Origin of the sequence: Pseudomonas sp. MAG002Y (assembly GCF_019400845.1) — a bacterium.
Classification (GTDB): Bacteria; Pseudomonadota; Gammaproteobacteria; order Pseudomonadales; family Pseudomonadaceae; genus Chryseomonas; species Chryseomonas luteola.
Window position 1 is genome coordinate 1 of the sequence record NZ_WOEJ01000011.1, and the last position, 113,236, is coordinate 113,236.

At 55.6% G+C, this 113,236-nt stretch carries 115 protein-coding genes, 1 tRNA gene and 1 pseudogene; 47 read left to right on the top strand and 70 right to left on the bottom strand.

The genetic code is table 11. The features are described 5' to 3' along the window. Window positions 1-63: 63 nt before the first annotated feature. The 11 genes from pdxJ to rpoE form a co-directional block, all read right to left on the bottom strand. Window positions 64-813 carry a pyridoxine 5'-phosphate synthase gene (gene pdxJ, locus GM154_RS15995; RefSeq protein WP_010797643.1) on the bottom strand — a complete coding sequence of 250 codons (750 nt, stop codon included), beginning with the start codon at window positions 811-813 and terminating at the stop codon, window positions 64-66. A 12-nt stretch (window positions 814-825) separates the two neighbouring features. Further along, a complete protein-coding gene (recO, locus tag GM154_RS16000; RefSeq protein WP_010797642.1) occupies window positions 826-1,500 on the bottom strand; it encodes a DNA repair protein RecO in 675 nt (224 codons plus the stop codon). Then, window positions 1,500-2,399 carry a GTPase Era gene (gene era / locus GM154_RS16005; RefSeq protein WP_219652859.1) on the bottom strand — a complete coding sequence of 300 codons (900 nt, stop codon included), beginning with the start codon at window positions 2,397-2,399 and terminating at the stop codon, window positions 1,500-1,502. The genes recO and era overlap by 1 nt, the downstream gene beginning before the upstream one ends. Further along, a complete protein-coding gene (gene rnc, locus GM154_RS16010) occupies window positions 2,392-3,081 on the bottom strand; it encodes a ribonuclease III (RefSeq protein WP_010797640.1) in 690 nt (229 codons plus the stop codon). Before rnc ends, era begins: the two co-directional genes overlap by 8 nt. Then, a complete protein-coding gene (locus tag GM154_RS16015) occupies window positions 3,078-3,455 on the bottom strand; it encodes a DUF4845 domain-containing protein (RefSeq protein ID WP_219652778.1) in 378 nt (125 codons plus the stop codon). Before GM154_RS16015 ends, rnc begins: the two co-directional genes overlap by 4 nt. Window positions 3,456-3,469: 14 nt before the next feature. Continuing rightward, a complete protein-coding gene (gene lepB, locus GM154_RS16020) occupies window positions 3,470-4,324 on the bottom strand; it encodes a signal peptidase I (protein WP_219652779.1) in 855 nt (284 codons plus the stop codon). Between the two features lie 4 nt (window positions 4,325-4,328). Continuing rightward, window positions 4,329-6,128, bottom strand: coding sequence for a translation elongation factor 4 (gene lepA, locus GM154_RS16025; protein WP_010797637.1), 1,800 nt, complete (start codon window positions 6,126-6,128; stop codon window positions 4,329-4,331). 140 nt (window positions 6,129-6,268) lie between these two features. Next, a complete protein-coding gene (locus tag GM154_RS16030) occupies window positions 6,269-7,684 on the bottom strand; it encodes a DegQ family serine endoprotease (RefSeq protein WP_219652780.1) in 1,416 nt (471 codons plus the stop codon). 207 nt (window positions 7,685-7,891) lie between these two features. After that, entirely contained in the window at window positions 7,892-8,824 is a 933-nt protein-coding gene (locus GM154_RS16035; protein ID WP_219652781.1) for a MucB/RseB C-terminal domain-containing protein, read from the bottom strand. 18 nt (window positions 8,825-8,842) lie between these two features. Then, window positions 8,843-9,445, bottom strand: coding sequence for an RseA family anti-sigma factor (locus tag GM154_RS16040; protein WP_219652782.1), 603 nt, complete (start codon window positions 9,443-9,445; stop codon window positions 8,843-8,845). 31 nt (window positions 9,446-9,476) lie between these two features. Further along, entirely contained in the window at window positions 9,477-10,058 is a 582-nt protein-coding gene (gene rpoE, locus GM154_RS16045; protein WP_010797633.1) for an RNA polymerase sigma factor RpoE, read from the bottom strand. A gap of 335 nt (window positions 10,059-10,393) precedes the next feature. Between rpoE and nadB the strand changes: the two genes are divergently transcribed. After that, window positions 10,394-12,010: an L-aspartate oxidase gene (nadB, locus tag GM154_RS16050; RefSeq protein ID WP_074827578.1), complete on the top strand. Its 1,617-nt coding sequence runs from the start codon at window positions 10,394-10,396 to the stop codon at window positions 12,008-12,010. Here nadB and GM154_RS25660 read toward each other — a convergent pair. Together GM154_RS25660 and GM154_RS16055 are read right to left on the bottom strand one after the other, a co-directional pair. Beyond that, the gene (locus GM154_RS25660; protein WP_073450332.1) at window positions 11,973-12,425 is read right to left on the bottom strand and encodes a protein YgfX; all 453 of its coding nucleotides are present in this window, start codon (window positions 12,423-12,425) and stop codon (window positions 11,973-11,975) included. The genes nadB and GM154_RS25660 overlap by 38 nt on opposite strands. Continuing rightward, a complete protein-coding gene (locus tag GM154_RS16055; RefSeq protein ID WP_010797631.1) occupies window positions 12,409-12,663 on the bottom strand; it encodes a succinate dehydrogenase assembly factor 2 in 255 nt (84 codons plus the stop codon). The genes GM154_RS25660 and GM154_RS16055 overlap by 17 nt, the downstream gene beginning before the upstream one ends. A 147-nt stretch (window positions 12,664-12,810) precedes the next feature. Between GM154_RS16055 and GM154_RS16060 the strand changes: the two genes are divergently transcribed. After that, window positions 12,811-13,749 carry a folate-binding protein YgfZ gene (locus GM154_RS16060; protein WP_219652783.1) on the top strand — a complete coding sequence of 313 codons (939 nt, stop codon included), beginning with the start codon at window positions 12,811-12,813 and terminating at the stop codon, window positions 13,747-13,749. Window positions 13,750-13,782: 33 nt separating this feature from the next. Next, complete coding sequence (locus GM154_RS16065) at window positions 13,783-14,619, top strand: HDOD domain-containing protein (RefSeq protein WP_010797629.1); 837 nt, start codon at window positions 13,783-13,785, stop codon at window positions 14,617-14,619. Here GM154_RS16065 and GM154_RS16070 read toward each other — a convergent pair. Both GM154_RS16070 and GM154_RS16075 read right to left on the bottom strand, forming a co-directional pair. Next, the gene (locus GM154_RS16070; protein ID WP_074827813.1) at window positions 14,613-16,025 is read right to left on the bottom strand and encodes a sensor histidine kinase; all 1,413 of its coding nucleotides are present in this window, start codon (window positions 16,023-16,025) and stop codon (window positions 14,613-14,615) included. The two genes, GM154_RS16065 and GM154_RS16070, sit on opposite strands and share 7 nt — an antisense overlap. Before the next feature lie 58 nt (window positions 16,026-16,083). Beyond that, a complete protein-coding gene (locus tag GM154_RS16075; RefSeq protein ID WP_010797627.1) occupies window positions 16,084-16,755 on the bottom strand; it encodes a response regulator in 672 nt (223 codons plus the stop codon). A 348-nt stretch (window positions 16,756-17,103) separates the two neighbouring features. Here GM154_RS16075 and GM154_RS16080 point away from each other — a divergent pair, with 348 nt between their 5' ends. The 4 genes from GM154_RS16080 to GM154_RS16095 all read left to right on the top strand — a co-directional run bounded on the left by GM154_RS16080 (window position 17,104) and on the right by GM154_RS16095 (window position 21,182). Continuing rightward, on the top strand, window positions 17,104-18,087 hold the full coding sequence (locus GM154_RS16080) for a tripartite tricarboxylate transporter substrate binding protein (RefSeq protein WP_173869112.1): 984 nt from the start codon (window positions 17,104-17,106) through the stop codon (window positions 18,085-18,087). A gap of 45 nt (window positions 18,088-18,132) precedes the next feature. After that, window positions 18,133-18,591, top strand: a complete 459-nt coding sequence (locus tag GM154_RS16085) for a tripartite tricarboxylate transporter TctB family protein (RefSeq protein WP_122043119.1) — start codon at window positions 18,133-18,135, stop codon at window positions 18,589-18,591. 1 nt (window position 18,592) lies between these two features. Then, window positions 18,593-20,110 (top strand): tripartite tricarboxylate transporter permease, encoded by a 1,518-nt coding sequence (locus GM154_RS16090; RefSeq protein WP_010797624.1) that lies wholly within the window; start codon window positions 18,593-18,595, stop codon window positions 20,108-20,110. Between the two features lie 67 nt (window positions 20,111-20,177). After that, entirely contained in the window at window positions 20,178-21,182 is a 1,005-nt protein-coding gene (locus tag GM154_RS16095) for an AbrB family transcriptional regulator (RefSeq protein WP_219652860.1), read from the top strand. Between the two features lie 3 nt (window positions 21,183-21,185). Here GM154_RS16095 and GM154_RS16100 read toward each other — a convergent pair whose 3' ends face one another. The 8 genes from GM154_RS16100 to ppc form a co-directional block, all read right to left on the bottom strand. Beyond that, complete coding sequence (locus GM154_RS16100) at window positions 21,186-21,971, bottom strand: class I SAM-dependent methyltransferase (RefSeq protein WP_219652784.1); 786 nt, start codon at window positions 21,969-21,971, stop codon at window positions 21,186-21,188. 60 nt (window positions 21,972-22,031) lie between these two features. Beyond that, window positions 22,032-22,724, bottom strand: coding sequence for an extensin family protein (locus GM154_RS16105; protein ID WP_219652785.1), 693 nt, complete (start codon window positions 22,722-22,724; stop codon window positions 22,032-22,034). Between the two features lie 46 nt (window positions 22,725-22,770). Further along, window positions 22,771-23,628, bottom strand: coding sequence for a DUF72 domain-containing protein (locus GM154_RS16110; protein ID WP_219652786.1), 858 nt, complete (start codon window positions 23,626-23,628; stop codon window positions 22,771-22,773). Window positions 23,629-23,634: 6 nt separating this feature from the next. Then, entirely contained in the window at window positions 23,635-23,991 is a 357-nt protein-coding gene (locus GM154_RS16115) for a hypothetical protein (RefSeq protein WP_010797619.1), read from the bottom strand. A gap of 160 nt (window positions 23,992-24,151) precedes the next feature. Beyond that, window positions 24,152-24,829, bottom strand: a complete 678-nt coding sequence (gene tsaB, locus GM154_RS16120; RefSeq protein ID WP_219652787.1) for a tRNA (adenosine(37)-N6)-threonylcarbamoyltransferase complex dimerization subunit type 1 TsaB — start codon at window positions 24,827-24,829, stop codon at window positions 24,152-24,154. 95 nt (window positions 24,830-24,924) lie between these two features. Beyond that, window positions 24,925-25,113, bottom strand: a complete 189-nt coding sequence (locus tag GM154_RS16125) for a CsbD family protein (RefSeq protein WP_010797617.1) — start codon at window positions 25,111-25,113, stop codon at window positions 24,925-24,927. A 161-nt stretch (window positions 25,114-25,274) separates the two neighbouring features. After that, on the bottom strand, window positions 25,275-25,922 hold the full coding sequence (gene adk, locus GM154_RS16130; RefSeq protein WP_010797616.1) for an adenylate kinase: 648 nt from the start codon (window positions 25,920-25,922) through the stop codon (window positions 25,275-25,277). Between the two features lie 275 nt (window positions 25,923-26,197). Beyond that, the gene (gene ppc / locus GM154_RS16135; protein WP_219652788.1) at window positions 26,198-28,837 is read right to left on the bottom strand and encodes a phosphoenolpyruvate carboxylase; all 2,640 of its coding nucleotides are present in this window, start codon (window positions 28,835-28,837) and stop codon (window positions 26,198-26,200) included. A gap of 123 nt (window positions 28,838-28,960) precedes the next feature. On the opposite strand from ppc, the gene GM154_RS16140 reads away from it, so the two are divergent. From GM154_RS16140 to GM154_RS16150, 3 genes are all read left to right on the top strand, one after another. Then, the gene (locus tag GM154_RS16140; RefSeq protein WP_019366554.1) at window positions 28,961-29,299 is read left to right on the top strand and encodes a hypothetical protein; all 339 of its coding nucleotides are present in this window, start codon (window positions 28,961-28,963) and stop codon (window positions 29,297-29,299) included. A 245-nt stretch (window positions 29,300-29,544) separates the two neighbouring features. Beyond that, window positions 29,545-29,988 carry a DUF4398 domain-containing protein gene (locus GM154_RS16145; RefSeq protein ID WP_026004043.1) on the top strand — a complete coding sequence of 148 codons (444 nt, stop codon included), beginning with the start codon at window positions 29,545-29,547 and terminating at the stop codon, window positions 29,986-29,988. A gap of 46 nt (window positions 29,989-30,034) precedes the next feature. Next, on the top strand, window positions 30,035-30,808 hold the full coding sequence (locus GM154_RS16150) for an OmpA family protein (RefSeq protein WP_010797612.1): 774 nt from the start codon (window positions 30,035-30,037) through the stop codon (window positions 30,806-30,808). 55 nt (window positions 30,809-30,863) lie between these two features. On the opposite strand, the gene GM154_RS16155 is transcribed toward GM154_RS16150, so the two are convergent. The 20 genes from GM154_RS16155 to ffh all read right to left on the bottom strand — a co-directional run bounded on the left by GM154_RS16155 (window position 30,864) and on the right by ffh (window position 51,006). Next, window positions 30,864-31,370 carry an O-acetyl-ADP-ribose deacetylase gene (locus GM154_RS16155; RefSeq protein WP_219652789.1) on the bottom strand — a complete coding sequence of 169 codons (507 nt, stop codon included), beginning with the start codon at window positions 31,368-31,370 and terminating at the stop codon, window positions 30,864-30,866. A 25-nt stretch (window positions 31,371-31,395) separates the two neighbouring features. Beyond that, on the bottom strand, window positions 31,396-32,133 hold the full coding sequence (locus GM154_RS16160) for a TIGR00266 family protein (protein WP_010797610.1): 738 nt from the start codon (window positions 32,131-32,133) through the stop codon (window positions 31,396-31,398). Window positions 32,134-32,171: 38 nt separating this feature from the next. After that, window positions 32,172-33,467, bottom strand: coding sequence for a flavohemoglobin expression-modulating QEGLA motif protein (locus tag GM154_RS16165; RefSeq protein ID WP_010797609.1), 1,296 nt, complete (start codon window positions 33,465-33,467; stop codon window positions 32,172-32,174). 143 nt (window positions 33,468-33,610) lie between these two features. Further along, the gene (lysS, locus tag GM154_RS16170; protein ID WP_219652790.1) at window positions 33,611-35,113 is read right to left on the bottom strand and encodes a lysine--tRNA ligase; all 1,503 of its coding nucleotides are present in this window, start codon (window positions 35,111-35,113) and stop codon (window positions 33,611-33,613) included. Between the two features lie 62 nt (window positions 35,114-35,175). After that, a protein-coding gene (prfB, locus tag GM154_RS16175) for a peptide chain release factor 2 (protein WP_100217761.1) occupies window positions 35,176-36,271 on the bottom strand; the annotation gives its coding sequence in 2 pieces (ribosomal slippage) (window positions 35,176-36,198 and window positions 36,200-36,271; 1,095 coding nt in all). Window positions 36,272-36,650: 379 nt separating this feature from the next. Next, entirely contained in the window at window positions 36,651-37,367 is a 717-nt protein-coding gene (locus GM154_RS16180; protein ID WP_219652861.1) for a tellurite resistance TerB family protein, read from the bottom strand. Window positions 37,368-37,521: 154 nt separating this feature from the next. Then, window positions 37,522-38,625, bottom strand: coding sequence for an NADH:flavin oxidoreductase/NADH oxidase (locus tag GM154_RS16185; RefSeq protein ID WP_219652791.1), 1,104 nt, complete (start codon window positions 38,623-38,625; stop codon window positions 37,522-37,524). A 98-nt stretch (window positions 38,626-38,723) separates the two neighbouring features. Beyond that, window positions 38,724-40,439, bottom strand: a complete 1,716-nt coding sequence (gene recJ, locus GM154_RS16190) for a single-stranded-DNA-specific exonuclease RecJ (RefSeq protein WP_219652792.1) — start codon at window positions 40,437-40,439, stop codon at window positions 38,724-38,726. 113 nt (window positions 40,440-40,552) lie between these two features. Further along, on the bottom strand, window positions 40,553-41,092 hold the full coding sequence (locus GM154_RS16195; RefSeq protein ID WP_219652793.1) for a YaeQ family protein: 540 nt from the start codon (window positions 41,090-41,092) through the stop codon (window positions 40,553-40,555). 62 nt (window positions 41,093-41,154) lie between these two features. Beyond that, window positions 41,155-42,297, bottom strand: coding sequence for a GGDEF domain-containing protein (locus GM154_RS16200; protein ID WP_308460616.1), 1,143 nt, complete (start codon window positions 42,295-42,297; stop codon window positions 41,155-41,157). A 94-nt stretch (window positions 42,298-42,391) separates the two neighbouring features. Further along, window positions 42,392-43,801 carry a threonine synthase gene (gene thrC / locus GM154_RS16205; RefSeq protein ID WP_219652794.1) on the bottom strand — a complete coding sequence of 470 codons (1,410 nt, stop codon included), beginning with the start codon at window positions 43,799-43,801 and terminating at the stop codon, window positions 42,392-42,394. Window positions 43,802-43,859: 58 nt separating this feature from the next. After that, complete coding sequence (locus tag GM154_RS16210; RefSeq protein ID WP_010797597.1) at window positions 43,860-45,164, bottom strand: homoserine dehydrogenase; 1,305 nt, start codon at window positions 45,162-45,164, stop codon at window positions 43,860-43,862. 161 nt (window positions 45,165-45,325) lie between these two features. Next, window positions 45,326-46,054: a thioredoxin fold domain-containing protein gene (locus GM154_RS16215; protein ID WP_219652795.1), complete on the bottom strand. Its 729-nt coding sequence runs from the start codon at window positions 46,052-46,054 to the stop codon at window positions 45,326-45,328. Between the two features lie 55 nt (window positions 46,055-46,109). Next, window positions 46,110-47,000 carry a site-specific tyrosine recombinase XerD gene (gene xerD, locus GM154_RS16220; protein WP_372238859.1) on the bottom strand — a complete coding sequence of 297 codons (891 nt, stop codon included), beginning with the start codon at window positions 46,998-47,000 and terminating at the stop codon, window positions 46,110-46,112. A gap of 15 nt (window positions 47,001-47,015) precedes the next feature. Next, the gene (locus GM154_RS16225) at window positions 47,016-47,435 is read right to left on the bottom strand and encodes an acyl-CoA thioesterase (RefSeq protein WP_219652863.1); all 420 of its coding nucleotides are present in this window, start codon (window positions 47,433-47,435) and stop codon (window positions 47,016-47,018) included. A gap of 98 nt (window positions 47,436-47,533) precedes the next feature. Beyond that, window positions 47,534-47,884, bottom strand: coding sequence for a 50S ribosomal protein L19 (rplS, locus tag GM154_RS16230; protein WP_019366570.1), 351 nt, complete (start codon window positions 47,882-47,884; stop codon window positions 47,534-47,536). A 45-nt stretch (window positions 47,885-47,929) separates the two neighbouring features. Beyond that, entirely contained in the window at window positions 47,930-48,673 is a 744-nt protein-coding gene (trmD, locus tag GM154_RS16235) for a tRNA (guanosine(37)-N1)-methyltransferase TrmD (RefSeq protein ID WP_019366571.1), read from the bottom strand. A 3-nt stretch (window positions 48,674-48,676) separates the two neighbouring features. Then, window positions 48,677-49,216: a ribosome maturation factor RimM gene (gene rimM / locus GM154_RS16240; RefSeq protein WP_122043137.1), complete on the bottom strand. Its 540-nt coding sequence runs from the start codon at window positions 49,214-49,216 to the stop codon at window positions 48,677-48,679. Window positions 49,217-49,221: 5 nt separating this feature from the next. Next, window positions 49,222-49,473 carry a 30S ribosomal protein S16 gene (gene rpsP, locus GM154_RS16245; RefSeq protein ID WP_010797590.1) on the bottom strand — a complete coding sequence of 84 codons (252 nt, stop codon included), beginning with the start codon at window positions 49,471-49,473 and terminating at the stop codon, window positions 49,222-49,224. A 156-nt stretch (window positions 49,474-49,629) separates the two neighbouring features. Beyond that, window positions 49,630-51,006 (bottom strand): signal recognition particle protein, encoded by a 1,377-nt coding sequence (gene ffh, locus GM154_RS16250; RefSeq protein ID WP_010797589.1) that lies wholly within the window; start codon window positions 51,004-51,006, stop codon window positions 49,630-49,632. 135 nt (window positions 51,007-51,141) lie between these two features. Between ffh and GM154_RS16255 the strand changes: the two genes are divergently transcribed. Together GM154_RS16255 and GM154_RS16260 are read left to right on the top strand one after the other, a co-directional pair. Continuing rightward, the gene (locus tag GM154_RS16255; protein ID WP_010797588.1) at window positions 51,142-51,942 is read left to right on the top strand and encodes an inner membrane protein YpjD; all 801 of its coding nucleotides are present in this window, start codon (window positions 51,142-51,144) and stop codon (window positions 51,940-51,942) included. 236 nt (window positions 51,943-52,178) lie between these two features. Next, a complete protein-coding gene (locus GM154_RS16260; protein ID WP_010797587.1) occupies window positions 52,179-53,489 on the top strand; it encodes an MFS transporter in 1,311 nt (436 codons plus the stop codon). A 43-nt stretch (window positions 53,490-53,532) separates the two neighbouring features. Here GM154_RS16260 and purT read toward each other — a convergent pair whose 3' ends face one another. From purT to GM154_RS16275, 3 genes are all read right to left on the bottom strand, one after another. Continuing rightward, entirely contained in the window at window positions 53,533-54,714 is a 1,182-nt protein-coding gene (gene purT / locus GM154_RS16265) for a formate-dependent phosphoribosylglycinamide formyltransferase (protein ID WP_010797586.1), read from the bottom strand. A gap of 84 nt (window positions 54,715-54,798) precedes the next feature. Continuing rightward, window positions 54,799-54,990 (bottom strand): DUF1289 domain-containing protein, encoded by a 192-nt coding sequence (locus tag GM154_RS16270; RefSeq protein ID WP_073450372.1) that lies wholly within the window; start codon window positions 54,988-54,990, stop codon window positions 54,799-54,801. A 94-nt stretch (window positions 54,991-55,084) separates the two neighbouring features. Beyond that, complete coding sequence (locus tag GM154_RS16275; protein ID WP_197872740.1) at window positions 55,085-55,681, bottom strand: CoA pyrophosphatase; 597 nt, start codon at window positions 55,679-55,681, stop codon at window positions 55,085-55,087. 113 nt (window positions 55,682-55,794) lie between these two features. On the opposite strand from GM154_RS16275, the gene GM154_RS16280 reads away from it, so the two are divergent. Continuing rightward, a complete protein-coding gene (locus GM154_RS16280) occupies window positions 55,795-56,337 on the top strand; it encodes an NUDIX hydrolase (RefSeq protein ID WP_010797584.1) in 543 nt (180 codons plus the stop codon). An 89-nt stretch (window positions 56,338-56,426) separates the two neighbouring features. Next, window positions 56,427-56,930 (top strand): murein L,D-transpeptidase family protein, encoded by a 504-nt coding sequence (locus tag GM154_RS16285; protein WP_037030094.1) that lies wholly within the window; start codon window positions 56,427-56,429, stop codon window positions 56,928-56,930. Window positions 56,931-56,979: 49 nt separating this feature from the next. Here GM154_RS16285 and GM154_RS16290 read toward each other — a convergent pair whose 3' ends face one another. Next, window positions 56,980-57,291 (bottom strand): YqfO family protein, encoded by a 312-nt coding sequence (locus GM154_RS16290; protein WP_219652796.1) that lies wholly within the window; start codon window positions 57,289-57,291, stop codon window positions 56,980-56,982. 64 nt (window positions 57,292-57,355) lie between these two features. Next, window positions 57,356-61,255: a phosphoribosylformylglycinamidine synthase gene (gene purL / locus GM154_RS16295; protein WP_219652797.1), complete on the bottom strand. Its 3,900-nt coding sequence runs from the start codon at window positions 61,253-61,255 to the stop codon at window positions 57,356-57,358. Between the two features lie 334 nt (window positions 61,256-61,589). On the opposite strand from purL, the gene mltF reads away from it, so the two are divergent. Beyond that, window positions 61,590-63,062 carry a membrane-bound lytic murein transglycosylase MltF gene (gene mltF, locus GM154_RS16300; RefSeq protein WP_037030091.1) on the top strand — a complete coding sequence of 491 codons (1,473 nt, stop codon included), beginning with the start codon at window positions 61,590-61,592 and terminating at the stop codon, window positions 63,060-63,062. Window positions 63,063-63,071: 9 nt separating this feature from the next. On the opposite strand, the gene tcdA is transcribed toward mltF, so the two are convergent. Continuing rightward, complete coding sequence (tcdA, locus tag GM154_RS16305; protein ID WP_219652798.1) at window positions 63,072-63,869, bottom strand: tRNA cyclic N6-threonylcarbamoyladenosine(37) synthase TcdA; 798 nt, start codon at window positions 63,867-63,869, stop codon at window positions 63,072-63,074. A 135-nt stretch (window positions 63,870-64,004) separates the two neighbouring features. On the opposite strand from tcdA, the gene dapE reads away from it, so the two are divergent. Genes dapE through GM154_RS16320 form a run of 3 tightly spaced genes read left to right on the top strand, consistent with a single transcriptional unit; the run spans window position 64,005 to window position 66,348 of the window. Further along, window positions 64,005-65,144 (top strand): succinyl-diaminopimelate desuccinylase, encoded by a 1,140-nt coding sequence (gene dapE, locus GM154_RS16310; RefSeq protein ID WP_219652799.1) that lies wholly within the window; start codon window positions 64,005-64,007, stop codon window positions 65,142-65,144. Continuing rightward, window positions 65,144-65,947: a putative RNA methyltransferase gene (locus tag GM154_RS16315; protein ID WP_219652864.1), complete on the top strand. Its 804-nt coding sequence runs from the start codon at window positions 65,144-65,146 to the stop codon at window positions 65,945-65,947. Before dapE ends, GM154_RS16315 begins: the two co-directional genes overlap by 1 nt. Window positions 65,948-65,967: 20 nt before the next feature. Next, window positions 65,968-66,348, top strand: a complete 381-nt coding sequence (locus tag GM154_RS16320) for a hypothetical protein (protein ID WP_219652800.1) — start codon at window positions 65,968-65,970, stop codon at window positions 66,346-66,348. 56 nt (window positions 66,349-66,404) lie between these two features. On the opposite strand, the gene GM154_RS16325 is transcribed toward GM154_RS16320, so the two are convergent. Beyond that, window positions 66,405-66,614, bottom strand: coding sequence for a cold-shock protein (locus tag GM154_RS16325; protein WP_010797575.1), 210 nt, complete (start codon window positions 66,612-66,614; stop codon window positions 66,405-66,407). 74 nt (window positions 66,615-66,688) lie between these two features. Here GM154_RS16325 and GM154_RS16330 point away from each other — a divergent pair, with 74 nt between their 5' ends. The 4 genes from GM154_RS16330 to GM154_RS16345 are packed head-to-tail and all read left to right on the top strand — an operon-like array spanning window position 66,689 to window position 70,717. Then, window positions 66,689-66,997, top strand: a complete 309-nt coding sequence (locus tag GM154_RS16330) for a hypothetical protein (protein WP_074827643.1) — start codon at window positions 66,689-66,691, stop codon at window positions 66,995-66,997. 16 nt (window positions 66,998-67,013) lie between these two features. After that, window positions 67,014-69,515 (top strand): glycerol-3-phosphate 1-O-acyltransferase PlsB, encoded by a 2,502-nt coding sequence (gene plsB, locus GM154_RS16335; protein WP_219652801.1) that lies wholly within the window; start codon window positions 67,014-67,016, stop codon window positions 69,513-69,515. A 24-nt stretch (window positions 69,516-69,539) separates the two neighbouring features. Then, complete coding sequence (locus tag GM154_RS16340) at window positions 69,540-70,025, top strand: YbaY family lipoprotein (RefSeq protein ID WP_219652802.1); 486 nt, start codon at window positions 69,540-69,542, stop codon at window positions 70,023-70,025. A 14-nt stretch (window positions 70,026-70,039) separates the two neighbouring features. Then, complete coding sequence (locus GM154_RS16345) at window positions 70,040-70,717, top strand: DUF4197 domain-containing protein (RefSeq protein WP_010797571.1); 678 nt, start codon at window positions 70,040-70,042, stop codon at window positions 70,715-70,717. A gap of 42 nt (window positions 70,718-70,759) precedes the next feature. On the opposite strand, the gene ung is transcribed toward GM154_RS16345, so the two are convergent. Beyond that, a complete protein-coding gene (gene ung / locus GM154_RS16350) occupies window positions 70,760-71,449 on the bottom strand; it encodes a uracil-DNA glycosylase (RefSeq protein WP_219652803.1) in 690 nt (229 codons plus the stop codon). Between the two features lie 183 nt (window positions 71,450-71,632). Here ung and GM154_RS16355 point away from each other — a divergent pair. After that, window positions 71,633-71,911, top strand: a pseudogene (locus tag GM154_RS16355) (allophanate hydrolase); the annotation flags it as partial. 472 nt (window positions 71,912-72,383) lie between these two features. Here the strand turns inward: GM154_RS16355 and GM154_RS16360 are convergent. Then, window positions 72,384-72,800 (bottom strand): NUDIX hydrolase, encoded by a 417-nt coding sequence (locus tag GM154_RS16360; protein WP_219652804.1) that lies wholly within the window; start codon window positions 72,798-72,800, stop codon window positions 72,384-72,386. A gap of 208 nt (window positions 72,801-73,008) precedes the next feature. After that, window positions 73,009-74,148 (bottom strand): glycerophosphodiester phosphodiesterase, encoded by a 1,140-nt coding sequence (locus GM154_RS16365; protein ID WP_219652805.1) that lies wholly within the window; start codon window positions 74,146-74,148, stop codon window positions 73,009-73,011. A gap of 249 nt (window positions 74,149-74,397) precedes the next feature. Here GM154_RS16365 and GM154_RS16370 point away from each other — a divergent pair, with 249 nt between their 5' ends. From GM154_RS16370 to GM154_RS16380, 3 genes are all read left to right on the top strand, one after another. Then, window positions 74,398-74,619 (top strand): cysteine-rich CWC family protein, encoded by a 222-nt coding sequence (locus GM154_RS16370; RefSeq protein WP_010797558.1) that lies wholly within the window; start codon window positions 74,398-74,400, stop codon window positions 74,617-74,619. Continuing rightward, the gene (locus GM154_RS16375) at window positions 74,619-75,320 is read left to right on the top strand and encodes a 16S rRNA pseudouridine(516) synthase (RefSeq protein ID WP_019366592.1); all 702 of its coding nucleotides are present in this window, start codon (window positions 74,619-74,621) and stop codon (window positions 75,318-75,320) included. Before GM154_RS16370 ends, GM154_RS16375 begins: the two co-directional genes overlap by 1 nt. Before the next feature lie 67 nt (window positions 75,321-75,387). Then, window positions 75,388-76,374, top strand: a complete 987-nt coding sequence (locus tag GM154_RS16380; RefSeq protein WP_010797556.1) for an aldo/keto reductase — start codon at window positions 75,388-75,390, stop codon at window positions 76,372-76,374. A 13-nt stretch (window positions 76,375-76,387) separates the two neighbouring features. Here the strand turns inward: GM154_RS16380 and GM154_RS16385 are convergent, their stop codons facing one another. Then, window positions 76,388-76,711: a protealysin inhibitor emfourin gene (locus tag GM154_RS16385; protein ID WP_010797555.1), complete on the bottom strand. Its 324-nt coding sequence runs from the start codon at window positions 76,709-76,711 to the stop codon at window positions 76,388-76,390. 10 nt (window positions 76,712-76,721) lie between these two features. Then, the gene (locus tag GM154_RS16390) at window positions 76,722-77,780 is read right to left on the bottom strand and encodes a M4 family metallopeptidase (RefSeq protein ID WP_010797554.1); all 1,059 of its coding nucleotides are present in this window, start codon (window positions 77,778-77,780) and stop codon (window positions 76,722-76,724) included. A 174-nt stretch (window positions 77,781-77,954) separates the two neighbouring features. On the opposite strand from GM154_RS16390, the gene GM154_RS16395 reads away from it, so the two are divergent. Beyond that, window positions 77,955-78,028: transfer RNA gene (locus tag GM154_RS16395), tRNA-Gly, on the top strand. 10 nt (window positions 78,029-78,038) lie between these two features. On the opposite strand, the gene GM154_RS16400 is transcribed toward GM154_RS16395, so the two are convergent. From GM154_RS16400 to GM154_RS16415, 4 genes are all read right to left on the bottom strand, one after another. Beyond that, entirely contained in the window at window positions 78,039-78,407 is a 369-nt protein-coding gene (locus tag GM154_RS16400; RefSeq protein ID WP_219652806.1) for a DUF1475 family protein, read from the bottom strand. A 107-nt stretch (window positions 78,408-78,514) separates the two neighbouring features. Next, entirely contained in the window at window positions 78,515-78,844 is a 330-nt protein-coding gene (locus tag GM154_RS16405; RefSeq protein WP_010797552.1) for a hypothetical protein, read from the bottom strand. 198 nt (window positions 78,845-79,042) lie between these two features. After that, window positions 79,043-79,543, bottom strand: a complete 501-nt coding sequence (locus GM154_RS16410) for a UPF0158 family protein (RefSeq protein WP_074827676.1) — start codon at window positions 79,541-79,543, stop codon at window positions 79,043-79,045. A 374-nt stretch (window positions 79,544-79,917) separates the two neighbouring features. After that, complete coding sequence (locus tag GM154_RS16415) at window positions 79,918-81,147, bottom strand: GGDEF domain-containing protein (protein WP_258019881.1); 1,230 nt, start codon at window positions 81,145-81,147, stop codon at window positions 79,918-79,920. A gap of 959 nt (window positions 81,148-82,106) precedes the next feature. Between GM154_RS16415 and GM154_RS16420 the strand changes: the two genes are divergently transcribed. From GM154_RS16420 to GM154_RS16445, 6 genes are all read left to right on the top strand, one after another. Further along, the gene (locus tag GM154_RS16420; RefSeq protein ID WP_033352800.1) at window positions 82,107-82,400 is read left to right on the top strand and encodes a metal-sensing transcriptional repressor; all 294 of its coding nucleotides are present in this window, start codon (window positions 82,107-82,109) and stop codon (window positions 82,398-82,400) included. A gap of 117 nt (window positions 82,401-82,517) precedes the next feature. Continuing rightward, entirely contained in the window at window positions 82,518-82,721 is a 204-nt protein-coding gene (gene cydP / locus GM154_RS16425; RefSeq protein ID WP_010797548.1) for a cytochrome oxidase putative small subunit CydP, read from the top strand. Beyond that, window positions 82,718-84,325, top strand: a complete 1,608-nt coding sequence (locus GM154_RS16430; protein WP_219652808.1) for a cytochrome ubiquinol oxidase subunit I — start codon at window positions 82,718-82,720, stop codon at window positions 84,323-84,325. Before cydP ends, GM154_RS16430 begins: the two co-directional genes overlap by 4 nt. A 10-nt stretch (window positions 84,326-84,335) precedes the next feature. Beyond that, on the top strand, window positions 84,336-85,478 hold the full coding sequence (gene cydB / locus GM154_RS16435) for a cytochrome d ubiquinol oxidase subunit II (protein WP_219652809.1): 1,143 nt from the start codon (window positions 84,336-84,338) through the stop codon (window positions 85,476-85,478). Between the two features lie 95 nt (window positions 85,479-85,573). Then, entirely contained in the window at window positions 85,574-85,684 is a 111-nt protein-coding gene (gene cydX, locus GM154_RS16440; RefSeq protein WP_010797545.1) for a cytochrome bd-I oxidase subunit CydX, read from the top strand. Next, window positions 85,681-85,977 (top strand): cyd operon YbgE family protein, encoded by a 297-nt coding sequence (locus GM154_RS16445; protein WP_010797544.1) that lies wholly within the window; start codon window positions 85,681-85,683, stop codon window positions 85,975-85,977. Before cydX ends, GM154_RS16445 begins: the two co-directional genes overlap by 4 nt. A gap of 250 nt (window positions 85,978-86,227) precedes the next feature. Here the strand turns inward: GM154_RS16445 and GM154_RS16450 are convergent, their stop codons facing one another. Then, entirely contained in the window at window positions 86,228-88,453 is a 2,226-nt protein-coding gene (locus tag GM154_RS16450) for an ATP-binding protein (RefSeq protein ID WP_219652810.1), read from the bottom strand. A gap of 204 nt (window positions 88,454-88,657) precedes the next feature. Here GM154_RS16450 and GM154_RS16455 point away from each other — a divergent pair, with 204 nt between their 5' ends. Further along, the gene (locus GM154_RS16455) at window positions 88,658-89,380 is read left to right on the top strand and encodes an SOS response-associated peptidase family protein (protein ID WP_219652811.1); all 723 of its coding nucleotides are present in this window, start codon (window positions 88,658-88,660) and stop codon (window positions 89,378-89,380) included. 35 nt (window positions 89,381-89,415) lie between these two features. On the opposite strand, the gene GM154_RS16460 is transcribed toward GM154_RS16455, so the two are convergent. Further along, window positions 89,416-90,777 carry an OprD family porin gene (locus GM154_RS16460; protein WP_219652812.1) on the bottom strand — a complete coding sequence of 454 codons (1,362 nt, stop codon included), beginning with the start codon at window positions 90,775-90,777 and terminating at the stop codon, window positions 89,416-89,418. A 613-nt stretch (window positions 90,778-91,390) separates the two neighbouring features. On the opposite strand from GM154_RS16460, the gene GM154_RS16465 reads away from it, so the two are divergent. From GM154_RS16465 to GM154_RS16495, 7 genes are all read left to right on the top strand, one after another. Beyond that, window positions 91,391-92,680, top strand: coding sequence for an MFS transporter (locus GM154_RS16465; protein ID WP_219652813.1), 1,290 nt, complete (start codon window positions 91,391-91,393; stop codon window positions 92,678-92,680). A 277-nt stretch (window positions 92,681-92,957) separates the two neighbouring features. Then, a complete protein-coding gene (locus tag GM154_RS16470) occupies window positions 92,958-93,797 on the top strand; it encodes an STAS domain-containing protein (protein WP_010797539.1) in 840 nt (279 codons plus the stop codon). Window positions 93,798-93,806: 9 nt separating this feature from the next. After that, window positions 93,807-94,229 carry an STAS domain-containing protein gene (locus GM154_RS16475; RefSeq protein WP_010797538.1) on the top strand — a complete coding sequence of 141 codons (423 nt, stop codon included), beginning with the start codon at window positions 93,807-93,809 and terminating at the stop codon, window positions 94,227-94,229. After that, window positions 94,189-94,587, top strand: coding sequence for an anti-sigma regulatory factor (locus tag GM154_RS16480; protein ID WP_010797537.1), 399 nt, complete (start codon window positions 94,189-94,191; stop codon window positions 94,585-94,587). The genes GM154_RS16475 and GM154_RS16480 overlap by 41 nt, the downstream gene beginning before the upstream one ends. Then, entirely contained in the window at window positions 94,578-95,564 is a 987-nt protein-coding gene (locus GM154_RS16485; protein WP_219652814.1) for an ATP-binding protein, read from the top strand. Before GM154_RS16480 ends, GM154_RS16485 begins: the two co-directional genes overlap by 10 nt. Continuing rightward, the gene (locus GM154_RS16490; protein WP_219652815.1) at window positions 95,557-97,317 is read left to right on the top strand and encodes an ATP-binding protein; all 1,761 of its coding nucleotides are present in this window, start codon (window positions 95,557-95,559) and stop codon (window positions 97,315-97,317) included. The genes GM154_RS16485 and GM154_RS16490 overlap by 8 nt, the downstream gene beginning before the upstream one ends. Next, on the top strand, window positions 97,310-98,425 hold the full coding sequence (locus GM154_RS16495; RefSeq protein WP_219652816.1) for a response regulator: 1,116 nt from the start codon (window positions 97,310-97,312) through the stop codon (window positions 98,423-98,425). Before GM154_RS16490 ends, GM154_RS16495 begins: the two co-directional genes overlap by 8 nt. 46 nt (window positions 98,426-98,471) lie before the next feature. On the opposite strand, the gene GM154_RS16500 is transcribed toward GM154_RS16495, so the two are convergent. Both GM154_RS16500 and norR read right to left on the bottom strand, forming a co-directional pair. Beyond that, window positions 98,472-98,867 (bottom strand): hypothetical protein, encoded by a 396-nt coding sequence (locus GM154_RS16500; RefSeq protein WP_219652817.1) that lies wholly within the window; start codon window positions 98,865-98,867, stop codon window positions 98,472-98,474. A 97-nt stretch (window positions 98,868-98,964) separates the two neighbouring features. Beyond that, complete coding sequence (gene norR, locus GM154_RS16505; protein WP_219652818.1) at window positions 98,965-100,515, bottom strand: nitric oxide reductase transcriptional regulator NorR; 1,551 nt, start codon at window positions 100,513-100,515, stop codon at window positions 98,965-98,967. A gap of 142 nt (window positions 100,516-100,657) precedes the next feature. On the opposite strand from norR, the gene hmpA reads away from it, so the two are divergent. Both hmpA and GM154_RS16515 read left to right on the top strand, forming a co-directional pair. Continuing rightward, window positions 100,658-101,839, top strand: a complete 1,182-nt coding sequence (gene hmpA, locus GM154_RS16510) for an NO-inducible flavohemoprotein (RefSeq protein WP_219652819.1) — start codon at window positions 100,658-100,660, stop codon at window positions 101,837-101,839. A gap of 143 nt (window positions 101,840-101,982) precedes the next feature. Continuing rightward, a complete protein-coding gene (locus GM154_RS16515; RefSeq protein WP_219652820.1) occupies window positions 101,983-103,161 on the top strand; it encodes an HPP family protein in 1,179 nt (392 codons plus the stop codon). Between the two features lie 40 nt (window positions 103,162-103,201). Here the strand turns inward: GM154_RS16515 and GM154_RS16520 are convergent, their stop codons facing one another. Together GM154_RS16520 and GM154_RS16525 are read right to left on the bottom strand one after the other, a co-directional pair. Further along, a complete protein-coding gene (locus tag GM154_RS16520; protein WP_010797529.1) occupies window positions 103,202-104,059 on the bottom strand; it encodes a LysR family transcriptional regulator in 858 nt (285 codons plus the stop codon). 45 nt (window positions 104,060-104,104) lie between these two features. After that, window positions 104,105-105,001 carry a helix-turn-helix domain-containing protein gene (locus GM154_RS16525; protein WP_010797528.1) on the bottom strand — a complete coding sequence of 299 codons (897 nt, stop codon included), beginning with the start codon at window positions 104,999-105,001 and terminating at the stop codon, window positions 104,105-104,107. 169 nt (window positions 105,002-105,170) lie between these two features. On the opposite strand from GM154_RS16525, the gene pobA reads away from it, so the two are divergent. From pobA to GM154_RS16545, 4 genes are all read left to right on the top strand, one after another. Beyond that, window positions 105,171-106,355 (top strand): 4-hydroxybenzoate 3-monooxygenase, encoded by a 1,185-nt coding sequence (pobA, locus tag GM154_RS16530; RefSeq protein WP_219652821.1) that lies wholly within the window; start codon window positions 105,171-105,173, stop codon window positions 106,353-106,355. A 98-nt stretch (window positions 106,356-106,453) separates the two neighbouring features. Then, entirely contained in the window at window positions 106,454-107,302 is an 849-nt protein-coding gene (nadC, locus tag GM154_RS16535) for a carboxylating nicotinate-nucleotide diphosphorylase (RefSeq protein ID WP_219652822.1), read from the top strand. A gap of 66 nt (window positions 107,303-107,368) precedes the next feature. Continuing rightward, on the top strand, window positions 107,369-108,166 hold the full coding sequence (locus GM154_RS16540; protein WP_219652823.1) for a hypothetical protein: 798 nt from the start codon (window positions 107,369-107,371) through the stop codon (window positions 108,164-108,166). Window positions 108,167-108,650: 484 nt separating this feature from the next. Continuing rightward, the gene (locus tag GM154_RS16545; RefSeq protein WP_219652824.1) at window positions 108,651-109,724 is read left to right on the top strand and encodes a glycoside hydrolase family 5 protein; all 1,074 of its coding nucleotides are present in this window, start codon (window positions 108,651-108,653) and stop codon (window positions 109,722-109,724) included. Window positions 109,725-109,765: 41 nt separating this feature from the next. On the opposite strand, the gene GM154_RS16550 is transcribed toward GM154_RS16545, so the two are convergent. From GM154_RS16550 to GM154_RS16570, 5 genes are all read right to left on the bottom strand, one after another. Then, window positions 109,766-110,617: a CsgG/HfaB family protein gene (locus GM154_RS16550; RefSeq protein ID WP_010797523.1), complete on the bottom strand. Its 852-nt coding sequence runs from the start codon at window positions 110,615-110,617 to the stop codon at window positions 109,766-109,768. Window positions 110,618-110,645: 28 nt separating this feature from the next. Further along, window positions 110,646-111,071 carry a curli assembly protein CsgF gene (locus GM154_RS16555; protein WP_125888757.1) on the bottom strand — a complete coding sequence of 142 codons (426 nt, stop codon included), beginning with the start codon at window positions 111,069-111,071 and terminating at the stop codon, window positions 110,646-110,648. Continuing rightward, the gene (gene csgE, locus GM154_RS16560; protein ID WP_019366624.1) at window positions 111,068-111,460 is read right to left on the bottom strand and encodes a curli production assembly/transport protein CsgE; all 393 of its coding nucleotides are present in this window, start codon (window positions 111,458-111,460) and stop codon (window positions 111,068-111,070) included. Before csgE ends, GM154_RS16555 begins: the two co-directional genes overlap by 4 nt. A 4-nt stretch (window positions 111,461-111,464) precedes the next feature. Then, window positions 111,465-112,094 carry a helix-turn-helix transcriptional regulator gene (locus tag GM154_RS16565; RefSeq protein ID WP_019366625.1) on the bottom strand — a complete coding sequence of 210 codons (630 nt, stop codon included), beginning with the start codon at window positions 112,092-112,094 and terminating at the stop codon, window positions 111,465-111,467. Between the two features lie 269 nt (window positions 112,095-112,363). After that, window positions 112,364-113,149, bottom strand: a complete 786-nt coding sequence (locus GM154_RS16570; protein WP_219652825.1) for an NAD-dependent deacylase — start codon at window positions 113,147-113,149, stop codon at window positions 112,364-112,366. Window positions 113,150-113,236: the final 87 nt, after the last annotated feature.

Below are 113,236 nucleotides of genomic sequence, written 5' to 3' on the forward strand. Positions count from 1 at the left end.
CAAGGCTTTTTGCTGTTCCGTTGCAGCGGAAGTGGGCGCATTATAGGCCCCTCCGCTCACAGGTCAAGCTTTATTTTTGAGCCAAGCCGAATACATTAACGCTTTCATTTCTACTACTGCTTGCTTAAAGCCAACGAACACAGCATGGGCCACAATGGCGTGACCTATATTCAACTCATTAATACCTGGGATTGACGCTATTGGCTCTACGTTATGGTAATGAAGGCCATGACCTGCATTCACTATTAACCCGCTAGACAAACCTGCCTCAACACCGTCTTTAATACGCTCAAGTTCGAGGGTTTGACTTTTTTCGCTCGCTGCATCCGCGTACTTTCCTGTATGAAGTTCAATGGCAGGAGCGCCAGCTCTCGCGGCGGCCTCTATTTGCTGCTGATCGGGATCGATAAAAAGTGATACCTGACAACCTGCCGACGCAAGCCTAGCGATAGCTTCCCTTATCCGATGCTCTTGCCCTAGAACATCCAAGCCACCCTCTGTCGTCAATTCTTCTCTTTTTTCAGGTACAAGGCAGACATGCTCCGGCCTGACATCGCAGGCTAAATCCAGCATCGCCGGAGTCATTGCGATCTCAAGGTTCATGCGCGTCTGAAGGGCTGCCTTGAAGAGGCGAACGTCTCGCTCCTGAATATGCCTACGGTCTTCACGTAAATGCAGTGTAATTCCATCTGCACCAGCCTCCTCTGCATCAAGCGCTGCCTTAAGAGGATCGGGATAACGTGTACCGCGCGCCTGGCGCAAAGTTGCCACATGATCAATGTTGACGCCTAATAAAAGTCGGCTAGCAAACATCGCATTCAACTCTCACTTAAGAAACAATTCACGGCTAATAAGCGGCTTGCCACTAAGCAGCGGAGCATAAGCCTGGCGCATGAGTCGTTTAGCTGATTTAAGGACACCTGCATCATTCCAGTCAGCGCCAGACAAGGCCAGCAGCTCACTACCTTGGAATGCACCAGGCTGATACACAGGTATACATTCAAGGCCTTCATCTGGAACAAAACGATAGATATTTTTGGGATCTATAGCGTTGCCGCGACTATCCACTTCTAATGAAAAGCCGTAACCCAACTCATCGAGAAACGTCCACTCGAAGTTCCTTAGCGGAGGTTCCACGTCTGCATGATTACTCAATGCACGCAAGGTATTTGCATATTGATGGAAGATCGCCGGGTGCGGCTCTTCTGGCAAAAGAAGACGTACGATGAGCTCATTGAGATAAAGGCCACTAAACAGAGCATCTCCGCTCAGAAGAAAGGGAGGAGCCAAAGGCTCCATACGGTGAACTGTCTTTAATTCAGTACGTCCCCGGAACTGCCCTTCAAATAGCTGAAACAGCCGAACAACACTGCCAGATTTTCCACGAGCGCCTCGATAGACTGCTCGAAACCTCCCACGCAATGAAAAAAAGTCTACGAGCGTGCTACTTTCCCTGAAGGGCCGAGCATGAAGAACGAAGACTTTCTCAGGTTCTTGCATTAAAGATCTGCGTATCCCAAAGAGCGGAGTGCGCGCTCATCGTCTGACCAGCCGCTTTTTACCTTCACCCAAAGGTTCAACATGACCTTCGAATCGAAGAGGGCCTCCATATCTTTCCGAGCATCCTGACCAATCCGCTTGATTCGCTCACCTGCGTTTCCGATGAGTATCTTTTTCTGTCCATCACGCTCTACCAGAATCAGCGCATGGATGTGCAACACATTCCCTTGCTGTTTAAACTCCTCAATTTCAACCGTGACCTGATAGGGAAGTTCAGCACCCAGCTGACGCATAATTTTTTCACGTACGAGCTCTGCAGCCAGAAAACGACTACTACGATCAGTAAGCTGATCCTCAGGAAAGAAGTGGTCTCCCTCAGGCAGCCGATCCGCTACAAGCTTCTCGAGGGAATCCAGATTCACACCATTTTGCGCAGAGATAGGGATAACCTCTGCTTCAGGCAACTGCTCGGATAGCCACTTCAACTGAGGTAGAAGCTCTGCTTTATCTTCCATACGGTCCGTTTTGTTAACCGCCACAATCACCGGACATTTGACATGGCGGACTCGTTCTAGAACGAACACATCCTCTTCAGTCCAGCGCATGCGATCCACCACAAAGATAACTACATCTACATCTTTGAGGGCTGCGGATGCGGTCTTATTCATATAGCGATTGAGAGCTTTTTGATTCTCTTTGTGGATACCAGGCGTATCGACATAAACAGCCTGAACATCCCCTTCTGTCTTAATACCCAACAACGTATGACGTGTCGTTTGGGGCTTTCGAGAGGTGATAGCAAGCTTCTGCCCTAAGATATGATTCAGCAGAGTAGATTTGCCCACGTTAGGACGCCCAACGATAGCTACGTATCCACAACGGGATACCGGGTCAGTCATGGCCATTCTCTACTCCTAAAGCAATCAACGCGGCTGTTGCAGCCATTTGTTCTGCGATGCGGCGACTGGGCCCTTGGCCACTGGTTTTTTCGCTTAGCATCGATATGTCGCACTCGACGAAAAAGACGCGACAATGTGGCTCGCCTTCGATCGCGACCACTTCATACTTTGGCAACTCACATCCCCGCGCCTGCAGATGCTCCTGAAGGCGTGTTTTAGGATCCTTGTTCGTATCGACTGGCGTAAGCTCACGAAGTTGCGGCCCTAGCCAAGCCATGATCCGATCTCTGGCCGCTTCCATCCCAGCATCCAGATAGATAGCGCCAATCAGAGCCTCCATCGCATCTGCCAGAATAGACTCGCGGCGAAAGCCGCCACTTTTCAACTCGCCCGAGCCTAGCCGGAGATAGTCTCCAATCTCAAAACTACGGGCCAGGACAGCTAAGGTCTCTCCCTTTACCAATCTTGCGCGTAGGCGAGAAAGCTGGCCTTCACGGGCTTGAGGGAAATGTTGATAGAGCGCTTCGCCAATCACAAAGTTAAGAATAGCGTCTCCTAGAAACTCAAGACGCTCATTATTCTTACTGGCAAAACTGCGATGAGTGAGAGCCAGGACCATTTGGCCCTGGTCTTTGAAGGTGTAACCGAGCCGGCGCTCGAGACGATCTAAGGGTGGGTTCACGGGATACTTATACGGAAGTCGCGTTCAAAATGAACCACTAAATCAATATTACGGATTAGAGGTTCACGCTTTTCATAATCCAGATGGATAAGGAATCTATTGTCCTCAGTCTTCACCTGCATGGCTTTATCAAGGTCAATATCATTAATGCCATTAACCTGCATGCCCTTGCTTACATACGAATACACATCGGGCACGCTATGAATATTCATCGCTTTCTCACTTTCTATAGAGGTGATGACTTTGGTCATCGCCTGATAATCCAGATAATGAGGAATAAGCTTAAAGGCTGTGCTTGCCAAGAAAGCAATAATGCACAGCATTAGCAGCCAGCCTATGAAGGAAAGTCCCTTTTGCCTGTGCGACATAGACATGACGCATTTCCTATTTAATGAATGATCCCTACACGGGAAAAGTTAGGTAAATTTTTGACCTTTGGGTCAGGCCAGCTCATCCAGACAGCGAAGGCTTTGCCAACAATATTTTTATCGGGAACCATGCCAAGCAGTTCGTGTGGAATGCCAGGGTCGTTCCAGTAACGACTGTCATTAGAGTTATCCCGGTTGTCCCCCATCATGAAATAATGACCAGCCGGTATAACCCACTGACTATCCGCCGGCAGGTTATAACGAGTCATCTCCTCACGAATGACATGCTCTACGTCGCCTAATTTCTCTTTGTATAGCTTTGCACTACCCAAAGAGCCAGGCTCCTCTCCGATCAGTTGCTTTGAGACCAATTGACCGTTCACAAAAAGCTGCTTCTCTGAAGTATAGCGAATGGTGTCGCCAGGCAAGCCTACAACACGCTTGATGTAATTAACGGAGGGGTCGCTGGGATAGCGAAATACCATGACATCACCGCGCTGCGGGTCTCCAACCGGGATGATCTTAGTATCGATAACCGGCAAACGGATTCCATAGGCGAACTTGTTTACCAAGATGAAATCGCCCACTTCCAATGTGGGCTTCATTGATCCCGAAGGAATCTGGAAAGGCTCCACCAGAAACGACCGCAGAACCAAAACGATGGCGAGTACAGGAAAGAATGACTTCCCATACTCGACCAAGAGTGGCTCCTTCCTCAAATTATCCAAAGCAACTGGATCGGGCTCGGTAACCTGCCCTTCGTATGTCGCAATTCTTGTACGCCGGCGTGGCGCCAGAAAGACCAAATCAAACAGTGCCAAACCGCCACACACTGCGACAGCGATAACCAAAAGCAAAGGAAAATTGAATGACATATTCTCAGCTATCCACTTTGAGTACAGCCAGGAAGGCTTCTTGTGGAATTTCCACACTACCAACCTGCTTCATCCGCTTCTTACCCGCTTTCTGCTTCTCCAGCAGCTTACGCTTACGGGATACGTCTCCACCGTAACACTTGGCCAATACGTTCTTACGTAATGCCTTTACGGTTGTCCGCGCTACGATCTGCCCACCAATAGCCGCCTGGATCGCCACATCAAACATCTGACGTGGAATCAGCTCCTTCATTTTCTCTGTCAGAGCTCGACCTTTGTGGTGAGCCTTGTCTCGGTGAACGATCAATGCCAGCGCATCGACTTTCTCACCATTGATAAGGACATCAAGCTTGACCAGATTAGAAGCCTCGAAGCGATCAAAACTGTAATCCAGCGAAGCATACCCACGACTAACGGACTTGAGTCGATCGAAAAAGTCCAGAACAACTTCATTCATAGGCAGATCATAACTAACCTGAACCTGGCTGCTGAGGAACTGCATGTCCCGCTGCACACCACGCTTCTCAATACATAGGGTTATGACGTTACCCAAGTGCTCTTGAGGCACAAGAATATTGGCCCGCACGATCGGTTCGCGCATTTCTGCAATCGACGCAAGATCAGGCAGCTTTGAGGGGTTGTCTACGTATACGATTTCGCCATTCTTATGCACGACTTCAAACACTACAGTCGGTGCAGTCGTGATCAGATCCAGATCGTACTCGCGCTCCAAACGCTCCTGGATAATCTCCATATGGAGCATACCGAGGAAACCGCAGCGAAAGCCAAAGCCCAGTGCCTCTGAGCTTTCAGGCTCGTACTGCAAAGACGCATCGTTCAAGGTCAGCTTCTGCAGCGCTTCGCGGAAGTCTTCAAAATCATCCGAGCTGACCGGAAAGAGGCCTGCATAGACCTGAGGTTTGACCTTTTGGAAGCCCGGCAGCATGGCTACGTCTGGCGTGCTGGAAAGCGTCAGCGTATCACCTACTGGCGCCCCCAGGATCTCCTTGATACCAGCGATAATGAAGCCTACCTCACCGGCCTTAAGATCCTGCATTTCGGTATGCTTAGGCGTAAAGACGCCAACACTATCCACCTGATGTACTTTGCCGGTGGACTTCACCAGAATCTTGTCGCCTTTTTTCACACGTCCATGCTTGACGCGTACCAAGGACACAACACCTAGGTAATTGTCGAACCAGGAATCAATGATCAATGCTTGTAGAGGCGCCTCGATATTGCCTTCAGGCGCAGGGATCACCTTGACCAGTCGCTCCAGGACATCGACAACACCCATGCCACTCTTGGCTGAGCAGGGAACCGCGTCAGTGGCATCGATACCAATGATGTGCTCGATCTCTGCCTTAACGCGCTCTGGCTCGGACTGAGGCAGGTCCATCTTGTTGAGCACAGGCATGACTTCAAGACCTTGCTCAATCGCTGTATAGCAGTTGGCTACGGACTGAGCCTCAACGCCCTGAGCAGCATCAACAACGAGCAAAGCGCCCTCACAGGCAGCCAGAGAGCGGCTTACTTCATAGGTGAAGTCAACATGCCCAGGGGTATCGATAAAGTTGAGCTGGTACGTTTTACCATCCTGCGCCTTGTAGTGCAGCGTCACGCTGTGGGCTTTAATGGTAATTCCGCGCTCGCGCTCGAGGTCCATGGAGTCCAGCACCTGGGCTTCCATTTCGCGGTCGGACAGGCCGCCACACATTTGAATAAAGCGGTCGGCTAGCGTCGACTTGCCATGGTCAATGTGGGCAATGATGGAAAAGTTACGGATATGACTTAGGTCACTCACGGATCAACACTCGAAAGGCCAGCAGCGGAATGCCCGCTGGAAAAAATAGCCTGGGAGTTTACCCGATACTATGGAAACCCGTCACGCACGGACTTACATAAGGTAAAAAGGCGAGGTGTTTCCACCTCGCCTCATTGGCCTTACTTGGGCAGCCTGAAAGTAATAAAGCTGGCTCGTCCATCACGCATGACGCGCATGGAAATGGACTTGTCGGCAGGAAGCTTCTTCATTGTGTCCTGGAATTGGCGCGCCGAGGAAACCGGCTGATTATTCAAATGAGTAATTACATCGCCCGGACGCAAGCCAATCATGGCAGCCGGTCCGTCCGTTACCTGCTTGATTACCACGCCACTTTGCAACTGAAGGCTTTTCTTCTGCTCATCAGTCAGATCCGCAACAGCAATCCCCATTCGATTACTGCTACGCTCAGCGCCGGGCTGACCTGAGGCAACAATGGAGTCATCATCGGGCATATCACCGACCTTAACGGATACGGTCTTGCGTGCGCCTTCACGCACAATATTCATTTCCGCGGTGGCATCAGGCTTCAGGTTACCGATCAGATGAGGCAGATCTGCTGACTCAACAATCTGTTGCCCGTTAACCGACAGGATGACATCTCCCACCTTCAAGCCACTCTTGGCTGCAGGTCCGTTTTCCAAAACCTGAGCGATCAAAGCGCCGGCTGGCTTCTCCAAGCCAAAGGACTCTGCCAGGTCTTTGTCTACTTCTTGAATGACAACTCCCAACCAACCGCGCGTCACCTTACCCTCGGTACGCAACTGATTGGCCACATTCATAGCCACATCGATCGGGATAGCAAAGGAAAGCCCCATAAAGCCGCCCGAACGCGTAAATATCTGAGAGTTGATACCTACCACTTCCCCGCTCAGATTGAACAGCGGGCCACCAGAATTGCCAGGATTGATCGCAACATCCGTCTGGATGAATGGAACATAGTTCTCGTTTGGCAAGCTACGCCCCTTGGCGCTTACGATACCGGCTGTCACGGAGTGGTCGAACCCGAAGGGCGAACCAATAGCCAGCACCCACTCACCGACCTTGAGCTTGTCAGAATTACCTAACTTAACGGTCGGAAGATTCTTGGCGTCAATCTTGAGGAGCGCCACGTCTGTACGCGGATCAGCACCAATTAATTTGGCAGTATGATCGCTTCTGTCAGAAAGGCGCACGATGATTTCGTCCGCATCGGCTACCACATGGTTGTTGGTCAGGACATAACCATCAGCCGAGATAATAAAACCGGACCCCAACGACTGGGCTTCTCGCCGACGACTGTCCGGCCCTTGCGGCATTTGAGGAATGCTTCGCTCGAAGAATTCACGAATACCTGGCGGCAGCCCTTCGAGATCAGGCATGGACATGGCACCGCCACGGCTAGCCGGCAGGTTTTGGCGAGTACTGATATTAACAACGGCAGGGCTTGCCGACTCTACCAGCGGAGTAAAGTCTGGAAGATCCGCATGGGCCAATAGCGATACGCCTAGCGCCCATGTTGCCATCAAGGCTGCCAGGTAATGTTTAAACATTCGCATGAAATACAGCTCCCGTTCTTGCAGGGGACAGACAGTGCTAACAGTTAGCTTTTACCAAGCGATGGTGCAGTACCCACCGCATCACTACTTCAGGCAGCAGACGAACCGCCTTAAAAGAGTCACCTGACGAAATACCATAGAAAAGCTGAATGTTTCCTGATACTCCCTATGAGTATCAGGAAACATGTACTTATTAGCGGCACAGACTTAGTCGGGCCGTACGGATAACGCTATGCGCTCGGCCGTACCGGCAGGAACTTCGCCTACAACAGTAATCAACACATCCTTGTCAGATGGATTGATGCGCTTGGATACGACACTGGTAGGACCAAACTGGTTTCGACTATCGGTCATCGCTGTATGACTATCAGAGTCAACAAATACAGAAAAATTACTCAGACCATCGCTGTATAGAAGGTACTGTACAGGTCGTCCGTCCCCACCTGCCTGCCAGCTCTTCAATGATCGTACCTGCTCGAAGCCGGAGGGAAGCCAGGAAGCCGCCCATGTAGCTTGGTCTGCATGGCTCGCCTCTTCCGCTTCTGCGCTAGGAGCACAGTCACCTTTAGGATCAAGCTCAGCTGTACTTGGCGCAAGCGACGAGTAAGTAATGAACTGAAGTCTTTCCAGTGCATTACCCTTTTGATCGAATGTGGTGGATTTGAGGACCTGTCCAGTCGACTTGCTTAGTTGCATTTCATAAGCGTATCGATAGGAATCTTTGGGAATAAACGCTATGACATCCGTGAGATTGTCTGCAACGCGCGACTCTCCGAGATGCTTGAGGGTATAGCCTTTATCGATTTGATCAGGCCTCAATTTGGGAGCAAGGCTTTTTGCCACATCAACCTGATCATCTGCTGAAGTACTGCAGACAATGCGATTATTATCACGCACTACTTCATAAGGAGTGCCATCAAGCCGGTAGAGACGCTCTTTAACATCCCCATTGGAATCGACTTTTCTGGCGATATGATGTGAAGTTAGATTCCCATTGCTCTCGTAGATAAAAGAACCTTGGGAATCAACCTTGTCACTGGTTGATAGCTTGTTCAACCAATCCGTTGACTCGGCGGCTTGTACTGATTGAGTTATCAGTAACAAACCGCCTATTCCATATATAACTGGAGCAAACCGCATGCTCTTCCTTATCAGGGATTAACGAGTTTCTGCGTTAGCACCACGTGCATAAGGAAGCACGGAACCTTCAACACTGTTGAAAGTAGCCTGCTGTGCATGCTGACGAATGTAGCCAGGCAGCTGTGGGTTGGCCACTGCAGACGGATTAGCCGCCTTGGACTCAGCGCTCTGAGCACTTTCTTCGCTGTAATTAGCCAATACAGCAGGACTCTGTACCTGCGGTACGCTGATAGGTGCTGGAGCCTGTTGGGCCATCTGTTCAGAGACGCCTTCCTGGTTATACAGCCGCACACCTGCCAACACAGCCACTGTTACAGAAGCCGCGACTGCCACTCGACTGATCGCACTCCACCGGCTTACCTTGGGCTTAGCCACTGCAGCAGGTGTAGTCACCACAGGCGCCTCTTCGTTAGCCAGCGCAGCCGATACTGCAGATGCGATATCAAGCTTTGGCATGATAGGTTCGTTGCGAATGACTGCACGAGCCATTGCATAACGGGACCAAGTAGCACGGAGTTCAGCGTCCTCGCTTGTCGCCGCGAGTACACGTCTGACTTCCAGTTCGTCCGCTTCGTTATCCATAACAGCGGACAGTGATTCCAGCAGAGCTTCACGATTCATATCAACCTCTCTCATAGCTGTCGCCGCTGTCTCATGCTTCCCGCAACAAAGGTTGCAGGGCTTTATCGATGGCTTCCCGCGCACGGAATATGCGCGAGCGTACTGTACCTACTGGACACTGCATCACATTTGCAATGTCCTCGTAACTAAGACCTTCAAATTCACGCAAAGTTAGCGCGGTTCTTAAATCTTCTGGCAATTGCTGAATGGTGCGATGAACGGTACTTTCAATTTCGTCCCGCAACAGCGAACGCTCAGGCGACTCAATATCCTTTAAGGCATGATCACCTTCATAGAACTCAGCATCTTCTGCGCTTACGTCACTGTCCGGTGGACGACGACCACGAGCAACCAGATGATTTTTTGCTGTGTTTATCGCAATGCGATATAGCCAGGTATAGAACGCACTATCACCACGAAAATTCCCTAGCGCGCGATAGGCTTTGATGAAAGCTTCTTGCGCTACGTCTTGCGCTTCCTGGGTGTCGTGCACGAAGCGCACAATCAACCCTAAAATCTTGTGCTGGTATTTCAGCACCAGGAGATCAAATGCACGCTTATCGCCTCGCTGCACGCGCTCGACAAGCTGCTGATCCTGTTCCTGGGTTTGCATGGGAGCTCCTTGTTGATTCCGAAGGAGACCCGCTTCACCCTTCTCATCCTGTTGTTTGGATAGACCAGGGTGCTGCGTAAAAGTTCTCCCCACGGCAGATATCGGGCGAACCTTGTCTTCGATTCGCTGATCGGTAAGCCGGTCTTCCGCCGACATCCGCTGATAGCTATTAGCAGTCATTCCACTATTCATTCTCTCGGCCACTTTTTACTGTCCGTGTGGAAAATTATCCTCACATGGACGGCTCCGGGCCCTATAAAGTTCCTTCCTCCATAGAATGACATCGCCATTACGCTAGTTAATCGTATAGCTAAACCAACAAAAAGAGACGATATATGGGCCAACACATCGATCATGATGTTCTGATCATCGGCAGCGGCGCTGCTGGCCTCACCCTGGCACTAACCTTACCCTCGCACCTTCGGATCGCAGTTCTCAGCAAAGGCAACCTTTCTAATGGCTCAACCTACTGGGCACAGGGTGGTGTAGCCGCTGTGCTGGATGAGGACGACACCATAGACTCCCACGTCAAGGATACATTGATAGCGGGTGCTGGATTATGCAACGAACAGGCTGTTCGTTTCACGGTGGAAAGAAGCCGTGAGGCCATGGAATGGCTAATCGACTTAGGCGTTCCTTTTACTCGAAGCGAAGGAGACGCACAGAAAAGGTTTCCTCTTCATCTGACCCGTGAAGGTGGCCACAGCCATAGGCGGATCATCCACGCTGCCGACGCAACTGGCGCTGCAATATTCGATACTCTACTGGCTGCCGCTAAGGAACGGCCTAATATTCATCTGCTTTCACAACAGGTTGCGGTCGATCTGATTACAGGCATCAAGATCGGACTAAAAAACAACCGCTGCCTAGGTGCATACGTACTTGACCGAAACACCGGTGAAGTTGATACATACGGTGCACGCTTCACAGTCTTAGCGACCGGTGGAGCAAGCAAGGTGTACCTCTACAGCAGCAACCAAGAAAGCGCCTGCGGTGACGGCATTGCCATGGCATGGCGAGCCGGCTGCCGTATAAGCAATATGGAATTCAATCAATTCCACCCTACCTGCCTTTATCATCCGCAGGCCCGCAACTTTTTGATTACGGAAGCACTGCGAGGCGAAGGGGCTCTTCTGAAGCTGCCAAACGGTGAGCGGTTCATGCCGCGCTTTGACGAGAGAGCCGAACTGGCGCCACGCGATATCGTAGCCCGGGCGATCGACCATGAGATGAAGCGACTTGGCATTCCTTATGTCCATCTCGATATTAGCCATAAGCCGGCCGACTTCATTACTGCACACTTTCCTACGGTCTATGAGCGATGCCTGAGCCTGGGCTTCGACATTCGCCACGAGCCAATCCCTGTCGTACCGGCTGCTCACTATACCTGCGGCGGGGTATGCGTAGATGAAAACGGAAGTACTGACCTGCCGGGGCTCTATGCCGTCGGAGAAACCAGTTTTACGGGATTGCATGGTGCTAATCGAATGGCCAGCAACTCACTACTCGAATGCTTCGTTTATGCGCGATCGGCGGCCAGGCATATCGAGAGTCAGCTCGACAAGACAGAGCACCCTCCCCACCTTCCCAACTGGGATGCCAGCCAGGTAACCGACTCGGATGAGGATGTCATTATTACGCACAACTGGGAGGAGCTGCGCCGCTTCATGTGGAACTATGTAGGTATCGTCCGAACCGACAAGCGATTGCAACGCGCCTACAACCGCATACAGCTTTTAATGAAAGAAATAGATGACTTCTACAGCAATTACAAAGTAAGCCGTGATCTGATTGAGCTTAGAAATCTTGCCCAAGTAGCAGAGTTGATTGTCCGCTCCGCCATGGCGCGCAAGGAAAGCCGTGGCCTGCACTACACACTGGATTATCCCAGGCCGTGCAATCAGGTACAGGATACTATTCTGGTGCCGCCCAACGTCGCTGCGCAAACCTGAGCCTGACCCGCAGACGCCGGTGAGCATCCGGCGTCATAGCATCGGACGGGATACAAACTGCCCGGGTCCACTTTTCATCTACACGCCGATATCGCAACACGATAATAAGCGGCAGCGCCATGCTATCCCGGCATAGCTGAACAGGGTGCCACCCCTGCCCTGGAGACCAGAGTTGCCATCCGCTCTCATCATGTTTCAGGCGGCGCGGCTCATTTGGCCGATGCAACAATATGGCGCCCGGAATTACCCAGGCAGCATGGGCGACACACATGAGAGCGCCCATGATGGCCGCCCATGTCGGAATGTTGGCCATAAATAACGAGACGAAGGCCAACAGCAAGGTCGCACAATAGACACAAAATAATTGTCGAGAGTGCTGCCAGTGGCATTCAAACGGCTCAATCCGGTTGGACACGATCCAGAATCATCCGAACGATATACTTTAGGTCTGGATCTTCAGGCTCGCCCCGCTGCATAAACCAGACGAACATGTCCTGATCTTCACAGTCGAGGAGTTTTTTGTAGCGGTCTTGATCCTGCTGGCTCAGTGAAGGGTAAACTTCCTGAACGAAAGGTACCAGCAACACGTCCAGTTCAAGCATGCCGCGACGGCTGTGCCAGAAAAGTCGCTTGAGTTCGGTTTCGTCTGTCATGGTGGCTCCTCAAAGTTGGGCGCATTATAGGCGAGTTCATCAGATTGCTCAGCTCTACCTGCAGGAAGGCATCTTGTTGTTATCGCAACTGACAAGAACACGCCTGCGTTCTATGATGAGCGTTCATTCTCTTGCCGTTGATGCTCTATGGCTGACTCCTTATATTTTTGCGCACTGTCTCATGAAGGCATCCTGGCGATTCGCGGAGCGGACGCGGGAAAATTCCTGCAAGGCCAAGTGACTTGCAACATCAATTATCTCAATGCAGAAACATCCAGCCTGGGTGCTCGCTGTACGCCTAAGGGAAGAATGGTTTCGAGCTTTCGCATCGTGCAAATCCAGGAAGGATACCTGCTGGCGATGGCGAAGGAATTAGTAGAGCCGCAGTTGACGGACCTAAAGAAATACGCAGTGTTTTCCAAGTCGACGCTGGCAGACGAAAGTGCTGAATGGGTGCGATTCGGCGCCAGTGTTGAGACAGCGCAGAAAGCACTGCCGTCATTGACTCTTCCCGAACAGGTTAATGGTGTTGCTCATTTTGACGGCATGTTGGCGATACGTCTGAGTGGACAGCGTATCGAAATCTGGACTCCTAGCGCGCTTGCTGAGTCCTTCCATCAGCAATTAAGCAGCATAGCGCCTGAGGTCGCCCTAGAGCACTGGCTGCTGGGCCAGATACGCGAGGGAATCGGACAGGTGTTCGGCCCCACCCGCGAGCTGTTCATTCCTCAAATGATCAACCTGCAGGCCGTGGATGGCGTCAGCTTCAAAAAAGGCTGCTATACCGGTCAGGAAATCGTCGCACGCATGCAATACCTTGGGCGACTGAAGCGCCGACTCTATCGCCTAAAGGTAGACGCTGATACACCAGCGCCTGGCACCGAGCTGTTTTCTCCGGTGCATAATAGCAGCGTGGGAGAAGTGGTATTGGCTGCGCGGGATGACGGTAGAACAGAGTTTCTGGCTGTTTTACAAATCGATGCGAAAGAGGATGGCCGCATTCATCTCGCATCTAACGAGGGCCCCGTGTGCGAGCTCTTAGATCTGCCTTATGTAATCGATACGGATCGCGAAATTCAACGCTGACGTATCAGACGAATGCTTTTCGAGGGATAAAGAATGATCATGCTTGCCGAACAGGTAGCTCAAGAGCTCAACGAGGCCATTGAAAACGATCAGCTGGTTCTGCCAACGTTACCTGAAGTGGCCCTGCGTGTTCGCGAGGCCGCCGAGGATCCGGATGTCACAAGCGCTGACATGGGCAAGCTCATCGGCAACGATACGGCATTGACGGCGCGAATCATTAAGGTAGTAAACAGTCCGCTGCTCAGAATTAGCAACGAGATCACGGATCTTCACACCGCTATCAATCGGCTAGGTATCAACTACACCTGCAATCTTGCAATCGGACTTGCAATGGAGCAGATGTTCCAAGCTACTACCGACGCGGTTGATCATAAGATGCGTGAGGTATGGGCTAAAAGTACGGAAATCGCGGGCATCAGCTATGTTCTGTGCAAGCACTTCACTCGCCTTTCTCCCGATCAGGCTGCATTGGCGGGTCTGGTGCATCAGATCGGTGTGCTACCCATCCTGACGTATGCCGAAGAACACAGTTCACTGTTGGCCAACTCGCTGACACTGGATCGTGTAATCGAGGAAATCCATCCCAAGATAGGAAAGCGGATTCTGAAAGCCTGGGATTTCCAGGAGTCCATTGTCAACGTGCCTCAGGATTATCTGGACTTCGAGCGCAATACGCCCAAGGTGGATTACGCCGACATTGTTCAGGTTGCTTACCTGCAGAGCCTTAGCGGCACGGAGCACCCCTTGACTAAAATGGACTGGACGCCTATTGCTTCCTTCAGAAAGCTGGGGCTGGATCCTTCTACCGACATCAAGGCCGATGAGGATCTAGGGGAAGCACTGGAACAGTCCAAGCACTTCCTTCAATAGGCCGTCCAATCGATATTGGGGATCACGCGCTCGTCAGGGAATACAACCCTTACACGCAGCCCTCCCGCCGCGCCATCATGCAAGGTTATAGCAGCCTGATGAGCGCGGCAGATCTCTCCCACGATAGCCAATCCCAACCCGGCACCGCCCCGCTGAGGATCCAGCCGGTGGAATCGCTCGAAAACGTGCGTTCGCGCATCGGCAGGAATACCCGGGCCATCATCCTCAACCTCAAGAATACAGGGTGTGAGCACCCGGATTATGACCGTACCATTTTCAGGCGTGTGAGCCAGTGCGTTATCAATAAGGTTGGATAACAACTCATTGAGTAAGGTCGGCTCGCCCTTTACCCATACCTCAGCTTCCGCTTCCAGCTCCAGCGAGACACCTCGCTTATAGGCCAACGGCGCAAGCGCAAGACCAAGATCTCTGGCCAAGGCTCCCAATTCGATGCGCTCTGCTCCACCTTCGGCAATGGCCTGTGCCCCGCTTTCGATCCTTGCCAGGGACAGGAGCTGATTGGCGAGATGAGCCAAACGGTCTGTATTGCGCTGGGCATCAAGCAGGGTTGCATGCCATTGCTGCGGGCTCTGCTCACGAACACCCAGCTCAAGACGAGCCTTTAGCGCGGCCAGTGGTGTACGTAATTCATGGGCGGCGTCGGCAATGAACTGAGCCTGACGCTCGAAGAGCCCTCTCAGCCTGACCGTAAACTGGTTCAATGCGCTTACCAAGGGAAACAGCTCCCGCTGAATCACCACCCTAGGCAGTGGACGCAAATCGTCCGCCTGACGCTCCTCAACCGCAGCCCTTAATCGCTCAAGCGGCTGAAGCGCTACGCTTACAACCCACCAAACCAGCAGCAAAGCTCCCACGGAAAGAAGGCAGAGCCGCAACAAGGTATCAACCAGCAGACTACGCGCCATGTTTTCACGAGCCTGCTCTGTCTCCGCTACCCGTATTTCAGCCATGCCGTTCATGTTGGTTTCACTGACCGGCTGCATCAAACTGACAACTCGTACACCTTGCCCCCGGTACTGTCCGTCATAGAAGCGCGCCAAGGCAGGATAGTCCTGAGTCAGCGGCGTACCCGGAGGCGGTGGCGGAAGATTTTCGTACCCGGAGGTCAGATGCCCTTCAATGTCGAGCACCTGATAATAGATTCGGCCGGCACTGTCATAAGCAAAGGTATCCAGCGCGACATAGGGCACATCGGCCCTCAGGGTACCGTCCTCTGCGGACAGCCCGGCTGCGATGGTTCGGGCTGATGCCAAAAGCGTCCTGTCATAGGCGGTGTCGGCAACCTGCCGACCATTGATATAGGCGCTAAGGCTGCTCACGATCAATAACAAGGCCAGCAAGACAGCCAGACGGCCAAGCAATCGACCTCGCAGACTGCCCTCGATGACAACACTGCTATTGGCTTCAGAACTTTCCGGGCTTACCCGCACGCCTTCCCTGCGCTCAAGCACCTGAAAACTCCAGCAAGTAGCCCAGCCCTCTAAAGGTCACGATACGAACAGCACTGGCCTCAAGCTTCTTGCGCAAACGATGTATGTAGATTTCGATGGCTTCAGGGCTGGCTTCTTCATCTAGACCAAAGACCTGGGAAGCCAGTTGTTCCTTACTCATCACCCGACCGGGGCGGGCAATCAGAATGCCAAGCACTGCCTGCTCACGCGAGGTCAGGGTCAAGGGTTCATTATCAAGCGTGAAGCGTCGGGTGTTGAGGTCATAGACGAGCGGGCCGCAGCGCTGTTGGCGCTCGCCGCCCAACACACTGCGTCGAAGCAGCGCCTTGACTCGAGCTTCGAGCTCGGTAAGTTCGAAGGGTTTAGCTAGGTAATCGTCAGCCCCTAGGTTAAGCCCCTGAACCCGATCCTTCACTTCCCCGCGCGCCGTCAGCATCAATACCGGCAAACGGTTACCCCGCTCACGAAGACGGGCCAGGATTTCGAAGCCATCCATTCGCGGCAACCCAACATCCAGAATGGCCAATGCGTATTCCTCACTTGCCAGTGCCAGGTCAGCAGCGACACCGTCATTGATGACGTCGACAGTCCAACCTTCTCCCTTCAGCGCCTGCGCCACACTTTCAGCCAGTGACAGATGATCTTCGACGAGCAAGATGCGCACTCGATTCTCCGAAATCGTGTTAGATCGTCTCAGTGTACCCAGAGCGACTGATAAATGGTCTAGATCCTTTCAGATTGAAAGCTTCGTGAAAGCTTGTGCCACTACGATCAGGTTAATAAGCCTTATACGCACCAAAGGCCCTACAAAAACAACAATACGGAATCCCATCATGCAGACTCGTCGCGTACTCGCCTCGTCGGAAACTCTTCCGCCCTACCCTACTTACGCACTTCGCCAGCCGCCAGGCTCGCTACCTGTTTACGTATCAGTTTTCAACTGACGCAAGATTGCTTCAGCAATGGAATCACACTGCTCTGTTGCCGTTCCGCACTATAAAAACAAAAGGAGATAACCATGGCCCTATCCCTACGCCCCCTGGCAATCGCTGCTGTTGCAGCAATGCTCTCCACACAGCTGCAAGCTGAACCCAAACGCCCTGAATGTATTGCACCAGCCTCTCCAGGCGGTGGTTTCGACCTGACCTGCAAACTTGCCCAGAGCGCGCTGGTAAACGCCAAGCTGCTAGAAAAACCTATGCGGGTTACCTACATGCCAGGAGGTGTAGGCGCAGTGGCTTACAATACTGTCGTGGCACAACGCCCCAAGGAAGGTGGAACAATCGTTGCGTTTTCAAGCGGCTCCCTGCTCAACCTGGCGCAGGGCAAGTTTGGCCGCTTCGATGAAAAGGCCGTCAAATGGCTGGCAGCGGTAGGAACCAGTTACGGTGCCATCGCCGTAAAGAATGATTCCCCCTACAAGACCCTTGGCGATCTGGTCGAAGCGCTTAAAAAGGATCCAGGCAAAGTGGTCATTGGCTCTGGCGGAACTGTCGGTAGCCAGGACTGGATGCAGACCGCCCTCGTTGCCAAGGCCGCGGGTATCAATCCGCGTGACCTCCGCTATGTCTCACTGGAAGGCGGTGGCGAGATCGCAACGGCTCTGCTGGGTGGGCATATTCAAGTGGGCAGTACGGATATTTCCGACTCCATGCCTCACATCGAGAGCGGTGATATGAGAATCCTGGCGGTTTTTTCCGAAAACCGTTTGGATGAGCCTGCCATGGCCAACATCCCCACCGCTCGCGAGCAGGGGTACGACATCGTATGGCCTGTAGTGCGCGGCTATTACCTCGGCCCGAAAGTCAGTGATGAAGACTACAACTGGTGGAAAGCCTCCTTCGACAAACTGCTGGCTTCGGATGACTTTGCCAAACTACGCGACCAGCGTGAGCTTTTCCCATTTGCCATGACTGGCAGTGAGCTGGATGCCTACGTACAGAAGGAAGTTGCCAAGTACCGGGGCATGGCCAAAGAGTTTGGCCTGATCCAATAACGCTACCTGACGCTCCGCGCAGGCGGAGCGTCCGAGGGAAATGCCATGCTTTTTCAACGTCTCTTTCTGGGCGTCTGGCTAATTGCCGGCCTGGTCATGATGTACCTTGCCCTGGATTATCAGGCACCGTTCTCTTACGAGCCGGTCGGCCCCCGCGCCTACCCCATGTTGATGCTGGGACTGATGTCAGCAGGGCTGGCTTACCTTCTGATCAAGCCTACGCCAATTGATCACGCCCATGACGAACAACCCATGGATGCACCGACTGCGCGCAAGGTAGTCAGCTGCGTTCTGCTGCTACTGGCTTACGCCCTGCTGTTCGAGCCATTCGGCTTTGTTCCCAGCAGCATCGTTGCAGGCTTTCTGTTTGCTCGACTCTATGGCGGGCGCTGGTTGCCCAGCCTCGTGACCAGCATTGTCATGTCCATCTGCCTATACATCCTGTTCGATCGCATTCTGGACGTTCCACTGCCCTTGGGCATCCTAGACGGCCTGGAGATCTAAGATGGAAACCTTGAATTTTCTTGCCCAAGGCTTTGGTGTTGCCTTAACGCCTACCAACCTTATTATCGCCCTGATCGGTACGCTGATCGGAACCGTGGTTGGCCTGCTCCCAGGCTTAGGCCCTATCAATGGGGTGGCCCTGTTGATCCCGGTAGCGTTTGCGCTAGGTCTGCCGCCTGAATCCGCTTTGATTCTTTTGGCAGCGGTTTACCTTGGCTGTGAATATGGCGGACGTATTTCGTCGATTCTACTGAACATCCCGGGCGAAGCATCAACGCTCATGACCACCCTGGACGGCTATCCACTGGCCCGTAAAGGATTGGCCGGCGTAGCCCTGTCCTTGTCAGCCTGGAGCTCCTTCATTGGCGCCTTCGTGGCGACATGCGGCATGGTACTGTTTGCCCCGCTGCTGGCTAAATGGGCAATTGCCTTTGGCCCAGCTGAATACTTCGTGCTGATGGTCTTTGCCATTGTCTGTCTGGCAGGCATGGCGGGTGACAAACCCGTCAAAACGCTGGTCGCCTCGTTGCTAGGGCTTTTCCTGGCAGCCATCGGCATTGATGCCAACAGTGGTGTTTATCGCTTCACCTTTGACAGCATCCATCTGGCAGACGGCATCCAGTTTGTTGTGCTGGTCCTGGGCTTGTTTTCAGTAAGCGAGGTGTTATTGCTGCTTGAGAAAACCCACCATGGCCAGGAAGCTGTCAAGGCAACAGGTCGCATGCTGTTCAACTTCAAGGAAGCCAAGTCGGTATTCCTGACCAACCTTCGCTGTGCTGTTGGCGGTTTTGTCATGGGTGTATTGCCCGGTGCGGGTGCGACACTGGCCAGTGCCTTGGCCTACATGACTGAAAAGCGCATGGCTGGTGAAAAGGGTGAGTTTGGCAAAGGAGACCTTCGCGGCCTTGCTGCGCCCGAAACCGCGATCGGTGCGTCCTGCTGTGGCGCCATGATCCCTATGCTGACGCTGGGTGTTCCAGGGTCGGGAACGACAGCAGTCATGATTGGCGCCCTTACGCTGTACAACATCACTCCTGGCCCGCTTCTGTTTCAGAACGAGCCTACGCTGGTCTGGGGTCTGATCGCTTCGCTGTTCATTGCCAACGTGATGCTGCTCATCCTGAACGTACCCATGATCAAGGTTTTCACCAAGATCCTGGCCGTGCCGAACTGGGCATTGGTCCCCATCATTGCCATCATCACGTCAATTGGCGTTTATGCCGTGCACGCGACAACGTTTGACCTGATCCTCATGGTGATTATTGGAATCATTGGATACATCCTGCGCAAGCTGGACTTCCCACTGTCGCCGCTGCTGCTGGGCTTCATTCTGGGCGGCCTCATGGAGCAGAACCTGCGCCGAGCGCTTTCGATCTCCAATGGCAGCATGGACATTCTATGGTCCAGTGGCATCAGCCAAATCGTATGGCTGCTGGTCATCGTCATGTTGATCCTGCCGATAGTTCGCATCTGGCGTCGTCGCTCTCTTCGCCGTAAAGCCAACTTGGCCAACGCGTGATAAAGGCAAAAACCAAACAGTGAAGCGTTTCTGTCACACGTTGATCGTCTCGCTCCGGCCCTGGTGGATGACTCCCCTGGCCGGAGCAGCCGGAGGATACTTGGCCAGTCTCGCGCACTGGCCCCTTCCCTGGATGATCGGCTCACTGCTTGGAGTTATCGCTATCCGCTGCTGTGGCTGGCTGACTAAGGAAATGCCTCACGCGCGCAAAGGAGGCCAATGGGTGATCGCCACAGGCATTGGCCTGCATTTCAACCAAACCATTGTTGAACAGATTGCAGCGCACGCGCTGATCATTGCGCTTGGCACGGTGCTGACCGTCACCGCCAGTGTGATAGGCATTGTCTTATTACGACGCAGCGGCGAGGACCGTGCAACTGCTTTTTTTGCCAGCATGCCTGGAGGCGCCAATGAAATGGTCAATCTGGCCAAACGCAATGACGCCGTACTGGCTCGAGTGGCCGCTGCTCAGAGCCTGAGAATGGTGTTTGTGCTGTTAAGCGTTCCGGCAGCTTACAAGTATTTATTTGCAGGCGAGCATGTTCTTGTTTCGCACACTGTTGAAATCAGTTTTTCTTGGTTATTGCCCATCATGGTGGCCGGTGCCGGTCTGGCATTCATCTTTCAAAAGCTGCGACTGCCAAACGCCTGGCAATTGGGCGCTCTCCTGACCAGCATTACAGCCAGCGTGACATTCAATTTGAATATCGGCTTGCCTGCAGGAGCGGGGGACATCGGCCAGTGGCTCATTGGCAGCTCACTAGGATGCTATTTCGATCGCCCCTTCTTTCGCCAGGCGCCCGCCTTCATGGCACGCACGGTGTTGGCTACCTGCTTGGCCATCCTCATTGCCACCCCTATTGCAATGGGACTGGGCTGGTTGACCGGACTCGATGCCCGCTCGCTTTTGCTGGGGATGGTACCTGGAGGTATCGCCGAGATGAGCCTGACCGCCGAAGCATTGCATTTGCTGGTACCGCTGGTCACAGCCATGCAGGTGCTTCGGCTGCTGCTGGTTCTTTTCCTGGCACAACCGGTCTACCGGCTCTGGATGCGCCGAGCGACTGACTAGCGATTAGCCCTTGCCCAACGCCTTTTTGGGATAAATATCGTAGCGACTGGATTTGCCATCCAGACTATAACTGGGCTTCGCCCCCTCGATAGGAGGCGCCTTGCGTGGACGCTTCACCACCACGCGATGACTGGCCAACCCGAGGGCAGCCTCAAGCAAGGCTGGTGCGTCAGGATCATCACCTACCAAGGGACGAAAAATGCGCATTTCCTTTTTTACCAGCGCCGACTTATCACGATGGGGAAACATGGGATCGAGGTAGATCACTTGAGGTGCCTCATCCATCTTCCGCATCAGCTCAATGGCATTTCCCTTGAGAAGGGTCATGCGCGCCACGATAGCGCCGACTTCCTTGTCGCCTGTTGCACGCCTTAGACCGTCCTCAAGCAGAGCAGCAATCAAGGGCTGGCGCTCGATTAATGTGACCGCGCAGCCCAGCGTCGCCAGAACGAAGGCATCACGGCCAAGGCCGGCCGTGGCGTCGAGTACATTCGGACGTATGCCTGTGCCAACACCGACAGCCTTGGCAATCATCTGCCCACTGCCGCCTCCAAACCGTCGCCGATGCGCTGCTGCACCTTCCAAAAGATCTACCCGCACCGGTCCTGGCGCATCTGGGCCACGCTGAACCAGTTGAAGACCCGACTCCCCCAACTGAAGCACAAAATCCGTCTCAGGCGCTTGAGTGACAGGCAGGCCTAGCTGCAAGCCCAAGGCATCTGCCTGTCCCTGCCATGCGGCATCAAGCGGTTGGATGGAAACGGCGACAGCACTTGGATCAGTAATCATGACAAGGTCAATCAAGAAACAAAGCCCGCATTTTGCCAGAGCGCTGCCGGATAGGCACGCTTAACGGCACACATGGAAGCCCCCCATGTCGAGATGAAAGTGGTCATGGTGCGCCGCGTTGTAATTTGGAGACAGCGTCGTGTTAAAGGATTTACAGGCTCCTTCTCGAAGCAAATGTAAGAACCGTGCCTTGCTATCGTCCCCTTTCCAATCACGCGCTACGGTAATGCGCTGTCCGTTCTCCAGGCGAAAGCCAGCCAAGTCCAACGCATTGGCGGTAGCATGCTCACTACGACGGGCATTGGCACGATGATAAATATTGCGGCAGGCGAAACTTCCAAAATGCTCGACACTGACGACACGCTGCCCGAAAACGGCCTCTGCTGCTGGTTGTAACGTGTGCAGTTCAAACAAGGCGTAGGCTGTTGCTAAAGGACATGTCGCAAGGAAACTGCCGCTGAAGGCTACATTGGAGCGTTGCACCCTAACGACATTCTCCAGCGGGCACTGCTTGGTCCCGGCATTAGCAGGCATCTGGGCGTAGCGCAGCGGTGACGTCTGCAACGCCTGTGCGCATAGCTCAGGATCGTGTTGCAGCCTTATCAGCTTGTATCGGGTCAGAAAATTGGGTGGCTGTCGCACATCAAGCGGCTTAAATGGATTCCATTGAGGCGGAACACGGATCCAGTCATAGGCCAGACCGATCCCGGCCACCAGAATGATCAAGCACATTAGAGCAAAGACGTAACGCATACCTGTCCTGACAGTGAGCGGTCATGACTGGCGTATATGATCTGGCTTACAGCAAGCCTAGCTGCTCGACAGGCTCAGCCATGACTGGCAATGGCGGTAGTTCCGGCAAGCGCTCCTGCAGTTGCGCATGAAAACGCATGGCAAGTTCAGGAGCATGACGGTTGTCAGGTGTATGCAGAAATATGTAAGGAGTACGCCCTTCCTTGATCCACTCTGCAAATTTATTCACCCAAGGTTCTAGATAGATATCATTGGCCTCAAGTTCCAACCGACCAATGAAGCGGATCTGTGGTGATTGGGTAAAAGCAGGAACACGGACAGGCACGCGAGGCTTTTTGGCTTGCGCGTCACGAATGACCTCGGAGACCGGTTCGCTACTGAACAAGGCACGGGAATCCAGTCCGATACGCTCGACATTTCTGGCCATCAGCAAATTGTTGAGCTCACGCTCAGCCATACCCTTGCTGAAAAAATCGTCATGTCGCACCTCTACTGCTATTCGCCCTGAGGAAGGCAGTGCATCCAGAAAATCAGCCAGCTCTGCCAGTCGATTCGGACCAAAGTTTGAAGAAAACTGAAGCCAGTATGGGCTGACACGCCTCCCTAACGGGACCAGCAGCTGCATGAAGGAATGCGCATGGGATAAGCAGGCTCTTAGATCACCGTCATGGCTGATCTCGCGAGGAAACTTGGCGCAGAAGCGAAAGTGATCCGGCATCAACTCAGCCCATCTCGATACCGTCTCGACAGAGGGCTCGGCATAGAACGTGGTGTTTCCCTCTACCGCGTTAAACACCTGAGCATAGCGCGGAAGAAATTCCGAGGATCGTGTAGATGCTGGATAGAGTGAACCTCGCCAGTGAGGATCACTCCATGATGGGCAACCAATATAATAAGGCAGCATCAAGCTTCAGACATAAAAGTCCAGGCCTACTACCTGAGCGGCCCCGGTATCTCGTGGCAGCATGGCAATGCTATCGTAACTGGCAATGGCCCGTGCGCTACGGGCGCTGATCGGCTGTTCATAGAGAACATATTCCCGCGCTGTCAGCAGCTGAGCATCACTGGTCACTTCATCATCTGGCTGGGTTGACTCGACTCTGCGAATCAGTGGCGCAGTACCCAACCCCTGCGAGGAAACATTACCCGTAGCGGGCTGCTCACGACGGACTTCTTCCTCATTCTGTATCTCATGATACGAGCTGTCCGCCCGATTACGACCAGGACGATCTAATGAGTAAGAGGAAGTGTAGCTATCGATACGCATGATTAATGCCCTTTTGCCAGTATCGCCACTGTATGAGATCGCCTGCGCTTAGCAAACTATCTCAAATACCATACGGTCGATGAAATCAGCAGTTCATCTGTTGACCTCAGTAATACACACAGGGTTTTACCGCCTGTCGCCTGTTGCTGTCGAGGCCGGATCAGCGTGGCTGCTTAGGCGTGGCAACTTGATCACGCAAATAGACAGGCTGCGCTTCTTCTGCTGGTACGGCGCCTCCCTGACTCCATGCATACGTCGCCAGGGTCAGGATATCCTTGGCATGGGGCAGAAGATTACCATCCGTTTCGGCAACAGGAGCCGCTATGCGGCCAACATACCCCCATCCTGTACCAGCTCCAAACCATTCTCCTGCACTGCCTGCTGGAAGCTGCACCTGCTCGGGAGGAAGCACCGCTTCAACTCCAACCAGTTGCATCACCTCCTGCTCCAAGCGATAACAACCCCAGTAAACTTCATCCATACGTGCATCGATAGCGGCGGCTATCTGATTAACGCCTCGCTCACGATAAACCCGCTGCGCCAGTGCAGCCAGATTGGATACCGGCAGCACTGGCCGGTCCAGACCGAAAGCCAGGCCTTGAACAACACCAATCGCAATACGCACGCCGGTAAATGCGCCAGGACCGCGACCGAATGCGATGGCGTCTATGGCCGTTAGCGCAAGTTCTGATTCAGCCATGAGTTCTTGAACCATGGGCAGCACTTTCTGTGCATGCATACGGGGAATCACTTCATAGCGGCACATGACGCTTCCTTCATGGAGGAGCGCAACAGAACAGGCTTCGGTAGCAGTATCAATGGCCAACAGCGTAGGCATCGGTGGTATCCAGACAAAACAGCAAAGTCTGCCAGTATAAGTTCCAGAAACGACAACGGCCATCCGAAGATGGCCGTTGATCGAATCTCTAATACTTACAGGTTGCCGGCTTTCTTGACGCCATCTTTGACATCGCCAACCACCTTTTGGCCTTTACCCTTGATCTCTTGGGTATCGCCTTCATTCTTGAGGCTCTGATTATCGGTGGCCTCACCTACACCTTGCTTGGCTTTACCCGCTACTTCGTTCGCAGTGCCTTTGATCTTATCTGTTGTGCTGCTCATAGCGTTCTCCTAATTTCGTTGTGTGCCTTATTAGGACTGAGCGCAAGACAGAGGAGTTCAACTATTCTTGTTTGAGAGGCTGGCTTTTGCTTTTTTGCATTTTCCCTTCAGATACTAAAAACGGCCCTGAAAGGACCGTTTGGCAACAGATAGAAACGCCTTTACTTGAGCGCTTCGAGTACCTTGGCCGTAATCGATTCGACGGACCCGACACCTTCAACCCGGCTGCACTTCGGCGTACCTTCAGCATCTGCTAGCTTCTGGTAGAAGTCTACCAGCGGCTTGGTCTGGGAATGGTACAGATCGAGACGCTTACGTACGGTTTCTTCTTTGTCATCTTCACGCTGAACGAGATCCTCTCCGGTTTCGTCGTCCTTACCTTCGACTTTCGGCGGATTGTAGAGCGTATGGTACACACGACCTGAAGCCGGGTGTACGCGACGACCCGACATACGCTTGACGATCTCTTCATCATCCACGGCAATTTCAAGCACGTGATCGATGGTGACGCCAGCATTCTTCAGCGCTTCGGCCTGTGGAATGGTGCGAGGGAAACCATCAAAGAGGAAGCCGTTGGAGCAATCGGCTTCCAGAATACGCTCGGAAATCAAGGCAATAATGATCTCGTCGGAAACCAGGCCACCACTGTCCATGACGCCTTTGACCTGCTGACCTAGCGGAGTCCCGGCTTTGACGGCAGCACGCAGCATGTCCCCAGTGGAAATTTGCGGAATGCCAAACTTCTCGGTAATGAACCGAGCCTGAGTACCTTTACCGGCACCGGGCGCCCCTAGCAGTATCACGCGCATGCACGTCGCTCCTTAAATGATGGTATCCAGGACTTGCCTTGAAGTGGCCCGCTCAACAGAGCCATTGCGATCCTCAGGCTGTCTCGATGTTTTATTTGGCCGTTTGACGGTCAAGGGGATTCAAAATACACAGCATCACGAGGGGGCACAAGCCACTAAAAGTCGCAGGGATTTATTCGTGCTTTCCAGATGAAATGGAAGGATTGCCTGGCTGACCGTCCTGCTGCTCCCTCATGAGGAGCAGACAGGACGTTTTCAAACAACAGGACCGGCCCTCAACCCGTATTGCGAAGGCCTGCCGCAATGCCTGCAACGCTGACCAGCAGGGCCTGATCCAGGGGGCTTGCCGTGCCCTCTCCAGCTTGTCGAGAACGTTCCAGCAGCTCGATTTGAAGCAGGTGTAGCGGATCAAGGTAGATATTACGTACGGCAATGAACGCCCGCGTTTGAGGGTTGTGAGCCAGCAGCTCGGCCTGGCCGGTCAGACGCAGTACAGAGCGCTCCGCCTGCGACAACAGGTCGCGGAGCTCTTGCCCTAGCGCACGCCACTGCTCCGGCACCAACTGCTCGTCATAGAGCCGGGCAATGTCTCCGTCAGCCTTGGCTAAAACCATTTCCAGCATATCGATGCGAGTACGAAAGAACGGCCAGCGCTCACGCATCTGCTGTAACCGCTGTTCATCACCCCGCTCCAAGGCCCTAGCCAACGCTGTTTCCCAGCCCAACCAGGCAGGCAACATCAGGCGGGTCTGTGTCCAGGCAAAAATCCAGGGGATGGCACGCAGGCTTTCCACCCCGCCCTCACGACGCTTCGCCGGGCGGCTGCCCAAGGGCAGACGGCCCAGTTCCTGCTCAGGCGTAGCCCTGCGGAAGTAGTCAACAAACTGAGGATGCTCCCGCACCACGCCACGATAAGCCTTCAGGCTGTCTGCAGCCAGACGATCCATGTCAGCCCGCCACTCCGGCTCAGGGACTGGAGGTGGCTGTAATGTAGCCTCCAAGACAGCAGCCAGGTAAAGGTTGAGATTCTGCCGCGCGATATCGGGCTGACCAAACTTGAAGCGTATCATCTCACCCTGCTCCGTTACCCGGAAACGGCCGCAGACCGAACCTGGCGGCTGCGAAAGGATCGCCTCATGGGCAGGACCGCCACCGCGTCCCACCGTGCCTCCGCGCCCATGGAACAGGATGAGTTCGATACCCTGCCGGCTGCAGATGTCTACCAAGGCTTCCTGGGCACGATACTGCGCCCAGGCCGCAGCCAGGGTTCCTGCATCCTTGGCCGAGTCGGAATAGCCGATCATGACCTCTTGGGGCCCCTGAAGCCGTTCGCGATAGCCCGGCAGCGCCAGCAGGCTTTCAATGACCTCGCTTGCATGATCAAGATCATCCAGTGTCTCGAATAAAGGTACCACCCGCATGGGTCGACGTACGCCTGCTTCCTTGAGCAAGAGTTGCACGGCCAGGATATCTGACGCTGAGCCCGCCATCGATATCACATAAGACCCCAGCGCTGCTGCAGGTGACTCGGCAATTACACGGCAGGTTGCAAGCACTTCGGCAGTGTCTGCCGAGGGCGTGTAATCCGGTGCCAGCAAGGGTCTGCGATTGGAAAGCTCGGTTTCCAGAAACGTCAGCCGACGCGCTTCATCCCAGTCGGCATAGCTGCCAAGCCCCAGATATTCTGTAATTTCGTTCATGGCTGACGCATGGCGGGTCGAATCCTGACGGATATCCAGCCGCACCAGGAAAAGCCCGAAGGTAGTAGCGCGACGCAACGCATCCAACAACGGCCCGTCAGCGATAACGCCCATTCCGCAAGCATGGAGCGACTCATAGCAGAGCTTGAGAGGTCCCAGGAGCTCTTCATTGTGCTCAAGCACCCCTGTGCTGGGGATATGAGGCTCATGAACGGCTCGGGCAGCCCAGTCGCGCGTGGCCTTGAGTCGCTCGCGTAGTTGCTTGAGCAGGGCGCGGTACGGCTCAGGTGTATCACCTACCTCTGCCATGAGTTCAGCCGAGGCACGCTGCATGGAAAGCTCCGATGCAAGGCGGTCTACATCACGCATGTACAAGTCGGCCGCCATCCAGCGCGCCAACAGCAGCACTTCGCGCGTTATCGTAGCCGTTACATTCGGATTCCCATCACGATCGCCGCCCATCCAGGAAGCGAATCGAACAGGCGTTGCCAGCAACGGCAGACGTTCTCCAGTAGCCTCCTGTAAGGTTTCGTCTACTTGCCGCAGCAGTCTGGGTACTGCATGCCAAAGGGAGTTTTCAATAACGGCGAATCCCCATTTGGCCTCATCGACAGGCGTGGGCCGCTGTCGGCGAATCTCTTCGGTATGCCAGGCTTCCGCAATGAGGCGGCGCAGTCGCTGCTGAACCTCGTGCCGCTCGGCAGCCGTCAAATCATCGTGATCCTGGGCGGCCAGCTGTTCGGTAATCTCCTCGTACTTCTGAATCAGCGTTCTGCGAGCAACCTCCGTTGGATGCGCCGTGAGAACCAACTCGACACTCAGCTGAGACAGCTGCTCGGCAAGCTTTGGCCCAGTGTGCCCCGCCTGTCTGAGCCGGGACAGAACTTCCTGGAGCACCCGGTCTTCCAGCGTTGCCGGCTCGCCAGCGCTACGCCGACGGATACGGTGATACTCCTCGGCGATATTGGCCAGGTTCAGGAAATGATTGAAGGCTCTGGCAACTGGTAGCAGCTCGGACTCATCCAGCGAATTGAGCGTCTCGGACAGCTGTCTTTCGCCACGGAGCGACCCGCCACGCGAAGCTTTCGCGCCCTTTCGGATACGCTCGATCTTTTCCAGAAAGGCAGGACCATACTGATCGGAAATGGTCTGCCCTAACAGCTCTCCCAGTCGGTGAACATCTTCCCGCAGACGAACATCAATCTCGACGACCATGTTTATCCCTCTTTCGTTGTTCTCTTTGTTGTTCTAGCACACCTGCGCCAGGGACCTCGTACGACACTCTGCTGTCTAGCTTTTGTAGAACTGCAACGAAACGGTCAGTCGAAGGAGATTCTCATGAAGATCAGCGAGCTCGTAAAGGAATGGGAGCAGAACGCTACAGGCCGTATGGCCCACGCACACTACAACTTGGTTCTGGACCTTGAATCCGCGGCCCGGTTGCATGCCCTCCACGAAATGTATCCAAAGCGTAGCGTAGAAGAACTCTTGGCTGAGCTGGTAGGCGCGGCGCTAGAGGAGCTTGAAGCCAGCTTTCCCTATGTCAAGGGACAGCGAGTCGTAGCAACGGACGAGCTGGGTGATCCACTTTATGAAGATGTTGGCCCTACGCCACGCTTTCTGGAACTGTCGAAGAAGCACCTGGCTGAGCTCAACAAAAACGATTCGTCCACATGATCGGCAGACGCACAATAACCCTAGCCAGAACAAGCCATTAGCTGGATTGAAATGCCGTTTTACCGCTTAGCGTGCTATGGATTTTTAGACAAGGGATGAACATTTCGTGACTTGAAGCGGTCCATACGTTAGCCAGTAAATGAGAGGCTTTTTGTCAATAACCTTCGATCCGATAAATAGCGAAGGTAATAAAAGGCCTCGGCTACCCTGTCAGCCAGGGAACAATTTAGCTGTTCGGACTATTAATGGAGCTGAGCCCTATGAATACATTGACTGCCAAGAAATCGATACAAAAAGCCTGTGGTTTGAAATTCGCTGCACTGGCGCTAGGCAGTGCACTGATCCTGACCGGCTGCGCAGGTGATCCGCCTAGTGAGCAGATGGCCGTTACTCAATCCGCAGTCAATGAAGCGGTAAGTGGTGGCGGCAATCAGTACGCTCCGCTGGAAACCAAGTCTGCCCAGGACAAGTGGACACAGGCTCAAACAGCACTGAACGAAAAGAACTACGAAAAAGCCAAGCAATTGGCCGAGCAGGCCGAGTGGGACGCACGTCTGGCAACTCGCAAGACCCAGGCTGCCAAGGCTGATGCAGCCCTCCAGGACGCTCAGAAGAGCATTCAGCAGATCCGCGAGGAAGGGATGATCAACGGCGAGCTGCAGCAAAAGCAGAACCAACGCCAGCAATAAGCTGACCCATCCCCTATTCCCGTCTTATGCCTAAAGGATGAATGTTATGCGTAAACAGTTTCTTATCCCTGCCGTATCTGCCCTGAGCATCGCCCTGGCTGCCTGTTCGACTCCACCAAACCCGAACCTTGAGAAGGCCCAGGCTGACTATGCAGCACTACAATCCCAGCCTCAGTCCTCTCAGCTGGCTGCGCTGGAAACCAAGGATGCTGGTGACTGGGTAGACAAGGCCAGCCGTGCTTACCGTGAAGGCGACAAGCAGGAGAAGGTCGACCAACTAGCGTACCTGGCCAACCAGCGCATTCAACTGGCCATGCAAACTGTCAAGCTGCGCATGACCGAGCAGCAGCTGCAAGGCGTTGACGCACAGCGTACCCAGGCTCGTCTGGATGCCCGTACTGCACAGCTCAAGCAGCTGCAAAGCCAGCTTAACGCCAAGCAGACGGATCGTGGTACTGTCGTAACCTTTGGCAACGTACTATTCGATCTGAACCAGGCCACACTTAAGCCCGCAGGCATGACCAACGTTCAGCAGCTAGCCAGCTTCCTGCAGCAGAACCCAGAACGCCAGGTCATTGTTGAAGGCTACACTGATAGCACAGGTTCCGACTCGTACAACCAGCAGCTGTCCGAGCGTCGTGCGAATGCTATCAAGACCGCGCTGGTCAGCATGGGCATATCACCTAATCGCATCGTAACCCGAGGCTATGGCAAGGCATTCCCGGTAGCTAGCAACTCTACCGCAGCTGATCGCGCCATGAATCGTCGCGTAGAGGTTACTATTTCCAACGACGCGAATCCGGTTGCACCACGCATGTAATAGGTGACCATCCTAAAAGCCCGGCTAATGCCGGGCTTTTTTTATGGGCGGGTGATCAATCAATGAGCGTAGCGTTAGTTAATACCCCTGCCATTTCAGTGGAGAACGCTACCAGGATGACTTCACGAATCGAGCTACCTTCCGGTCTGGGCTCTTGGAGAACGGATACCGCAACGCGTGCCGCTTGCTCCGCAGGATATCCATAGACACCACAGCTGATCGCAGGAAAGGCCAGGGTACGGGCATCGATACTTTCAGCCAGCGCCAACGTGTTTCGATAACACCGCGCTAACTGCTCGGGCTCACCTGAATTGCCTCCGCTCCAAACCGGCCCGACAGTATGAATGATAAAGCGGGCCTGAAGATTGAAGCCAGGCGTAAGCCTGGCTTCTCCTACCGGGCATCTGCCCAGTCGTCGGCAATACTCCAAGAGTTCAGGACCCGCTGCCCGGTGAATCGCGCCATCAACGCCACTCCCGCCTAGCAGACGCTCATTCGCCGCGTTGACGATGACATCAACATCTAACGCGGTAATATCCCCTCGCCATACCCGAATTTTCATTCAAACCTCTACGAGCGATGGATGGCTATTCACTGCCTTTCTCGCCTTGCGCCTTGGTCGTTGCTTCATAGACGCGCTCAGCGAGACGTGAAAAAGGGAGCGTTTGGACCCATACGGAGCCGTGTCCTTTTAGGGTTGCCAATACCAAGCCCTCACCGCCAAACAGCATGCTGCGTAGGCCGCCTGCCAAGCCAATGCTGTAATCGATACCTTCGGTGAAACCAACCAGACACCCGGTATCAAGACGGAGCGTTTCCCCATTGAGCTCTTTGCGAATGACCGTACCGCCCGCATGCATGAAGGCCAGACCATCGCCTTCCAGCTTTTCCAGGATGAAACCCTCACCACCAAAGAAGCCGGCCCCCAGGCGGCGGGTAAACGCTACGCCTACACGTGTACCTAGCGCAGCACAGAGGAAGGCATCGCGCTGACAGAAAAGCGTACCGCCAATAGCTGAGAGGTCAACCGGCACAACGTGTCCTGGATAAGGCGCAGCGAAGGCTACATGACGCTTGCGCTTCCCCTCATTGGTGAAGTGCGTCATGAATAGCGATTCGCCGCCCATCATGCGTTTACCAGCGCTCCACAGCTTGCCCAGCACTCCGCCGGATCCGTCCCCCATGCGGGCAGTGAAATCGATGTCCTCCTCCATATAGGTCATGGCACCTGCCTCGGCGATAACGGTCTCGCCGGGATCAAGTCCGATTTCCACCGCCTGCATGGACTCACCAATGATGCGGTAATCGATCTCATGACTGGGCATGGCTTACTCCTGTAAGCCGACACAAGGCGTCGGCGTGGTCAAATGATATTGGCGTAATCCGCTTCGATTCGATCCAGGCTGAGATGGTTCAGGAAGTTGGAAAAACACATCCAGGCCGATAAGGCATTGAGATCCTGGAACTGGGGCGGCAGGTATTTGGGCGGCGCGACCAGACCCTCTTCAACCAGCTGGCTCAGGATGCGCATGTCTTCCAGGGTGGTCTTGCCACAAAACAACAGGGGAATCTGCTCTACCTTACCCTTACGAACGGCCAGCTGAATGTAGTTGTAGATGAGAATGAAGCCCTTGAGATAGGAGAGGTCTTTGGTAAACGGTAACTCGGAAGGTGTAGAACCGCGGAATACGCGACTGGCGTTCTGGTAACCATCCTCCAGGCTGTAACCCTGCTCCTCATAGAAGCGGAAGACATCCAGAAAATCAGCACCCTCCTCTGCCATGTGAATAGCACGGGTACGATTGGTCAGCTTGCGCAGGCGTGAAGGGTAAGAAGTAAAGGCGATGACCTCCATGAGGATAGCCAAGCCTTCCTGCGTAACGGTGGACGATGGCGGTCCTTTCGAGAGAAAGGTGCAGATCGGCTGATTCTGACCGTTCAGTGTTGTCCCGACATGGACCAACCCCTCATGAACCTCCAACGCACGAATATCACGTTCGTTGAACATGGCGTCCGCCCGGATCTTGATGTAATCCGCACCTGCGGCAGCGTCGGCAACGATTCCATCTGATTCGAACACACGGATAGTGCCTTCGTCTTCTCCAAATACTGCATTCAGGCGCTGCTGCAGCATCGGTGCAGCTTCCTTGGCGGTGAGTGTCTTGGGCTCGTCTTTGAGATCGCTGCGCTTATCGATGTTGTTCAGATAATCCGACATCATCATGCCTAGATCCGCCAGAGTCGGGTCACCGGCATGAAAGGCATCGGACGCTGCCCCATAGAGTTCCTGTGAGATCAGGCCAAAATCTCGCGTCCCTCGCGCCTGAAGCATCCGCACGACCATGCGGTACTCACGACACATACGCCGCATGATTTGCCCCACCGGGCTGAATTGCCCCAGGTGCCGGGTCACTTCCCGCTCGATGCTTTGAAACTCGCCCTTGACCTCATCCGGGTCGAACCCTAACGGCCGCTGTTCATAGTAGGCGCGATCCACCGGGGGTAGCATCTTGCCCTTGCCATCGAGAAAGCGCTGTTTGACCTCATCCTCCCACTTCACCGCATCGAGAATCCGGATGGGGGCCTGGGCCGCCACGATACGATCGGAAAGCGTGCGAATCGTCTCTTGGTACTGGTTTTTCACCTTGCGTGAATTCATGCCCACCTCATTACAGGGAAGACAAACCCTGACGTATGCAGGATAGCGTATCGACTGCCTGGGTAGACGGCGGTTCGACAGATCTCGGTACGCCAGAAATAAAAGAACCGCCATAAAGGCGGTTCTTTGTTTACAGCAACTGCTTACAGCGGGCGCATATGCGGGAACAGAATTACGTCACGGATCGACGGAGAGTCGGTCAACAACATGACCAGACGATCGATACCGATGCCCTCACCTGCCGTTGGCGGCATGCCGTACTCCAGCGCCGCCACGAAGTCGGCATCGAAATGCATGGCTTCGTCATCACCGGCGTTCTTATCGGCCACCTGAGCGTGGAAGCGCTCAGCCTGGTCTTCCGCATCGTTAAGCTCGGAATAGGCATTGGCGATTTCACGGCCACCGATGAACAGCTCGAAGCGATCAGTCACACTTGGATCGTCGTCGTTACGACGGGCCAGCGGAGAGACTTCGAACGGATACTGAGTAATGAACGTAGGCTGCTCCAGTTTGTGCTCGACCAGCTCTTCGAAAATCATGGTTTGTAGCTTGCCGAGCCCTTCGAAGCCCTTGACGTCCGCACCGGCCTTCTTGGCAATCGCACGTGCTTTCTCGATGTCACGCAGATCATCAGCGCTGATCTCGGAGTTGTACTTCAGGATCGAGTCGAACACGGACAAGCGTGCAAACGGCTCACCGAAGTGGAAGACCTTGCCTTGGTACGGCACATCGGTGGTACCCAGAACCGCCATGGCCAGCTCGCGAAACAATTCCTCGGTCAGGTCCATGTTGTCTTCGTAATCGGCATACGCTTGGTAGAACTCAAGCATAGTGAATTCGGGGTTATGCCGAGTCGATACGCCTTCGTTACGGAAGTTGCGGTTGATCTCGAAGACGCGCTCGAAGCCACCTACTACGAGGCGCTTCAGATAAAGCTCTGGAGCGATACGCAGGAACATATCGATATCCAGCGCATTGTGATGCGTCTCGAAGGGCTTGGCCGCCGCACCGCCTGGAATGGTCTGCAGCATGGGCGTTTCGACTTCGAGGAAGTCACGATCCCGCAGGAACTGGCGAATGTGAGCGATCACCTGCGAGCGTACACGGAATGTATGGCGGACGTCGTCGTTGACGATCAGGTCGACGTAGCGTTGACGGTAGCGCATCTCGGTATCGGTCAGGCCGTGATGCTTGTCAGGCAGAGGACGCAGAGACTTGGTCAGCAGACGAACATTGTCCATGTCTACATACAGGTCGCCCTTGCCGGAGCGGGCCAGTGTGCCCTCGGCCGCGATGATATCGCCCAGATCCCAGGTCTTGATGGCTTCCAGCGTTTCCGCTGGCAGCTTCTTGCGGTCTACATAAACCTGAAGCCGGCCGGTCATGTCCTGAAGAACCATGAACGCACCGCGGTTGAGCATGATGCGGCCAGCAATCTTGACCTTGATGCCCACTTCGGCCAGCTCTTCCTTGCTTTTGCCTTCATAGGCTTTCTGCAGATCCGCACAGTAGCTGTCGCGGCGGAAGTCATTCGGGAACGCGATGCGCTGCTCGGCGCGCAGGGCTGCAAGCTTTTCCTTGCGCTGGGCAATCAGCTTGTTGTGTTCCTGCTCTTGGGCATGTTGGTCTAAAGGTTGTTCGCTCATGGTCTGGGTATTTCCATCACGGGATCAGCCCTCCCCTGTCGGAGAAGGCGTTTAAGGTAGTGTTACAGGCCCTGCTTGAGGCTGGCCTCGATAAACTCGTCCAGGTCGCCGTCCAGTACCGCATCGCAGTTGCTGTTCTCGATGCCGGTACGCAGATCCTTGATCCGAGACTGGTCGAGTACATAGGAGCGGATCTGGTGGCCCCAGCCGATATCGGACTTGGAGTCTTCCAATGCCTGGGAAGCGGCCGTACGTTTCTGCATTTCCTGCTCATACAACTTGGCCCGCAGCATTTTCATGGCGGTGTCCTTGTTGGCGTGCTGGGAACGCTCGTTCTGGCAGCTGACCACCGTGTTGGTGGGCACGTGGGTGATACGCACCGCCGAGTCCGTGGTGTTAACGTGCTGACCACCCGCGCCGGAGGAACGGTAGGTATCGATCCGCAGGTCGGCTGGGTTGATCTCGATTTCGATGTTGTCATCGATCTCCGGCGAAACGAAGACGGCCGTAAACGACGTGTGGCGGCGGTTGCCCGAATCGAATGGACTCTTGCGAACCAGGCGATGTACGCCGATTTCAGTCTTGAGCCAGCCGAACGCATACTCACCCTTCACATGAACGGTTGCGCCCTTGATACCTGCCACTTCACCTTCGGAGAGCTCCATGATGGTCGTCTCGAAGCCGTGTTTGTCAGCCCAGCGCAGGTACATGCGCAGCAGCATATTGGCCCAATCCTGAGCCTCTGTACCACCGGAACCAGCCTGGATGTCGAGGTAGGCATTGTTCGGATCCATCTCGCCACTGAACATGCGACGGAACTCGAGCTTCTCGAGAATCTCGCGCAAACGCTCGACCTCGGTGGCCACATCGTTGACAGCGCCTTCGTCATTTTCCTCGGCAGCCATTTCCAGCAGGTCGTTTGCATCGGCCAGACCACCGGAAAGCTCATCAAGGGTTTCGACTACCTGAGCCAGCTGGGCGCGTTCCTTGCCAAGGCTCTGAGCGTACTCAGGCTTGTTCCAGACGCTTGGATCTTCGAGCTCGCGCTCAACTTCGGTCAAACGATCTTTTTTATGATCGTAGTCAAAGATACCCCCGAATAGTCTGGGTACGTCCGGTAAGGTCTTTGATACTGTTCAGAATCGGGTTGATTTCCATGGCTGGCAATCACTCGCGGAAAACGTGGAAAAGCCTGCGAGTATACTGCAACCGGCTACGATCCGGCAGCCTTTGCCGGTGTTTGTTCGTCCCTCCGTTATTCAGCCCCTCCGAGTGGCCTACAGCAGCATGGAAAAGCGCTGCTGCAGGCTCTAGTCGACTCATGCCGCTTGGCGCCTACCGGTACGACATTCGATACAGGCGGCACAGTTTACAGCGCGGCCTACACAGCCCAGACCTTTGAGTGCGCTTAATCTGCGTGAATATCGACATGACGGGTCTCACGCAGGAACAGCAGGCCTACCACCAGACTGCCCCCGGCAAACATCAATATGTCTTGATGGGCCAGGCCGCCGAGCAAGACGGCCCGGACACATGATCAGCCCTTGGCCTTGCTATCCAACTCAGCCCGGAGGGCAGGATCCAGGTTCAGATGACGCGCCAGCTCGTCTAGATACGCCTTTTCCATCACTTGCTGATCATCGGCCATCAACAGACTTGCCAGGTAAATCTCGGCAGCCATTTCCGGCGTCTTGGCGCTGGCAGCAATTTCGGCAGGGTCCAGCGGCTTATTGATTTCCTGACGCAGCCAGTTCTGAAGCTCAGGATCATCTGCATGTCGATTCATTTCGTCATCAATGAGCCTACGCTCCTGATCATCGATATGCCCGTCTGCCTTGGCTGCCGCAATAAGTGCCTTCAGAATGGCCTGACTGTGCTGCTCCACCTTTCCTTCCGGCGCACGATCCACTGTCTGAGGCTCGACCTGAGGCGCATTGGCCTGGCTTTTCTGCCAGTTTGTATAAGCCTGGTAGGCCAGCGTACCCAGCGCGACCAGCCCACCATATTTGGCCATCCGGCCACCTCCCACACGGCTGGCGCCCTTGCCGCGCAAAAGCATCCCCAACACACTGGCGGCCAGCGCTCCGCCGCCTGCACTCGACAGCATGCCGCCCAGAGGGTCTTTCGACGAAGGGGTTTGAGACTTCGCATTACCTTGATTCAACTTTCCAAGTGCACCGGACAGGCCGCCCTGCTTGGCGAGCATGTCCTGCCCTGTCTTGAGTAATTGATCCAGCAGGCCACGTGTTTGCATCATTGCTCTCCAGATAATGGCAGATACCTATTAGGGCAAGACACACCGGCAGATGGTTCATGCAGCGGAGCGCTCTTCTGCTGCGAGATATTGCAGGGACGCTTGGAGGGAGGATTAAACAGGGCGAACCTATTGGAAGCTCGCCCTGACAGGGTCAATCAAACGATAGCGGCTTGCGAAGGGGCGTATCCCGGTGTGCCGCGCGAACGTACTGTGCGGGCCAGGAAACCTTGTCGCGCAATGCTTCAGCGGCCTGCAGCGGCCAGTGCGGATCACGCAGCAGTTCGCGTGCCAGCAGTACCACATCGGCCTGACCGGTACGAATGATGTGCTCAGCCTGGGCCGCATCGGTAATCATGCCAACGGCGCCACTGGCAATATCAGCCTCCTTGCGAACCCGCTCTGCAAATTGCGTTTGATAACCTGGGCCTACCGGGATTTCGGCGTTTGCCGCAGTACCTCCCGAGGAGACATCAATCAGATCGACACCTAAGGGTTTCAAGCGCTTGGCCAGCTCTACCGTCTCGTCCACATTCCAGCCATCTTCGACCCAATCGGTTGCTGATAACCGAACAAAGACAGGCAGCTCATCAGGCCAGACGGCTCGAATGGCTTGTGTAACCTCCAACAGGAAACGGATACGGTTATCGAAGCTGCCACCATATTGATCACTACGCTGGTTTGAAATCGGTGAAAGAAACTGATGTAGCAGATAACCGTGGGCCGCGTGGATTTCAGCAACCTTGAACCCGGCAGCCAATGCGCGCTCGGCTGTTGCGACAAAGGCTTTGGAGAGACCGGCAATACCCTCAGCATCCAGCTCGGTAGGACGTGTGTGCTGGGGGTCAAAGGCTATCGCTGACGGAGCTACGGGAACCCAGCCACCTTCAGCGATAGGAACGCTGCCGTGCTTGCCTTCCCAAGGACGCCACGTACTGGCTTTACGCCCGGCATGGGCAATCTGGATACCTGGTACCGCGCCCTGTGACTGAATGAAGTGCGTGATTCGGCGCAGCGGCTCGATCTGCTCGTCCTTCCATAGGCCCAGATCCTGCGGAGTAATACGACCTTCTGGCGTAACGGCAACAGCTTCACTGATGACCAGACCCGCGCCACCAACGGCACGGCTGCCCAGGTGGACCATGTGCCAATCATTGGCGAAACCGTCTTCGCTCGAATATTGGCACATGGGGGAAACCACAACGCGATTCGGAAGCGTCAGTTGGCGAAGGGTAAAAGGCTCAAAAAGTTTGCTCATGATCGCTCTCGGCACAAGGACTTGAATCTATTAGAGCCTTACTTTGCCGGAATGATCATTTCGATAGCAATGCAACTATTTTTATGAGGCCTATTACTTCACTTTGGCGTCAGGTGAACCACAATCAGCTGCACGCTTTCCTGACCACGAAATTCGTTCACATCCAGGCGGTAGGCGGCTTCGACCCAGCGAATTTGCGGATTCGGCCAGATCTCGCGATTGATGTTGAACGCAATGCCGTCCAGCTGGATGCTTCCGCACTCACTCTTCAAGACCAGCTTCAAATGCCGCTCACCCACAATACGCTGCTGCACAACTTCAAACACACCGTGAAACATCGGCTCGGGGAAATGCTGCCCCCAGGGGCCGGCATGCTTGAGTGCACGTGCAATCTCCAGTTGAAAATCGCAAGTTTCCAGCGAACCATCCGACTGCAAACGCCCTGTCAGATCATCCTCGACTAGATGCCGTCTGACTTCCGCATCGAAAGCGGCAGCAAACGCACCGAAATTCTCCTGAGGCAGTGACAGCCCCGCTGCCATGGCGTGCCCGCCGAACTTAGTGATCAGCCCAGGATGACGCGCCGCAACAGCATCCAGCGCATCACGGATATGAAACCCCGGAACCGAACGTGCCGAGCCCTTGAGCATGCCGTCACCGGCATCGGCAAAGGCCAGCGTGGGCCGGTGGTAACGTTCCTTGAGACGAGACGCCAGAATACCAATGACGCCCTGATGCCATTCGGGATCAAACAGGCACAACCCGAACGGCATATCATCCTTGGGCAATTCCTTGAGCTGCGCCAAGGCCTCACGCTGCATGCCCTGCTCGATCAGTTTTCGATCCTTATTAAGCTGGTCCAGTTGGACAGCCATGTCCCGTGCAAGGGCTTCGTCCTCGCACAGCAGGCACTCGATTCCAAGCGACATGTCATCCAGCCGCCCCGCCGCATTCAGGCGCGGCCCAAGAATGAACCCCAGGTCAGTAGACGTGATCTTGCCCGGCTGCCGGCCGGCCACTTCCAGCAAGGCCCTGAGCCCCGGGCGAGCACGCCCGGCACGTATACGCGCCAACCCCTGATGCACCAGAATCCGATTATTGGCATCCAGTGGGACCACGTCGGCAACACTGCCCAGCGCAACCATATCCAGCAGCTCAGCCAGATTAGGTTCCTTGATGTTCAGCGCATCGAACCAGCCCTCTTCACGCAGCCGCGTCCGCAGTGCAAGCATCACGTAGAAGATAACGCCCACGCCAGCAATGCACTTGCTGGGAAACTCACAGGCAGGCTGGTTGGGGTTAACGATCGCATGAGCAGCGGGTAACTCATGGCCCGGCAAATGGTGATCGGTCACCAGCACGCGCATTCCTGCGGCTTTGGCAGCCTCGACACCGTCTATGCTGGAAATTCCGTTATCCACGGTCACCAGTAGGTCAGGCTGGCGCTCCCGGGCAACCGCGACGATTTCAGGCGTCAGCCCATACCCGTATTCAAAGCGATTGGGAACAAGGTAATCGACCCAAGCGGCGCCCAGGCTGCGCAAGGCAAGAACCGCCACACTGGTAGCGGTTGCGCCATCAGCGTCAAAATCACCCACGACCAGGATGCGTTGACGCTTAGCCAGCGCATCGACCAGCAGCCCGATGGCGTCATCCATCCCTTTGAACAACCGATAGGGATGTAACCGCGCTAGCCCCTTTTCAAGCTCATCAGCACTCTTCACACCACGCGCGGCATAAAGACGGGTCAGTAGCGGCGGAAGATCACCCAGATCGGGCAATTCATCCGGCAGGGAACGAAGTTCGATACGCATCGATTACTCAAGTATTACAACAGAAATAGAGAACAGGCCGACCAGACGGCTCAAGCCATGGATAGATTCAAGATGCGTCTGCTTCCATGGCTTTTAAAGCGTTTTCCGATGAATCAACGCTCACCCATCAACCAGTCGAGATGAAGCTCGTGTTGACCACGCTCGTCCGTCACGAACACAGTCCCCTCACTGATCATTACGCTCCAGCTGATCGAGCGTGGCAGATTAGTAGCCAATGCAGCCAGCGGCTCAACAGGCACCGCTGCAATGTTCAGGTTCTTCAGCATCTTCACCGAATCGACTACCTTGCTCTGCCAGACCCGCAAATTGCCATAGGCAAGCAAGCTGACCCGCTCCGCACGGCGAGAACACCAGACCAGGCGCTCAGCATCAGGCTGCCCTACTTCAATCCAATGCAGTACACGATCATCGAGACTCTTTTCCCAAAGGGCAGGCTCATCTACATCGGAAAGTCCCCGCCCAAACCCAAGCTGCTCGCCGTACCACAGGGCGTACCCCAGGATGCGCACAGCCAGACGCTCTTCGGTTTCGGAGGGATGACGAGCAACGGTAAAACGCAGGTTCTCGTAGACGCTGCGGTCCAGATCAGTCAGGTTAAGTTCAACTTTATAAGGCGTGGCTTGCAGGGCCATGAATGTCCGCTCGAAAGTAAAGCTGACCAGTGTACCGTGAAAACGCTTGAAAAGTGGCTTGCTCAGACAGGCTGGCTAATGACACTTCGATTCTTGCCGAGCCCCTTGGCTTCATATAATCCCTTATCAGCCAGGGCAATCAGCGAATCAAGCACATAACCCGCCTCCGCCGAACTGGCTACACCAATGCTGATACTCAAGGAAACCCCTGCTACCCGTGAGCATGAAGCAAATTCCTTCCGTATCCGCTCAGCCATTTGATACGCCGCTTCAGTAGTGGTGTCTGGTAGCAGGCACGCAAACTCTTCGCCGCCCAAACGACCAAAAACATCACGTTTTCGAAGCCGCATCCTGGCCACCTCACAAAAGGCTACCAATGCTTGGTCTCCAGCCTGATGACCATGCCTGTCATTGAGCTGTTTGAAATTATCCATATCACACAGTAGCAATGTCACAGGGCTATGCTGAACCTGGCAGTGACGCAGCATGTTTTCGCTGTCTTCGACGAAGGACCGTCGATTGCCAATACCTGTCAGCGAGTCCGTCAACGAGGCTTGCCGGTAACGCCTCTCCGTTCGTTGCTGCACCATGGCTGTCGCCGCAAACGTCAGACCAATGCTGTACAACAAGGTCTCGAGCAGCAGAAACGCCGCAAAGTCGATTCCATGACTTTCCCCGGCGAACGGCAGTGAGCGATCCAGAAAGAAACGACCGACATAAAAAGCACTGTGCAATCCAAACAGACTGAACAAGGCCGCCAGCGATACCTGATTTTCGTTCCGGGAGCGCCAGAGTTCATAACCTGCCAACACGGTATAGCTGACAATTACCAGCGAGCTCAGTTGAATTCGTGCGGCCAGCGAGCCATAAAAGGCGGGAATCAGACAGGCAAGCAACCATAGTAAACTTCCAGCCCACACTCCGGGCCAGAGTACTCGTCGCCCGGAAAAAGCTCGTATGGCAGTCCACCCCATGGCATAACAGACATGAACAAGCACGTTCCCCAGCACGATAGGCAACGCATCCACTCCTCGTCCACGCAGGCTGCCTATTACCAGCCCCAGCGCGCCGGACCATAGCATCACGCACAGAAAGCCCAGAGTTGCCTCGCGGCTCCCTCTTGCCCATGCAAATAGCATCAGCACGCCAAGCAGAACGAGTACATACACATTGGTCACAAGTAGCGTAGGCATGCTCAAAGTCACGACAGCCCTCCTGGCAGTACGCGTGTCAATCAAACGAGCAAGGGGAAGCTGGTCAGGAGCGAATGCCAGAACAGCATCCGCCCCTGAACGCTATTTAGAGCGGCCTGCCGCGATTACCATGTTGAGCGACAAAAGCCTGTACCGCCTCAATGGCGTTAGGCAGCACAGTGCAGCGCTCCTCGCGTTGGAATAGATCGCTCAGGTGAGCCGGAAGCTCCAGCGCCTTACCAATACCGGCCTTCTCGACCGCGTCAGGAAACTTGACGGGGTGTGCTGTTCCTAGCACCACCATCGGCGTAGACAGGTTACGACGACACTCTCGCGCCGCCTTGACGCCAATTGCCGTATGCGGATCAAGCACCTCACCGGTACGCTTGAAGACATCAGCGATGGTAGCGCACGTGTCTTCATCACTTACCGCCAATGAATCAAACAGCTTACGCGCTTCAACCCAACGATCTTCTTCAACAGAGAGTTTGCCCGTGGCCTTGAACGTGCTCATCAGCTTGGCCAACGCCACACCGTTACGTCCGTGCAGGTCGAACAACAAACGTTCGAAGTTGGACGACACCATGATATCCATGGAGGGCGATAGCGAGGCGTGCAACGTTTCCTTGAAATACTGGTTGCCGCTCATGAAGCGATGCAGGATATCGTTGCGATTGGTTGCTACAACAAGCTGACTTACAGGCAGCCCCATGTTACGCGCCAGGTATCCTGCGAATATATCGCCAAAGTTACCGGTCGGAACGGAGAACGCTACGGAGCGCGCCGGGGCACCCAACTGCAGCGCTGCATGGAAGTAATAAACGATCTGGGCCATGATGCGCGCCCAGTTGATCGAGTTTACGGCAACCAGACGCGTGCCCTTGAGGAAGCTCTGATCGGCAAAACTCGCCTTCACCATCTCCTGACAATCATCAAAATTGCCTTCGATGGCGATGTTATGGATATTTTCGCCAAGGATGGTCGTCATCTGACGGCGCTGGACCTCAGATACACGCTGGTGAGGATGCAGAATGAAAATGTCTACCTTCTCGCAACGACGGCAGCCCTCAATAGCAGCAGACCCCGTATCGCCCGAAGTGGCGCCGATGATCACGACGCGCTCATCCCGCTTGAGCAGAATATGATCCAGCAGACGGCCCAGCAGCTGTAGTGCGAAATCCTTGAACGCCAGGGTTGGGCCATGGAAAAGCTCCATCACCCATTCATTGGCATTGAGCTGACGCAGCGGCGCAATCGCACGGTGAGCGAATGCGCCATACGTTTCCTCAAGAATCTGTTTGAAGTCGGTATCGCTGATACTGCCCTCAACGAACGGGCGCATGACGCGGAACGCCAACTCGTGATAAGGCAGCCCAGCCCAGGAAGCAATCTCTTCCTGAGTAAACCGCGGCAGATTTTCCGGCACATACAGACCTCCGTCACTGGCCAGGCCAGCCAACAGAACGTCTTCGAAATTCAACGCTGGCGCATTGCCGCGGGTGCTGATGTAACGCATCGATTTAACCTTCAATTAGAGCAGCTGATAGCCGGATCCATCATCCGGCCGGCCTGGATCAGTTCAGATGTTCGACTCGGATACGAACAACAGCCCCTACCACATCCTCAAGTGACTCAAGCGCCTTGATGGCTTCATTCATATGCTGTTCATGTACCCGGTGGGTCAGCAGAATCATGGGAATCAAGCCGTCATGTTCCTCGGCTTCCTTCTGCATAATCGACTCTATATTAATGCCACGCTCCGACAGGATACTTGCCACCTGGGCCAACACACCTGGATGGTCCTTGGCTTGGATACGCAGGTAGTAGGCGCTCTCACAGGCTTCGATAGGCAATACCGGATGATCGGACAAAGCGTCAGGCTGGAAGGCCAAGTGCGGAACGCGATTTTCCGGATCTGACGTCATGGCACGTACCACATCGACAAGATCAGCCACTACGGAAGAGGCCGTTGGCTCCATACCAGCGCCTGCGCCATAAAACAGTGTCGAACCCACCGCATCACCGTTAACCATGACGGCATTCATTACCCCATTTACGTTGGCAATCAGGCGATCGGCTGGAATCAGGGTGGGATGAACACGTAGCTCAATACCCTTCTCGGTGCTGCGCGCAACGCCCAGATGCTTGATGCGGTAACCCAGTGCCTCGGCATAACCAACGTCGGCCGTGGTCAGCGTGGTAATGCCTTCGGTGTAGGCCTTATCGAACTGAAGCGGAATACCAAAGGCAATGGATGCCAGAATGGTAAGTTTATGCGCCGCATCGATACCTTCAACATCAAAGGTTGGATCCGCCTCGGCATAACCGAGCGCCTGGGCTTCCTTGAGTACGTCTTCGAACGTACGGCCCTTTTCGCGCATTTCGGTCAGGATAAAGTTGCCAGTACCGTTGATGATTCCCGCCACCCAATTGATGCGGTTAGCCGCAAGGCCCTCACGCACAGCTTTGATAACAGGAATGCCTCCAGCAACCGACGCTTCGAAGGCTACGATGACGCCTTTTTCACGCGCCCTGGCAAAAATCTCATTGCCATGCACTGCGATCAACGCCTTGTTTGCGGTAACCACATGCTTGCCGTTGTTGATTGCACGCATGACCAATTCACGGGCCACTGTGTAACCACCAATTAGCTCGACCACCACATCGATTTCCGGGTTATCCACCACAGCGAACACATCGTCGGTAATCGGGGTAATACCGGTATCACACTTGGGATTAGGACGACGCTGAGCAATCTGTGCTACTTCAATACCACGGCCGGCACGACGTGCAATCTCTTCAGCGTTTCGTTTGAGCACATTGAAAGTACCGCCACCCACGGTACCCAGTCCGCAAATACCCACTTTTACCGGTTTCACGCTTTATTCCCCTGCTGTAGGCCTCGGTAGAACACCCGGGCTGATAAAAACTTGGAAACGGAGTTTACCTCAAGCACGCCGCTTGGCTGCCACGTATCGCTCAGGCTTATCGTCAAGACCAAACGGCCGAGCTTAGCTCGGCCGTCATGACTGCACTATACCTATTTACCGGCTGCCAGCGCGTCATTTACCAATTCTGACGCTGGCTGGTAACCAGGGATCATATGTCCATTGGCAAGAATAATGGCAGGCGTGCCCTGAATGCCAATCTGTTGCCCCAGAGTGAACTGCTTCGCAACCGGATCCTCACAGGAGGCAGCCTTGATTTCCTTACCCTCGAACATGCGCTCCATCGCCTCGGCCCGATCCTTGGAGCACCATACTGCCTCAAGCTGCTTATACCCCGCCGAATTTAAACCTTGACGCGGGAATGCCAAATAACGCACCTCGATACCCTGCTTGTTCAACTTGGGAACTTCGGCGTGTAGCTTCTGGCAATAAGGGCATGTGGTATCCGTAAAAACTGTAATGTGAGCTTTCGTCTCGCCCACTGCCGGAAAGACGACCATCTGCTGCTTGTCCAAACCATTGATCTGCTTGGCCACTGCTGCATTTTCAGCCTGTTCCGTCAGGTTAACGGCGTGACCGTCCTTATACTGGTACAGGTATCCTTGAACGATGTATTGCCCATCAACACTGGCATACAGGATACGCCCGCCCTTGAGCTGAACCTCATAAAGGCCTTCAAAAGGGCTTTTCCCAATCGACTCGATACCCAGATCAGGCTGTAGTGCACTCAAGGTCTTACGGATAGCCTGCTCGGATTCAGCCATTGCAAAAGTACTTGCGAGCCCCAGGCAAACCGCCAGCACCAAACGAGTAATGCGCATGAATAACTCCTGTGAACAATAGCTGCCAGCCTACCACAGAGGCCGACCCTACAATTTAACCGCGAGGATGATGTTCCGCATGCAGAGCCTGCAAACGAGCCCGGGCGATATGCGTGTAAATCTGGGTTGTCGAAAGGCTTGAATGGCCTAAAAGCATTTGTACGGTACGCAAGTCAGCACCATGGTTGAGCAGATGGGTTGCAAAGGCATGGCGTAGCGTATGGGGTGAAAGCGGCTTGTCGATACAGGCCACCTGGGCGTGCAGCTTGATGCGGTGCCAAAAGGTCTGCCGCGTCATTTCAGTCCCACGCAGGCTCGGAAACAGCACATCAGATGCCAACCCGTTCTGTAACAGGCCGCGCGCTTCCTTCACATACCGCTCCAGCCAATTGATAGCCTCCTCCCCCAGAGGAATCAGACGCTCCTTGTTTCCCTTGCCAAACACCCGCATCGAGCCCTGTCGCAGATTTACCTGCTGAAGCGTCAACCCAACCAGCTCGCTGACTCGAAGACCCGTTGCATACAGTACCTCCAGCATGGTTCGATCACGCAAGCCCAGCGGGTCATCAGTATCCGGTGCGGCAAGCAATGCCTCGACATCTGCCTCGGACAAGCTTTTGGGTAGAGGAGCGCCAAGGCGAGGCATATCGACCTGTAGCGTAGGATCAACATCGATCAGTCCTTCACGAACCGCATATCGATAAAAACCACGAACGCTCGATAGAAAACGCGCCGTTGAGCGTGCCTTGTAACCCTTGTCCAGCCGCCAGGCCAAGTGATCAAGAATCATCTCTCGACCAGCTTTTTCAAGCGAAACGCCCTGCTCCGTCAACCAGGCGTTGAACTGCCCTAAATCATTGGAATAGGCGTCACGCGTGTGTTCGGATAAGCCTTTCTCAAGCCATAAGGCATCCAAAAATCGATTGATGTACGGATGATCTCGCATCGGCAGTGTTACAACTCAGGAGTGTTGAGGGAAGTCCGGCAGAACAGCGACGGGACGCTTATCCTCATCGATCGCAACAAAGCTAAAAGCACCACTGATCGCCAGTTCACGTCCTTCGTTATACATACTCTCGAGGTAAACCTCGACACCCACCTTGATGCTGGTATTACCCACTTTTATCACTCGACCAATCAGCTCAACGATAGAGCCACCTGGAATGGCGTGATTAAAATCGATACGGTCGGTCGATACCGTTACCAGCGGCAAACGGCAAAACCGTGTCGCCGTAATGAAAGAGACTTCATCCATCCACGCCATCGCCTGCCCGCCAAACAACGTGTGATGATGATTGGTATCAGGAGGAAATACCGCTTTGGCCACGCGCGTTTCAGACAGCTCTGCTCGGCGTGCGATTTCTTGCTCTCTAGGGGTCATGGACATCCGGGAACTCGCTTGGCTAACTCACCATACTGACTTTTCATCCATGCAACAAAAAAGCAGCCCTAGGGCTGCTTTTTTGTGGAATCGCTGAATTAAGCCAGCTTTTCCTTGATACGTGCTGCCTTGCCAGACAGTTCGCGCAGGTAGTACAGCTTGGCTTTACGAACATCACCGCGACGCTTGACGCTGATGCTGTCGATCATGGGGCTGTAAGTTTGGAAGGTACGCTCTACACCTACACCGTTGGAAATCTTGCGAACGGTGAAAGCACTGTTCAGGCCGCGGTTACGCTTGCCAATTACAACGCCTTCAAAGGCCTGCAGACGCTGACGGTCGCCTTCCTTTACTTTTACTTGAACGATTACGGTATCACCGGGCGCGAAAGCCGGGATTTCCTTGTTCATTTGTTCAGCTTCAAGCTGTGCAATAATCTTGTTGGTCATGCTAGTGTGCTCCTAAGACAAGCCGTCAGACCTGCCATCGATACGTTAACTATCGTCCTGTTGACGAAGGAATTCCGCCAACAGCTTCTGCTCTTCTCCAGAAAGCGAGCGTCTTTCCAGAAGATCAGCGCGCCGTTTATAGGTCCTTCCAAGGGACTGCTGTAAACGCCAACGCCGGATATGCTCGTGATTACCACTGAGCAGCACATCAGGTACCCGCCGTCCCTCATACACCTCAGGTCGAGTGTAATGAGGACAATCGAGCAGACCGTCCGTAAACGAGTCCTGCTCGGCGGAATCTACATGCCCCAACGCTCCAGGCAGTAGCCTCGTCACCGCATCGATCAGGACCATTGCTGGCAGCTCGCCGCCAGACAGCACATAGTCACCAATCGACCATTCTTCATCAACGTGCGCTTCAATAAAGCGCTCGTCGATACCTTCGTAACGACCAGCGATCAGAATGAGGTGTTCTTCTTTCGCCAGCTCCTTCACCCCTTGCTGCGACAGCTGTCGCCCTTGAGGGGAGAGGTAAATTACTTTTACCGAGCCCTCAGCCTTGCTGCGTGCATCATTCAATGCCCGCTCCAATGGCTGAATTTTCATCACCATGCCGGGACCACCCCCAAAAGGACGATCATCAACAGTCTGATGCCGGTCTTCGGTATAGTCCCGCGGATTCAGGCAATTGAGTTGAAGTAACCCCTGCTTGACCGCACGACCGGTAATCCCGAAATCACGGACGGCTGTGAATACTTCAGGAAAGATACTGATGACGTCGACACGCATGATTTAAAAATCCGCGTCCCAGTCAACCCGCATCTCACCTGCCACTAGATCAATCGACTTGACGAATTGCTCCAAAACATAGGGCAACAAACGTTCGCGATCGTCCAGACTGCCGACACATGGCTTTACCACCATGACATCGTTGGAACCAGTCTCAAGCAAATGATCCACCACGCCGAGCATCTGCCCTTCCTGGTTGATCACTTTCAGCCCTTCGAGCTGGTACCAGTAGTAATCACCTTCGTTCAGGCCTGGAAGCTCATGGCGAGGCACACAAATTTCGAACCCTGAAAGGGCTCGCGCCTCTTCGCGATCATCCAGACCTTTAAGCTTGGCCGTCAGGACTTTGCCGTGAAGGCTGCCCTTTACCAAACTTATCTTGCGGATTTCGCCATCACGACGCAGGGTCCAATGACGATACTCCAGCAGATTGTCCAAGGGGTCGGTGAAGGAATAGACCTTCACTTCGCCACGCACGCCATACACCGAGACAATCTTACCGAGGACAACCAGGTCCTCTTCAGGCGCAGGCGTCTGACTCATAAATTTCAGGCAGTTGCCTTAGCAGAGTCCTTGAGCAGCTGAGCAACGCGCTCAGACGGCTGTGCACCGTGGCTCAGCCAGTAGCTAGCGCGCTCGGAGTCAACAGACAAACGGATTTCATTACCGGAAGCAACCGGATTGAAGAAGCCGATGCGCTCAACGAAACGACCATCACGGGCGTTACGGCTGTTAGTCACGGTCAGGTGATAGAAGGGGCGCTTCTTGGAGCCACCACGGGCAAGACGGATGGTTAACATGTGAACTTTGTTCCTGTAGTCGGTGCTTTACAAATGTTACGCACGCTGGGCCTCAGGCCCGAAAGGCCGCATATTCTAAGGATAATCCGAGCGATTGCAAACTCTTTTTCCCTATCTTATGCAGGGCTGATCGCCCAACGGCAGCAACCTGGGGATTTACAGCTTGGGCATTCCTCCTGGGAACATGCCACCCATGCCACGCATAAGCTTTGACAAGCCGCCTTTGGAGGTCACCTTTTTCATCATTTTCTGCATCTGCTTATGCTGCTTGATGAGGCGTCCTACATCTTGTACCTGGGTTCCGGAACCCATGGCGATTCGACGCTTACGCGAGCCGCTGATCGTTTCTGGATCACGGCGCTCAGCAGGCGTCATGGAGTCGATAATAGCCTCCATCTGCTTGAACTGTTTTTCGGCTGCTCCCTGAGCATTTCCCATCTGGGACAAATTGACACCACCCATCATGGTAGGAAGCTTGTCCATAAGCGAGCCAAGGCCGCCCATACTTTTCATCTGGCGAAGCTGGTCACGGAAGTCTTCCAGATCGAACCCTTTGCCCTTCTTGAGCTTCTTGGCCAGCTTTTCGGCTTTTTCCTTATCCAGGTTCTGCTCGGCCTGCTCGATAAGGCTGAGCACATCGCCCATACCCAGAATACGGGAAGCAATACGATCAGGATGGAAAGGATCCAGCGCCTCGCTCTTTTCTCCCATGCCCAGGAATTTGATCGGCTTGCCTGTAATGGCTCGCACGGACAATGCCGCACCGCCACGGGCGTCACCGTCGACCTTGGTCAGCACGACGCCTGTCAAGGGAAGCGCGTCATTGAAGGCCTTGGCGGTATTAGCCGCGTCCTGACCCGTCATGGCATCCACAACAAACAGCGTCTCGGCAGGCTTGATCGCGGCATGAACCTGCTGAATTTCAGCCATCATTTCTGCATCGACATGCAAACGACCAGCGGTATCCACGATTACGACATCAATGAACTTGAGCTTGGCTTCACGCACAGCGGCTTCGGCGATCGCAACAGGCTTTTGGCTGATATCAGAGGGGTAGAACGTAACGCCGACCTCATGAGCCAGGGTTTCCAGCTGCTTGATCGCGGCAGGACGATAGACGTCAGCAGAGACAACAAGAACGCTTTTCTTCTTGCGCTCTTTCAGGAAGCGCGCCAGCTTGCCTGCTGTAGTAGTCTTACCTGCACCCTGCAGACCAGCCATGAGAATAACGGCCGGTGGAGAGACATTGAGAGCCAGATCTTCGTTTGCAGCCCCCATCAGCTCTTCGAGCTCGGCTCGAACGATTTTCACGAAGGCTTGGCCAGGAGTGAGGCTCTTGGAGACTTCAGTGCCTACGGCACGGTCCCTGACCTTATTGACGAAATCCTTGACGACCGGCAACGCCACGTCCGCCTCAAGGAGCGCCATGCGCACTTCACGCAGCGTGTCCTTGATGTTGTCTTCGGTCAATTTTGCCTTGCCAGTGATATGGCGAAGGCTCTGTGAAAGTCTATCTGTCAGGTTTTCAAACATGCAAATGCGTCCAAAACTGGCGGCAGGTTGTGAAGTATAACGAAGAGGACGTCGGCTGGCATCGTCTACAGTCTTCCTTGAACACTGGCATCTGTGCCAAACTCATCCGCTTTCGGCTCAGTGATTCAAGGATTTATGTCATCCCTGTTGCCCAGCCTGACGGCTGCCCTTCTCTATAGTGTCGCCACGGCCTATCAAAGTGTGTGTCTGACCACGCGCAAGCGTCCCAACAATACCCTTTTGGTCTCGTTGGGCGTAGTGGCGTTGCTCGCCCATGGCGCGGCCTTGTTCATTCAGCTGATTCTACCCAGCAGTCTTTCGCTGGACTTTTTTGATGCGTCCAGCCTGATCGCGGCGGTAGCCATACTTCTGATTCTGCTCGGCTGCATCCGCATGCCGCTACAGACATTACTGGTACTGATTTATCCTCTAGGAGCCATCACGACGCTCCTGGCTGATGTGTTACCGTCGGGCACTGTTCAACCGATCGATATTACGCCAGGCATATTAACCCATGTCCTGCTCTCGATTGTTGCCTACGGTCTGTTAACACTGGCTGTTTTTCAATCGTTGCTGCTATTGATTCAGGACAGGCAGCTCAAGAACAAGCACCCATCGGGGCTGATCCGGAGCTTCCCCCCTCTGCAAACCATGGAAAGCCTGCTGTTTGGTTTTCTGTGGGCGGGTTGGGCTGTATTGTCCTTATCCCTGATTTCCGGCTGGCTGTTTCTCGAAGACATGCTTGCCCAGCACCTGGTACACAAGACGGTTCTGTCCTGTGTGGCGTGGGTCCTGTTTGGCGTCCTGCTGTGGGGGCGTCATCGCATGGGCTGGCGTGGACACAAGGCCATCCGCTGGACATTGGCCGGCTTCTGCCTGTTGATGCTCGCGTATTTCGGCAGCAAGCTGGTGCGTGAATTCATCCTGCATATCTGAAGATCGCCTCATAGGCACCTCGTCCCTCGCAAGCCTTGCCGGAAACGGCAAGGCTTGTCCATAATCCAAAGGCTTACCCAGCTAAACGTCTCTCTCTGCGGTTACCCCTTCGTCGATAGAGCCGCGTCATAACAGGCTAACGATTCACATCCGCACCGGATGATTACGCACCTGTGCCCTACCCGGGCAAGCGTACGAGTCAGGCCATAAAAAAACGACAGCGCCTGGGACATCCAATGACTGCTACTGCAACCTACGAGGCGGAACCTGTTTCGCCTGCCGCGCCTGCAAACTCTACAGCCCGTATCGCAACGGCAAGCTTTATTGGCACGGCTATCGAGTTTTACGATTTTTATGTCTACGCTACCGCCGCCGCACTCGTCATCGGCCCGGTGTTCTTTCCACAAACATCTGCGATTGCGCAAACGCTCAGCGCATTCATCACCTTTGGCATCGCTTTCCTGGCCCGTCCTCTCGGCTCTGCACTGTTTGGCCATTTCGGCGATCGGATTGGTCGAAAATCCACTCTAGTGGCTTCGCTCCTCTTGATGGGTGTTTCGACCACACTGATCGGCCTGCTCCCTGGCTATGCCAGCATAGGTGGCTGGGCCCCCGTGCTGTTGTGCGTTCTCAGATTCGCCCAAGGGCTTGGACTGGGCGGAGAATGGGGTGGCGCCGCGCTGCTGGCAACGGAAAATGCGCCGAAGAACAAGCGAGCCTGGTTTGGCATGTTCCCCCAACTGGGCCCGTCTATCGGCTTCCTTGCGGCTAACGGCTTGTTTCTCGCGCTGGCCGTGCTGCTATCGGACGAGCAATTCAAGGCCTGGGGCTGGCGGATTCCTTTCATCCTGAGCGCCGCCTTGGTAATGGTTGGCCTTTATGTCCGCCTCAAACTAAGTGAAACACCAGTGTTCGCCAAAGCGATGGAGCGACACGAAAAGCTGCGCCTTCCATTAACCGAAGCAATTACCAAGCACTGGCACCCCATGCTGCTGGGCGCCTTATCCATGGTGGTGTGCTATGCGCTGTTCTATATCTCAACAGTGTTTTCGCTGAGCTATGGCGTTAAAACACTAGGGTTCAGCCGAGAGGGCTTTCTAGGGCTCCTGTGCTTTGCCGTTCTGTTCATGACTCTGGCTACCCCTCTGTCGGCCTGGCTTGCCGACCGTTATGGCCGCAAACCAGTTCTAGCAATCAGTGCAGCCGCCGCCCTGCTGTCAGGCTTTGCCATGGAGCCTCTGCTTACCCATGGCTCAACAGGTAGCATTGCGCTTTTCCTGGCGCTGGAGCTGTTTCTCATGGGTATGACGTTCGCACCGATGGGCGCGCTGTTACCGGAGATTTTCCCCACCCACGTCAGGTATACCGGCGCCTCGGCCGCGTATAACCTTGGCGGTATCCTGGGTGCCTCGGTAGCGCCTTATATTGCGCAGAAGCTAGCCGATACCGGAGGCTTGAGCTGGGTAGGAGGTTATGTTTCCGCAGCGGCGCTGATCAGCTTGATTGCCGTACTGTGCCTTAAGGAAACACGAGATCGGGAATTGTAATCAAGCGACAGCCCTGTGCAGGCAGGGCTGTCGTCCCGAAGGATTAAAGCGTTACGCTGATGGCTTGCGACGCCTTGGTCGCCTTTTCACGGGCCGCTTCCACCGACTCATCTCGAGCCAGTGCCACGCCCATTCGGCGCTGCCCTGCCACTTCAGGCTTGCCAAACAGGCGCAGGGCCGTATCCGGATCACTTAGCGCTGCACCTAGATTGCCGAAACTTGTCTGGGTAGATTGTCCTTCAACCAGCAGTACGGCAGAGGCTGATGGACCAAACTGGCGAATGACCGGTATCGGTAATCCCAGAATGGCACGGGCATGAAGGGCAAACTCAGAGAGATCCTGAGAAATCAGCGTTACTAAGCCTGTATCATGGGGACGTGGAGAGACTTCGCTGAACCACACCTGATCGCCTTTTACAAACAGCTCAACGCCAAACAGACCACGCCCGCCCAGCGCCTCGGTGACCGCCCTGGCAACACGCTCGGACTCAGCAAGTGCCTTGGGACTCATCGCTTGCGGCTGCCAGGACTCATGGTAATCACCTTTTACCTGACGATGACCAATAGGTTCGCAGAAGGATGTCCCATTGACATGACGAACTGTCAGCAAGGTGATTTCATAATCAAAGTCGATAAAGCCTTCAACAATGACGCGTCCCTTACCCGCGCGTCCGCCCTCCTGAGCATAATCCCAGGCGGCCTGAATGTCTTCGCTGCACTTGATGACGCTCTGCCCTTTGCCGGAGGAGCTCATGATCGGCTTCACGACACAAGGCATGCCTACAGACTCGACGGCAGCGGCATACTCTTCAAAGGTGTCCGCGAAGTGATACGGTGAAGTGGGCAAACCCAACTCCTCCGCAGCCAGACGGCGAATACCTTCGCGGTTCATGGTCAGCTGCGCAGCGCGTGCGGTAGGCACGACGGTATACCCTTCGCCCTCCAGCTCAACGAGGGTTGCCGTGGCAATTGCCTCGATCTCGGGCACGATGTAATGAGGTTTTTCCTGCTCGATGATCGCGCGAAGCGCAGCGCCATCCAGCATATTGATGACATGACTACGATGGGCTACCTGCATGGCCGGTGCATTGGCATAACGATCGACGGCAATGACCTCCACACCCAAACGCTGTAGCTCAATGACAACTTCTTTACCAAGCTCACCAGAGCCACATAACAGAACGCGAGTGGCGGTAGGTGACAATGGAGTTCCTATCTGGGTCATGCAGCATCCTCTGGTGTATACAGTCATGGGTTTAACCGGGCTGCCCCATAGCGACAACGCACTCGATCGCTATCTGAGGTGCCCTTAGAAATAGTGGCCAGCGGCGCAGGCACGTTCCTCACACAGCTGCAAAACCCTACGCCGCTCGGTGTTGGTCATGCGTCCCCATTGAGATATTTCCTGAGCGGTGCGCTGGCATCCTGTGCACATATCGGCCTCATCCAGCACACAGACTTGCACGCAGGGAGAGCGAACAGGCTTTTCGTTTTCATTCATGTCCAAGGCTGTCATCTCGTACAGGCAGCGGCCTGATAACGTATCGTTGGCATGAATTCTACTTGGCCTGATGGCAGAAGTGCATCAAAAGGCATCATTTCTCAACTGAATGAGGCGGCTCATGAAGCGAAATGCCGGCATCATAAAGCAGGTTGACCAGCTCCACGATAATGGCAGCCGTCAGGCCCCAGATCCGATACTCACCGTACTGATAACTTGGGATATAGGAACGTCGCCCCTGCTCATCGATCCTCGGCGTGACCTCTGGAGGCACTTCGCACAGAAAGCTGAGCGGAACCGTAAATACGGCTGCGATTTCAGCGTCGTTGGGCGTGTACTCCACGTAATCGGGAATAATGCCGACATAAGGCGTTACCTTGATCCCGTAATAAGAAATCAAGGGGCTCAACGGCCCGACCACTTCAACCAGCCCCGGCGGCAGACCAATCTCCTCATACGCCTCACGCAGCGCTGTATGAATAAGGTCCGGATCTTCCGGATCACGTCGCCCACCTGGTAATGCGACCTCTCCCCCATGCGTCGACAGATTGCTGGCGCGCAGCGTCAGAACCAGCTCAGGATCATCACCTCGAATAATAGGCAACAATACGGCGGCTTCGGGGTGTGTACGATCAGTCTCCAGGTGACGCGGTCGATAATGCCGCAATCGATGGAGCAACTCATCCACGATGCTTTCTCCACACGCTTACTCTTGAGGCATCATGGCATGGAATATCCAGCTTGCCCAACCCCTTGCTTGCAGCCTCAGCTCCTCGCAAGATGGCAGGACGACGAGGAGGCATCATGAAATTCTGTAACTATTGCGGCGGCACGCTGGTTCAGCGCATTCCCGAGGGGGATACGCGCCCTCGCTACATCTGCACACAGTGCCACACGGTGCACTACCAGAACCCTCGCATTGTGGCGGGATGCCTGCCCGTCTGGGGAGATAAAGTACTTTTATGTCGCCGCGCCATTGAACCTCGCCGCGGCTACTGGACACTCCCGGCCGGCTTCATGGAAAACGGCGAAACGATCGAACAGGCCGCCGCCCGTGAGACTTGGGAGGAAGCCTGCGCTAACGTCGGCAACCTCAAGCTCTATACCTTATTCGACCTGCCCCATATCAATCAGGTTTATATGCTGTTCCGCGGCGAGCTTGTCGGCGGGTCGTTTGGCATTGGTGAAGAAAGCCTGGAAACAGCCCTGTTTGACGAAGCAGATATCCCTTGGTCGTCACTCGCTTTTCCGACCATTGCGCGTACCCTAGAATGCTTTTTTGCTGATCGCCGAACCGGTCACTATTCAGTGCATCATGAAGGCATCGCACCCATGCTGGAACGCTAGTTCCAGCTGATATATACAGAGTGAACAGCAGCACGCCTTGGCTGCTTTCTGCAGTCGCTTAGCTAGGGATTATTTTTCAAATGCGCCGGATGTATTGGCTTACTGCTTTCTGTTGCCTGTTTTTCTCTACCCTCTGCCTTGCCAGCACGACAACAACACTTGATGGCCGGACAATCGACAAGGTGCTGGTCATAAAGTCGATGAACAAGCTTGAGCTGCTCAGCAAGGGCGAAACCATCAAGTCCTACCGGGTATCACTGGGCAAATTCCCCAAGGGGCCCAAGTTTCGCGAAGGGGATCAGCGCACGCCAGAAGGCTTCTACTGGATAGACTGGCGAAAGACGAGCGACAAGTTCAATCTGTCGATGCACATCTCATACCCCAATGCACAGGACCTGGCACGCGCAAAAGCAGCAGGCGTGCCACCGGGCAGCATGATTATGATTCACGGCACACCTATCGATGAAGAATACCCGGAGTGGTATTTTTCTTCGCTGAACTGGACGAATGGATGCATTGCGCTAACCAATGCAGATATGCGTGAAATCTGGACACTCGTCAAGGACGGTACGTTGATCGAGATACGCCCCTGAAGCTCCGGTACACACCTGAAGCACAGGAGTCACAACGTTCGGCCTTGACCTAGAATGACGCCAGCTGCCACACCTCATAGGCTGGCGTCTCATAGGGATGGGCTTTGCGTAACGCCTCGACAGCCTGCTTTACATAGTCATCGGTCACGACCAGCTCTACTTTCCATTCTGCCACGCGCTCCAGCTCGCCAATCTTCCCTAGAAAAGGGTTGCTTCCAGCACATGGGCGAAACTGCCCCTCCCCCAAGACCTGCCAGCAGCACGCCTCGTAATTACCGATGCGACCACCTCCTGCAGAAAATACCGCGTCCTTGACGGACTCCAGATGGCTGCCTGGCACATAGAAGCATAACTTGTACATAAATCCTCCAGATGCAAAAAGGCCGGTCATACCTGAAACAGTATGACCGGCCTTCTCGGACTTATCAGTCTACCCAGACACGCGCATTACGGAACATGCGCATCCAGCCGCCGTCCTCGCCCTGCCAATCACATGGGATCCAGGAATTTTGAACTGCGCGGAAAACGCGTTCAGGGTGCGGCATCATGATGGTGACGCGACCATCACGGCTGGTCAGGCCCGTAATACCCAGCGGCGAGCCGTTGGGGTTGGCCGGATACGTCTCGGTGACACGCCCATGGTTGTCAACGAAGCGTAGCGAGACGGTGCCAGAGGCATCTGCTGCCTGCAGGGCCGCGGCGTCCCTGAACTCGGCATGGCCTTCACCGTGCGCAATGGCAATCGGCATGCGCGAGCCTGCCATGCCCGCAAAGAACAGGGATGGCGATTCCTGTACCTGTAGCATGGCAATACGCGCTTCGAACTGCTCTGAGCGGTTACGCACGAAGCGTGGCCAGAATTCACTGCCCGGAACAAGCTCGCGCAGGTTCGAGACCATCTGGCAGCCGTTGCAGACGCCCAGCGTAAAGCTATCCGTACGCTCGAAGAATTGCTGGAACGCATCACGTGCACGGGCGTTGAACAGAATCGACTTGGCCCATCCCTCACCGGCACCCAAGACGTCACCGTAGGAGAAACCGCCGCACGCAACGACACCCTTGAAGTCGTTCAAATCGACACGACCAGCAAGAATATCGCTCATGTGCACGTCTACCGAGGCAAAGCCGGCACGGTCAAACGCTGCAGCCATTTCGACCTGACCGTTAACGCCCTGCTCACGCAGAACCGCGACCTGAGGCCGTATACCTGTCTTGATATAAGGTGCAGCGATGTTTTCGTTCGGATCAAAGCTCAGCTTGGCAGACAGGCCCGGATTGTTCTCTTCGAGCAATGCGTCGTATTCCTGCTGAGCACAGTCAGCGTTGTCACGCAGTCGCTGGATCTGATAGCTGGTTTCGCTCCAGATACGCTGCAACGAGCGGCGCTCGGCCTTGAAGACGTTCTGCTCGTTATAGGTGATATTGACCTCGTAACCGTTTACCGGCTGGCCAATGACCGCCACGCAATCCTCAAGACCTGCAGCAGTGAACTGCGCCAGCACTTCGGATGTGAAATCCTGAGGCACCTGGATCACAGCACCCAGTTCCTCGGCAAACAAGGCGCGGGTCAGTTCATCACGGGTAGCGGCCAAGGCATCCAGTTTCAGAGACAGGCCACAGTGACCGGCAAATGCCATCTCCACGAGCGTCGTGATCAGGCCACCATCGGAACGGTCATGATAGGACAGGATGAGCCCGTCCTTATTGAGCCCCTGGATGACGGCAAAGAAGGCCTTGAGGTCCTCTGCATCATCCACATCAGGTGCCTTGTGGCCGATCTTGTTGTGAACCTGCGCCAGAATTGAACCACCCAGGCGGTTCTGGCCTCGACCAATATCGATCAGGATCAGGTCCGTTTCGCCTTTATCCATGCGCAGCTCAGGCGTCAGGGTCTGACGAATATCCTGCACTGGAGCAAAGCCCGTCACGACCAGCGACAGAGGCGACGTCACGCTCTTGTCTTGACCGTTTTCTTCCCAGCGGGTCTTCATGGACATGGAGTCCTTGCCCACGGGGATGGTGATACCCAAAGCCGGGCACAGCTCCATGCCCACTGCCTTTACCGTATCGTACAGGCGAGCATCCTCACCCGGATGTCCGGCAGCTGCCATCCAGTTGGCGGAAAGCTTGATATCGCTGATTTTCTCGATACGCGCCGACGCCAGGTTGGTCAGTGTTTCACCTACCGCCATGCGGCCAGACGCTGCCGCATCCAGCAATGCCAAGGGCGTACGCTCGCCCATGGCCATTGCCTCGCCGGTATAGACGGTGTAGCTGGTCGCTGTAACCGCGCAGTCAGCCACTGGAACCTGCCAGGGACCAACCATTTGATCACGCGCGACCAGGCCGGTGATGGTCCGGTCACCGATGGTGATCAGAAAGCTCTTGCTGGCAACGGCTGGATGCCGAAGAACGCGCTCTACCGCCTCCTTGAGCTCCAGGCCGGCACCGTCAAAGTCATCACCCAGCGCTTCCTCGCGAGTAGCGGAGCGATGCATACGTGGAGGCTTGCCCAGAAGAACATCTAGCGGCATGTCGACCGCATTATTTTCAAAATGGCTGTCCGCTACCGTGAGACGACGCTCTTCAGTAGCCTCGCCAACTACCGCGAACGGGCAGCGTTCACGCTCACAAATGGCCTTGAAAGTTTCAAAGTTCTCGGCGTCCACGGACAGCACATAGCGTTCCTGGGACTCGTTGCACCATATCTCGAGCGGGCTCATGCCGGGCTCGTCGTTAGGTACGTTGCGCAGCTCAAAGCGACCGCCACGACCGGCATCGTTGACAAGCTCAGGGAAGGCATTGGATAGACCGCCTGCGCCTACGTCATGGATGAAGGTAATAGGGTTCTTGTCACCCATCTGCCAGCAGCGGTCGATCACCTCCTGGCAGCGGCGCTCCATCTCGGGGTTTTCACGCTGCACGGAAGCGAAGTCCAGGTCTGCCGAGCTGGAGCCAGTGGACATCGACGAGGCAGCGCCTCCACCCAGGCCGATCAACATGGCCGGGCCACCCAAGACAATCAGCTTGCCACCTACGGAGATATCACCTTTCTGGACATGGTCGGCACGGATGTTACCCATACCGCCCGCCAGCATGATCGGCTTGTGATAGCCCCGGACCTCTTCGCCACGTGGGGTTTCAACCGCCTGCTCGAAGGTACGGAAGTAACCTGCCAGTGCCGGGCGGCCAAATTCGTTGTTGAATGCCGCGCCGCCCAATGGCCCTTCGATCATGATATCGAGTGGTGTCACGATGCGTTCGGGCTTGCCGTATGGCTTTTCCCAAGGTTGCTCGAAACCTGGGATATTCAGGTTGGAAACCGTGAAACCGGTCAGACCTGCCTTGGGTTTTGCACCACGACCGGTCGCCCCCTCGTCTCGGATTTCGCCACCCGAACCCGTAGAGGCGCCAGGGAATGGTGCAATTGCTGTCGGGTGGTTATGGGTTTCCACCTTCATCAGGATATGAATCGGCTCCTGATTGGCGCTGTACTGACGAGTCTGCGGGTCAGGATAGAAACGACCGGCAGTAAATCCCTCGATCACCGCAGCGTTATCCTTGTAGGCAGACAGGACGCCCTCACGGTGCATTTCATAGGTGTTCTTGATCATACCGAACAGGGATTTTTCCTGGCCTTCGCCATCGATATCCCAGCTGGCATTAAAGATCTTGTGACGGCAGTGCTCGGAGTTTGCCTGAGCAAACATCATAAGCTCGATGTCATGGGGGTTGCGACCCAGTCCCTGGAAACTCTTGACCAGGTAATCGATCTCATCATCCGCCAGGGCAAGACCTAGTTCGCTGTTGGCCTTTTCCAGCGCGGCACGGCCGCCATTCAGGATATCGATGACCGTCAGCGGCTTGGGCGTCGCATGACTGAACAGGGCTTCTGCCTCATCCAGACCTCCCAGCACGAGCTGGGTCATACGATCATGCAGGGTGGCAGCCACAGCCTGAACATCGGCATCGGACAGATCGCCAGCAATATAATAGGCGACGCCCCGTTCGATGCGCTCGATCTTGGCCAGACCGCAATTATGGGCGATGTCAGTGGCCTTGCTGGACCACGGCGAAATCGTGCCAAAGCGCGGGACTACCAGGAACAGCCGGCCTACAGGCTCTTGTACCGGAACACTGGGTCCGTATTTGAGCAAGCGCTCAAGCACGTGCTCCTCTTCAGCGGTAAGCGTGCCGACCACCTCGGCAAAATGAGCGAACTCGGCATAAAGTCCGGAAACACCCGGCACTTTACGGGTCAGTTGGTCGAGCAGTTTGCCGTGACGAAACGAAGAAAGAGCGGGAGCGCCGCGCAAGATCAGCATCGTAGGACAGCCTCGGGGCTAGAGGAATTTCAGGGGCCGGTATTCTACCGCAAAGGACCCGGCGAGACACCTTTAGGCGACAAAGGTTTCGCTAATGCTGCGTCAAACCGACTCATGCAGCCGTCCTGAGAAACGCTTCGCTCCAGAAATAACGACCTCTCGACGGCTTGAAGATGCCTCTTGGAAACCCTGGAATCGTCGCGACTGATCCCACTTCACTCGGATATTTTGGCCTTGCTTAGCAAAAATTGGTTACGAGTGGAATCCAGGCAATAGAAAATTCTGTGGCGCTCCCCTGGTATGGCACTTGGATAGCTTTGCGTATACTGAGTGGATGTTTGCACACCATGCGCTTTGCCTGAAACGAATCGCCTGCATCATGGCGACTGCGATCTTTCTGTTGCTCCAGGGGTGCGAAGAGCCTGACGAAGCTCCTCCCAAACAACCCACTACCCTGGAACGGATACAGAAGGAGGGCGTTCTACGCGTTATTACCCGCAACAGCCCGGCGACCTATTTCCAAGACCGTAACGGTGATACCGGCTTCGAATACGAGCTGGTGAAAAGCTTCGCCGACAGCATGGGGCTCAAACTGCAGATCGAAACTGCAGATAACCTGGATGATCTTTTCAACCGTCTCGACAGTGCTGAAGGACCAGTCCTGGCAGCGGCAGGCCTGACGCCCAGCCCGGCACGGCAGGAGAAGTTCCACTTCTCTCATCCCTATCTTGATGTTGTTCCGCAGGTCATCTATCGCAATGGTTCACGGCGCCCTGCACAGGTAAGCGATCTGGTAGGCAAGCGCATCATGGTGCTCAAGGGAAGCAGCCAGGCGGAACAATTGGCTGCGCTCAAACCCCAGCAGCCGGATCTTACCTACGAAGAGTCTGATCAGGTTGAGGTGGCTGACCTGCTGAAGATGGTCGATGAGGGCCAGATCGATCTTACGCTGGTCGACTCCAACGAGCTGGCCATGAATCAGGTCTACTTTCCCAACGTGCGCGTCGCCTTTGATCTCGGAGATGGACAAAGCCTCGCCTGGGTAACAGCCGAGCGCGAAGACGGCACCTTGATGAAAGCCATCAACGCTTTTATCGACAAGGCCAAGCAGGACAATACGCTTCAGCACCTCAAGGAGCGCTACTACGGTCATGTGGATGTTCTGGGGTATGTAGGCGCCTACACCTTTGCACAGCACCTGCAACAACGCCTGCCTGTTTATGAGAAGCACTTCCGCAAGGCTGCACAGCAACGGGAGGTCGATTGGCGGCTTCTGGCTGCCATCGGGTATCAGGAATCGATGTGGCAGGCTGATGCGACCTCAAAAACCGGGGTACGCGGCCTCATGATGCTGACCAACAACACAGCCCAGGCCATGGGCGTGTCCAACCGGCTCGATCCCTTCCAGAGCATCGAGGGCGGCGCCCGGTACTTCAATCAGATTCGCGGCGAGCTTCCCGAGTCGATCAAGGAGCCGGATCGGACCTGGTTCGCCCTGGCAACCTACAACATTGGCAGTGCGCATATTGCAGATGCGCGAAAGATGGCGCAGGACGAAGGGTTGGACCCTAATCGCTGGCTGGACGTCAAACGCATGTTGCCACGACTCAGTCAGAAGCAATGGTATAGCAAGACCCGTTACGGCTATGCCCGAGGCGGCGAAACGGTGCACTTCGTGCAGAATATTCGCCGCTATTACGACATTCTGACCTGGGTGACCCAGCCGCAGATGGAAGGCTCACAGCTGGCCAAGAGCGGCATGCACCTGCCCGGTATTGCTGAAAAGGAACCCGAGCAGGAAATGTAGCCGACGGGCCTAGACCATCTTTGGCTTTGAAGGCTTGGCGATCAGTTTATCTACCGCCTTGGCTGCGGCCACCATGCCAAAGGTTGCGGTCACCATCATGACCGCACCAAAACCGCCAGAGCAATCCAGTCGTACCCCTTCCCCTACAAAGCTTTTCTGCTGGCACACGCTGCCATCCGGCTTGGGATAACGCAGCTGCTCGGTCGAGAACACGCACGGCACGCTGTAGTGCCGGCTGGGGTTACGTGAAAACCCATAGTCGCGGCGCAGCAGTGAACGTACGCGGGATGCCAACGGATCGTTATAGGTCCGGTTCAAATCGACGACCTGAATCTGGGTCGGGTCGATCTGACCACCCGCTCCACCGGTTGTGATGATGTTGATCTTGCGGCGCTTGCACCATGAGATCAGAGCAGCCTTGGACGCGACGCTATCGATACAGTCCAGCACCAGATCCATCTCCGGCGTGATGTAATCCGCCATGGTCTCCCGCGTGACGAAATCCGCCACGGCATGGACGGCGCACGCCGGGTTGATTGCCCGGATGCGCTCAGCCATCACATCGACCTTAGCCCGTCCCACCTGTCCTTCCAACGCATGGATTTGTCGATTGGTATTGCTGATGCAGACATCGTCCAGATCGAACAGACTGATACGGCCAACGCCACTGCGCGCCAGGGCCTCGGCCGCCCAGGACCCTACACCACCAATACCGACTATCGCGACATGACTGGCAGCCAGACGCTCGAGCGCATCGTTACCATACAAGCGGGCAATGCCACCAAAGCGTTGTTGATCAATATTCATAATGGCTCTCACTCAACGAGCTAACAGTATAAAGACATGCCACGGCATTGTTGATCACCGAAGAGCGACGCTCCTTATGGCGTTTTGCTTTACCATGGACAACTTTTCGTGCCCTTGCTGCTTCAGGATTCATCCATGACGACCCTTACCCCGACGCTCGAGCTTGCCTGCGAGCTCATCCGCTGCCCCTCCGTCACACCGGTCGACGAGGGCTGCCAAGCCCTGATGATGACGCGGCTTGAAGCAGCAGGTTTTGCGCTCGAGCCCATGCGTATCGAAAACGTCGATAATTTCTGGGCACGCCGGGGAGGCGAAGGTCCGGTGTTGTGCTTCGCCGGGCATACCGACGTTGTGCCGACCGGGCCGGTCGAGGCCTGGCAACAAGGCCCCTTCGATGCTCAGGTCGACGCAGACGGCATGCTCTTGGGGCGTGGCGCAGCGGACATGAAAGGCAGCCTGGCCAGCATGATCATCGCGGTCGAACGCTTCGTAGCCGATCATCCCAACCATCGAGGCGCCATTGCCTTTCTGATTACCAGTGATGAAGAAGGGCCTGCCCTGCACGGGACACGCGCGGTGGTCGAGCGTCTGCGTGCACGCAATGAACGCCTGGACTGGTGCATTGTAGGCGAGCCTTCCAGTACGACGCTTCTGGGCGACGTCGTCAAGAACGGTCGCCGCGGTTCGCTCAACGGCAAGTTGACGATTCGTGGCAAGCAAGGCCACGTGGCCTACCCTCATCTGGCTCGCAACCCCATTCATCTGGCCGCAGCCGCGCTGGCAGAACTTGCCGCTGAACAGTGGGATGCCGGTAATGACTTTTTCCCGCCCACCACGTTCCAGATCTCCAACCTGAACTCGGGCACAGGCGCAAATAATGTAATCCCGGGCGAGCTGAATGCCCTGTTCAACTTCCGCTTTTCGACCGAGTCGACCGAAGAGGGACTCAAGGCGCGCATTGAGGCTATCCTGAACAAGCATAACCTTGACTGGCACATTGACTGGTCTCTTTCGGGCCTGCCCTTCATCACCGAGCCTGGCGAATTGCTGGACGCTATCGCCTCGAGCATCCAGGCGGTTACCGGTCTTACAACAGAAGCCTCTACCAGCGGCGGGACCTCGGATGGTCGCTTTATTGCCACGCTTGGCACACAGGTGGTTGAAGTCGGGCCTGTTAACGCTACGATCCATCAGGTCAATGAACGAGTATTGGCCAGTGATCTGGATTTGTTGACCGAGGTGTACTACCAGACCCTGGTAAGGCTGCTGGCATGATGTTGATCTGCCCCCTCTGCTCGGCCCAGCTGACCGAGGCACAACAAGGTGTTATCTGTGAGCAAGGCCACCGTTTTGACCGTGCACGCCAGGGCTATTTGAACCTGCTGCCTGTACAGCACAAGAAAAGCCGTGACCCTGGCGACAATGCCGAGATGGTTGAGGCGCGTCGCCGCTTTCTCGATGCTGGCCACTATGCTCCGCTGGCGCAGCGTCTGGCGGAACTGGCACAGGAAAAAGCACCGGCTCGCTGGGTCGATATTGGTTGCGGCGAAGGTTTTTATACCACGCGTCTAGCAGAAGCACTGCCACAGAGCGATGGTTACGCGCTGGACATCTCCCGTGAGGCGGTACGCAGGGCGAGTCGCCGGGCGCCGCGGGTGAACTGGCTGGTTGCCAGCATGGCCCGCATTCCCTTGCCCAACACAAGCTGCCAGCTCCTGACCAGCGTATTCAGTCCGATTGACTGGGCTGAAGCCGTACGCTTGCTGACGCCCGGCGGCGGCATACTGCGCCTTGGTCCGGCGCGTGATCATCTGATCGAACTGCGCCAGCGGCTGTACGATGATGTACGTGATTACGACGAGGCCAAGCACCTGCAGGGCTTGCCTTCGGCGCTGACATTGGCCGACAGTGAAACCTTGAATTTTCGCCTCAGCCTGGAAACTCGCGAAGCCCGAGCCGATCTGCTATCCATGACACCCCATGGTTGGCGTGTTAATGCCGAGCGTCGCGAACGCGTACTGGCTGAACCCTTCGAGGTCACCGTTGCCGTACGCTACGATTGGATTACCCGGACCTGAAAGCCCTATCGAGATTAACCATGCGCCAGCCAGACATTGAAATCTACCTCAAGGATGCCGACCAGCCTGCCATTACCGAGTGGCTGAGCCAGGCGCTGGGTACCTGCAGCGAGTGGCGCCAGCAGGGGCAAACCTACAAGTGTACGGTCGACTACCAGGGCACCGTGATTCCAGTAACCTGGCTACCCAAAGCTGTCGGCAAATGGAACAGCCTTCTGCTGGAAAGCGATGCAACCCCCTGGGAAGACGATCTGGCCTGCGCCAAGGCAGCCGCTGCCGCACTGGATATCCAGGTACGGTGCGCCCCTGGGAGCTGGGAAGAGGAACAGGGCGAGGAGGATGCCGATCGCTGGATAAAAGTCACCTCAGCCGGCATAGAAGAAATCATCTGGCGAACCTGAAGATTTGCCAGTAATAAAAAAGCCCGTCAGCTCAACTGACGGGCTTTTTTCAGGATTCAAAGCTTGGAGACGTCTTCGGCCTGTAGACCTTTCTGGCCCTGAATCACAGAAAACTCCACCTTTTGGCCTTCAATCAACGAGCGATGCCCCTCGCCACGGATGGCGCGGTAATGAACAAACACATCCGGGCCACTCTCACGTTGAATGAATCCATAACCTTTGGCGTCATTGAACCACTTGACGGTTCCGGTCTCACGTTCAGCCATTACCACTCTCCAAGCTTCGCAATTATTATCTGTGCCCTTGCAGGACAGCTCCCCAGCCGATCCGAGTCATCCTCATGGCCTTCCAGGCCAAACAACTGATGCTCGTTTCCGCCGTACCGGCGTATAAAGCAAAAGTTTCCAGGCAATTGCAACAGGTTTTATCACTAAAATGTTTTATGCTCTTTTTTGGTGCTAATTACGTATTAATCGTGGCTGAAAGCACAAAATTCGTGCTTTATAACAACAAATTGCGTAATCGAAATGTCAAAAAAAGAGCGCCAATCAAGCAGTGCCTGAGCCTCTTTAGTTTTGCTGACGAGTGTTTCAGTCTGATGATCGTGGGCTTTGCGCCATCGGGCCATTACGGCACACTGCTCGCTTGAATTTCAGGTACATGTCATGAATCGCTCCCCTTTTCGCCGCATGCTGTTTGCCGCCTTCAAACGCCTGCTGTACACCTGGGTTCGCTCGCAGACCATCAATCAGTCAGCGGTAACCCTCAAGCTCGACCGCAGCAAGCCGGTGATCTATGTCTTGCAGGAGCATTCGCTAAGCGATCTGGCCGTCCTGGATGCCGAATGCATCAAAAATGGCCTGCCCCGCCCGGTAACACCCGTAACGATTGGGGATGTGGTCGAACCGAATGCCTATATCTATACAACGCCCTCACCTGACTGGCTGGGTCGTCCTACCAGGCGTAACGTTCCACCCTGCCTTACCCGACTGCTTGAAGCTGTTGGCCAAAGCACAGTCGAAGATGCCCAGATCGTACCTGTCAGCGTGTTCTGGGGGCAGTCGCCTGACCGTGAAACGAGCCTATGGAAACTGCTCTGGACGGATAACTGGGTCATTACAGGCCGGCTACGCAAACTGGCACGTATCCTTTTCCTGGGCCGTATGACACGGGTGTTGTTTTCCGAGCCTATCCATTTGAGCCGGCTTGTCGCCCAGAACAAAGGGCAGGAGCGCACTCAGCGCATGGTGCTGCGTATCCTGAGAGTGCACTTCCGTAATCTGAAAACAGCGGTTATCGGCCCTGATATCTCCCACCGGCGCAATCTGGTCAAAAGCCTGATCCAGGCCCCCCAGGTTCGTGAGGCAATCGAACATGAAGCCAGGCATGGGAACACATCTCATGCACAAGCCGAGCAGCAGGCTTTGGAGTATGCCCAGGAAATAGCCTCGGACTTCTCGTATCCGGTGGTACGCTGCCTTGAAGTCATCTTGACCTGGTTCTGGAACAAGCTCTATGAGGGTCTGCGGGTCAACCATATCGAGCGCGTCCAGAATGCGGCGCAGGGCAACGAGATCGTTTATGTGCCCTGCCACCGCAGCCACATGGACTATCTGCTTCTATCCTACCTGTTATTTCACAATGGACTGACGCCTCCACACATCGCAGCAGGTATCAACCTGAACATGCCCGTCGTGGGAAATATTTTGCGCCGTGGCGGTGCCTTCTTCATGCGCCGCAGCTTCAAGGGCAATGCGCTCTATACCGCTGTCTTCAATGAATACATGCACACCCTGTTTTCCCGGGGCTTCTCGACCGAATACTTTGTAGAAGGCGGTCGCTCGCGAACGGGACGGATGCTGCAGCCACGCACCGGCATGCTGGCCATTACCCTGCGCAGCTTTTTGCGGGACTCCCGTCGTCCGCTGGTATTCGTGCCAGTGTACATTGGCTACGAGCGGGTCTTTGAAGGCCGCACTTACCTGGGCGAGTTACGGGGAGCGGCCAAGAAGAAGGAATCTATCTTTGATGTGTTCAAGGCCGTAGGGGCCTTGCGCAAGCGCTTCGGTCAGGTGTGGGTCAATTTTGGCGAGCCCCTGAGCCTGCCGCAGTTTCTGGACCAGCGCCAGGAAGGCTGGCGTAATCTCTCCTTTGATCATGATGCCCGCCCTGAGTGGTTCAGCACGCTGACTCACTGCCTGGGTGAGGTGGTGGCTCGCAGGATCAACGATGCGGCAGCCATCAACCCCGTTAATCTGGTGGCATTGATCATGCTATCCACCCATCGACAGGCGATGGATGAGCGCGCTTTGGTTGGCGTACTAGACCTTTACCTGGGGCTTTTGCGAAAGGTTCCCTACTCGCCCTCTGCAACCCTGCCCGAGGGTGACGGACAAGCGCAGGTGGACTACGTGAAGAGTCTGAACCTGCTGGCCGAGCAACAGGATGCGCTGGGCCGTATACTCTATCTCGATGAGCAGAATGCCATCCTGATGACCTACTATCGCAATAACATCCTGCATATTTTTGCATTACCGGCATTACTGGCCAGTTTCTTCCAGAACACGCCTCGCATGAGCCGAGAGCAGATTCACCGGTTTACCCTGGCGCTATACCCTTATTTACAAGCCGAACTGTTCATCCGCTGGGACCGCGACGAGCTGCCCGCCATGATTGATCAGTGGCTGGCAGCGCTAGTGGAGTATGACCTGCTTCAACAAGAGGACGAGACCTTCAAACGCCCGCCTCCCAGCTCACGGCAGTTTGTACGTCTGGCACTGCTGGCCCGCAGCATTCAGCAAACGCTACAGCGTTATTACATGGCCATTGCCCTACTGCTCAACCAGGGCCAGGGTAAACTAACAGCCAGCGAGCTGGAGGAATTGTGTACCGTCATGGCACGGCGACTTTCCATCCTGCATGGACTGAACGCACCGGAATTCTTTGACAAAAGCCTGTTCCGGCATTTTATCGAAACGTTATTGAAAGAAGGCGTGCTGCACAAGAACGCCGAAGGCAAGCTTGGCCACCATGAACTGCTGGGCGAGCTGGCCGAAGAAGCTGGTAAGCGAATGCTGCCAGCCGAAATACGCTTGTCGATTCGACACGTGGCATTGGAACGGCCCGATGAACCCAGCATTCCGCCCTCAGTTCCGATGCCCGATTGACCCATTCAGAAGAGACCTTATGTCATGCGCAAGATTGTTCTGTTAAGTCTGACCAGCCTGTTGCTTACGGCCTGTAGCGGCGGGCTGCGCCCAGTTTCCGAACCTGGCCCTACCCCTACGACTCCCAGCACGAGCAAACCTCCGGTCATCATGCCGCAACCCGGTACGCCTTCACCGGCCAAACGTAGCCTGGAAGGTGATGCCTATTTCGAACAGTCCGAACCCTTGCCGCCTACCGCCAAGCTGACTGTCAGTCTGCACAATGCGGCCACGGGCGATACGCCCTCAGGGCGCCTCGCACAACGTACCGTTTTCGTGAAACAGGAAACGCCTATCCCTTTCCGTCTGGACTACGATCCATCAAAGGTCAAGGCTGGTCAGCGCTATGCCATCAGCGCTCGCGTATTGCTGGGTGGCCGCCCGCTGTTCCTGACGCCAAAGGCAATACCGGTGCAACTCAATGACACTAACGACCAGCCGGTTGAAATCAAGCTGACCCCCGTCCGTTGATACAAGGGATATAGATGAAACGTTTCGCGCTTACGCTTGCGGCCTTAACCCTCTCGGTCAACGCCTTTGCCTTGAGTCTGTCTGACTTTTCCCAACAAGATTCCGCCAGCGCCATGAAGGACGCACTGACTCAGGGCGCGCAAATCGCGGTTCAACAACTGGGTAAACCGGGAGGATTTACCAACAACCCGGAAGTCCGTATTGAGCTGCCTGGAAAACTGGGCAAAGCATCCGCCCTGCTCAAGCAGTTCGGTATGGGTGCGCAGGTAGAACAGCTGGAAACTAGCATGAACCAGGCTGCCGAAGCCGCTGTGCCAAAGGCGCAGGCCCTGCTGATCGATGCGGTCAAACGTATGACGGTTCAGGATGCCAAGGGTATTCTGACCGGCGGGGATAATGCGGCCACGCAGTATCTGGACCGCTCCAGCCGAGACCAGCTTCGCGCTCAATTGATGCCCATCATCAAGCAGGCAACGGACAAGGTAGGCTTGGCTCAGCAATACAACGCCCTGGCTGGCAAAGCTGCTGCCTTCGGCGCGGTGGACGCCAAGAGTGCAAACGTTGAAAGCTACGTCACGGACCAGGCGCTTAATGGGTTATTCACCGTAATCGCTGACCAGGAACGCGCACTCCGGGAAAACCCGGCCGCCGCCGCTACCAACATTGCCAAAAAAGTGTTCAGTACGCTTTGAGGATATAACGGGCCGAGTAATCGAATAACCCGGCCCGATGCCTTACAAAGGCGGCAACGCCCAGTCGATGGGCTTAAGGCCTGACTGCTCCAGAAACTTGTTCGTCCGGCTGAAATGGCCGTTGCCGATAAAGCCTCGATGGGCAGAGAGCGGTGACGGATGGGGTGAGCGCAGGATCAAATGCTTTTGTGTGTCGATCAGCTTTTCCTTGCTCTGTGCGTGAGCACCCCACAGCAGAAAGACCAGATGGTTACGTTGCTCGCTGACCACCTGAATCACACGATCAGTGAAACGCTGCCAGCCGGCATTGGCATGGGAGCCGGCCTTGGCCTGTTCTACCGTCAGCGAGGTATTGAGCAACAGTACGCCCTGCTCAGCCCAATGCTGTAGATAGCCATGATTGGGAATGGGCAGATTCAGGTCCCGCTTCAATTCCTTGTAAATATTCTGCAAGGATGGCGGTGCAGGGACACCGGGCTGTACGGAGAAGCACAAGCCATGGGCCTGCCCTGGGCCGTGATAGGGATCCTGCCCCAAGATGACGACCTTTACCTGATCCAGCGGCGTACTGTTCAACGCATTGAAGATCAAGGGGCCTGGCGGATAGATCACCTTGCCGGCCGCTTTTTCGCTGCGCAGGAACTCACCCAATTGCTTCATATAAGGAGCATCGAATTCATCACGCAGTGCGGCTTTCCACTGCGGTTCCAGTTTGATGCGGTCGTCGTCCACGTTATGTCCTCATGTCAATCGAGCGCACCGTAGGAAAGGTGATCTGCTCTGTCAACCATTCATCCCATTTCCTGCCAGCAGGCTCCCGCCCCACAAACGTGCGAAGCACAAAGCAATGCCCTCCAGCGGGCGCAGAAAGCTACCCCTGGTAAACGGTGCGCTTATGGACGTCCTTACATCTCTTACAGGCTCTATGCCTTGACTGACAGCCCACCCCTCCTCCTAAGCATGGTTCGTGTAGCCGAAGGTGGTCGAGCCATTGCCGTGGAGATCTGGGAACTGCCCAGCCGCGAGCTGGGCTCGTTTTTGATGGGTATTCCCGCTCCGCTCGGCCTAGGCAAGGTTCAGCTGGCTGATGGCAGTTGGGAAACCGGGTTTATCTGTGAGCCCTATGGGTTGGAAGGCGCCAAGGACATCACCCACTTCGGTGGCTGGCGGGCTTATATGGCCAGCCAGCGATAGGAGGGGCTTGCTAATCGCCTGCCGGGGCTTACCACCGTCTCGGTGGTGGCCCCCAGTACGGTCTCGGTCCATGACGCCAATAGCCTGGGCCGGGACCGGGGCCCCAACCAGGGCGAAACCGCGGCGGAGGCGGTGGTGGGTCATAATAGAAATTCGAGCGCCAACGTGTCACGGGCCGGTCATAGATAATGACGGAAGGCGGCGGCCCAACAGGAACAGCCGGTGTTACATAAACGGGGGTATAGGAGCGGTAGTAGGTCGTGGTGGTATGACGGTAAGGGTTATCGCCGTAGACCACACACCCGTTTAACGGTAGAGCAAACGCTAACGCCAAGAATAGACGCCGCAAAACAGTATCCTCCACGCCCTAAAAAACGGTGCGTAATGGCATATTACCGCCCTGCGAAACCCTGTCCTGTGTAATCACCCAGGCATTCAGCTGGCATTAAGCAACGTAACCAGATATTTCATCTCAAGATATCTGCTCAAGGTAGTCGCGCAGCCGTGTTTGCAGATAAGGTACTGCGTCCGGCAAGGACAGAAACTCCCCTATTGGCATCATCTGCCAATACTGGCCCTCATCACCAAAGCGTATGGATTCGACCTCTTCAGCGGTTAGTTCGCCGACGAAGAAATAGGCGCCAAGAGGCTTACGGGTATAACTCGTGTAGCGCCTTTCCCAAATGATCCGATCTTCGGTCAGCTGTAGGGAAAACTCTTCATCTAACTCTCGCAACGCGCACTCGACTGGGCTTTCATTCCCCTCTCGACCACCGCCAGCAAAATCCCAGCAGCCCGGGAAGGGAATCGAGTCTTTATCGTCTCGCTTGTAGGTCAGGAGTTGATCACCACACAACAAGGCAAGTTTAGCCCCGGAAAAATCATTCACTACCGCTCTCCTGTTGGCAGACTCTTTTTCAGATCCACCCTGCCAATTTATCCATGTTGTGATCGAATTGCGGTGAGCGCATAGGCGGTTGTACGGATAAGGGGGGCGACATGACGGGTATCGCTGCGTCCCCCTCCTACGTCCAAGCCGGTCTCTTCTAGAGTGGGTGGAGCAACGCGGTACCCATCATAAAGCTAAAGGGCGTTTATCAATAACCGTGGCGCTTCAGTATCGTGTCGGTGCCGTCCTTTGCAGGGCGGTTGTAAAACTTCAACAGCTCGGCAGTGCGGTTGGTAAAGAAGCCATCTACGCCCGCATCGCTGATTTTCTTGAAGTCCACGGCCTCGTCCACCGTGTATGGATGCACGATCAGCCCTTTTTCATGAGCCATCTGATTCATCCAGGGCTTCACCAGATCCGCATAACTCTGATCACCACCATGTGTCAGTGCTGAGGAAGGCCCTACGCCCAATGCGCCATGCGCTTTCGCCCAATCTAGCCAGCGTTCGTACTCAGCCTTGGATTTGACCTCCTGCTTGGCATAATAGGCGGCCTTATCCTTTTCGCCCGAGTCGGCAAAGCTCACATTCGACTTGGGCTCGATACTGCCATCGCCCAGCCATAGCAGAAGCACTTTGGGCACCTGCGGCATTTCCTGCTGTAACAGCTCCATGCTGCTCTTCTCAAACGTTTGCAGCACGACACGTCCAGGCATGGACGCCACGTGCACATGCTGCGTATCGGCCGGTTTTTCGGCAGGCTTGTTTAACCAGCCGCGCGCCTGAAGCTTGTCCTTCAGGTCTTTTTCGATACCTGGGAACAGTTTGGGCTGCTTTGTCTCGATATATAGGCCCGGCTTGTTCTGTCCACCTTCGGCAATATCGATCACCTCATCCAGGGTCAGAATTTTCTGGCCAGCAAAGCTGGGCCGCGCACGATCCGGGTGGGCCGTATTGAACCAGGTTCCGGCATCCAAGCTTTTAAGCTCCTCCAGCGTAAAGCTACTGACAGGTTGATCCGCCCGGTCCGGAAAGCGCTGCGCAACGTTAGTGGTGCGCTTGAGGTTGTCGTCATGCAGGGCGATCAGGACGCCATCACGGGTACGCTGCAGGTCCAGTTCGAGATAGTCGGCGCCCAAGTCACGGGCCAGCATATACGCGGGCGCGGTGGACTCTGGTGCATCATAGGACGCCCCCCGGTGTGCAATCACGGCCGGATACGGAATGCCCGCCTTCTCGCTCAGCGCCTTGCCTGCCGGCTCGCTCGCGGCACCAGCCGACTGCCCCATCATCCCCATGGCCGCCATTAGCGCTCCTGCCAATAATCCCTTGCATAAACCTCTATCCATCGGTGTCTCCCGTTGTTGTGACTTTTTGGATTTTGAATACACAACGCCTATGCTGCGGCATGAACACGACGTTAACGTGACGATACCGCTTATCTCCACCCTTGCGGGCCATCAGTCAAAGAACGTAAGCAAGCGTAGCCCATACGGCTGGTCTTCATAGCCGTACTGCCTCACACGGGGTACGATTACGGTCTCCCCCTATTTACATTCGATTTCCGTACGCCCTTACAGGCGCACGAGGCGACAGACATGAACACAGCCTATCCACCCCATCTCTGCCCTCGCTGCGGGCAACCCAATGGCTGTGCTCAGCTCGGTTGCAGCCAACCGGTGACTGACTGCTGGTGCTTCCACACTCGTATCGCTCCCGAAGCACTCGAGACCTTGCCGGAAGACGCTCGCAACGTGGCTTGCCTGTGCGCCCGCTGCGCCAGTGCTACCTTAGAACATGAAATGGATACTAACGGCTGATGCGCCTGGATCGTTTCATCAGTAACCGACCGACCCTCAACCGCCTGGACGCACGCATGCATTTAGCGCATGGACACGTACGGATCAATGGCGTGCCTGTGCGTGATGGTCGCTACGAGGTGCGCTTCTTCGATCGGGTCGAGTTGCTGGACGAGCTGCTTCAACCTGGCAAGGCTGCTCGTTACTTCATGCTGCACAAACCCGTTGGGTATGTGAGCGCAACGCAGCATCCGGATCACCCCACGGTAATCGATCTGCTGAACGAACAGGACAAGGATGATCTCCACCTGAGCGGCCGTCTGGACCTGAACACATCAGGCCTCATGCTCATCACCAACGATGGTCTCTGGTCTCGTCGTCTGACCCTGCCCGGCAGCAAGCTGCCCAAGGTGTATTACGTCGAGACGGCCAACCCAATCCTGCCGGAATACGTCTCCACATTCGCCGCCGGGCTGTACTTCAAGTTTGAAGACCTTACTACCTTGCCCGCCCATCTGGATATCCTGAGCGAGCGCAGCGCGCGGCTTACTCTCATCGAAGGCCGCTATCATCAGGTCAAGCGCATGTTCGGGCACTTTAGAAATCAGGTCTTGCACCTGCACCGGGAGCGGATCGGCCCCATTGTGCTCGACCCCGCCCTGGCACCTGGTGAATATCGCCCTCTTACCGCTACAGAAATCGCATGCGGCGTCCCTGCCTAGACCACTGAGGAACATTCGTCGCGCACTCCGGTCGGCATAAGAATCATTCATCAGCCAGGAGAGCCGTATGCGCATTCACGTTCCCCGCCTCGGTTTTGGCGGTGCCCCGCTGGGTAACATGTTTCATGAGCTCACCGAAGAACAAGCCTCCGCCACGCTTGAGGCGGCCTGGGAGGCCGGTATACGCCTGTACGATACATCACCCCATTACGGTGCCGGCCTGTCGGAAATTCGCTTTGCCGAGGTGCTCAGTCAAAAACCCCGGGATGAATACACCCTCTGCACCAAGGTTGGCCGTCTGCTGCAAAAGGCCGACCAGCCTGAGAATGCGGCCCCGTTCGTCAACGAGCGCCCCTACCGCCGCATTCTGGACTACAGCGCAGACGGTGCCCGTCGTTCCATTGAAGACAGCCTCGAACGCCTCAAAACCGACCGGATTGATATCGTCTGGATCCATGATGTATCCGAAGACCAGTTCGGCCCTACATGGCGAGAGTATTTTGACCAGGCCATGAAAGGCGCAGCGGTTGCACTGACCCGGATGCGCGAAGAAGGCCTCATCAAAGGCTGGGGGCTGGGTGTGAACATGGTCGAGCCTTGCCGTCTTGCCTTGGAACAGGCTGACCCGGATGCCTTTCTGCTGGCGGGTCGATACTCACTGCTGGACCATCGCGAGGCGCTGGACACCTTGTTCCCGCAGTGCCTGGAGCGCGGCGTAGGTATTGTTGTAGGAGGTCCGTACAACTCGGGTATTTTGGCGGGCGGCGAGAACTACAACTATGCCGAGGCTGATTCCTCCATTAAGGAAAAAGCCAAGCACCTCAAATGGGTCTGCGAACAGTTCGCCGTCGACGTGCGCGCTGCAGCCCTGCAATTCTGCATGGCACACCCTACTGTAGCCGCCACGATCCCGGGCACCAGCAAGCCTGAGCGGGTCAGGGAAAACGTTGAACTGATGCAGGTACCAATCCCGCAGGAACTCTGGACAACACTGCGGGAGCAGGGCGTCCTGCCCCCTGATGCGCCGGTGCCAGGCGAGACGGCCAGACACTAGGCGTGAAGTGGGATCAGGGCACCTTGGCGTCGCCCTTATCCCACAGCCTTACCAGCTCGTTGGGTGCACGGTCTTCCGGAACGGTAATTGTGATCTCGTCGGGCTTGTCCTTGAAGCGCAACTCGATCTTGTAATACCGCTGATCGCCACGCCCTACGCTTTCCGCCGAGGCTGGCAGCGAACGCTCGAGCACGGAACAGATTCGTCCGCGCTCATCCTCATTACAACTGGAAAAATCGATCTCCCGTGGGCGCGCCAGCGCATGGATCGCTGCAAAGCCGCCCTGTCGAGAAAGCCTTAACAAGGCATCCGGTCCCAGTTTCGGTAGCTCTTTCATAATGACCTCCTCAGGTCAGCTCTACCCCAACGTCTTCCCAGGCCTTGTTAATTGCCTGGGTCTCGCGCGCTTCTGCGCCGAAGCGGCGACCGGCATTCGAAACGGTGAGTCGAGCGAAGGCCGCAAAATCAGCATCGTTGGTCAAGCGGCTGTCGCATAGGGTGTCGTACCAGACGCGGCCCGCTGTCTCCCATGCGTATCCGCCGATCCCGGTTGCCGCCAGATAGAATGCCCGATTTGGAATGCCCGAGTTGAGGTGCACACCGCCATTGTCATCCCGCGTTTCAATGAAGTCACGCATATGGCCAGGCTGCGGGTCCTTGCCCAGCATCGGATCATCATACGCCGTACCCGGCTCAGCCATCGAGCGCAGACCACGACCATTGATCTTCTCGGTCAACAGCCCTTCCCCGATCAGCCAGTTGGCCTCCTCGGCTCGCTGCTTCAGGCTGTATTGCTTAACCAAGACCCCAAAGACATCGGACACGGACTCATTAAGTGCGCCAGACTGGTTGTAATACACCAGCCCCGCCTCACTTTCCGTCACCCCGTGGGTAAGCTCATGGGCAACGACATCCAGCGAAATGGTAAAGCGGTTGAAGATCTCGCCGTCCCCATCGCCGAATACCATCTGCTCGCCATTCCAGAAGGCGTTCTGATAGTCCTGACCGTAATGCACCGTGCCCGAAAGCGGCAGGCCCCGGTTATCGATGGAGTTGCGGCCCAGCACCTGATAGAAGAAATCGAAGGTGGAGCCGAGATGGTCATAAGCCTCATCTACAGCAATGTCGCTTACGGCAGGCTGGCCTTCCTTGCGAACCAGCACACCCGGCAACTGGTTACCATTTTTTGCATCATAGATGCTGCGCTGTGCACGCTCATCATCGGTACGCTCCAGCTCACTCACCGGTGCCTGACGCACACCAGGCGGGCCTGGATTATGCAAAAGCGTACGTACATGACTCAGCGTACCCAACGCGCAGGAGCGCTGGCGTTCATCACCATGATCAACGATACGGCTGAGGATGTACGGGGGGATAAAACCTTGAACAGAACCCAAGCGAGGCATACGAACGCCCTCCCTAAGCAGCCAGCGTTGGAGCAGCACAACACTACCCCTCTCACGCCACTCTACGTGGCACAGGGTTAGACCGCAAAACCCGCCCTAGACTCCCTCGCACAAAAACCTTATCAAGAGGCTTCACCCAAGGCTCGGCTTCTGGTACAAAGGACGCCTCCCGAAGCGGGCGTCGTATAATGGCATTACCTGAGCTTCCCAAGCTCATGACGAGGGTTCGATTCCCTTCGCCCGCTCCAATTCGCTTCCTCATGATTCAAGCGGGGCTGACAGCCTGGCTTGCCTTCCCAGTAGCAGCACTTGCCAATCCCCCTTCGCCCGAATCATTGCTATCACTACGTAAGGCAGCGTAAACAAGGCGCCCGCCATGAGTGCCAGCAAGCCCCATAGCAGACCAACCTGCCAGGAGCGGGCTCGATAGAGAAGCCAGAGGGCAATCAGAAAAACGTTCAGGCTCAGGTCTGAGTGGAACTGCGCTCGCCACGGATGAGCAAAGTCGCCTACAAAGGTGTACAGGCCCGTCACTAAGCCCATCTCGACAGTACCGCGAAGCGTAATGGCGACCAGCACTAGCCATCCCACCCCAAGCAGCAGCGTTAGCGCCGTTACCTTCCGCATGTCATCCCTCAAAAAATATATACCTGCTGTAAGGATTGTAGGCAGAAGACATGAGTTTGCCCGTGCGCTGCCACTGAGCAACGCACAGGAAAATGGTATGAATGCGCTTAGATATCGCTTTGTGCCAGTGCGGACTTGGTATTCGAGTTGATTGCCTGGTATTTCTTGACCGTACCGTCTTCATCGATCAGGACGCGCAGGCCCTTGGATTGTTCAGAGGCAGCGAGAAAGCCTGAATTGAAATAGGACCAGTACAGCATCTCATAGCCCGACTTGCGGATTTTGGATTGAGGCTCGCCAAACATGGCGATGAGCTGTGAGCGGGTCGTCTGGCCCTCGACGATCTGCCCTACCTGTTGCTCGTCAATGTTGCGCCCGCTCATGACGCAGCCGGTTGTCAGTAACGTGATCAGACTTACTACTACTAAACCACGCATGGTCTCCATCCCCCGTTATACAGATGACTTTCTTGTTATGTTTTGTCCATCCTATCTATCCCATATGACAGTTCGGTTGGCTAGATAGCTTCATCAAATTTATTTGTGCAGAACGGGCGGGCCAGTAGAGGGGATCAGAGGTATCCAGGCAGGTGCCTGAGTCATCTATTCAGGCACCTGCTGCTATCAGGTAGCGCTCTACTCTTGAACGTTGCTCTTGTTCATGCGACGCAGAATACCTTCGGGCACGCCTTCTTTAACATCAGGCTGGGAAGCGTAGTCTTCTGAAACGGGCTCCAGATCATGGTCGTGCAGCCAGATAAGGGCATATTGGCTGACCTGAGTAGCCTCATAGGCTTCCCAAGCCTTTTGGGCCTTTGGGAAGTTCTTGAGTTCGTAGTCAAAGGTGCGCAGCGGCTTGCGGTCGGTCAAGGCGCGGGAGAGCACCGGATGTGCATGGGGGTCATGAAGATCGAACAAAAAGGCTTCGCGCATGGCTACGCGCTCGGCGATGCCCAGTGGTTCGATGGGCACGTAGCGGTCTTTCTGGGTTTCGATGGCGTGCAGTTCTTCGGCTTCAAAGTCATCCTCGGTCAGATTCAGGAGCTTGCCGGTTTCCAGATCGAGTACGTGGTCGTGTCGGGCCTCACTGGTGAGGACTGATTTGAGCGCTTCGAGGTTTATCGTGATCGGTCGCATGGCTGCACTGACTTACTGTGGCTTATCGATACAGGTATGACCCAGGGATGACCGGAGGGTGCCCAACATAGGACAAGCAGATACCGCGGCTTTTCACGGTTACGGCGGGAAGCATTTCTCGGTAAGGCGCACCTGTGCCCTGAGTGGGCATTCCAAGGCATTAGCGCCTGCGGCTGACATGGTAGTTACCGCTACGTATCCAGGCGGGACGCTGGCATGTACCGGATGCCAGGGAGGCGTTGATTATGCTGCTCGGTATGGTAATTCCAGGCGCCCAGCGCCGCGCCGCTCTAGGTGCAGCCCCTCATCTACCTCAGAGGAACTGGACGGGCTTGTCGACCATGCTGTGCAGTTCTTCCTGCACGGCGCCAAGGTCAGGCCCGCCTGACCCGTGAAGCAGGCTGGACGCCTTGCCCATAAGGCATGACATTGTTACGGCCAGCGCCCTTGGCTTTATACAGTGCCTGATCCGCACATTTGATGACCTCTTCAGGGGTGCGCGCCGCCACGCCCCGCTCTGCGACGCCCATACTGACTGTGATAAAGACAGTCTTGGCCTCACCGGAGCCACGTTGCTCCCTGCCCCGCTCGTCATCCTGGGGGCGGCTCTGCTTGTCCCTGATACGCAAAGGGTACTCTTCGATGCTACGCCGCACAGCTTCCAGATGCGGCAGGCATTCTTCCAGCGTCTTGCCTGGAAAAAGCAGCGTAAACTCCTCGCCGCCATACCGATACGCACTGCCGCCACCGCCGACCTTGCGCATCTTACTGGCGACCAGCTTGAGTACCTGATCGCCGACGTCATGGCCGTGGGTGTCGTTGAATTTCTTGAAATGATCCACGTCCGCCATGGCAATGACGTACTGGTTGCCCAGGCGACTCAAGCGCTCATTGAGCGCACGGCGCCCCGGAATACCGGTCAACTCGTCTCGGAAGGCCATGTAGAAGGTTTCATGAATGACCGAGCCGATGATGATGAGCTGAACAAAGCTGATCATTACATCCAGGATCTGGGGCTCGATAAAGACCTTGGACCACATCCACATCAGACAGCCAATAGCCACAATAGGCGCCGCCGTCTGCGGCCTTGGCAAGAGAACATATCGCGTGATGACAAGTCCCAACCCCACGATAAAAGTGAAGTAGGCCAGCTGCGCCAGCTTCATCCAGTCGCCGTGCAGCATGGGCCAATAGATGGTATCGACCGCGTGCAGCATCGCCTCGGGATAGACACGGCCCAGTGCCAGCGGGACGACTGTTGCCACAATCAGTAGCGTCAGCCGGGCAATGCTGTCCTGCAGCAGATGCGCCTTGACCTGCCAGACGCAGTAGACGCCAATCAGCAGTGGAGTCATGACGGTGGCAAGGTGAAAGACTAAGGGCGTTTCAGGGTTGAGCGTATGGGTCTGCTGATAATGGCTGACCTGAAGCGATAATGAAAAGTGTGCAATGTAAAGCGTGACCAGGGAAAACAGTTGGCTCTGCCGCTGATAGACCACACAAAAGGCTCCTCCCAACAACACCAGAAGCGTTGGGAGTACGCTGAACAGCGATGCCATGAAAGCCGTGCCCGGCCAATACAGGCTAAGCAGCCACGCCACCATTGCCAGAAACAAGGGCGGCGCAAAATGAATCGGGCTTTGAGAGAAGCGGTTCCGCACAAGAAAATCCTGATAACTACGTTCACCGCCACGCGATGAAACAAATCGGATAATGAATGGTTACTGGCCTACCCTGGCAGCCTGACCTGCACGATCCTGTCTGCACCTTGCACAGCCAACAGCTGCTTCATCACGCGGAGCGATGGCCATTCGATATCAAGCATGCGTGCGGAGCATACACCTTGACGCCAATAATCTGTAATCGTCTTTATTGTAACGGCCGTCTCGCTGAGAACCTTAACGTTAAATTGAATCCCCATTAAGAAAACACTTTAATTGGTTGATTTATAATGAAAATTTACTAATCAAATCAATCAATACCGTTCATGAACTGTTGCCTTCAATATCAAATCGGCAGCACTCAGAGGCCTACCAGCGGCCTGATCCGACAGAAGGATAAACACGGAAAGGTTAGTGGCCATGTGTTGCAAAGCGTGCGGCACAGCGAGTCTCTTCTGCCTTGAGTAAACCGCTGTGCTCATGTGCCGCGACCTGATTGATGTCATTCAAGCCGCCTTGGTACGGATACCCCGTAAACCGCAGTAAACACACCTCACCGCTTCATGAAGAGCACAGCCCGTCACCTCGATTGACTCAAGTCAATCGAAAGCGAATTAGTCCGCTACCTAGATAAGGGCCACCGGCATCACCTGCTAGGCTACATCGGACATACCCTTGCGAGGCTCCAGCCACTGTAGCGTCAGCTCTCATGGGCCTGGGGCCCTTCCATCTGGAGGTAACTCGGAAGCCCTGCTGCTTATCAGCCGCTTTGGCGCCTCCTTTATTAATGGATAAGACGTGTCTTTAAGCAGTAGCCATGATCTTGATTACGTTTTTCCGCCTCGCCCTATGGCATAACAGCTTTCAAAGAGCGTGGCCTCGTTATGTTTACTGAGCGCTTCATGAAATCGAATCTTTCCGCGAATGATGATCTACTCGAACACCCCACCGCGCAGCAGGTGATGCTCAAGCGGCTGGCCCGCATCGAAGGCCAGATTCGGGGCCTTCAGGCCATGATCCGACGCGGAGAGCGCTTCGAGTCGGTGGCCCAGCAGTTTTCTGCCTCACGCAGTGCGTTGGAAAAAGCGTATCGCCTGATGCTGACAGCATTGATTGAAGAAGCCATGAGCGATCCCGATCAGGACAGTGCCGAGGCGCTGGCCAAGGTTCGCGAGGTTTTCATCCGCTACACCTGACCCCTGCGGCAAACTGCCATCCCTTGAGGGATGCTTCTACTCTGATTTCATTGCGCCAGATCAATAGATAGCACCCTGCCATCGTCTCTAATGCCGATACTCCACGGAGTATCGACTATGAACTCGCCCTTCAGCTTTCTTAAACACCGCTTGGCCAAGGAGATCGCCGTGATTCTCCTGATCAAGCTGACCCTGCTCATGGGCATCAAGGCCCTCTGGTTCGACGCGCCCACCGTTCCCAAGGACGGCACCGTGGAAATGAGCCAACGCCTTTTGGGTGCCACTCCCGCTTCGCTTAAAATTGAGGAGACACCGAGATGATCTCGGAACAAGTCGTCGACCTGTCGCGTCTGCAGTTTGCCATGACGGCGATGTATCACTTTATCTTCATTCCCCTGACGTTGGGCATGGCCTTCCTGCTGGCCATCATGGAAACGGTTTACGTCATGACCGGCCAGCAGGTCTACAAGGATATGACCAAGTTCTGGGGCAAGCTCTTCGGGATCAATTTCGCCCTGGGGGTCACTACCGGCCTGACGATGGAATTTCAGTTCGGCACCAACTGGGCGTACTACTCCCACTATGTGGGCGATATCTTCGGTGCACCGCTGGCTATCGAAGGCCTTATGGCATTCTTCCTCGAATCGACCTTTATCGGCCTGTTCTTCTTTGGTTGGGAGCGGTTGTCCAGGAAACAGCACCTGGCGGTAACCTGGCTGGTAGCCTTGGGCTCTAACCTCTCGGCCTTATGGATTCTAATCGCCAACGGCTGGATGCAGAACCCGGTGGGTGCCGAGTTCAATTTCGAGACCATGCGCATGGAGCTGACCGACTTTGGCGCCCTGCTGCTGAACCCGGTCGCGCAGGTCAAGTTCGTGCATACCGTGGCGGCAGGCTATGTGACCGGCTCGGTATTCGTGCTGGCCATCTCCAGTTACTACCTGCTGAAGAAGCGTGACGTAGGCTTTGCGCGCCGCTCCTTTGCAATCGCCTCTGCCTTCGGCCTGGCCTCGGTGCTGTCTGTGATCGTGCTAGGTGACGAGTCCGGCTACGAAGTGGGTGACGTGCAGAAAGCCAAGCTGGCCGCCATCGAAGCCGAATGGCATACCGAAGAAGCTCCGGCCTCCTTCACCCTGTTCGGCTTCCCGAATCAGGAAACCATGCGCACCGACTATGCGGTGAAGATTCCCTATGTCATGGGCATTATCGCCACCCGCTCGCTGGACAAGCAGGTGACCGGCATTCATGAGCTGATCGACCAGCATGAAGACCGCATCCGTAACGGGATGGTGGCCTATAGTCTGCTGGAAAAACTGCGTGGCGGTGAGAAGACCCCTGAAAACATCGCTGCCTTCAACGACGTGAAAAAAGACCTGGGCTATGGCCTGCTGCTAAAGAAATACACCCCTGATGTGGTATCGGCTACCGATGCCCAGATCAAGGAAGCGGCCAAGAGCACCATCCCGCACGTATCTGGCATCTTCTGGAGCTTCCGCATCATGGTCGCCTCGGGTTTCCTGATGCTGATCCTGTTCGCCTGTGCCTTCTACGCCGTGGCACGCCGCAACGAGGCCACCAAGACCTGGCTGCTCAAGTTTGCCCTGTTCAGCCTGCCGCTGCCCTGGATTGCCGGCCAGACGGGCTGGTTTGTCGCCGAGAACGGTCGTCAGCCCTGGTCCATTGGCGAACTGCTCCCTACTCACCTGTCGGCTTCCAGCGTCTCTACAGGTGATGTCTGGGGCTCGCTGATCGCCTTGATCGTCTTCTACAGCGGCCTGCTGGTGATCGAAATGTACCTGATGATCCGCTTCGCTCGCCTCGGTCCGTCCAGCCTGCACACCGGTCGCTACCACTTTGAGAAAGGCGCAAAGACCGAACTGCCGCAGGCGCCGGAAGCGGCTGCGACTCCAACCATCATTGCCTGAGAACACCCTTATGTTTGATTACGAGAGTCTTAAACTGATCTGGTGGGTACTGGTGGGGGTATTGCTTATTGGCTTTGCCCTGACCGATGGCTTCGATCTGGGTGCGGCGATTCTGATGCCCATCGTTGGCCGTACCGACAACGAGCGGCGCGTGGTAATCAACACCATTGCGCCCCACTGGGACGGCAACCAGGTGTGGCTGATCACAGCAGGCGGTGCGATGTTCGCCGCCTGGCCGATGGTTTATGCCGCCGCGTTTTCAGGTTTCTATTGGGCCATGCTGGTAGTGCTGTTTGCACTTTTTGTACGCCCGGTGGGATTCGACTACCGCAGCAAGCTGGAAAATACCCAATGGCGTCAGGCCTGGGATTGGGGGCTGTTCGCCGGTGCAGTCGTGCCCTCGGTCGTGTTTGGTGTGGCCTTTGGCAACCTTCTGCAAGGCGTACCGCTTGAACTGGATAACACGTTGCGTGCCTCTTATCACGGTAGCTTCTGGCAACTGCTGAACCCCTTCGGCCTGCTGGCCGGTATCGTCAGCTTTACCATGCTGGCCCTGCATGGCGGTACCTGGCTGATGATGCGCACCGAAGGTGCTATCAGCCAACGCGCCCGCCGCGCCTCGCAGATTCTGGCGCTGGCGTTCCTTGCTACCTTTATTGGGGCAGGTGTCTGGCTGTGGATGGGTGGCATCAACGGTTTCGCTCTGCTGTCCAGCTTTGACGCCAACGCCGCGCTGAATCCGCTGACAAAGGAAGTCGCCCAAACCAACATCGGCTGGATGGCCAATTACGTCCAATATCCGATGACCAAGCTGGCCCCGGCTATCGGCATCATCGGCGGTCTGATGGCCCTGCTCTCCTCGACTTCCGGCCGCAGTTGGGTAGCCTTCCTCGGCTCCAGCCTGGCCATTGTGGGTACGTTGTGCACCGCAGGCTTTGCACTGTTCCCCTTCATCATGCCGTCGAGCTTTGATCCCGCGGCGAGCCTGACCATGTGGGATGCCGTCTCCAGTCACAAGACTCTGGGGATCATGCTGGTAGCAGCCTGCATCTTTGTCCCGATCATCCTGACCTATACCCTGTGGGGTTACGTGAAGATGTGGGGCAAGGTGACTACCGCGCATATCAACGACAACCCCCACGGCCTTTATTGATTCATTCGTCTAGTCGTTCGGCCGACCCTGAGGAGGCTCAGAACAGTCCCAGGGATCGGCCGGACAGGCCCTAAATATCTTCAGGAGTCATCATCATGTGGTATTTCACCTGGGTTCTCGGTATCGCTCTGGCGTGCGGCTTCGGCATCATGAATGCATTGTGGCTCGAAGCGACTGAAAATCTCGACGAGGAGATCCAGCCGTGATCACCCACGCCCGCCCGGTGCTGCTGCGAGGAGGGTTCAGGGTACTCTCCCTGCTCCTCGCCTCGCCACTGTGCCTGTTGCTGCTCATCTATCCCACTGCGTTTCTGAATGCCGAAGGCCACTACAGCCATAGCATGCTTATGCTGGTGATGTGGGGCGTGGCGGGCGGCTTTGTGCACGGCGTAGGGTTCGACCCTCGGGCGAAAGTCTGGAAGTGGGCCTTTGGCCCTTTGTTAGCCTGGACGCTGATGGCGCTGGGCTACGCCCTGCTGATACAGGCCCGAATGGGTTGACGTATGAGATGCCAGCCTGATTGAGGGCTGGCATCCTGTGGTCAGGTGGTCATAAGCGAGTCGGTTGGATGCCGTGATGCAATTTTCAACCGCTCTGCTGGATACCTTACTGATTCGGTTCTTGCGCTCCAGTTGGGTATCGTGTTGCTCAACCCATCCTAATTGCCCTCTCCGTTACTCCGCTCAGCAGGTTGGGTGCAGCCCAGCGATACCCAACAGCTGTCCTGGACGGGTAATGCTTAATGCCTATTCAGGCGGCAGAGCGGTCGAGTTCATCTCTCAGGGTTTGCGCCAGGGTCTTCAAATCGTAGGGTTTGGAAAGGACCTTGAAGCCATAATCCTTTACCGCGTGCTCGGTATAACCGGTGGCCAATACAATCGGCAAACCTGGGTCGCGCTCGCGTAGCGCCAACGCCAGTCCGACGCCGTCCAGACGGCCAGGCATAATGATGTCGGAAAAGATGATGTTAGGTCGTACGCTGGGCGAGCCGGACAGCATCGTCTCGTACCGCTGCAAGGCCTCGTCGGCATTGGCGGCTGTGGTTACTTCAAACCCTAATTCCTCCAGCATCGGTCCGACCACCTCCCTCACCTGCTCGTCATCATCCACCAGCAACACCCGGGCAGACGCAGCAGGCAACGCGCTGTCGGAAGCGGCCTCCTGGTGCTCGATCAATACGGCCTCCCCCAGGGGCAGCATGATTGTAAGGGTCGTGCCTACGCCTACAGCGCTTTCGATCAGCACTGTCCCCCGCGCTTGCCTGGCAAACCCATAGACTTGGGCAAGCCCAAGCCCGGTGCCTTGCCCCACCTCCTTGGTCGTGAAGAACGGCTCCATGGCCCTGGCCTGCACATCTTCACTCATGCCATGGCCATTATCCTTCACGCACAACGCCACGTATTCTCCCCCTGCCAATCCCTCTACTTCACCGGTCTGGATTACCTTACGCACCAGCGAGACGGTGATTTCGCCGCCATCAGGCATGGCATCGCGGGAGTTGAATACCATGTTCAAGACGGCCAGTTCGCATTGAAGCGGATCGAGGAATACCGACCAGGACTGGTCCGGTATTTCCAGCGTGAGCCTTATACGGCTGGGCAAGGCGCCATCCAGCAGATCGCCCATACCCATCAGGACCGTACGCAGGTCCACTGTACGAGCCTCATCAACCCGGCTGCGACTGAACGCCATGAGCTGGCGAGTCAACTTGGTGCCCCGCTCGACAGACCGGCTGCAGGCTTCGATCGCTTTTTGGGCGCGGGGTGTCGTGGCTGACTTCTCAGCCAGCGCCAACCCCATGGTTAGCGTTTGCAGCAGGTTATTGAAGTCGTGAGCAATACCGCCGGTGAGGCGGCCCAGAGATTCCAGTTTCTGCCCTTGCAGCAACGCCTTCTGCGAGCGCTCGGCCTGAGCAACCGCCTCATCCACCCGCTGGTTCATCTTGGCGTTGGCGCTCTGTATTTCCTCACTGGCCTTTGCCAGTACGTTGGCAGTGCGGTCCGTTTCAACCATGCCTGTTGCAATGGGCTTGATCGCCTCGCCTCGGCCCAGCGCCTGGGCCGTTTGATCCAGCAGACGAAGCGGCTGCGCGATTCTGCGCCCCATCCAGAAGGCTAGAAGAATGGCGCACCCCAACAAAACCAGTGATCCTACGATGACGGCAATCGAGGCATGAATAGCCGTACGCTGAATTTCCGCGCGTGGGAGGCCAATAACCACTGACCACCCCGACAAGGGTGCCTTGCTGAAGAAAGAGCGCATGGGCATGCCTTCCAGCGAGACCGAATCGAGAAACCCTTCGCTATCGACCATCAGCCGATCCATCAAGGGGCCTGAAGCCTGCCTTCCTACAAAGTCCTGCGGACGGCTACTTCTGGTTACGACTTGCGCCTTGGAATCCATGATGACGCCCAGCCAAGTCTGGGGCAGCTGCTGCTCTTTAAGCACCGTATCCATCTGCGAGGCAAACGAGCCCATTGCAATAAAGTAGGTGACCTGCCCATCACGAAAAACAGGCCGCCGGACCGCAAAGCTGTACTCTTTCCCCACAGGCGCGACATACAGTCCGCTCACCAGTAATGGCTTGTTGAAGTCGGTGGCATTGATTTCAGCGTTAATGCTATGGGGAAGGTCTGCACCAAAAGGTCTACGGGTATTGATCAGCTGTTGGCCGTCCAGGTCAAACAGGATGATCGAGTTTTCCCAGGTCTGGGTAATCCGTCGCGCATGCTTGTAGAAGGCCACAAGGTCGTTGCGCTCAAGGGAAGGCGAAATGGCCAGAGTCGAGATGATCGCATCACGCCTGAGCAGATCACGGTCAACGGCCAGCGAAAGCGCCCGGGTTGTGGCCCGCATGCTCTCTTCCACCTTGCTTCGCTGATCCTGGTAGACGTAGTAGATGGCGAATGTAGAAGCCAACAGTGTCGGAGCCAAGATGGCTATTACCAGCGTAATAAGCTTGGCGCGGATCGACATACTGCTGCGACCTTATTCAAAGGTGAATATGCTTGAAATTCTAGGCCCCTTTAGGGACTTTGACTATTACTAGCCAAGGGCCTTCTAGCGCCCCCTGTATCAAGACGCACCGCCCGCCGCCCTGCTGCGCCTTTCTTAAAAAATGAACTCTTATGCCAGGCGGTGTTGTCGACTGGACAGTACTAACAGCCAGGCACCCCTTCCATGTGTGGACGATTTGCGCAATACCGGACCGCCATAGACTATATCGAGGCGCTCAAGACATCGGTCAAATTTGCAGGCGGACTCGACCCCATGCCCATTGGCCGTTACAACGTGGCACCTGGCACCCGGGTGCAATTGCTGCACGAAGAGACCGAAGGCATCCGCTTCGATCCAGTGCCGTGGGGATACGCACCCTTTTGGGCACGTGATCCAGAGTCACACAAGCCCAAGCGGCCTCCTGTCATCAATGCCCGTGTAGAAACAGCGGCCACCAGTAAAATGTTTCGCAGCCTGTGGAAGCATGGAAAATCACTGGTAGCAGCTGACGGCTGGTATGAATGGAAAAAGGATGCCGATGACCCCAAACGCAAGCAGCCTTACTTCATCAAGCTGAAGTCAGACGAGCCGATGTTCTTTGCCGCTATTGGACAGTTTCATCGTATCGACCAACACGAACATGAAGATGATGGTTTCGTCATCATCACGGCGGCTGCCGATGAAGGCATGATCGATATTCATGATCGACGTCCGCTGGTATTGACGCCCGAAGCGGCCCGGGAATGGATAGAGCCAGACCTCTCACCCGAGCGCGCCGAGGAAATCGCCCAGGACGGCGCGATTTCTGTCGATCAGTTCGAATGGTATCCGGTGAACAAGGCTGTCGGCAGTGTTCGTAACGACAGCCCTGCCCTGCTTGAGCGAGAACCCAAACCGTTGGTATGAGCCCATAAAAGCCCGACAGCGCCGGGCTTTCGTATTCAGAAGATGTCGAGTGGGTAATCCGCGATCAAGCGGAACTCATTGACCGACCCGCCCGTCGAGGCAGCGCCACGGTGCCATGCCTGACGAACGCGCAGGGACAGATCCTTTGCCGGCCCCTCCTGAACGACATACTTGGCCTCCAGGTTGGTTTCACGCTCTTTGTCATTATGATCGTAGGCATAACCTGTTACCGCACCCGCCTCGTCTCGGGATACGTAGGCACCGCCAGCGTCCGCATGAGTACCGTCAATGTCATAGCCATAGATGTAGCGGGCCATGAAGCTCAGACCTGGCACGCCATAGGACGTCATGTCCAGGTCGTAACGCGCCTGCCAGGACTTTTCATTCGGTGCGTTGAAGTCAGACCACTGGATCGAGTTAGCCAGGAAGATCGAGTCACCGCCGCCGCCTGCGCCATTGTTGCCGAAGCCTACATAATCAAAGGGCGTATCGCCGTGAATGCGCTGGTGCGCCAGCGTAAAGGTATGTGCGCCGAGGTTATAGGCCGCTGCCAGAGACCAGGCCGTGTTACTGATGGAGCCCGCCTCGGCACGCCCTTCATCATTGGTACGGTAGATGTTGAAGTCGAAGGTTAGCGACTGATCATCCTGCAGGGGCAGCGCATAATTGACGTTACCGTAGTATTGACGCCACAGGTCCTGGAATTCCGAGCCATACAAGGAGACACTGAGGTTGTCATTGACCTGATAGGCGCCTCCCAGATAATCAACCTTGCTTGTCTCCACGCCAGCATAAGTAGCCCATAAGCCGCCATCGGTGCTGGTAGAGGTGGGCTCGGTACCCGCCGTGAAATGCCCCAGGTCCAGAGTCAGACCATCGATTTCCTTGCTAATGATGTTCAGACCACGTGCAGTCTGCGGCAATAGTCGGCTGCCACCTGCCGCGAACACCGGAGCCGTCGGCTGCATTTCGCCATACTTCAGAATGGTGTTGGAGATTCGTAGCTTTACCGCGCCGCCAGCCTTTGAATATTCATCCTGCGTTTCGCCGCTCGAGTTGACCTGGACATTGCCGCTGCCAGCATGGCCATTACCGCCGTCGAGTTTAAGCGCAAGATACCCGAAGGCATCTACTCCGAAGCCTACCGTTCCCTGGGTGAACCCCGATTCATAATTGGCGAGAAGACCATAGGACCAATCGCGAGGATCACGCTGGTTATGCGCGTTTTCGTGGTGGCCATCGCCTTTGACCTGGCGATTGAAGTACATGCTGCGATTCAGGAGCTGAAGATGGCTGTCTTCAATAAATCCATTGGAATCCGCTTGACCGGCGAAGGCCATTGTACTGCTGCAAGCCATTAACGAGAGGGTTAGCGTGCTCAGTCTGAAGGTCTTCATCAGGGGTGGCTCTCCTTAAAAATGGTGCACCGTAAAAATCGAGAGGTGCAAGATCTCATTGGCAGTCGAGATTCAATTCATTTGTCGTTTGTCTTTATGGTACGCATCGCTTTCCACGGCTCGGCAATTCAGCCAAAAGCCCGGTGCAGACGACGCGCTGCCCGCTCAGTGTGCCATTAAATTGCTTAGCAAACTAACCTTATAGGCACACCGGTACCGACCGAGATGTGCTGTCTTAGCAGAGATAAACGGGACAGTTAAAGCCGAACCCGCTGAATGAACGGGTTAAATCCTCCTCACTACGCCCAAACGGTCACATTTTGCAAAAGCGAAACTGATGGAGCACAAACCAGCTGTCGGCCAAGCGATTTTGTAAGCGCCAAGGCTTGCTGAAAGGCGGACCCACGTCTGTCTGGCGTCTCGAGTCAGAGCCTGCCCCTCTTGCTTTTCCAAAATAGTGATGCCAGACACCCATAACTGGAAATGCGCATGCTGACAAGCCTTGCCGTAAGGTAGCAATTACACATATGGTTACAAACGCGTGACTCAAAAGAGCCTGATATTTGTAACCAGATACGTCAGGGCCGATTATTCCAACATCGAGTGTGTACCCATGGCGAACAACTCCAAAGGCAAAGCCATCTTCCGGGTTGTCAGCGGCAACTTCCTGGAAATGTACGATTTCATGGTGTATGGCTTCTATGCCACCGCCATTGCCAAAACCTTCTTCCCCGGCGACAACCCCCTCGCCTCGCTCATGCTGTCCCTGGCAACCTTCGGAGCGGGCTTTTTGATGCGTCCTCTAGGCGCCATCTTTCTAGGGGCTTATATCGACCGTCATGGCCGTCGCAAGGGATTAGTCATCACATTGGCCCTGATGGCCACCGGAACCTTGCTGATTGCACTGGTGCCCGGCTATGCCACGCTGGGCGTGCTTGCGCCCATCCTCGTCTTGCTGGGCCGTCTTTTGCAGGGTTTCTCGGCGGGTGTCGAACTGGGTGGTGTATCCGTTTATCTGGCCGAGATTGCAACGCCCGGCCGCCGCGGCTTCTTTGTCAGCTGGCAGTCAGCCAGCCAACAGGTAGCAGTGGTCTTTGCCGGCCTGCTGGGCGTCATGCTCAATCGTTTGCTGTCTCCAGAAGACATGGGTGACTGGGGCTGGCGTATTCCCTTCCTGATTGGCTGCCTGATCGTACCCGTGCTGTTCATCATTCGCCGTTCGCTGGAGGAGTCGCCCGAGTTCCAGGCGCGCCACCACCGTCCGACTCTGGGCGAAGTAATCCGCTCCATTGGCAGCAACTTCGGTCTGATCATCGCCGGGATGGCCATGGTCTCGATGACCACAGCATCCTTCTACCTGATCACCGCCTATACCCCGACCTTTGGCAAGACCGAACTGCACCTGAGCGACATCGACAGTTTGCTGGTCACCATGTGCGTAGGAGTTTCGAACTTCATCTGGTTACCTGTGATGGGTTCGCTATCGGACCGGATCGGACGTCGCCCCTTGCTGATCGCAGCAACGGTTCTGGCTATCTTTACCGCCTACCCTGCGCTGATCTGGTTAACGAACGAACCCTCGTTCACCCGTTTGCTGCTGGTCGAGCTATGGCTGTCCTTCCTGTATGGCAGCTATAACGGCGCGATGGTCGTGGCCCTGGCTGAGGTCATGCCGGCTGACGTACGGACTACAGGCTTTTCGTTGGCCTACAGTCTGGCCACGGCGACCTTTGGCGGCTTCACCCCGGTCATCTGTACCTGGCTGATCCATACGCTGGATAACCGTGCCGCACCGGGCATCTGGCTGACGTTGGCGGCCGTACTTGGCCTGACGGCTACGCTCGTTCTGTTTCGCCGCAAGGATCTGCAGAGCGCGGGTCAGCAGGCACTGAGCTCGCAGTAACCCTCCCTGGCAGGGCATGAAACGCCATACCGCTTCATGCCCTGCACGCGCTACCCTGCGCTTGTCTGCCACTGAAATTCTTTGATTCAGTGTGTGCACCATCCCTTGAATCGCGGGTCGAAGGCCACATTAAAAGGCTGATTATTCAGCATCAATGACCCGACGCCACGATTCCATCATGCCAGCCCGCAAAATACTGCATGATGGACACTCAGGTTGAATCTGATGTCCATGAGGTACGCGTCTGGCGACCTCGCTCTTCTTACGAGGATAAGCAATGCCTGCATCTGTTATTGCCGAGCTTTTACAACAGCATGAACGCGAGTTGTTAGAGGAATGGATCACTGCGCAACGCTCAGCAGGTATTCGTACCGATCTGATTGATGAAGAAACGGTCAAGAGCAACTCCAGAGAAATGCTCAAGCTATTGACCGTTGCGGCTGCCGAAGGCCTGGATGATCTTCATCATGACCAATGGACCCCGGTCAAAGCCATGCTGGATCGTCTGTCTCGCAGCCAGAGCCGGCAGGGATTCTCACCGTCTGAAACGGCAACTTTTGTCTTCTCGCTGAAAGAGCCTCTTTTTGCACGGATTCAAGCGCAGTGCGCCAATCCCGTAGAAGTGGTATGGATTGCCAGCAAATTACTGGACAAGCTCGGCCTGTACTGTGTTGAAAGCCACATGGAAAGCCGGGAGGCGATTATTCGCGAGCAGCAGGAAAGCATGCTGGAGCTGTCGACCCCTGTCGTTGAACTCTGGAAAGGCATCCTGGCCATTCCCCTAATCGGCTCGCTCGACAGCAACCGTACCCAGATCGTGATGGAAGCCCTGCTAGAAAAGATCGTCCAGACCGAGTCCGACCTTGCCATTATCGATATTACCGGCGTGCCTACTGTGGACACCATGGTCGCCCAGCATTTGCTCAAGACAGTGACCGCCGCCAAGCTGATGGGCGCCAAGTGCATCATCAGTGGTATTCGTCCGCAAATCGCCGCCACCATCGTCCATCTGGGCGTAGAGCTCGGTGACGTCGTGACCAAAGCCTCGCTGGCCGATGCATTCCAGATGGCTCTGAAAGAGCTCAACGTTCGTCTCGTTTCTGCTACGGCACGCTAAGGAGCCGCCATGGTAGACAAGATCCCTATTCTCAAAATGGGCAAATACCTGCTCTTGTCCATCCAGGTCGACATGCACGACCAACTGGCCCTGGACCTGCAGGAAGATTTGACCAATCAAATCGTCAAGCACCGAGCCAAGGGCGTGCTGATCGATATCTCTTCCCTGGAGATCGTCGACTCGTTCATTGGCCGCATGCTGTCCCACATTGCCAATGTCTCTCGCATCCTTGACGCCAAGGTCATCGTCGTGGGCATGCAACCTGCCGTCGCAATCACGCTCGTCGAATTAGGCCTGTCACTCGACGGCATTGCCACGGCATTGAATGTAGAAAAAGGGATGGCCCGTCTGGAACAGATGGTCGCGGATGATGAACTCCTGGAGCTAGAGCGTGGCGAAGAAAGACATACTTCCGCTGAAGCAGGAGACTGACATTGTCCTCATCCGGCAGCGTGTACGCCAATCTGCCGAGACAGCCAAGCTGGGGCTTGTCTCACAGACCAAGATCGTTACGGCCGCAAGCGAGATTGCCCGTAATGCTCTGATTTACGGCGGCGGCGGCGAATGCGTGATCGAGGATACGATGCGTAACGGCCGCAGCGCCGTTCACCTGGTCATCACCGACCAGGGTAAGGGAATCGATGACATCAGCAAGGCCATGGTGGACGGCTATACCTCAGGCAATGGTCTGGGCCTGGGCCTGAGCGGTGCCAAGCGGCTGGTGGATGAATTCGCAATCGAAAGTGCACCCGGCCAGGGTACACGTGTGGAGTTGTGGAAGTGGCGTTGACCCCATTGTATTGCAGCCAGACATTCTCGGTTTCCGATGTTGCTCACGTGGATGCTGCGCGCCGGGCGGTCATCCGTCATGCCCGCGAACTGACCGATGACGAAGAAGTACTGGGCAAGCTGACCCTTGTTGTCCAGGAGCTGGCACGCAATCTGGTCAACCATGCCGGCGAAGGCGAGTTGTACCTGAGCCATAATAACCATGAGCTGGACCTGATCGCAGTCGATAGCGGTCCAGGCATGGTCAACGTGGCGCAGTGCCTGAGCGACAACTATTCCACCAAGGGTACGATGGGAGCCGGACTGGGGGCGATCCGGCGTATGTCTGATCGCTTCGACATCTACTCGCAGCCGGGCAAGGGCACTATTGTATTTTCCCGAACGCAATTGGCGCCCTCGCCTCTAGGCAAGCAGTTTGAAGACGGTGTGTTGTGCACCCCGCATCCGCGGGAGGAAGTGTGTGGCGACAGCTGGGCTGTGCTGAACAACCGGATTATGGTGTGTGACGGGCTTGGGCATGGCATACAGGCCAGAGAAGCCAGTGCTAAGGCTCGGGATATATTTCTCAACCACCCCACCGGCCTTCCCCTGACCGAGCTGATGGAGCGCATGCACCGTGCCCTGACAAGTACACGTGGTGCAGCCCTGGCCTTTGCTGAAATTCTACCGGAACAAGGCACCGTCAATTTCTGTGGTGTTGGCAACATTGCCGGCACCCTGATGGCAGATCGGCCGCGAAGCATGGTCTCGGCCAACGGTACTGTTGGCTACAAGATAGGCCGCGTACAATCCTTTTCCTATCCCTGGGATGACTCTACCGTGCTGGTCATGAATTCGGATGGTATCAATTCCCGGGTCAACCTTGCAGGGTATACCGGCCTGCTAGGCAAGCATCCCGCCATTATCGCCGCCCTGATTCATCGTGATTTCAAGCGTTCAACGGATGACGCCACGGCGCTGGTAGTACGTCATGTCTAATGATCGCCTGATTTCTAGCCTGCGCATCGAAAGCGAACAGGACATCGTCTGGTGTCGCCAACGTGCCAAGCAGCTTGCCGATTGGATTGGGCTACCCAGGCTCGACCAGATTCGCGTTGCCACCACGGTTTCTGAGTTGGCACGCAATATCTACCAATACGCCAGGCAGGGTCGATTCAGCTTTTACATGATGACCACTGCCGAAGGACGCCTGAACGGCCTGCGCTTTGAAGCGCAGGACAATGGTGCAGGCATCCAGAATCTGGACGATATCCTTAATGGCAGCTACGTGTCCCAGACCGGCATGGGTGTGGGCTTGCGGGGCGCCCAGCGCCTGATGGATGATTTCCAGATTGACACCTCTTCGAGCGGTACCCGCATCCGCGCCGCCAAATACCTGTCCGTACCCAAGCCCTTTCCCAGCGAGGCGGAGCTGAGTCGGCTGCTGCATCAGCTCACCGACAAGAGTGCGCTGGACCCTTACAAGGAAATGCAGCTCCAGAGCGAAGACCTGCTGGTGACCACCTCGGAACTGCGCGCCAAGCAGCAGGAACTGGAGGACACCAACAAGGAGCTGGAGGAAACCAACAAGGGGGTTGTGGCCCTGTACTCCGAGCTGGAAAAGACCGCTCAGGAGCTGCAGGATGCCAGCGAAGCCAAGAGTCGTTTTTTCTCCAACATGACCCATGAGTTCCGGACGCCGATCAATATTATCGAGAACATCTCGAAGCTCCTGATCTCCGGTCAGGACGGACCACTGAATGGAGAACAGTACCGTCAGGTCAAATTCATCAGTGATGCTGCTGCCGAACTCTCAACCCTGGTCAATGAGCTGCTGGATCTGGCTGAAGTGCAGTCCGGTCGAATGAAAGTCATGGCTGAACCGTTCAGCCTGAATGAACTTCTGGAGCGAATCGAAGCCTTTGCCGCCGCGCTTTCGTTCCGCTACGAGAATGTCAGCTACCGGCTCGACCGCCTGCCGGAAGACGTCATTCTGAATACGGACCGGGAGCGTCTGTTCCAGATCCTGCGCAACCTGATTTCCAATGCCTTCAAGTACACGCCCAAGGGTAGCGTGACGATTCGCTGTTTTCGCCCGGACGACCAGCAGATCGAATTCATGGTGGCCGACACCGGAATCGGCATTTCCGAAGAAAACCAGAAAAAGGTATTCGACGAGTTCTACCGCATCAAATCACCGGGTCGCAAGAACATCGAAGGAACAGGACTGGGCTTGTCCCTGGCGCAGAAGGTGGCCACCCTGCTCAAAGGCGAAATTGATCTGACCAGCCAGGAGGGCGTGGGCAGCAAGTTTTACCTGCGCATCCCGATAGCGCTGGAGGAAAACGCCTCCACGCTCGAGCAGAACGCCCTCGCCGGCATGACGATCCTGCTGATTGACGACAGCGAAGCCGATCGCTATATCGTTACCCGCGCCCTGGAAAGCTACGCCCCGATCATGATTGAGGCTGACAGCGCTAAGGCCAGCATGGACAAGCTCAATGCCGTGCGACCGGATATCATCTTCCTTGACCTCGATCTGCCGGATATCAGCGGTGAAGAGCTGTTGGAGAGCATGGACTGGTCCATGCACCGTCGCGTCCTGGTCAACACAGCCAAGGCTCTGAACAATGAAGAGCTGGCCCGTCTCAGACCCTATTGCCATGCCATTCTGCAAAAATCCCAACCTGGGTATCTTGAGCAGTTGCTCTGTCAGGTACAGAGTTTGTCCAGGAGCTTGAGAAATGAGTGACCGTAAGCGCATCGTCATCATTGATGATACGGATGCGAACCGTTATGTGCTGCGGAAGATTCTGCTGTCCCAGCCTGACTTCGATATTCTCGAGGCCGGAAGCGGCAGTGCTGGCCTCGAGCTGATCAACGAGCAGACCAGCCTGGTGATCATTGATATCAACCTACCAGACATGAGCGGCTTCGAACTGATTCAGGCTATTGAAAAGAAGCTGGACCAGGACAAGATGCCGGCCATCATCAACATCTCGGCCACGTTCGTCAGCGGCAAGGACAAGGCCATGGGGCTCAACCAGGGCGCCCAGGCCTATCTGACCCACCCGATCAACCGGGACGAAGTCCTGGCTACCATTTCGTCCCTGCTCAAATCAAGCACTCGTCTGGCGAGCATCGAAAACCAGCGCAACGTCGCCATTGCCCGCAGTGAAAACCTGGAGGCCGAAAAGATCATGCTGGAGCGCTTCATGCGTTCGCTGAACCATGACCTTCGCTCCCCGCTGACTGCCGCGACCATGGTAGCCAGCCTCATGCGTCGCACGCCTGCCCGACGCACCGATGACATGCTGAAGCTGCTCGAGGAAAACCTGCAGCGTATGAATCAGATGATCACTAACGTGCTGGATATCTCCCACACCAGCCTGGGCGGTGGGGTCAAACTGCACGGTGAAAAGCTGAGCCTTAGTACGCTGCTTGGCGAGGCGATCAGTAACCTGCGGATTCAGGTACAGAACGAGATCACGCTCACCCTTGAGTCACCTGAACAGCACGTCTATTGGGACAAGCACGCCTTGCTGCGCATCATCGACAATCTGGTCATCAATGCCGCCAAGCATGGCACGCCTGATACGCGGATCGACGTCAGCCAGATGATGTCTGCCGAGCGTATTGTCTTGTGCGTTCGCAACCAGGGCCGGATGCCTGACGAGGTATTGGTCAACCTGGCAACGCCTTATTTCATTTCCACCCGCAGCGATGATCGCGGCTGGGGGTTGGGCCTTCCCATCGTTAAAGCGCTGTGTGAAAGCTTTGGCGGCCATGCCGAATTCAAAAATATTGACGACCACGTCGTGGTGGAAGTCCACCTTCCCTCTACGGTACCCCCCACCTGATTGCCGCTCTGCCTCTCAAGGAGCCCTGCCGGTGGGCTCCGTAGCATCAGGCGATCACGTCCAAAGCTCGCTCAAGATGCTCATGCAAATAGGGACTGTGCTCAATGCATTTGTCGATAAGAAACTCCGAGCACAGGTCCTGTAGCGACTGCCTGGACGCCGCATATTCTTCCAGCGCCCGCGCGGCACTCCAGTCCTGACCGGCATAAACCAGCGCCAGCAGCTCAACCAGTTGTTCGTGGGTAAGACCGGATATCGCCTCCCGCAAGCGCTGTTCGGCCAGTGTTTCACCGATCAGTGAGCCTGTGGCGGATTCGCCTCCCAATCCCAAGCCTCCCCCTAGCCCGGTACCAAACCCGTCATGGGTAAGTTGGGTACAGGTTGCCAATGCCGCGATAGCTTTTATCTGCTCGCGGCTGAGATATTCGAGTCGCTGCGTCATATCCTTTCTCCTGCTCGATGCACTATTGGACCTCTCCGGATACCCATGGTGCAACGGCGCTTGAACCCAAAACCTGATCTGGATCAGGTTAGCTACATCACTTGATCCCCAATCGCTTGGCCAGGCGGCTCAGGTTGGCACGGTCAACGGCCAGTTCACGGGCTACATCCGCCCACCGATGGTGATGCCGCTCGAGCGATGCTTCAATCAATTGCTTCTGATAAGTATCTACCGCTTCGCGCAAGGGAAGACTAACAGGCAGGTCGGGCCTTTCAACAGCGGGCGTTATGTCTGCAATGGGTGCTGCAGCGGGCAGATCCAGCGAGCGGCTGTCGATACTCAGGATACGTGGCCGCTCGCCGTAGCTCGACAGCGCCTTGAGTGCGGCGCGACTGATCAGGTGCTCCAGCTCGCGCACATTCCCAGGCCAGTCATAGGTCAATAATGACTTCTGCGCCTCAGGACTCAGGCGCAGGCTACGCAATCCTAATCGCGCCCTGTTCTCCTCAAGAAAGTAGCCGGCCAGGAGCAGTACATCACGTCCACGCTCGCGCAAGGCGGGCACCTTCAGGGGGTACACACTCAAACGGTGATAGAGATCCGCCCTGAAACAGCCGGCTTTTACCTCTTCGGCCAGATCGCGGTTGGTGGCCGCAATGACCCGAACATCGACATGATGCTCACGATCCGAGCCTACCCGCTGTAGCTGACCACTCTGTAGAACCCGGAGCAATTTGGCTTGAGCCGCCAAAGGCATTTCACCCACTTCATCCAGAAACAGCGTCCCGCCATTGGCCAGATCGAACTTGCCGCTGCGCTCGCTGATCGCTCCGGAAAAGGCGCCACGCACATGCCCGAACAACTCGCTTTCGACCAGGGTTTCCGGCAGCGCCGCACAATTGATGCTGATCAAGGGCCGGCGTGCACGGGCAGACTGCGCGTGAATGGCTTCGGCTACCAGCTCCTTGCCAACACCGGTCTCTCCCGTCACCAATACGGTCAGGTCGCTATCCCCTACGAGAGCGATCTGCTGCAGGAGCTGCTTGTGTGCAGCACTCTGCCCGATCAGCTCACGGGTTCGCACCTGCCCTGCTGCCTGCTTGTAGAGTTCGGCCAACTGGCTTTCATCGGCCACGCGTCGCGTCAAAGCATTGATCCGCTCGGCTGCTGTTACGGTAGCCGAAGCCAGACTGGCAAAGGCTTGCAGCATGTCCAGATCCACAGTGCCGAAGCGCGCTTCGTCCAAGGCATCGAGTGTCAGCAAGCCCCAGACCTGATCCTGCACATACAACGGGCAGCCCAGGCAGTCATGGACTTCAAGGGCCTCATGGCCCTCAACCAGACCGTCATAGGGATCGGGCAAGTCGCAGTCTGCTGCAAAGCGGGTCGGCCCTCGGTGTTCGATCAGCACCTTGAGCCGCGGGTGCTCACTGATGCGAAAGCGCCGCCCCAACGTATCAGGGCTGAGCCCCTGTACGGCTAGTGGTATCAGTTGATCGCCATCCAGCCTGAGCAAGGCAACGGCATCGCAGGGCAGCAACTCCCGAAGTGCCAGCAATAATTTGCGATAGCGCTCTTGCTCCGGCAGCTCTCGGGACAGGTCGGCGACCAGGGGAATCAGTGCAGACAACAACGGAGCCGTGGTCATTATGACCTCTCATAGAGTCATTTTGACAAACGCATTAAGCAGTCAAAATGACTCGAATCTAGATAACCTATTGATTTTAAAAGCCCTCGCTATTGGCACGCCTCGTGTATTACTCAGGTAAAGCCAACGCAGGAGCTGAACCATGTTAACCGCTCAACAACGCACAATCATCAAGTCCACCGTTCCGCTGCTGGAAACCGGAGGTGAGATACTGACGACTCACTTCTACAAGATGATGCTCAACGAGTACCCGCAGGTCCGCCCCTTGTTCAACCAGGCGCATCAGGCCAGTGGCGCCCAGCCTCGTGCCCTAGCCAATGGCGTACTCATGTATGCCCGTCATATCGACCAGCTGGAGGCACTCGGCCCGCTGGTGGCTCAGATCGTCAACAAGCATGTCGCCTTGCAGATTCTGCCGGAACATTATCCCATCGTAGGGACCTGCCTGCTGCGGGCTATTCGCGAGGTATTGGGCCAGGAAATCGCTACTGACGAAGTGATCGATGCCTGGGCCGCAGCCTACGGTCAGCTGGCCGATATCCTGATTGGCGCCGAGGAAGATCTGTACGCCACTCATGAGGCAGCCCCCGGCGGCTGGCGTGGCGGTCGCTGGTTTCGTGTTGCCCGCAAGGTGGCAGAGAGTGACGAGATCACGTCCTTTTACCTGGTACCCGAGGACGGCGGTGCCCTGCTGGACTTTCAACCGGGCCAATACATTGGCATGCGCCTGAATCTGGAGGGTGAAGAGGTACGCCGTAATTACTCGTTATCGGCACGCGCCAACGGTCGCGAATACCGCATCAGCGTTAAGCGCGAGGCCGATGGCCGTGTTTCCAATTACCTGCACGATCAGGTAAACGAAGGGGATCGTCTTGAGCTTTTCCCACCGGCAGGCGAGTTTACGCTCAGGCCATCTGACAAGCCTCTGGTCTTCATTACCGCTGGTGTCGGCATCACTCCGGCACTCACCATGCTGGAAGCGGCACTCGAAACCCGTCGTCCTATTACCTTTATCCACTGCGCCGGCGACGCAGGCGTCCAAGCCTTTCGCCCGTGGCTCGAAGCGCAGAAGGCAAAGCATCCTCAGCTACGCTGCTACTTCTGCTACAGCCATCCGCGCCCCGAGGATCGGGGCGATGCAAACGGACTTTTAACACATACACTACTGGAGCAGTGGCTACCCGAGAATCGTGACCTGGATGCCTACTTCCTGGGTCCAAAGCCCTTCATGGCCCTGATCAAGCGTGAGCTGAAAGCGCTGGGTGTACCTGAAGCGCAAAGTCATTATGAATTCTTTGGACCAGCAGCCTCCTTAGAGGCCTGACTCAGGAGGCGGGTCTTAACGGCCCGCCTTTTAACTCACTTTTATTGAACGAAAGACTCATTATTATTTATTAGATCGATCCCAATGGGCTCGCTAGGATAAAGAGGCTATTACCTGCGTGCCTATAAAAGCCTCTAATAATCGTGAAAAAAACACTGCGTTCCTTGCTGCCCTGGTTCAAGCGTTTCAAACCTGTTGCCGTCAAAGCCCCGCCCCGTGAACTGGTCCGTGCCACGCTTGGCGCCTGCCTGGGTATGGTAGCCAGCGTTCTGGCGTGTACTCACTTCTACGGACTCGAGATTGCGCTGCGAATTGCAGCCCCTATCGGTGCATCAGCCCTGCTGCTGTTTGCTGTCTCGTCCAGTCCTCTGGCGCAACCCTGGTCGATTATCGGCGGCAACGTAGTGGCTGCTGGAATTGGTGCACTGGTTGGCCAGTGGATCGACCATACCCTGCTGGCCGCCGCGGTGGCGATGGCGCTGACCATCGTGACCATGTTCAGCCTGCGTTGCCTCCATCCACCGGGCATCGCAGTGGTCGTGGCAGTCAGCTTGGGCGGGCCGGCTTTTCAACAACTCGGTCTGTACATCATGCTGCCGGTGGCGCTCTGTTCGCTAATCGTTCTGGCAGGCGCCCTGATCTACAACAACCTGACTCGCTTGCCTTACCCGAAAGCTCCGGCGCCAGCCGCCAATCCGCATAACACCCGGGACCCGCTCCCTTCGCAGCGTGCGGGATTTACGACGGCAGATCTTGAGCTTGCCATGAAGGAGTTTGGTGGCGTTGTCGACATCACTCGAGACGACCTTGAGTCCCTGGTCCGTCAGACCGAGCGCCACGCCTTGAGTCGTAGCATGGGCGCCATCACCGCCGCTCAGATCATGTCGCGGGACCTACAGATCGCCCATCCTGACACGCGGCTACAGGATGCCTGGAATCTGCTGGAATCTCATCACTTGAAAGCGCTGCCGATTCTTGATGAGGCAAAGCATCTGGTGGGCATCGTGACCCTAGCCGACCTGTTCAAGGCCATCGAGCCGGGCTCGCCGAACGCGCAGGGTAATCCAGGCGATATCCCGCTTGAGCGCTTTATGACACGCCATGTGCAATGTGTGCGGGATACCACCCATATCGTGGAGCTGGTGTCACTGCTTTCAGACAAGGGCCTGCATTACCTGCCTGTCCTGGATGAGCCGGGCAACCTGGTCGGCATCATCAGCCAGACCGACCTGATCGCTGCGCTCTACCAACGCTGGTTGAAGAACGTACTGACGCACCGTGAGGCGGCCAATCAGCGCGCCTCCGAGGAAAGCGCCGCCTGATTCAGAGGGCGCATGGTTAAGGCCATGTGTCCTCCCGGCCTTACCCCTCCCAACGCTGGGACCAGTCTGCGTCTTCACCGATCACGTCTCGCAGCAACTGGATCGCATCCTGAAGCACGGGCGTTTCCTTGTCCCGCGAGTACACCAGATACGTGGGATAAGTAAACTCCGGTGCTCGTTCTACCCGCTGCAGAATGCCGTTATCCAGATAGCTCTGGACGACGCGCGTCCTGAAATATCCTGCACCTCCATTCTGTACAAGGTACTGCAAGGCCAGAGGCCCCAGACTGAAAGAAAGCGCCGCTTTCGCCTTTTCGGGCATGGCTGCGTCGTGCTGCTTGCGAAAGGCCTCGCCCCAATCAATGTAGATGTAGGGCTCAGGTTGAGCTACTGAGCAGACCTGAATCAACTTTTCCTCCAGCACCTGCTCGACCTGCATTCCTGGCCAGTATTCCGGCTGATAGACCAGTGCCGCATCCAGCACGCCTTGCTCTACCTGCTGTTGCAGACGACTGCTGTCGGCAATCTCAGCCCGTACCGCGTAGCCGGGCAATGCCTCCCGCAAACGCTTTACCCAATTGAGGATCAATGGATTGCTCAGGCTGACCTCCCCGCCTACCGTGAGCAGATTGCGAAACCCCTCCGGCAGCGGCAGGTCACGCCGCGCAGCGTCCCATGTCTGTACCAGCTGACTGGCATATCCGGCAAACACCTGACCATCTGCCGTCAGCCTGGCACCCGCCCGGTTACGCACAAACAGCCGGCACTGAAGCTGCGCTTCCAGATTCTGTACCCGCGCCGTGACCGCGGTTTGCGTCACATGCAGCCGTTCCGCCGCAGCCAGAAAGCTTCCAGTCCGGGCAATTTCAAGAAAGGTACGGGCCAGTTCAAGATCCATGGGTATCCGATTATCGATAAGCGAGCCGTCAGTGTAGCCATGAACTCAGGCTGTATGCAGTTCTGCTTCGCGCGAGGAGGACTCCTGGCGGAACACCGAAGGCGACACTCCGGCCAGCCGCTTGAAGAACCGAGTGAAATACGCCGGTTCGGAAAAGCCCAGCAGATCCGCAATCTGGTTGACCGTAAGGCCCGTGTAGATCAGGTTTCGCTTGGCCTCAAGCAACAGCCGTTGATGGATGACGCCCAGTGAGGTCTGTCCGCGCAGCCGCCTGCAAAGCCCATTGAGATAGGCTGGTGTGATACCCAACGCCTTGGCATACGCCTCGATAGGCCAGTGATTGCTGTAATTCGCCTCTACCAGCTGGGAAAACGCAGTCAGGTAGGACTGACCCCGCTCGGGCCGCTCCTGGGCGTCGCGCACCATCACCTGCCGCCCCAACCATACCGCCAACACCCCAACCAGCGATTGCAGGAGCAGGTCCCGCGCCGGCGCCGAGGAGCTGTACTCATTATTGATCGCGGCAAACAGCGTGTGGATGTAACGCCGCTCTCGTCCGACCTGATAAAGCGCAGGCTGGCTGAAGGTCTGGGTCTGCCCGCCCAGATGCTCCTGCAGCCGGGAAACCAGGGGCATCGCCAGGGTAAGAATAAAACCGTCGATGTCCTCCGAGAACCGAAATCCGTGGATGCAAAAGGCAGGCACCACCTGGATGGCGGCATCATCGATCCGGGTCTGCTGCCCATCCACATTAAGCTCGGCCCATCCCTTTCGCACATAGAGCAGTTGCACCAGATCGGCATGCCGGTGCAACTGAATCTCCCAATCGTGCAGGCTGCTGCGCTTGGGAATGGACTCGCAGTGCAGCAGGTCCGGTGTAGGCCATTCCAATGGGTCGCCATAGAGCATGAACACCGGAATATTCGGCACGGGCGGTTTCATGGTGGACCTCATTCTTATGCAAGGGTGTTTATAAAAGTCCAGAACTTCCTACGTAAAGTGCCTTCTCGACCGGCAATGATCAACCAAAAATACAGGCGACGCAGATAAGAACGCACGCTGGCCACCCCTTCGCCGGACGTGACGACACAATAAGCGAGAGACCATAACAATGAAGACACAAGTCGCCATCATCGGCGCCGGTCCATCCGGCCTTCTCCTGGGTCAGCTGCTGCACAACGCTGGCATCGACACCGTTATCCTCGAACGTCAGAGTCCTGATTACGTGCTGGGCCGCATTCGTGCCGGCGTCCTCGAACAAGGCATGGTCGACCTCTTGCGCGAGGCTGGCGTCAGCGAGCGTATGGATCGGGAAGGCTTGGTCCACGATGGATTCGAGCTGGCGTTCGAAGGTCGCCAAGAGCGTATCGACCTCAAGACGCTTTCCGATGGCAAGACGGTCATGATCTACGGCCAGACCGAAGTCACCCGAGATCTGATGGAGGCACGTAAGGCCAGTGGTGCGCTTAGTGTCTACGAAGCCAGCAACGTACAGCTTCACGAGCTGAAAGGCGAAAAGCCCTATGTGACCTTTGAAAAGAATGGCGAAACCGTACGCCTGGACTGTGACCATATCGCCGGGTGCGATGGCTATCATGGCATCTCGCGACAGTCGATTCCGGCAGACGCGCTCAAGACGTTCGAACGGGTGTATCCCTTCGGCTGGCTGGGCGTCCTGGCCGACACCCCACCGGTGAACGAAGAGCTGATCTATGCCAACCATGAGCGCGGCTTTGCCCTATGCAGCATGCGCTCCAAGACGCGTACCCGCTATTACGTGCAGGTTTCCGCTGACGAGAAGGTCGAGGACTGGTCCGACGAACGCTTTTGGGATGAACTCAAACGACGCCTGCCGGCCGAAACCGCTGCCAGACTTGTTACCGGCCCCTCTATCGAGAAAAGCATCGCGCCTCTGCGCAGCTTTGTGGTCGAGCCCATGCAGTATGGTCATCTCTTCCTTGTCGGCGATGCGGCGCATATCGTTCCACCCACAGGGGCCAAGGGGCTGAATCTGGCGGCCAGCGATGTCTGCACCCTGTACCGGATTTTGACCAAGGTCTATCACGACGCCCGTACGGATCTCCTACAACGCTATTCGGAGGTCTGTTTGCGCCGCGTCTGGAAAGCCGAGCGTTTTTCCTGGTGGATGACTTCCCTGCTCCATCGCTTTCCTGATACCGATGACTTTGGCCGCCGCATCCAGCAGACCGAGCTGGATTATTTCCTGGGTTCTGAGGCCGGTAGAAAAACCATTGCCGAAAACTATGTCGGTCTGCCTTATGAACCCATCGAATAAGGCGACGGCAGCCAAGCTCTGGTAATCTGGCCGTCTTGACCCACGCCCGTAAAGCGCATCCACTCGGCTGCGTTTTACGCTGCACGCCAGGACTGTCCATGCCCAGCACCTACCTAGAACAATTACCTCAGGAAATTCAGGCCAACGTCCGCACTGCGCTGGCTGAAGATGTAGGAACCGGCGACATCACCGCCCAGCTCATCCCTGCCGACTGCACCGCCAGGGCTACTGTCATTACCCGCGAAGACGCCACCCTCTGCGGCACCGCCTGGGTCGATGAGGTGTTCCGCCAGATCGATTCCACCGTAAAGGTTGAATGGCAGGTTCGGGACGGGGAACGGGTCATGGCCGACAAGATTCTTTTTACTCTGTCAGGCCCCGCCCGCTCCCTACTGACGGGCGAGCGGACAGCGCTCAACTTCCTGCAACTGCTGTCAGGCACAGCGACTCGCTGCAGTTACTACGCAGACTTGGTCAGCGGTACTCAGGTCCGCCTGCTGGATACGCGCAAGACCCTACCCGGCCTGCGGCTGGCACAAAAGTATGCCGTTACCTGTGGTGGCTGTCATAATCACCGCACTGGTCTGTACGATGCCTTTCTTATCAAGGAAAACCATATTGCGGCCTGCGGCGGTATTGCCCAGGCGGTCGAGACGGCGCGTCGTATCGCCCCCGGCAAGCCGGTTGAAGTAGAGGTCGAGAACCTCGCTGAGTTGGAGCAGGTCCTGGCCACAGGCGCTGAAATCGTCATGCTCGACAATTTCTCGCTTGAGGATATGCGCGAGGCCGTAAGAATCAATGCGGGCCGCACCAAGCTGGAGGCGTCGGGCGGCATCAATGACACGACCATTCGCCCAATCGCCGAAACCGGTGTCGACTATATTTCAATAGGCACGCTGACCAAAGACGTCAAGGCACTGGATCTTTCCATGCGCCTGGCGCTTTGATCATATGCCTCCTGTTGTTCACTGCAGGCCGGTTCGCTGGCCCGCAGGCTTTATCAAGGAACCTTTGTGAGCCATCGCTACCTTGTCATCGATAGCAGCGCCTTCACCAGCCCACAGCTGGAAGCCTACCTGTCCGCGCGTCCCAAGAACCGTGTCATCATTTCCGACAGCACGGCCGTACAGCTCTTTCAACCCAAGCAATGGGTAACGGCCCGCAACGGATTGTTCAAGCAGTACAAGGATCGCATCTTCTTTTCAGATTCCAGCGGGCCAATTCTTCAGGCCGAGCTAGAAGGACGCAAACCCAGCATCCTCGCCGCACCGTTGACGCGAGCCTTTAACGCGACGATTGCCGCCGAAGGCGAAGAAGAAGCCCGGCAATTGGCATACATCCACAAGAACCTGCTGGATATCGAAGACGAATACCTGGCCAACCGCAAGGTATTTCTCAACACACTTATTACCCATATGAGCAAGGCGCTGCAGGATAATCCTGCCGTTACTCAGGACCGTGAGGCAGCCATTCACCTAGCAGCCGCTACGGCTCAACGTGGTCTCGCCAAAGGGTTCTCTCCAAGCCTGCTTGACGCGCCCTACAGTGTGTTTCTCAAGGCCTACCCTCTGGCAGCCCGCTATGTTGCCCTGCTTGCCTCGCTGCTGGTCGAGCATATCCAGGCAACCGGTACGGCTGCCAAGGTGAACGCAACGGCCATTATCGAAACCTTTACGCAGCGGGATAATGTGCTGATTGCCAGCCTGTTCGACGGCCTGTTGAGTACGGATGAGAATACTAACACTGCCTTCGCCGCGCTCAAGCAGACCCTTGCAGTGCTCAGCAAGGTGGGCGCCCAATCCGTGCATTAACGTCTGGAATGCCCTTGGAATCGGTGGCTTCTGCAGCAGCGGCAGAGGCCACTGATAAATTGATCAAGCTCACACTTTAGAACTTTAGCCGTAAACGCTTCAAACCCTCTTCGCTGGTCCGCCTCGCGCTTCCTGTGCGTTTTTCGTCCACGAAAATATCTGTCCCGAACATCATTCATAGCTCCGGTTAATCGTTGACTCATCGTCACTTAGCCGCGCCAATTATTTTTATAAGTGCCTTCGCCATATTTTTGACAGCCCTGAATCAATCATTCCAAATAGCCATTATTGCGACCAATCGCCGCTCTATGACGGCCTTTTCACTGCCATTTCGTTCCTCAAGCCAAACGCTAAGCCGTCGATACGCCAAGCACAACGACAGCATGCGCCACAGAAATCACCTCGGCGCTTAAACGACTGTCACGGCTTATCCAGCGCAACACAGCAGCTGGTAATTGATTTATTCAATATTGGGGAAACTTTCATGAACCGCTTTGAATCCATCGCACGACTCAGACGCCTCTTCCGTGGTGCAGTACAGGGGCTGCTGCTCTCTGCTTCTGTAGCTACCTTGTCCACTACAGCCCAGGCGGATGATTTAAGCGTCGGTCTGGTTGGCTTGAACATGTCGGGCGCAGGGTTTGCGGCCCATGTTCTACCCGGCCTCAACAACCGCAACTACATTTTCCCTACGGAAACCCATTTCAAGGATTGGAGCGAGAGAGGCGTTCGCCTGATCCGCTTTCCTATCATCTGGGAGCGTCTACAGCCCAAGCTCTACAGCATGCTTGACCCGGACTATGTAGGGCTGATCCAGCAGACCATGAACTATGCACAGAAATACAATGTGCGCGTCATTCTAGACCTGCATAACTATGCGCGTTATCGCGGTGAGCTGATCGGTACAAAGAACGTGCCGTATGCGGCCTACCACGACGTGATGTACCGCATCGCCTTTCGTTGGGCCAAGCACCCTGCCCTCTACGCCTACGACATCATGAATGAACCCAACGGTGCGCTCGATTACTGGCCGACCGCAGCACAGCACGGCATCAATGGCGTGCGTACGGTGGACAAGGTCAAGCCCATCATTGTCGAAGGCAATGGTTGGGCGGAGGCAACCCGCTGGGCGCAATGGAACGATTCGCTGCTCAATCTGAAAGACCCGTCCGACAATCTGATTTTCTCGGCGCACACCTATTTCGATAACAACTCCGGTGGCACCTACGAGACCGTGGACGTCAGCACACTGGACCCCATGTATGGTGTGGCGCGTGTGAAGCCTTTCGTAGAGTGGCTGAAAAAGCATGGCAAGAAGGGTTATATCGGCGAGTTTGGCGTCCCGGACAATGATCCTCGCTGGCTGGTACTGATGGACAACATGTTGGCCTATCTCAGACAGAACTGTATTCCGGCTACCTATTGGGCGGCAGGTCCTGGCTGGGGTAACTACAACCTGGCGGTTGAGCCCGTGAATGGACAGGAACGCCCGCAATGGCCGACGCTCAAGAAATACCTGAGCACACCTAGTCAGTGCATACAAATAGGCCCGAATTGATCGGACCTATGGAAATGGGGCCTGCTTGAGGCCCCATTGGCTTACTTGGGCATCGTTTTCGAGGTCACGTACTTGCTCAGGACTTCATTATCATCCAGCGCATGAACATCGGAGGCGACCCACAATTTACGCTCGATCCCCTGGGCAATCAGATGCGCGACAGCCGCCTCGATAGCCGACAGCACACAAAGCTGAGCCGGCTCGTTGGTGGTATAGCCAGACTCTGCCTCTAGTAGCTTCTTGAACTCGACGAACTTGTAGACATCCGCCGAGCGACCAATCGAGAAGATGGTCTTGGATGTCATCACGTTCGCCAATACCTGTCCGCCACGTACATCGATGGCGCGCAGATTGACCGTCACCTGATCGACCCGGTATTCCTGGGACGCACCGATTCCCAGGTAGCGAGCGCCTTCGCCGCCGCTGCGAATATTGGTGTCGTAGGCAACGATGCCACCCTCCAGCAAGATGTTGGCTGCCTGCAGTGAAGGGAGCGGCTGCTGAATGTTTTGTGGCGTGTTGGGCTTGCTCTGGGTCGCCCGGATGATCTTGCGCTCGGTCAGAATGTTCTGCAAACCCTCACGCTCCAGCACCACGAACCAGCCGCTGGCCTGGAGTGCATCGACCAACATGCTGGCGCCACCCTGGGTGACGGCGGTAGAGAACGAACTGGCCGGGCTGGGCTTGTACTGGCCGGTCTGGTCACGGAACCCATAGACGGCCGCAACAAGCTTGCCTCGCGGCGCCGGCAGATTCAGCAGATCGTAATAGGTAGAAGCCCGTGGGGTCAGTGTAGGTTGGGCATTTTGTTCGGCGGGCATGGGGTCACGCACAGAACATCCCTGCATCAGCATCGCGCACAGCAACGCTGACGACATCATGAGTCGTTTCATAATGGCTATTCCTGGTTTAGCGTGCTGCTTAGTAAGTCGTTCCGGCCAATCCGTTTACGGCAATCTCAGAGACCTCGCCTGTCACCCGATCCGTAATATGGATGACCAGCTGCCCTGTTTCGTCATTGAGAATATTGACGATGAAATCATCGGTAGTGACGCTGCCTGCCTTGCCGTTGCGGGCGTTGGTCAATACCTGCGAAAGCAGGCTCGACTGCAACTGACTGGTAAAGCGTTGGATGGCCGACATGCCGCTGCTGGAAGACTTGGCATCCGGATCATCATAGTCATTCTGGGCCTGCGCGTTACCAAGCAGATACGAGCCGTTCAACGGGCTGCCGCCAAAAGCAGGGTTCTTGGGGGTATAGACCAGTTCAGTGGCCTGGAGCGACGAGACGGAACCTAGCAATAGCAGCCCTAGCATCGTTGCTGAATGTACGTTCTTATTCTTCATAGCTCGTCTCTGTCCATGTCGAAGGTGTCATATAAAAGATTTTCCAGTTTTTGTTTAGCGACTGTGTCCTTGACCATGTCCGCCGCTGCGTAGGCTGTGCCTTTGAGCTCCGCGACATTGGGTTGGATGAACTGCCGGTAAACCACTCGCTGGTCATGCTCCACCCAGACCAAACTTCCCCAACGCGCAGAAGGCCTCTCGCGTACTACCAAGTTGAAATCCAGTTGGCTGGTATCGACCAACCGATCGCTGAAATAGCGATAAAAGTCGTGACCGAAGCGGGAGATCGTGTTGTCGACGATAAAGCCCTGGATATTCTCCTCATCATCGGCAGCCTGTGCCGACATCAGCATCATCATCCCCAGCAGTCCGACGCCCCAGCGCTTCATTGCGTTAATGTCCTTTACTCTTTTCGTAGAACTTCAGCGCGGCCTCTGCACGATTGGAGGCGCCAATCTTGCGAAGCAGGTTATGAATATGGCTCTTGATGGTGTGTGTACTCAGGCAGAGCTGATGGGCAATTTCCGCGTTTGAATAACCCTTGCCAACCAGGCTCAGGATCTCACGCTCGCGCCCGGTCAGGTCCACCGCCTCCTCTTCCAGTGTCTGCATCCGCCGATAGCGCTCGATCAGACGCTCCATGACATCACGTGGCAACCAGTCCCGTCCCATCAGCAGGGCCTGTATGCCATTGAGCAAAAGCTCTCGGGAGGTATGGGTGTAGAAGATTCCCTTGATCTCGGGATGCTTTTCGATGAGCTGCTGCGCCTGCTCATCCGAGGTATTGACCAGCGCAACCGGTGCCTGACCAATCAACTGATCCAGCACAGCCGAGCACTGCTCGAATGCGACACTACCGACATCAAGCAGCCACAGAGATGCCCTGGCCTTTTCCAATCCATTGAAGTCACCCACGCATAACTCGAATTCCGTCTGCTGATTGAGAAAGTGCTGGAACAACTGTCCCAACAACTGATTCTTGGTCAGTAGTTTGACGGTAAGCGGCGGGCGGCCTGTTGCCATAATGGCGTCTGCTGAACTCAACTTTAAGCCTCGGTTATTCTTAATGTCGGTAGGCTATCCAACGATCTTGCGATCACAAACAAAAAAGCCCCTGAAACCATTTCGCCTCAAACAAATGAGAAATTAAACACAGCGATACATTGAGATTCTTTTGGCATCACTCCCTGATGACGGTTGAATATTCAGCAGGCTGGATTGAAACAACAGAATTCTCAAGAACCAACGTGAACACTTTATGAAACAGGACTGTATTCACGTAACGAGATACATCAGGAAAAGACTTCTCTTTCCAACTTAGGTAATAGATCACCTGCTGCACCAATCAACGTCCAGTCATCGGAATGTGCTCCTGAAACCGGCTGCGGATTGATATGAACGACCGCGGCATTGGCATCACGCGCAATATGAGGCATCTGAGCGGCCGGGTAGACCACACCGGATGTACCGACGGAAAACAGGACATCACACTGGGCTGCCGCATCAAATGCCTGCTGCAAGGCCTGTACCGGTAACGACTCGCCAAACCAGACGACGCCCGGCCTTATAGAACCATTACACCTGGAACAGCGTGGCGGTTCGACACGACGACCTTGATCTGGTTCAACCGGTATTTCACGCTCGAACGAATAGCCGGTGCCGCAGGCAAAACAGCGCGGCTGATGCAGGCTGCCATGCAGGTGCAGTACATCGCCACTCCCGGCACGCTCGTGCAGATCATCGACATTCTGGGTAACGACGGTAGCGCGTGGAAAGTGCTGGGCCAGACGGGCAATGGCAAGATGGGCCGGATTGGGCTGAGCATTCAGCACCTTCATACGACGCCATTCGTACCATCCCCAGACGAGGGCCGGATCCGCCTCAAAGGCTTCGGGGGTTGCCAGTTCGGTGGCATCGAACGTTGCCCAGAGTCCGGTCTGTGCATCTCGAAAGGTGGGAATGCCGCTTTCGGCCGATACGCCTGCACCGGTAAAGAACACCACGTGCTGTGCATCGCGAATACAGTGTTTCAGCGCTTCATCTATCGCCAGGGACGTAGAGGATGGGGTTTGGCTCATAACATCTGTTCCAATCTTTCCATGAGTGGGCCGATCCTGCTTTTATAAAGAGGCCTTTCCGGTCTTTTTTCACCAAAGGTCCTATTG

What these genes read in the sequence shown, in the direction of transcription:
- cydX (WP_010797545.1), top strand. Translation starts at nt 85,574, where the DNA reads ATGTGGTATTTCACCTGGGTTCTCGGTATCGCTCTGGCGTGCGGCTTC.
- GM154_RS16285 (WP_037030094.1), top strand. Translation starts at nt 56,427, where the DNA reads ATGTATTGGCTTACTGCTTTCTGTTGCCTGTTTTTCTCTACCCTCTGC.
- GM154_RS16320 (WP_219652800.1), top strand. Translation starts at nt 65,968, where the DNA reads ATGCGCCAGCCAGACATTGAAATCTACCTCAAGGATGCCGACCAGCCT.
- GM154_RS16385 (WP_010797555.1), bottom strand. Translation starts at nt 76,711, where the DNA reads ATGAAAGAGCTACCGAAACTGGGACCGGATGCCTTGTTAAGGCTTTCT.
- GM154_RS16390 (WP_010797554.1), bottom strand. Translation starts at nt 77,780, where the DNA reads ATGCCTCGCTTGGGTTCTGTTCAAGGTTTTATCCCCCCGTACATCCTC.
- rpsP (WP_010797590.1), bottom strand. Translation starts at nt 49,473, where the DNA reads ATGTTAACCATCCGTCTTGCCCGTGGTGGCTCCAAGAAGCGCCCCTTC.
- dapE (WP_219652799.1), top strand. Translation starts at nt 64,005, where the DNA reads ATGACGACCCTTACCCCGACGCTCGAGCTTGCCTGCGAGCTCATCCGC.
- adk (WP_010797616.1), bottom strand. Translation starts at nt 25,922, where the DNA reads ATGCGCGTGATACTGCTAGGGGCGCCCGGTGCCGGTAAAGGTACTCAG.
- GM154_RS16110 (WP_219652786.1), bottom strand. Translation starts at nt 23,628, where the DNA reads ATGCTGCCTTATTATATTGGTTGCCCATCATGGAGTGATCCTCACTGG.
- cydP (WP_010797548.1), top strand. Translation starts at nt 82,518, where the DNA reads ATGAACTCGCCCTTCAGCTTTCTTAAACACCGCTTGGCCAAGGAGATC.
- rimM (WP_122043137.1), bottom strand. Translation starts at nt 49,216, where the DNA reads ATGAGTCAGACGCCTGCGCCTGAAGAGGACCTGGTTGTCCTCGGTAAG.
- GM154_RS16115 (WP_010797619.1), bottom strand. Translation starts at nt 23,991, where the DNA reads ATGCGTATCGATAGCTACACTTCCTCTTACTCATTAGATCGTCCTGGT.
- GM154_RS16105 (WP_219652785.1), bottom strand. Translation starts at nt 22,724, where the DNA reads ATGCGTTACGTCTTTGCTCTAATGTGCTTGATCATTCTGGTGGCCGGG.
- GM154_RS16375 (WP_019366592.1), top strand. Translation starts at nt 74,619, where the DNA reads ATGCGCCTGGATCGTTTCATCAGTAACCGACCGACCCTCAACCGCCTG.
- GM154_RS16040 (WP_219652782.1), bottom strand. Translation starts at nt 9,445, where the DNA reads ATGAATCGTGAAGCTCTGCTGGAATCACTGTCCGCTGTTATGGATAAC.
- GM154_RS16545 (WP_219652824.1), top strand. Translation starts at nt 108,651, where the DNA reads ATGAACCGCTTTGAATCCATCGCACGACTCAGACGCCTCTTCCGTGGT.
- GM154_RS16015 (WP_219652778.1), bottom strand. Translation starts at nt 3,455, where the DNA reads ATGTCTATGTCGCACAGGCAAAAGGGACTTTCCTTCATAGGCTGGCTG.
- GM154_RS16195 (WP_219652793.1), bottom strand. Translation starts at nt 41,092, where the DNA reads ATGGCCCTGCAAGCCACGCCTTATAAAGTTGAACTTAACCTGACTGAT.
- GM154_RS16330 (WP_074827643.1), top strand. Translation starts at nt 66,689, where the DNA reads ATGGCCTTCCAGGCCAAACAACTGATGCTCGTTTCCGCCGTACCGGCG.
- thrC (WP_219652794.1), bottom strand. Translation starts at nt 43,801, where the DNA reads ATGCGTTACATCAGCACCCGCGGCAATGCGCCAGCGTTGAATTTCGAA.
- recJ (WP_219652792.1), bottom strand. Translation starts at nt 40,439, where the DNA reads ATGCGTATCGAACTTCGTTCCCTGCCGGATGAATTGCCCGATCTGGGT.
- GM154_RS16555 (WP_125888757.1), bottom strand. Translation starts at nt 111,071, where the DNA reads ATGAAGAATAAGAACGTACATTCAGCAACGATGCTAGGGCTGCTATTG.
- GM154_RS16035 (WP_219652781.1), bottom strand. Translation starts at nt 8,824, where the DNA reads ATGCGGTTTGCTCCAGTTATATATGGAATAGGCGGTTTGTTACTGATA.
- GM154_RS16325 (WP_010797575.1), bottom strand. Translation starts at nt 66,614, where the DNA reads ATGGCTGAACGTGAGACCGGAACCGTCAAGTGGTTCAATGACGCCAAA.
- GM154_RS16525 (WP_010797528.1), bottom strand. Translation starts at nt 105,001, where the DNA reads ATGAAACCGCCCGTGCCGAATATTCCGGTGTTCATGCTCTATGGCGAC.
- GM154_RS16500 (WP_219652817.1), bottom strand. Translation starts at nt 98,867, where the DNA reads ATGACGCAGCGACTCGAATATCTCAGCCGCGAGCAGATAAAAGCTATC.
- GM154_RS16260 (WP_010797587.1), top strand. Translation starts at nt 52,179, where the DNA reads ATGACTGCTACTGCAACCTACGAGGCGGAACCTGTTTCGCCTGCCGCG.
- GM154_RS16520 (WP_010797529.1), bottom strand. Translation starts at nt 104,059, where the DNA reads ATGGATCTTGAACTGGCCCGTACCTTTCTTGAAATTGCCCGGACTGGA.
- hmpA (WP_219652819.1), top strand. Translation starts at nt 100,658, where the DNA reads ATGTTAACCGCTCAACAACGCACAATCATCAAGTCCACCGTTCCGCTG.
- GM154_RS16400 (WP_219652806.1), bottom strand. Translation starts at nt 78,407, where the DNA reads ATGCGGAAGGTAACGGCGCTAACGCTGCTGCTTGGGGTGGGATGGCTA.
- nadB (WP_074827578.1), top strand. Translation starts at nt 10,394, where the DNA reads ATGGGCCAACACATCGATCATGATGTTCTGATCATCGGCAGCGGCGCT.
- pdxJ (WP_010797643.1), bottom strand. Translation starts at nt 813, where the DNA reads ATGTTTGCTAGCCGACTTTTATTAGGCGTCAACATTGATCATGTGGCA.
- GM154_RS16095 (WP_219652860.1), top strand. Translation starts at nt 20,178, where the DNA reads ATGACTCCCCTGGCCGGAGCAGCCGGAGGATACTTGGCCAGTCTCGCG.
- rplS (WP_019366570.1), bottom strand. Translation starts at nt 47,884, where the DNA reads ATGACCAACAAGATTATTGCACAGCTTGAAGCTGAACAAATGAACAAG.
- GM154_RS16090 (WP_010797624.1), top strand. Translation starts at nt 18,593, where the DNA reads ATGGAAACCTTGAATTTTCTTGCCCAAGGCTTTGGTGTTGCCTTAACG.
- GM154_RS16415 (WP_258019881.1), bottom strand. Translation starts at nt 81,147, where the DNA reads ATGGTGGCGTGGCTGCTTAGCCTGTATTGGCCGGGCACGGCTTTCATG.
- GM154_RS16085 (WP_122043119.1), top strand. Translation starts at nt 18,133, where the DNA reads ATGCTTTTTCAACGTCTCTTTCTGGGCGTCTGGCTAATTGCCGGCCTG.
- purT (WP_010797586.1), bottom strand. Translation starts at nt 54,714, where the DNA reads ATGACCCAGATAGGAACTCCATTGTCACCTACCGCCACTCGCGTTCTG.
- GM154_RS16410 (WP_074827676.1), bottom strand. Translation starts at nt 79,543, where the DNA reads ATGCGACCGATCACGATAAACCTCGAAGCGCTCAAATCAGTCCTCACC.
- GM154_RS16570 (WP_219652825.1), bottom strand. Translation starts at nt 113,149, where the DNA reads ATGAGCCAAACCCCATCCTCTACGTCCCTGGCGATAGATGAAGCGCTG.
- GM154_RS16340 (WP_219652802.1), top strand. Translation starts at nt 69,540, where the DNA reads ATGCGCAAGATTGTTCTGTTAAGTCTGACCAGCCTGTTGCTTACGGCC.
- GM154_RS16470 (WP_010797539.1), top strand. Translation starts at nt 92,958, where the DNA reads ATGCCTGCATCTGTTATTGCCGAGCTTTTACAACAGCATGAACGCGAG.
- GM154_RS16225 (WP_219652863.1), bottom strand. Translation starts at nt 47,435, where the DNA reads ATGACCCCTAGAGAGCAAGAAATCGCACGCCGAGCAGAGCTGTCTGAA.
- GM154_RS16165 (WP_010797609.1), bottom strand. Translation starts at nt 33,467, where the DNA reads ATGAATTCACGCAAGGTGAAAAACCAGTACCAAGAGACGATTCGCACG.
- GM154_RS16345 (WP_010797571.1), top strand. Translation starts at nt 70,040, where the DNA reads ATGAAACGTTTCGCGCTTACGCTTGCGGCCTTAACCCTCTCGGTCAAC.
- GM154_RS16150 (WP_010797612.1), top strand. Translation starts at nt 30,035, where the DNA reads ATGCGTAAACAGTTTCTTATCCCTGCCGTATCTGCCCTGAGCATCGCC.
- GM154_RS16315 (WP_219652864.1), top strand. Translation starts at nt 65,144, where the DNA reads ATGTTGATCTGCCCCCTCTGCTCGGCCCAGCTGACCGAGGCACAACAA.
- tsaB (WP_219652787.1), bottom strand. Translation starts at nt 24,829, where the DNA reads ATGCCTACGCTGTTGGCCATTGATACTGCTACCGAAGCCTGTTCTGTT.
- GM154_RS16270 (WP_073450372.1), bottom strand. Translation starts at nt 54,990, where the DNA reads ATGAATGAAAACGAAAAGCCTGTTCGCTCTCCCTGCGTGCAAGTCTGT.
- GM154_RS16380 (WP_010797556.1), top strand. Translation starts at nt 75,388, where the DNA reads ATGCGCATTCACGTTCCCCGCCTCGGTTTTGGCGGTGCCCCGCTGGGT.
- GM154_RS16145 (WP_026004043.1), top strand. Translation starts at nt 29,545, where the DNA reads ATGGAGCTGAGCCCTATGAATACATTGACTGCCAAGAAATCGATACAA.
- GM154_RS16550 (WP_010797523.1), bottom strand. Translation starts at nt 110,617, where the DNA reads ATGAAACGACTCATGATGTCGTCAGCGTTGCTGTGCGCGATGCTGATG.
- GM154_RS16065 (WP_010797629.1), top strand. Translation starts at nt 13,783, where the DNA reads ATGATCATGCTTGCCGAACAGGTAGCTCAAGAGCTCAACGAGGCCATT.
- GM154_RS16565 (WP_019366625.1), bottom strand. Translation starts at nt 112,094, where the DNA reads ATGGCAACAGGCCGCCCGCCGCTTACCGTCAAACTACTGACCAAGAAT.
- GM154_RS16465 (WP_219652813.1), top strand. Translation starts at nt 91,391, where the DNA reads ATGGCGAACAACTCCAAAGGCAAAGCCATCTTCCGGGTTGTCAGCGGC.
- norR (WP_219652818.1), bottom strand. Translation starts at nt 100,515, where the DNA reads ATGACCACGGCTCCGTTGTTGTCTGCACTGATTCCCCTGGTCGCCGAC.
- GM154_RS16290 (WP_219652796.1), bottom strand. Translation starts at nt 57,291, where the DNA reads ATGTACAAGTTATGCTTCTATGTGCCAGGCAGCCATCTGGAGTCCGTC.
- GM154_RS16495 (WP_219652816.1), top strand. Translation starts at nt 97,310, where the DNA reads ATGAGTGACCGTAAGCGCATCGTCATCATTGATGATACGGATGCGAAC.
- tcdA (WP_219652798.1), bottom strand. Translation starts at nt 63,869, where the DNA reads ATGAATATTGATCAACAACGCTTTGGTGGCATTGCCCGCTTGTATGGT.
- GM154_RS16455 (WP_219652811.1), top strand. Translation starts at nt 88,658, where the DNA reads ATGTGTGGACGATTTGCGCAATACCGGACCGCCATAGACTATATCGAG.
- pobA (WP_219652821.1), top strand. Translation starts at nt 105,171, where the DNA reads ATGAAGACACAAGTCGCCATCATCGGCGCCGGTCCATCCGGCCTTCTC.
- GM154_RS16420 (WP_033352800.1), top strand. Translation starts at nt 82,107, where the DNA reads ATGAAATCGAATCTTTCCGCGAATGATGATCTACTCGAACACCCCACC.
- GM154_RS16475 (WP_010797538.1), top strand. Translation starts at nt 93,807, where the DNA reads ATGGTAGACAAGATCCCTATTCTCAAAATGGGCAAATACCTGCTCTTG.
- GM154_RS16180 (WP_219652861.1), bottom strand. Translation starts at nt 37,367, where the DNA reads ATGCAAACACGTGGCCTGCTGGATCAATTACTCAAGACAGGGCAGGAC.
- GM154_RS16030 (WP_219652780.1), bottom strand. Translation starts at nt 7,684, where the DNA reads ATGCGAATGTTTAAACATTACCTGGCAGCCTTGATGGCAACATGGGCG.
- ppc (WP_219652788.1), bottom strand. Translation starts at nt 28,837, where the DNA reads ATGGTCGTCGAGATTGATGTTCGTCTGCGGGAAGATGTTCACCGACTG.
- GM154_RS16280 (WP_010797584.1), top strand. Translation starts at nt 55,795, where the DNA reads ATGAAATTCTGTAACTATTGCGGCGGCACGCTGGTTCAGCGCATTCCC.
- lysS (WP_219652790.1), bottom strand. Translation starts at nt 35,113, where the DNA reads ATGAGCGAACAACCTTTAGACCAACATGCCCAAGAGCAGGAACACAAC.
- GM154_RS16430 (WP_219652808.1), top strand. Translation starts at nt 82,718, where the DNA reads ATGATCTCGGAACAAGTCGTCGACCTGTCGCGTCTGCAGTTTGCCATG.
- GM154_RS16255 (WP_010797588.1), top strand. Translation starts at nt 51,142, where the DNA reads ATGTCATCCCTGTTGCCCAGCCTGACGGCTGCCCTTCTCTATAGTGTC.
- GM154_RS16160 (WP_010797610.1), bottom strand. Translation starts at nt 32,133, where the DNA reads ATGCCCAGTCATGAGATCGATTACCGCATCATTGGTGAGTCCATGCAG.
- GM154_RS16100 (WP_219652784.1), bottom strand. Translation starts at nt 21,971, where the DNA reads ATGATTACTGATCCAAGTGCTGTCGCCGTTTCCATCCAACCGCTTGAT.
- xerD (WP_372238859.1), bottom strand. Translation starts at nt 47,000, where the DNA reads ATGCGAGATCATCCGTACATCAATCGATTTTTGGATGCCTTATGGCTT.
- GM154_RS16365 (WP_219652805.1), bottom strand. Translation starts at nt 74,148, where the DNA reads ATGGATAGAGGTTTATGCAAGGGATTATTGGCAGGAGCGCTAATGGCG.
- GM154_RS16125 (WP_010797617.1), bottom strand. Translation starts at nt 25,113, where the DNA reads ATGAGCAGCACAACAGATAAGATCAAAGGCACTGCGAACGAAGTAGCG.
- plsB (WP_219652801.1), top strand. Translation starts at nt 67,014, where the DNA reads ATGAATCGCTCCCCTTTTCGCCGCATGCTGTTTGCCGCCTTCAAACGC.
- GM154_RS16490 (WP_219652815.1), top strand. Translation starts at nt 95,557, where the DNA reads ATGTCTAATGATCGCCTGATTTCTAGCCTGCGCATCGAAAGCGAACAG.
- GM154_RS16450 (WP_219652810.1), bottom strand. Translation starts at nt 88,453, where the DNA reads ATGTCGATCCGCGCCAAGCTTATTACGCTGGTAATAGCCATCTTGGCT.
- GM154_RS16460 (WP_219652812.1), bottom strand. Translation starts at nt 90,777, where the DNA reads ATGAAGACCTTCAGACTGAGCACGCTAACCCTCTCGTTAATGGCTTGC.
- rpoE (WP_010797633.1), bottom strand. Translation starts at nt 10,058, where the DNA reads ATGCAAACCCAGGAACAGGATCAGCAGCTTGTCGAGCGCGTGCAGCGA.
- nadC (WP_219652822.1), top strand. Translation starts at nt 106,454, where the DNA reads ATGCCCAGCACCTACCTAGAACAATTACCTCAGGAAATTCAGGCCAAC.
- GM154_RS16140 (WP_019366554.1), top strand. Translation starts at nt 28,961, where the DNA reads ATGAAGATCAGCGAGCTCGTAAAGGAATGGGAGCAGAACGCTACAGGC.
- GM154_RS16155 (WP_219652789.1), bottom strand. Translation starts at nt 31,370, where the DNA reads ATGAAAATTCGGGTATGGCGAGGGGATATTACCGCGTTAGATGTTGAT.
- csgE (WP_019366624.1), bottom strand. Translation starts at nt 111,460, where the DNA reads ATGAAGCGCTGGGGCGTCGGACTGCTGGGGATGATGATGCTGATGTCG.
- GM154_RS16215 (WP_219652795.1), bottom strand. Translation starts at nt 46,054, where the DNA reads ATGCGCATTACTCGTTTGGTGCTGGCGGTTTGCCTGGGGCTCGCAAGT.
- GM154_RS16185 (WP_219652791.1), bottom strand. Translation starts at nt 38,625, where the DNA reads ATGAGCAAACTTTTTGAGCCTTTTACCCTTCGCCAACTGACGCTTCCG.
- ffh (WP_010797589.1), bottom strand. Translation starts at nt 51,006, where the DNA reads ATGTTTGAAAACCTGACAGATAGACTTTCACAGAGCCTTCGCCATATC.
- GM154_RS16370 (WP_010797558.1), top strand. Translation starts at nt 74,398, where the DNA reads ATGAACACAGCCTATCCACCCCATCTCTGCCCTCGCTGCGGGCAACCC.
- purL (WP_219652797.1), bottom strand. Translation starts at nt 61,255, where the DNA reads ATGCTGATCTTGCGCGGCGCTCCCGCTCTTTCTTCGTTTCGTCACGGC.
- GM154_RS16405 (WP_010797552.1), bottom strand. Translation starts at nt 78,844, where the DNA reads ATGCGTGGTTTAGTAGTAGTAAGTCTGATCACGTTACTGACAACCGGC.
- trmD (WP_019366571.1), bottom strand. Translation starts at nt 48,673, where the DNA reads ATGCGTGTCGACGTCATCAGTATCTTTCCTGAAGTATTCACAGCCGTC.
- cydB (WP_219652809.1), top strand. Translation starts at nt 84,336, where the DNA reads ATGTTTGATTACGAGAGTCTTAAACTGATCTGGTGGGTACTGGTGGGG.
- era (WP_219652859.1), bottom strand. Translation starts at nt 2,399, where the DNA reads ATGACTGACCCGGTATCCCGTTGTGGATACGTAGCTATCGTTGGGCGT.
- mltF (WP_037030091.1), top strand. Translation starts at nt 61,590, where the DNA reads ATGTTTGCACACCATGCGCTTTGCCTGAAACGAATCGCCTGCATCATG.
- lepB (WP_219652779.1), bottom strand. Translation starts at nt 4,324, where the DNA reads ATGTCATTCAATTTTCCTTTGCTTTTGGTTATCGCTGTCGCAGTGTGT.
- GM154_RS16060 (WP_219652783.1), top strand. Translation starts at nt 12,811, where the DNA reads ATGGCTGACTCCTTATATTTTTGCGCACTGTCTCATGAAGGCATCCTG.
- recO (WP_010797642.1), bottom strand. Translation starts at nt 1,500, where the DNA reads ATGCAAGAACCTGAGAAAGTCTTCGTTCTTCATGCTCGGCCCTTCAGG.
- GM154_RS16055 (WP_010797631.1), bottom strand. Translation starts at nt 12,663, where the DNA reads ATGACAGACGAAACCGAACTCAAGCGACTTTTCTGGCACAGCCGTCGC.